Here is a 115,343-nt window from a genome sequence, read left to right as displayed (position 1 = left end):
GCCATCCCTCTTCGAGGCCCGTATGCATTGAGCCCATAACTAATCTGTTTCGTAATTGTGTGTGTTTTAATTGTAGTTGTTGTTCTAACATCTCATGCCCCATTAACTGGTCTAACCTGTGTAGATTCACTAATTCTGCTTTAATGATAACGAATAAGCAATATTTGCATGTATTTAATTAATACTTAAGACACGCTTAAAATACGTACTCATCTCAAAATTACTATTTAATACGAGAGTGTATTGCATAATAAATCCATTGTTTTCGGTAGCTTAAACGTATTTATAAACACTTCGTTACGATTTAGCAGTTAAATTTATATTTATTCTAGGATAAGATGAAACAAATGTATTAGCTGTACCAAATTAAGGAGCTATTTTGATAGCAAAAATATTCAAAGGTATTTGGGCTGGAATAAACTTTTCTCGTCGATTAATAATCAACTTTTTGTTTGTGCTACTTGTTATTGTATTTATTGCAGGTATATCAAGTGATGATGATAAAATTATTGTAGAGGAAGGCTCTGTTCTTAGGTTAAACCTAAATGGCCCATTGGTTGAAGAAAAGTTATATGTAGATCCTATTGAAGCGGCTTTAAATGACGCAACATCAGGTAACGACGAACCAAGTGAGATTTTACTCGATGATGTTGTTGAAGTCATAAACGAAGCAGCAAAAGATAGTCGTATCAGTGTACTACTACTTGATTTACAAGAAATGCCTAAAGCGCATTTAAATAAACTTAAACAAATTACCAACGCTATTGAAGGCTTCAAACAAGCTGGCAAAAAAGTAATCGCTACAGGTTACTACTACACGCAAGCGCAGTATTACATCGCTGCACATGCTGATGAAATAGCGATGCACCCGTATGGAAGCGTTGCTATTGAAGGTTACGGCATGTACCCACTGTATTTTAAAGACGCACTAGAAAAGCTAGAAGTAACACAGCATATTTTTAGAGTAGGTACATTTAAATCAGCTGTTGAACCCTTTATCCGTAACGATATGTCTGAAGCGGCTAAAGAAGCAAACCGTGTATGGTTAGGTGCACTTTGGAATGAATATAAGCAAGATGTTTCTGCTGTACGTCCATTCGATGAGTCAAACTTTGATGAAACTATGGATGTTTACCTAGAAAAAATGCAAGCTGCTAACGGTGATGCTGGTAAATATGCACTCGATAATCAATGGGTTGATTCGCTTAAAACAAGTCAGCAAATACGCCAACAATTGATAGATTTAGTGGGTGCGCAAGAAGATGGAAAAACATTTAAACACGTATCGTTTCGTCAATACCTGAGCCTGGTTAAGCCTCCTGTCGTTTTTGATAACCCAATTACTGAGAAAGTAGCGGTTGTTGTAGCGAGAGGAACAATTGTAGATGGTGAGCGCAGAGCGGGCGAAATTGGTGGTGACTCTACCGCTGCCCTTCTCCGTAAAGCAAGACTTGATGATAAAGTAAAAGCAGTGGTACTTCGTATTGATTCAGGTGGCGGTAGTATGTTCGCATCTGAAGTTATTCGCGCAGAGGTATTAGCTCTAAAAGGAGCCGGTAAACCTGTTATCGCATCAATGAGTTCTGTTGCGGCATCTGGCGGTTACTGGATTGCATCTGCTGCAAACGAAATTTGGGCTGCACCAAGTACGATTACAGGGTCGATTGGTGTATTTGGTACATTTATGACATTTGAAAATACATTATCAAAAATTGGGGTGTATTCTGATGGTGTTGCAACCACCGAAATGGCAGGTTTTTCTGTCACTCGCCCACTTAACGAAAAAATGGCTCAAGTTATTCAAATGAGTGTTGAAGAGGCTTACGGTCGATTTTTGAATGTTGTAGCTCAGGCTCGAGGCATGACGCCTGAGGAAGTTGATGCAATTGCGCAAGGTCGAGTTTGGATTGCTTCTCAAGCACTTGAACTGGGATTAATTGATAAGCTAGGTGATAAGCAAGATGCAATTGATGCTGCAGCCGCCCTTGCTAAGTTAGAAAACTACGATGTTAAAACAATCACACAAGATTTGAGCCCGCAAGAAAAAATGCTACAAGACATTTTTGGAAGTGCATCAGTGAAATCGATGTTGGGTCTTCAAACAAAAGTACCATCTGTTTTAGCAACACAAGCTAATTTAAACAGCGTCATTCAACAATTGAGTAGTGAAGTTGAAAGCCTCAAGGATTATAACGATCCACAGGGTGTGTACGCTCGTTGTTTAGAGTGTAAAGTTGCACAATAAAGATGCGTGATTCACACTCGTTGCTTTATTTACACTAGCGACAGGTTATACTAAGCCCAGTTTTTTTACTGGGCTTTTTTTATGAAACGTAAACGCATTTATATCGCTTATACCGGCGGTACCATAGGAATGAAAAAATCAAGTCGGGGTTACATTCCCGCAGAAGGTTTCTTAACCGAAACGGTTATGAACAATGCCGAATTTAATCGTGATGAAATGCCCTTATTTGATATTCACGAATACTGTCCACTTATTGATTCATCTGACATGTCCCCTGCGCACTGGCAACTTATTGCAGATGATATAAAAAGCAAATATCAGCAATACGACGGCTTTGTTGTACTGCATGGTACAGACACCATGGCCTATACTGCATCGGCACTTTCATTCATGTTTGATAATTTAACTAAACCCGTTATTGTTACCGGATCGCAAATTCCACTTTCTCAACTACGATCTGATGGACAGGTTAATTTGTTAAATGCGATGTACTTAGCTGCTAATTACCCAATTGCAGAAGTGAGTCTGTTTTTTAATAACCAGTTATTTAGAGGTAATAGAGCTACTAAAGCACATGCAGATGGTTTTGATGCCTTTGCTTCACCAAATTTAGAGCCTCTTGCATTATCAGGCATTAATATTCAACTTATTAAAGGCCAACTAAGTCCTTATGTTGAAAACGAACTTCAAGTAACCACAATAACACCACAGCCAATTGGCGTACTTTATTTATACCCAGGAATAAGTACCGAGGTGGTGAAGAGCCTTGTAAACGATAACATTAAGGCTTTAGTGTTATTAAGCTTTGGCGTTGGTAATGCACCTCAAGACGATAAGTTTTTATCTGTTTTAAGTGAAGCAAGTAATAAAGGAATGATTATTGTTAATTTAACACAATGCCTAAAAGGCCAAGTCAATATGGGCGGTTACGCAACCGGCAACGCATTATTAAATATTGGCGTTATTAGTGGGTATGATATGACTTTAGAAGCCTGCTTAACCAAACTTCATTGCCTATTCAGCCAGAATCTAGAAATCGAGACTATTCGCCACTTAATGCAAGATAATATGCGTGGTGAATTAACAAGATAAAGAGTTACACATCTGCAGAATCAAAAAAGGCACGCTTATAGCGTGCCTTTTTGTCTAATAAAGAATTAACGAACTTTAGCGTCAATCTCAACTAGGTCAGTCAAATGGCAGGTTTCACCACTATGGGTTTTAATGCCATGCTCACCAAAATAATCACGCTGGGCTTGAACTAGGTGCCCATTACTTGGTGTTGTTAACGTTGCTAAGTAAGTTTGTGTAGAGCTTAATACAGGAAACGCCAAACCAGACATAACAGCTTGTCCTGTTATCTTACGTAGTGCATTCGCCTCTTTATCGAGTGAATCTATAAATTCGACTCCTTGCGCCACGCTATCTAGGTAGTCAGCTCGAATAATACAACCTGCACGCCAAGTTTGTAATGTTTTCGACAAATCAACTTTCCACTGGTGTGTACGAGATGCGCCTTTAATTAGTGCTAAACCTTGGCGATACGCAAGTAAACTAGCAAGTGTAAATGCATCTTTAAGCTCTTCGAGATCAATATCAACGATATTGGTTGATTTTGAAGCGTACGTCATTTCTTGTGCAGCGGTTGTATCGCAGGCATTAGTTAGGTGTCTGGCTTGAACAGCAGCGACAAGTGATGGTACTGCAATTCCTAACTCTAGCGCGTTTTGTGCAGTCCACAAACCTGTACCTTTAGCACCAACTTTATTATCAATAAGGTCGACTAGTGGCTCATTTTTATCATTTTCAAGGGTTAATATGTGGCTAGAGATCGAAAGTAAGTAACTATTTAACTGCCCTTGTGACCACTCATCAAATATTGCAGCTACTTCTTTTGGAGAACGGTTAGTTCCTGAGCGTAGTAATTGATACATTTCTGCAATGAGTTGCATAAGTGCATATTCAATGCCGTTGTGAACCATTTTAACAAAGTGTCCACTTGCCGATTGGCCAACACGTGCAAAACAAGAGCTACCATTGTAACTTGCAGCTACTTTTTCAAACCATGGTTCAATACGTTCCCAGCCACCTTCTGACCCACTTGCCATCATTGCTGGGCCATGGCGGGCACCTTCTGCACCACCTGAAATACCCATGGTGGCAAACTCAAATTTATTTTGGTATTTAAGTTTACGCGTAATACCATCTTTATAATTACTGTTACCACAATCAACTATAATATCATCACACTCTACGCCTGCGTTTACCAGTTCATTACAAACGGTATCTACTAACTCACCCGCAGGAACAAGTAATAAAATAGAACGAGGTGCTTCTAAACGCCTTACCATGTCTCCTAAATCAGAAACAATGTGAAGTTTGTCAGCCATGCCTTGAGATTTAGCACAACTTATTAACTCTTCACCCGCATGTGGGTTTTTGTCATAAGCAACAAGCGTTATCCCCTTTTCTATCAAATTTAGGGCAAGATTTTTCCCCATAACGCCTAACCCGACTAATGCAACTTGCATTTAGTGTCCTCCTCGGTAACAACTATTTGGTTAGAAAATTCAATGTATTCATTCAATAATACCGCATGCTTTATACGTATACAGTAATAAAATACTAACAATGAGCCAATACAAAGTAATATTTCACTACAGGTATAAAAGCCTCGCAATTATATCAAATATCATCGAGCAAAGGGTGACTAAAAGCAAAGCAAATTAAAATTATGATCATTGACGCATTTTGACACCGGTGTCATAATGATGACACAATAGTTTTGTATAAAATAGTGGCAATTCTTTTAGCTTTGCCTACAACTAAAGATATAGCTTTATAAAGCTATATCTATCGTAAACAAAATAACCGTCAACCTGCTTTCACCAAGCACACAGGAGAAATTGATGCTAAGACGCACAAAAATAGTCGCTACCCTTGGGCCCGCTACCGATAGAGATAACAACTTAGAAAAAATTATTCGCGCAGGCGCAAACGTAGTACGTTTAAACTTCTCACACGGTGTGGCTCAAGATCATAAAGACCGTGCACAAGCAGTTCGTGATATTGCAAAACGATTGAACAAACATATTGCTATCCTTGCCGACCTTCAGGGTCCTAAAATCCGTGTATCAACGTTCAAAGAAGGCAAAGTAACCCTAGAAGTGGGTGCTAAGTTTATTCTTGATGCAAAAATGGAAAAAGGGCAAGGCGATGTAAGCGCTGTAGGTATCGATTATAAAGAGCTTCCACAAGACGTATCTCCTAACGATTTACTTCTTTTAAATGATGGTTTAATTCAACTTACAGTTGATAAGGTAGTTGATCATCTAGTTCACTGTACCGTTACAGTGGGAGGTGTTTTATCAAATAATAAAGGGATTAACCGTTTGGGCGGTGGATTAACTGCCCCTGCATTTACTGATAAAGACAAAGAAGATTTAATCACAGCAGCAGAAATCGATGTAGATTATATTGCGGTATCTTTCCCACGTAGTGGTGATGATATGCGTTACGTTCGTTCTTTAGCTGAAGCAGCTGGCTCTAAAGCGCAACTTCTTGCAAAAATTGAACGTGCTGAAGCTGTAGAAACGCAAGAAGCGATTGACGACATTGTACTTGCTTCAGATGCTGTTATGGTTGCGCGTGGTGACTTAGGTGTAGAAATTGGCGATGCTGCGTTAATGGGCAAGCAAAAGCTTATTATTCGTCGTGCTCGTTCATTGAACCGTACTGTTGTTACAGCAACACAAATGATGGAATCGATGATCGATAACCCAATGCCAACACGTGCTGAAGTAATGGATGTTGCAAACGCAGTGCTTGATGGTACCGACGCTGTAATGCTTTCTGCAGAAACCGCAGCGGGTGATTACCCTGAAGAAACAGTAGCGACTATGGCGCGAGTTTGTTTAGGTGCTGAGTCACAAAAAGAAACACACGTATCTAAGCACCGTTTAGATAGCCGTTTTTCTAATAATGCAGAATCAATTGCATTATCTGCTATGTATGCAGCAAACCATTTAGACTCTGTTAAAGCTATTGTAACGCTTACTGAATCAGGTAGCACAGCAAAACTAATGTCACGTATTAGTTCGGGTTTACCAATCTACTCACTATCTCGTCATGCTAGTACGCTTGGTCAAACCGCACTTTATCGTGGTGTTTACCCTGTGTTTTTTGATTCAACACAAACAGAAAAAGATGCAATGGTTAAAGCAGCTTTAGATACGCTTGTTGCCCAAGGATCATTAGCGTCAGGTGATACAGTGATTTTAACGCATGGTGATTCAATGGAAACGGTTGGCGCAACAAATACAATGAAAATTGTTACTGTTGAGTAATTAACGCTTTAAAAAAAATGCGAGCTTAGCTCGCATTTTTTATTTCTAACTATAATTTTAGCTCGCTAATGCTGCTTTTACTTTATCTCGGTAACTTCGGCTTACTTTTAACTCTTGTCCATTTTCTAAAACAAGTAAATACTCGCCACTAACCTGTGTTACTAATTTACTGATTTGTTTTGTATTTACAATTGCGCTGCGATGAACCCTAACAAATAAATGAGGGTCGAGCTCTTGCTCAAGTTCTTTCATTGTTTTACGTAATATATGTGTTTGTCCATCTTGGCAATGTAAACACATATAATCACCTGCTGCATCAACCCATTGAATGGTTGCTGCTGGAACACGAATAATTTCGCCCTGCTCTTTTACTGCCAACGACTCTGGGTAACGTTTATCAGCTAAAGTATCACCGGTTGCCAGCTTTTTGAGAATTTCTTCACAGTTATTTCCGGTAATGCCAGCTACAAAACTCGCGAGTTTTTTCTTATGGGCGTTGTCTTGTTGCGTTTTTAAATAGGTATGCACTTTTTCTACCGCCTGTTTTAGTCTGTTATCATCAACGGGTTTTAAAATGTAATCCAATGCATGAATTTCAAATGCTTTTACTGCAAATTGATCAAATGCGGTAACAAACACGATTGCAGGTAGTACTTTAGTGCTTTCACTTAACGCGCGAGCAACTTCAAAACCATTCATGCCTGGCATTTGAATATCTAAAAATACTAAATCTATTTTTTCGTTTTTACACGTCTGTATTGCATCTGCACCTGAACTGCATAATTTAATAACTTCAATATCATCAAATTCTGAAAGTCTTACATCTAAACCTTTGCGCGCTAATGGTTCATCATCAACAATAAGCGTTCTGATTTTCATCATTTCTTCACAGCCTTCTCAAACGGCACTCGCAGATTAACTTTTAATCCACTTGGCGTATTATGTGATAATACAAACGAATAATTATTTTCGTAGAGCGTTTTTAATCTATCTTTGGTATTTGCAATGCCAACACCTTGTGCGTTAACAAGCTTGCCATTTTCTAATTCTGTGCCAGGCCCGTTATCTCCCACTTCAAGGAGTAATTCGTTAGCAAACACTTGGGCTTTGATATCAATTACACCACCTTCAGATAAGTGGGCAATCGCATATTTAATTGCGTTCTCAATAATAGGTTGCAATATAAGACTAGGCACAAGCGCTTGTTTTGCTTGTTCACTTACGTCTATGTTTACCTTTAAACGTTCATCAAAACGTACTCTTTCAATATCAAGATATAGCTTTAACGCATGTAACTCTTGCTCAAGCGGTACTTTTTTTATGGGATCGGTATTTAATGTGTATCTTAAAAAGTCACTCAATTTAGAGACCATTAAGTTAGCATCTTTATTTTCTTTTACCAAAACTAATGTTGAAATTGCATTTAGCGTATTAAATAAAAAATGCGGATTAAGCTGATACCTAAGCATTTTTAATTGGGCTTCGTGGGCCATTGTAGTGGCTTTTAATGCTTTTTGACGTTCACTTTGCAATAGCTGATAATATTTAACGCCAAAGTACAAACCACTCCAACACAAAATAATGTAAACAGAATCCAATCCTTGTTGCAGGTAATAAAACCACTCTTCTGGCCTGTAACCATGGCGATATATTTCCCATAGATTAAATTTTTGTACAACAGCCCATAATGTACCCGTTACATAAGATGCACCAAACACCACTAACATCAGCACTATAGGTGAAGCATTCCAAACTGTACGGTAAATATAGCGAAGAGGTACTGTCATAAGACAGCCAGCATAGGCATTTAATAATATGACGAATACGTAAATATCACGCATTTCAAATACTTTAGAACCAATGTAATTGACAAGCGCATACCCTATCCAGCCCGCAATCTGCAAAAGCCAAAAAAATCGCTGACGGTTATCAATTAAAGATTGCCAATTCAAAATTTACACTGTCTCCAAAATAGTAACTACTTTAAAATCTATTCTTAGCTTGTATTTATTAATAACTAATTAATTTTATAAATAAACTAATTCATATCATCGCCTATTATATAGATTTACGAGGCTGTTTAGCACTACCGCCTATCTTAGTTTTTAATACAATCAACGCAAACTTAACTTACGCGCAATAAAAAAGCGAAAGGTGTTACCCTTTCGCTTTCGTTAATATGTTGATAGTTATTATTTAAGCAAGTTTATCTGACGCAACTTTATAAGTAGGATCTTCTATTACATTTACTTCAACTAAATCACGCGCTTTGTGCAGTAACTGAGTACAGTCTTTACTTAAATGACGCAAATGAAGCTGCTTACCCGCTTTAGTATATTTATCAGCTAATGCGTCAATAGCCTCTATTGCACTGTGATCTGATACACGGCTATGTTTAAACTCTACAATAACGTTCTCTGGGTCATTTTTAACATCAAATAATTCAGAAAAGTTTTTAACTGAACCAAAAAATAATGGCCCATGTAACTCATATACTTTTGAGCCTTCTTCATCAATGTAGTTAGTTGTGTAAATATGCTTAGCATGTTGCCATGCAAAAACAAGTGCAGACACAATTACACCTACACACACTGCAATCGCTAAATCGGTAATCACCGTTACACCTGAAACCAACACGATTACAAAGGCATCTGACAATGGAACGCGCTTCATCATTTTAAAACTTGCCCATTCAAATGTACCAAGCACAACCATAAACATAACCCCAACAAGTGCGGCAAGTGGGATCATTTCAATTAAACTTGAGGCAAAAATGATAAATGCGAGCAACATTAATGCTGCACTGATACCTGATAAACGTGAACGACCGCCAGAATTAATATTAATCATTGATTGGCCAATCATTGCACAACCACCCATTGCACCAAAAAAGCCACACGTTATATTTGCAGCGCCTTGGCCAATACACTCTTTGTTACTGTGGCCACGCGTTTCAGTAATTTCATCAATTAAGCTAAGCGTTAATAATGACTCTATCAGGCCGATAGCAGCAAGTATCAGTGCATAAGGGAAGATAATTTGGAGCGTATCTAAATTAAATGGCACCATAGGAATATGAAACTCTGGCAACCCACCTGCGATTGTTGCCGCTTCGTCACCTGTCATCCCTTTTAAAAAATCTAATACGGTATGTGCTTCAAGGTCTAAACCAATCACTAAGCCAGTCACCGTTACAATCGCAACCAAAGACGAAGGAATAGCCGTTGTTAACTTAGGAAGGAAATGAATAATTCCCATAGTTAGCGCAACCAGCCCTAGCATAATAAACAATGGTTCACCCGTCATCCATTGCTGACCGCCCATACCGTCAGGTACTTTAAACTGACCTAACTGGGCTAAAAATATAACAATAGCTAAGCCGTTTACAAACCCTAGCATTACAGGATGCGGTACCATACGAATAAACTTACCGAGCTTGAATATTCCCGCGAGTATTTGCAAAATACCCATCAACAGCACGGTTGCAAAGAGATACTCAACACCATGATCAAGTACTAAACTTACCATAACAACCGCTAATGCACCGGTAGCACCTGAAATCATACCAGGGCGGCCGCCAAATATAGCCGTAATTAAACCTACGATAAACGCGGCATATAGACCAACTAAAGGTTCTACATTTGCTACAAAGGCAAACGCAACAGCTTCTGGCACTAAGGCTAACGCCACAGTTAAACCAGATAGAATATCGTTTTTAGCAGAGCTTGGCGCCCTACTGAGTAAGTTAAACATTGAGATCCTCAGGTGTGTTTTGGGTATAAAAAAAGCGCTAAATTCTAGCAAATTAGCGCTCATTTAACAATTACATTGTCTTTTAAACTAAATAGCTCTAAAAAGTTATTCGTTTACAAAGGAAGAGAAGTGCTTCGTTTTACACATGTCATTGTTACGTTTGAATGCACTTCCTGTACATATTCTAAACTTAATAAGTTATCTCTAACAAAATGTTCGTAACCCTCTATACCTTGCGAGATTATACGTAACATAAAATCCATGGTACCAGCCATTGTATAACACTCAGTTACTTCATCATAACTCATGATTAGTTTTTCAAACTCAGCCAGATTTTTTTTTCCATGGTTAGATAAACGCACATGTGCGTATACCAGCATATCAAAGCCTAGTTTCTTTTCATCTAACAATGCCACTTTGCTTTTTATATAGCCGTCTTGCTCAAGTTTAGCAATTCGACGCCAACAAGGTGATTGAGATAAGCCGACTTTATCTGCTATTTCAGCAGTTGATAGACTTGCGTCTTGTTGCAAAAGTGCCAAAATTTGGCGATCTACGTGATTTAGAGACATTTTATTTCTTATTTATCAAATAAACTGGTTAAATTATACAACCATTTTAAAAAACAATCTGCTTATTTTTAGTTTTTCTATGTATAAATTATTCATAATTAATACATTTAATTCACTATCCGTACTGCCCACTCACAAAAGGGTTCGTTTTAATTTCATGCTCTACTGTTGTTTCACTGCCATGCCCCGACAAAATCGCAGTCTGCGCCGGCAAGGTTAATATATTAGCCTTAATAGATTCTATAAGTTGTTGACTATTGCCTTGTGGAAAGTCGGTTCGACCCACAGAGCCTTTAAATATAACGTCACCAACAATTACGCATTTATTATCTTGTTCATAAAATACAATATGTCCTGGCGTATGACCTGGGCAATGCATTACATCGAATTTTAATTTACCTAGGCTCAAAGTGTCACCATGCGATAGCCACTCATCTGGGTAAAAAGGATCAATAGGAGGAAAACCAAACATTTGAGCTTGCATTGGTAAATTATCAAACCAAAAACGTTCATCCTTGTGCGGGCCAATAATTTTAATATCAAACTGCCTACGAAGCACGTCAGCTGCACCAACATGGTCTAAGTGCCCATGGGTTAACCAAACAGCTTTTAAGGTTAAACTATTACTCGTTAAAGTAGCTATTATCTTATCGCTGTCACCACCGGGGTCAACAACGATTGCTTCTTGAGTACTTTCGCAAGCTATTATTCTGCAATTTTGTGCAAAAGGTGTCACTGGTATTGTTATAATTTTCATCGCTATATTTCTTTATCTTTTTGTTCTGGTATTGCTATTTCTTCTTCAAACGACATAAGTATTGGATACTTTAAATAAGCTTGGTCATAAAACGGGCTATGCTCATACAACCAGTTTAAGCGAGCATTAGCATCATTAGTGAATGACTTATCATTTTTTAGCTTTTTATCAAATGCTAATGCAAGTTTTGGATTATCTTTTAGCATTTGACGGGCAAACGGGATTAGTGCGTAGTTTTCCATGTATTCTGTTCGTTGAAAAACAGTATTAAACTCACCCCATGCAAAAAATGAATCCGGTGCCTCCGGGTGCAGCAAATGAACAGCTAATTCTCCTGCCTTTTGTTGAGTTGTAACTTCAAACCAACCGTCTAAATTTACATTAATAGCAGGCTTATAATCAAAATTAGCCGTTACTCTAAATCGTCCTTCAAACGGTGACTTAGCAAAAGAGTACTTATCTATTTTGGCCTGTTTTAATGGTTGTGTATTTTCACCAACTAATTTGTTCACAGACACACCATGAAGCGATAACTTCTCAATTAAATCCGTGTAAACAGGTGGTATAAAAAATGCCTTAGGCACTTCAACACGCTTTTGTACGTCTTTTTGCCAATATACAGGGAGGTTTGTATATGATTCTTTCTCGCCAATATATTGAACTTCTGTTTGACCTGATAACGTACTCATTTTTGAGGTATAACGAATACCTTTGAATTCAATTTCAACAGGGGTTTTACTATACCCTCGTTGAACAATAAGCTCTTTTGGCACAAATGCCTGTTCTTTTTTTACTGCATTAGCTAGTTCATGGCTGTGATTTGATAAGGCATCAATTGCACCATCAATAAATACATAAGTTCCTAATACACGTTGCTTATAGGGTTTCAGGGAATGGTTTTCGACTAAAATTGTAGGTAAAGACTTTAAGTCGCCCCAACCATTTGAAAACCGTGGTGTAGCAACCCAACCTGCAAGCCCTTCTTTAAAGTTTCGCTTATTCATAACAAATACAAGTGGTCCAGGTATATGGCCTTGCGATGCTAACTTTTCATCTATTACAGGTTTGAAGTATTGGTCTAGCGCAGCTGATATAGCAGGTGATTCGCTCGCAAAAACCGGGTTATACCCATAGGTGACATCGTATTGATAATCTGCACCGTCAGTAACGTGCACATCAACATACAGATTTGGGTTATAGTCATTAATAACCTTCAAAACACTTTTAACTTCGGGTGTATCAAGTTTTGTAAAGTCACGGTTTAAATTTAAATTATTTGCATTAGTTCTAAAACCCATTTTACTTGGGCCGCGTTGATTAATACGGTTGAAGTGGCCGCTTCTTTCATGTCCGTCAACGTTTAAAATTGGGATAAACAAAATATTTACTTTCTTTAAAATATCCCTGCGTTTGCCTGTCGCTATATCGCGTAACAACATAAACATGGCGTCTTTACCGTCAATCTCGCCAGCATGAATTCCCGCTTGAACAAGCACTGTAGGCTTGGTGCTATTAGCAAGCTGATCTGCATCAAAAAAACCTTGCTCACTCGCTACAACCATTTTAATAGCGCGCTTACTATTACTATAACCAATTATTTGCGATTTGAATTGAGTTGGGTTTGCAGCAACTAAACGCTCTACAAAAGCCATTGTGTTTTTGTAGTCAGGAGATATATAACCATCTGAAAGTTCAAAATCCGTTGTCAGAGGACCTGCCTGTTGTATCAGCGATAAGCTTTGTCCTTGCCAAGGTAGCAAAGGTGGTAAATGGCTGTCGTAAGTCATACTTGCAGATAAAAAGAGTAAGCTGGCTAACATATTATTCTCAAAAAAACGCTTTAATGACCAAATTATAACAACTTAACTGATCGTTACGAAAAAACTGCGGTAGTTCAACAAAAAACACAGCCTAAGGTAAGTTAATAATGGATCAAAAATGCTTTATTAGTATTTCAGCACAATTAGCATCCAATTAAATACAGCTGGGTCTTTAAATTAATAACAGCTTATCTTACTCGGGAACTTAGAGTAGCTTTTATGTGGTGGGGTTTTCAAAGCAAATTTTAGGCACAAAAAAAGGAGCCAATGGGCTCCTTTTCAGTTCTTATAAAAAAGCTTAAGCGGCTAGGCCTTCTTTAGCTTTTTCTACAAGCGCTGCGAATGCAACTTGGTCGTAAACAGCGATATCTGCAAGGATCTTACGATCGATTTCTACAGAAGTCTTTTTAAGACCATTGATAAAACGGCTGTAAGACAGACCATTTTGACGTGAAGCAGCATTGATACGTGCAATCCATAATTGACGGAAAGTACGTTTCTTCGCACGACGGTCACGGTAAGCGTATTGACCCGCTTTAGTAACAGCCTGGAAAGCTACGCGGTAAACACGTGAACGTGCTCCGTAGTAACCTTTTGCTTGTTTTAAAACTTTTTTGTGACGTGCACGTGCGACAACGCCGCGTTTAACTCTTGCCATTTCTAAAAACCCCTATTAAGCGAACGGTAACATACGTGAAACTAGACCATGGTCATTTTTATGAACCATCATCTTAGGACGTAGGTGTAACTTACGCTTAGAAGTTTTCTTAGTCAGAATATGACGAAGATGCGCTTGTTTACGCTTGAAACCGCCAGAAGCAGTCTTTTTGAAACGCTTAGCAGCGCCACTGTGACTTTTTAGCTTATAAGCCATTGCAATAACTCCAATTGTATTGCCTTTAAATTAGTAAGCAGGCGTGAGGTATATTTCTATAGCTCCACTTTTAGGCCTAACTTACTGCCATGTTCCGGTGAAAGCCCAACATAAAATGTTGCAACTTTACTTTAAAACCGGTTAACTCAGGTGAATATTTGCATATTGCTTGCAGACCTGAGCTAAATTCGGTGCGCATTATTACTTAAAAATTACTTTTTAGCAATAGGTGCCATCATCATAACCATTTGACGGCCTTCAACGCGATTTGGGAAAGACTCAACGACTGCTAAATCTTCTAAATCACCTTTAACGCGGTTTAATAGTTCGATGCCAATTTCTTGGTGAGCCATTTCACGGCCACGGAAGCGGATGGTAATTTTAGCTTTATCGCCAGCTTCTAAGAACTTACGTAAGTTGCGAAGCTTAACCTGATAATCACCTTCATCCGTACCAGGACGGAATTTGATTTCTTTAATCTGGATTTGCTTTTGCTTCTTCTTCTGCTCTTTCAGTTCTTTGCTTTTTTCAAAGATGAACTTACCGTAGTCCATAACCTTACAAACAGGCGGCTCAGCGTTTGGGCTAATCTCTACAAGATCAACACCCGCTGCATCAGCCATAGCTTGTGCGTCTTTTAATGACTGAATGCCAGCTTGTTCGCCGTCGATGTCGATTAAACGAACTTCTTGAGCTGTAATTTCTTCGTTAATACGATTTTTTTGAGCTGTTTGTTGCCCTTTCTTGCCGCCTCTAATGGTACGTTCCTCCAAGAATATCAATAATATAAGCGTGTAGATGACTTTTAGTTACAGCCCTACACGCTCGATTTTTACTGTCGATTTTTAATCTCTTCGCTTATTTTAGCTACAAAGTCATCGACATTAAATTTACCCAGGTCTTCACCTGTTCGCGTACGAACCGCTACTTCTTGTTGTTCAACTTCTTTGTCGCCAACAACCAGTAAGTAAGGTATACGCTTTAATGTATGCTCACGGATTTTAAAGCCAATCTTCTCATTTCTCAAGTCAGCAGCAGCTCTAATTCCAAGTTTATTTAATTTTTGTACAATTTCGTGCACGTAATCTGCTTGTTTATCGGTAATATTCATGATTACCACTTGCTTTGGAGCAAGCCACGTTGGGAATAAACCAGCGTATTCTTCAGTTAAAATACCGATAAAGCGCTCAATTGAGCCTAAAATAGCACGGTGTATCATAACTGGAGTGCGTCGCTCGTTGTTTTCTGCTACATAAGTAGCGCCTAAACGACCCGGAAGTGCAAAATCTAGTTGCACTGTACCACATTGCCACGCTCTGTCTAAACAATCGTACAAAGTAAATTCAATTTTAGGTCCGTAAAAGGCACCTTCACCTGGTAGGTAATCAAATTCAATGTCGTTTGCCTTAAGTGCATCAGCTAATGCAACCTCTGCTTTGTCCCAAATTTCATCGTCACCGATACGTTTTTCAGGACGCGTAGAAAGCTTAACTACAATTTTGTCAAAACCGAATGTCTCATAGGTATCATAAACCATCTTAATACACGCTGAAACTTCGTCCATTACTTGCTCTTCTGTACAGAACACGTGAGCATCATCTTGTGTAAAGCCACGTACACGCATTAAGCCGTGTAAAGCGCCTGATGGTTCGTTACGGTGACAACAACCAAACTCGGCCATACGCAGTGGTAAATCACGGTACGATTTTAAACCTTGGTTAAAAATTTGCACGTGACCCGGGCAGTTCATTGGTTTAATAGCGTATTCGCGCTTTTCAGACTCTGTGGTGAACATGGCGTCTGAGTATTTTTCCCAGTGACCAGATTTTTCCCATAGCGAGCGGTCCATCATCATTGGACCTTTAACCTCTTCGTAGCTGTACTCACGCAGTTTTTCACGGACAAATTCTTCAAGCTCGCGGTAAATGCTCCAACCATCGTTATGCCAAAATACCATACCTGGCGCTTCTTCTTGCCAGTGCCATAAGTCTAGAGCCTTACCAATACGGCGATGATCACGCTTTTCAGCCTCTTCTAAGCGTTTAAGGTACGCTTTAAGTTGCTTTTTATCACCCCACGCTGTGCCGTAAATACGCTGTAGCATTTTGTTTTCTGAATCACCACGCCAGTACGCACCTGCTACTTTCATTATTTTGAAGTTTTGGCAGAATTTCATGTTAGGTACATGAGGACCACGACACATGTCTACGTATTCTTCGTGGTGGTATAATCCTGGGCGATCATCTTTTGCAATGTTTTCGTCCAAAATTTCCATTTTGTATGTTTCTCCACGCGCTTCAAACGTATCGCGAGCTTCTTGCCAGCTTACTGTTTTTTTCACTACGTCGTAGTTTGTTTTTGCAAGTTGCAACATACGCTTTTCAATGGCATCTAAGTCATCTTGTGACAAAGAATGTTCCATATCGATATCGTAGTAAAAACCGTTATCAATAGTTGGACCAATAGCCATTTTTGCTTCAGGGAAAAGTTGCTTAACCGCATGACCTATTAAGTGAGCACACGAGTGACGAATAATCTCAAGTCCGTCTTCATCTTTTGCTGTGATGATCTCAAGGCGTGCATCATCATTAATTAGGTCACATGCATCAACACGGTCGCCATTAACACGACCAGCAATGGTTGCTTTAGCTAGGCCTGGACCAATATCGTTTGCAACATCAAGGGTACTTACAGGGTTTTCAAAACTACGCTGACTGCCGTCAGGAAGGGTAATAACTGGCATTATAAATCCTTACATACAGTGGTGACACCTACAATGTATCACGTGTACTTTAAATAAAATTAAATGAGAATGACTCGACAACACTCTTACGAATAAGCATTGACTATTTTTCGCCTAACAGGCTGATGTAGATGCTGAGTCTGCTCAACTACAAAAATATATTGTCGCGTGAGCGAGAAACAATTACAAGTTTAAAGGCGCTGTAATCAATGTTATTTTGCGTAAGTTTGTAAATATAAATAAAAACGATGACAATTTTGAGAAATGCATAGTAAGAATTCACCTTATTGCTTATTCTCGCAATTTATTCGATGTTGCGTATAATACGCAATAATTAAGTTTTATTAGAGAACAGCAATGAGAACATGTGGTGTAGAAATTACCGGTAGTGACGTACTACTTTGTATTTTAAGTAAAGATAACGACGTTTTTGATATTCGCGATGTGCGTCAAACACGTTTTACCTTAGGTAATGGTAACGACACTGAAATAATGCGCAAATTTCAATTTGATTTTGCAAAGCTAATGCAAGATTACCAAATTGACTCTGTTGCCATTCGCGAACGCCAACCAAAAGGTAAATTTGCCGGCAGTGCGAAAGGCTTTAAAATGGAAACCGCTATTCAGCTCATTGAAAACCTTGATGTTCGCGTATTCTCAACTACAGAGATTAAAGAGCAAGTTAAGCGTAACCCTATCCCAATAGCATTTGAGGAAACAGGCCTTAAAAAGTACCAAGAAAATGCATTTGTGAACGCCTACGTATACATAATGAAAAAAACGTATCGTAGTGACGAAATGTAATTTAAAACGTTTAAAGTTTTTTAAATTATGAACGCGCCAATATGGCGCGTTTTTTATTGCTACTATTTTACTGGCTATATCTTTACTTATAATACATTAGTCTAACCACCCTTCTTTTTGTCGACAATGTGTGTTTATTTAGTTCCTAGTTTATGTAATACACACACATCGACACGGAGAAACACATGCACACACAACATAAAACGGTTAAAGAAGTAGAAGTAATAAATTCATTACCGTTGCCTAAAAGCTATTTTAAAGGCTCACAAAATACAGCTTTAACCAATAAAACCATTGGTGCCTACTTCGACTTCATTGTCGACAAAAACCCTAACTCGCTTGCGGTAGTGGTCAATCATCAAAACATTCGTTTAACCTACAAAGAATTTCAAAAAGAAGTGAATCAACTCGCTATGGGGCTATTAGCCATCGGTGTTAAGCCAGGCGATCGGGTCGGAATATGGTCACCTAATAATATACAGTGGTGCTTAACTCAATTCGCTACCGCAAAGATTGGTGCCATTATGGTTTGCATTAACCCAGCCTATCGGCCAAATGAACTTCAATATGCATTAAATAGCGTTGAATGTTCAACACTCATTACCGCTTCACAATTTAAAGGCAGCAACTATATAGAAATGCTAAATAGTCTAGCGCCAGAACTTAAACATTGTGACAGTGGCAAGCTTTCAGCTAAAGCTCTACCCAATCTTAAGAATGTAATTCGTATTGGTGATAATGTAAGCGCTGGCATGTTTTCGTTTTCCGATATTATGCGTATGGCAACGCCAACTCATGAGCTTGAACTTAATGCTATTGCTGCAAATTTAAATGCCGAACAGGACATAAATATACAATTTACCTCAGGCACAACAGGTAACCCAAAAGGCGCTACACTCACCCATAAAAACATATTAAATAACGCGCTTTTTGTTAGCGACTCTATGCACTTTACTGAGCACGACAAGCTTTGTATTCCAGTTCCTTTATATCATTGCTTTGGTATGGTTTTAGGTAGTCTGTTATGCGTTACAAAAGGCGCCGCAGCCATTTATCCGAGTGATTCGTTTGACGCCAAAACAACGCTTGATGTAATTGAACAAGAAGGCTGTACAGCATTGCACGGTGTTCCCACTATGTTTATTAGTCAACTTGAGCTCAGTACCTTTAGTGAATATGACTTAAGGTCACTCAGAACTGGCGTTATGGCAGGCTCTACTTGCCCCGAACAAGTCATGCGAAAAGTTCAAACACAAATGAATATGCATCAGGTTTTAATTGCCTATGGGCAAACTGAATGCAGCCCAATCAATAATATAACCGAAACTGATTCATCAATAGAGCGCCAAGTAACAACCGTTGGCCGCGCCCTTGCACATACTGAGGTAAAAATTATTGATGAACTGGGTAACATTCAAAAAATAGGTTTACCCGGTGAAGTATGCTCCAAAGGTGTAGGAATAATGCGCTGCTATTGGAATGACGAAGAAAAAACAAAAGCCACAATAGATAGTGACGGCTGGCTTCATTCAGGCGATTTAGGTGTTATGGATAGCGAAGGGTTTGTGAGTATTGTTGGACGAATTAAAGACATGATTATCCGTGGTGGAGAAAACGTTTACCCTCGAGAAATTGAAGAGGTGCTTTATACTTATCCAGGCATACAAGACGCCGCTGTATTTGGTATCAGCGATGAAAAATACGGTGAAGAAGTGTGTGCGTGGATCCAACCAAAAGAAGATACAACACTCGATGAACAGGCAATTCGTGCATTTTTAAAAGACAAGTTAGCCTACTTTAAAATGCCTCGGTATATTCGCTTTGTAGAAAGTTACCCTATGACAGTGACAGGCAAACTACAAAAGTTCAAAATGCGAGAACAAATGCAAGAAGTATTATCAAGTAAATTATTTTCATAATATAAACTTGCCCAGCATGACACAATATATATGTTGGGCCATTTTTATATGTAATCTTTAATTACTTTATTTTTACCTGTATTTTTTGCTTTGTACATCGCTTTATCGGCTACAGATAGCAATGCTTTCATTTCTGGACAAAGGGCGGAAAAATCAGCTACGACAACGCCAGCAGAAACAGTTACACGTTTAAATGTTGAGTATTCGTGACTTATCGTATCTGTAGCAAAACGATTGGGTAAATCATCAAGCCAGTTTACATTATTTTGATCTAAAATTTTAACTAAAATGAACTCTTCGCCGCCAAATCTAACAACGATATCTGCCTGGAGTTTTTTTAATCGGCTCGCAACATCAATGAGTATGTTATCGCCATCTAAATGACCGTAATTATCGTTATATTTTTTAAAGTCATCGATATCAACCATAGCAAGCGCTAGCGACTGAGATGGCTTTATTTGACTCATTAAGCGTTTACATTCTGAGTCAAAACTGTGTCTATTATGCAACCCTGTTAGCTGATCTATATTCGCTTTTTGTGTTTCTGATAGCTCTGCTTCATATTGTTTACGTAAAAGTATATCAAGTTGATATTGAATACACGCCATCACAATTACGATACTAATGTAAAAGTAAAGACTCCATATTATTGGCGTGGATGAAAACAAATGAACACTTAAAAGGCTTAGCCCCGTAATTGTCCATAAAATAAGTTTATGGCCTAAATGAAGCATGGGTATTGCAGAAAAGGAAGCCACTACAAGCATAGGCCCTCCCTCGTTTAAATAACCATACAACCCAACAAAGGACCAAAATAAATACCCAAATAAAACACAAAATAAAATGCCATAAGCAAAGCAACGATAATGTAAGTATTTTGCCTTTAATTTATTGTTTACATAAACCAATACAAACGACAAACAAACCATCGAAAGCCTAAGAATATTAATAACAGAGGATATAGATTGTTCATCATTCAACCACGAAAGAATAACCAAAATCGTTAAAAATAAAGCAGCTAAATACAAGGCTATATTAGCAAAGTGAACGGTGCTTTTATTAAGTTGATACTGAAAATCTTTTTCTTTGTCAGGCGGAAAATAAAATGTTGCGGGTATTAATTGCATTTTAAATTCCTTTTATACTTTCGTTGGCTTGAAATAATGTGCTTAAAAGCCGCTATTTTTGTATTTATGTGATGGTTGCTTTTTAAGCCATTTAAATTGGTCTAGAAAAGTTAGCCTTTAAATATTATCGCTAAGTTAGATTAATTACAATCTTAGTAAACACTTAAAGATGACTGTCTAAAAAACGTTGGTTATTACAACGTTTTTGGACAAAATATTTATTAGTAATTACTCAGGGCGGTATTGCTGCTGAACGCCTGTTAAGAATAAACGCAGTATTTGATCGTTACACACTCGGTAATGCTTGTTGTCTACTTTACGAGAAAACGCACTTAATTCGTGTTTGCTTAAATCAAAATCAACCAATGCAAGCGTGGCTATTACATCTTCAGCCTTCATGTTTAAAGCAATGCGTAACTTCATAAAGATAATATTATTATTGAGCTTACTCTCTGGTATTGGCTGTACACCCTCGCGTTTACCTCGTTTGGTATTAATAAACCCGTTCAAAAAGGTTGCAAACTCAGTGTCTGAAATTTTAACAAACTCTTGCTCGCCCTCTTTTGCTAACCACGCAATGACTTGCTCTGTTGTTACTGTAGCCTCTGCCGCAGCAAAAATGCCAACCATGGCAGTATCTGTTAAATTAAAGGTATAGCGAAGACGGCGTAAAATATCGTTATTTGTCAAAGTGATTTCCTGAGTAAGGTTTTAAATAGATAAGCAATAGCGCCCACTATTAATTGAGCGCGTAGTTTAGCAGCTTTACAAACCCGTCCCTATTGTTTTAGTAAGGTTAATTACCCAGCACCTTTGCCGGATCGACTCGCGTAGCCTGCCATGCGGGATAAATAGTCGCAAAAATAGCAAGTACGAATGTTGCAATTACTGTAATGCCGATGTCTTCGAGCACAAGCTTACTAGGTAAAAATTCTATAAAATAAACCCCTTCAAGCGGATTAGCACCCATTAGCTGGCTCAGCCAAGCAAATAATTCACTTATGTTTAGTGCTAATACAACACCTATGAACGAGCCAAGTAAGACCCCCACAAACGCTTGCGTTAATCCCTGCATTACAAAGGTTGCTAAAATAGTGCTGTCTTTAGCGCCCATTGTTTTTAAAATTGCGATATTGCCTTCTTTTTCACGCACTTCCATGACAAGAGAAGACACAATATTAAAACTCGCAACAGCAATAATTAAAAACACAACAATATAAACAATGGTACGAACCATTTGTATATCTTGATATAAGCTACCTTGTGTTCTAAACCAACTAGAAATATAGACATAATCGCTAATGGTTTGCCCTACATTAAGCGCTATTTGATGCGCTGAAAACACATCATCAACACTTAACCTTAAACCTGTAACTTGGGTTTCGTCGTAGCCAAGTGTTTGCTGCGCTTTGCTCAAATGTATATAAGCAGCCGTACTATCAATTGGGCCGCCCATTTCAATAACACCTGCAAGGCTCAGGGTAACGCGTTTAGGTGCTAATAACTGACCACCTGCTTGCCCAACCTGAGGAATTAGCAAAGTAATAGTGTCGCCCACTTTTGCGTCAAGTTGCTTTACTATTTGTTGGCCTAAAATAACCTCTTCAGAGGATAATTGGCTCACTAATTTACCTGTTCCAAACTGGTTAACTGCAGAAACATTGCCCTCATAAGAAGGGCTAACACCGCGTATTTCGACCGCTTTTAATTGGCTTTTATACTGCGCCATACCATTAACCGCGATAAATGGGGCTGCTCCCGTTACATGCGGCTGACTTTCTATATTAGCTACTTTTAGCTGCCAATTAGCAATAGGTCTGCTTGGTGCAACATATTCAACCTGAGGTACTACGCTTAGTAAACGATGGACTAATTGTTGTTCAAAGCCATTAATTACTGAAAGGGCAACAATTAAAACAGCGACCCCCAATAAAATACCTATAGTAGACGCTTTAGCTATAAAACTAACAAACCCGTTTTTTTCGTCTTTATGACCTGAGTATGCTCTAAAACGTTTACTTAAAAATGCACTAAGCAACATATTGTGACTCTTTTACCGATAGTTTACCGTCATCTAAGTAAGCTATTTTACCTAGTTTATCAGCAAGCTCTAAATCATGAGTTACCACTACAAAGCTCGTGTTTAAACTCTGGTTTAGCTCATTTATTAAATCATAAATTTTAATCGCATTTTGCTTGTCTAAATTACCTGTTGGCTCATCAGCAAGAACCAACGCAGGTTTAGTAACCAAAGCACGGGCAATAGCAACACGTTGACGTTCTCCTCCTGAAAGTGCAGAAGGTTTATGATCACTTCGATGTGCAAGGCCCACTTTTTCAAGCATGTCGAGCGCCTGTACTTTTGCTTCTTTTGCCGTTAAGCCTTTTATTAACAAAGGCATTGCTACATTTTCTACAGCACTAAACTCCATCAATAAATGGTGAAACTGATAAATAAAACCTAAATTTTGGTTTCTAAAAGCCGCTTGTTCAGTACGAGATAACTTAGCAACTTCTTGATTTTTAATTTTAGCAATACCTGCAGTGGCAGTATCAAGCGTTCCGAGTATATGCAAAAGCGTACTTTTACCAGAACCAGAACTACCTACAATAGCGAGCATTTCACCTTGCTGTAGCGCTAAATCTACGCCTTTTAGCACTTCAACTTGGTTGTTGCCATCTTGGTATACTTTGCTTAAATTTTCACAACTAATTACTAAATTATTCATAACGCAACACCTCTGCTGGTTTTACTTTTGCGGCTTTGCGCGCAGGATATAAGGTAGCTAAAAAGCTCATAGCAATACTGGCAAACGCAATTATTACTAAACTAAGCACATCAAATTTCACAGGTAGTTCAATGCCAGCAAGTAGACTCAGGCCAACTAATTCAAGAAGCTCATTTATGTATAAACTCAGTAGCACCCCAAAAAAAGCGCCAATTAATGTTCCAATAACGCCATTGTAAAGACCTTGAACCATAAATACTTTTTGCACCTGCGATGGTGTAAGCCCAAGTGTTTGAAGTATCGCAACTTCCCCTTGTTTTTCACTCACCATCATTGTTAAGGCAGATACAATATTAAACACAGCCACCAGCACAATAAGTGCAAGTAACATGGACATGATCCGCTTTTCCATTGCTACTGCGGCAAATAACGTGCCTTGGCTGCTTCGCCAATCTGAATAGTTGTAACCTTTTAATATAAGTTGGCTTGCGTCCGTAAATTGGTCCAATTCAAAGGGTTCAAAAAGTGACACACTTAAATTTGGGGCAACATTTTTATTTAACTTTAAAACACGCTGAAGCGATGGCCCACTTGTGAAAGCGAGTGCCATGTCTATTTCAGAGCCCGTTTCGTATATTGCTGCAACTTTAAATAAACGCTGGCTAGGCACACGCCCCAAAGGAGTATAAGTAGATGCATTTGGCATGATCACACGAAGTTTATCACCTAAACTAACACCTAACTTCCGACTCAAATAGCGGCTTATAGCAATGTTATAATTACTATTAAGTACTGTTTGCCAATTGCCTTGTACTATTTTCTCAGTAACTTTGTATAACGCACCGTTATTGTCATATAAACCTTGCAGTAATACACCGTGAAGATCTTTATTGGTTTGCAAAATAGCTTCGCCTTGGCGATACAAATTAACATGTTTCACATATGAAGATTTAGTGAGATCTGCCTTTAAACTCGTTATTTGCTCTGGGGTGTGCTGATCAGATTTAACCTCAATGTGCGGAATAAGGCCAAGCATATTAGTTTTTAAGCTATGCTCAAAACCATTCATTACACTGCTTACGGTAAATAAAGCCATTAAACCGATAGCAATGCCGGCAATAGAAAAAAAAGAAATAAACGATATAAACGCATTCCCTTTTGAGGAGCGGCTGTATCTAAGTCCTATAAATAAGCTAACCGGTTGAAACATATAATTTAAAACATTTATGCTAAAAGTGTGTGGCTATAGTAGCACGAACTAAGATGAATTGAATATGACCATAAATGTAAGAAATAATTTATAAATCTGATACTTGGCTGATTTTTCAGCAATTCACTTATAGCAATTTATTCTTTAAGGCCAGCAACTAAATAGTCGAGTAATACACGTACATTGGTAGCTACAAACTGACGTGGTGGATAAACCCCCCACACACCTTCTTGCTTGGGTTGGTAAGACGTTAAAATAGGCACTAACTCACCACTATTAAGCTCATTATCTATGTAGTAATCAGGAAGTTGCACAATACCTAAGCCTTTTTTAGCGCCATCAACAAGTGCCCAACCACTGTTGCAATGTAATCTGCCAGCAATTTTAATGTGTTTTTCACGCTCATTTTCGTTTACACGCCAATAACTACTATTCCCTACTAAACACTGGTGGTTATGTAGCTCACCTAAGGTATGTGGCTCACCAAAGCGCCTTAAATAAGAAGGCGATGCACACATAATAAAGCGCCGATCACTTAACCTTCGCGCTTTTAAGCTCGAATCTTTTAAATGGCCTAACCTGATTGCTAAATCAAACCCGCCTTCAAGTAAATCTTCTTGTTCGTTACTTAGGTTTGCAATAACTTCAACATCGGGGTGATCGTGCATAAAATTGTGCACAATAGGCATAATAAAGGTTTCGCCGAACATTACCGGGGCTGTTAGTTTAATTTTTCCTTTAGGGGTTGTTTGATGTGATGCAAGGCCCTGCGTAGCATCGTCCATTGCATGTTGTAAGTGTTTTATTTGGTGTAAAAAAACCTCACCTTCTTTGGTAAGAACAACTTTTCGTGTGGTACGCGTTAAAAGCTGGGTATTTAAACGTTGCTCAAGGGCTGTTACATGACGGCTAATATGGGCAACCGAAAGGCCCAGTATCCTAGCTGCAGCAGTAAAGCTTCCTTCCTCACCGACTGCAATAAATTCGTCAATCCCATCCCAACGCGCCATTATTACCATACTGTAAAAGTGTTTTAATAAATAAGAGATTATCATTATATGAGAAACAAATACAATAGTCCTATTACCCAAACAAATTGGGTCTACAATTGATATTAAATAACACTACTAAGGATAAACACATGTCTGATTTTATTAAATCAAAAGCGGCGATTGCTTGGGGGCCTAACCAACCTTTAAGCGTTGAAGAAGTTGATGTAATGATGCCTAAAAAAGGCGAAGTAATGGTGAAAATTACTGCTACTGGTGTTTGTCATACCGATGCATTTACGTTATCAGGTGAAGATCCAGAAGGTATATTCCCAGCTATTTTAGGCCACGAAGGCGCAGGCGTTGTTTATGCCGTTGGCGAAGGTGTAACAAGTGTTGAAGTGGGGGATCATGTAATTCCACTTTATACCGCTGAATGTGGCGAATGTAAAATGTGTACATCTGGCAAAACTAACCTTTGTTCAGCCGTACGCGAAACACAAGGTAAAGGCTTAATGCCAGACGGCACAACACGCTTTTTTAAAGGCGGCAAACCAATTTACCACTACATGGGTACGTCTACATTTTCTGAGTACACAGTACTTCCAGAAATTTCACTCGCCAAAGTAAACAAAGAAGCCTCTTTAGAAGAAATTTGTTTATTAGGGTGTGGTGTTACAACCGGTATGGGTGCTGTGACTAACACTGCTAAAGTAAAAGAAGGCGATACAGTTGCGATATTCGGCCTTGGCGGCATTGGTTTATCAGCCATTATTGGTGCAAAAATGGCGGGCGCGAGTCGTATTATTGGTGTAGACATTAACACCAGTAAATTTGACCTTGCCACTAAACTTGGCGCAACCGATTTAATAAACCCTAAAGATTTCGACAAGCCAATTCAAGAAGTAATTGTTGAAATGACTGACGGCGGCGTTGATTACTCATTTGAATGTATTGGTAACGTTGATGTAATGCGCTCTGCCCTTGAATGTTGCCATAAAGGCTGGGGGGAATCGGTAATTATTGGTGTAGCCGGTGCTGGCCAAGAAATTTCAACTCGTCCTTTCCAGCTTGTTACTGGCCGTGTATGGCGTGGCAGTGCATTTGGTGGCGTTAAAGGCCGCTCGCAACTTCCTGAAATAGTTGAGCGCTATATGGCAGGCGAATTTGCCTTAAACGACTTTATTACTCATACAATGAGCCTTGAAGAAATCAACGATGCATTTGATTTAATGCACGAAGGCAAAAGTATTCGTACTGTAATTCATTACTAAAAAGCACGTAGTAAACGACTTGATAAAAAGCCGTAAAATTTGAACGTTTGCGGCTTTTAAGGATTTTTATGTTAGAGAATATCTCAAGTACAAAAGTAGCCGGTGGTTGGCATAAGCAATACACTCACGCTGCAACAAGTACCCATTGCACAATGCGTTTTGCGGTATTTTTACCACCAGGTGCAAGTGAAACAAACAAAGTCCCTGTGCTTTATTGGCTATCGGGTTTAACCTGTACCGACGAAAACTTTATGCAAAAAGCGGGCGCGTTTAAAAAAGCTGCTGAGCTGGGTATTGCAATAGTGGCACCCGATACAAGCCCGCGTGGCGATAACGTACCCAATGATGATAACTATGACTTTGCTCAAGGTGCTGGTTTTTATGTTAATGCAACCCAAGCACCCTACAATACACATTTTAATATGTACGACTATGTAGTTGATGAGCTACCAGCACTTATTGAACAGCATTTTCCGGTAACAAGTACCAAAGCTATTAGTGGTCATTCTATGGGTGGGCACGGTGCTTTGATGGTTGCTCTTAAAAACCCACAAGCCTATGTAAGTACCTCTGCGTTTAGCCCAATCGTTAACCCAATAAATTGCCCATGGGGCACAAAAGCGTTTACTGGTTATTTAGGTGACAATAAATCACTTTGGGCACAATACGATACCTGCGAGCTTATGAAACTAGCAAAGCAGGACGATTACCTACCTATGCTAGTATCGCAGGGTGATGCCGATGGCTTTTTAGAGGAGCAACTTAAACCACAAAACCTAGTGGCTATCGCTCACGATAAGAGTTACCCGTTAACGCTGGAAATGCAAGAAGGTTACGATCACAGTTATTTCTTTATAAGTAGTTTTATTGACCAACACTTATTATTTCATAGTCAGTTTTTAACTGCGTAGTCTCGTTAGTGTGTAGTTCTGGCTTATTTAGTTCTACGCACTCCTTTAAACTTTTACTCACCTTCCTACACACTTGGCGTTGTTGATCATTCTCCAAACTGACAAAGTTGATCAATGCAGAATCAATTTTTAAACCTAACTTTGTAAAAGAAAACCCTTCTCTATCTTTTGGAATGGGTTTAAATGGATCTTTGTAAGGGTCTGAACGAGCTTTGCTATTCATATTTTGATTTAATTTTTCGTTATTTTGAGCATGCCCATCTATTAAAACTCCGGCCACCGTGCAACCACTTAAGTACACACTTATTAATAGTGTTAGTAATAATTTCATAGTTTCATCCTCTAAAAGCATGGATTTATACTATACGTTTATAAAATTAAGACTGTAAAAAGTTGTAAAACCAATTTAAATACACCTGTAAATACATTAAGTAAAAGTGATAAACCAATGTGTACATTTTACTAAATATGATCTAAATCAACCTAAAATAAAAAACAATACATTGATTTTAAATGTTTTTATACTTGGCGTGGCAATTGCTTTTGTAAGTTAAGTTTTTTAATAGAGAATCGCAATGGAATTTGATTTACAGTGGAATGAAATCTTAGATAACTTAATTCATTTAGGTATTGCCTACGCCCTAGCCTTGCCAATGGCCTACGATAGAGAGCGAAGTAAAGACGGCGCTGGACTAAGAACATTTCCGTTAGTAGCAGTTGCATCGTGTGGGTATGCACTTATAGCCATGTCGGTACTAGACTCATCTGAAGCACAATCTAAAATGCTACAAGGAATAATAACCGGGATCGGATTTATAGGCGGTGGTGCAATTTTGAAAAATAATCAGTCGACATCAGGTACTGCGACAGCAGCGAGCATATGGAATATGGGATTAATTGGTATTGCTGTAGCAAATAACCGATATGAAGTAGCCATTTTGCTAGCTATTATTAACTTTATAACGCTCAGGTATGTAAAAAAATTGAAGTAATATAGCTTAAAAGTAAAAACCCCATCGTTATATATGGGGTTTTAAATAAAAATATTTTTTGGTCTTTACAAAAAAGCATTACCACTTTGTTTTAGCGTTACTGTTTGTGCTTGCGCACTTTTAATTAATAACCCGCAACGTAAATCATCTTTAGAAATGACAATTTTATCAATAGCGCTTGTGTTGTAATTTACCACTTTATTTTCACAGCGCAGTTGAACCTTGCTAAGTGGCATTGTTGACTCAAGCACAACCTCACTTTTAGACAGTAAAGGCATAACAGCTTGATCTGTCTCAATAGCTATTTGTTGGTTTATATCGCCTGAATTTTTATAAATATCATTAACTTGAGCTAGCAACTGCTGCTTGTTTTCATCTGTAAAAACAAAGGCTTTAATATTTCCTAGGGCATCAATTGCATCATAAGCGCGCACATAGTCCTGTTTAGATATAAACCATTGCAAGGCATTTTTTACCACTCGCACTTTAATCTGATCAGGTAAATTATCTCTAAATAAAAATGCATTATTAATATGCTTATCAAAGCCAGTCCAATCTTGGGTAAAGTAGCTATGCTGACTTTTTAGCCATGAAAGTAATACTATTTCAACGGTATTTTTAGCATGGTCGCGTTCTAGCTCTATTATTTTAATTTGCGCTTCGTCTAATTTTTTTTCATTAATTAGATTACTTGCCGTTTCATAATCATTAAAAAAGCCATGCGTTGCTTTGTCGTTAGTGTACCCCAAGTGCAGGTTTTGAGAAGTCACTGTAATAAGCTTTGCACTAGGCACAGCTTTACCATCGACCTGAGCACTCTTGTAATTTAGTTTTGACACATACTCAACAACTTCTCTTTTGTATTTGTCTTGCCCGATAGATGCAACAATTTCAATATCACTAACCTGACCACTTTCATTCACAACATAACTACTTAAATTTAAGCCTTCAAAGCGTGACACACGAGAAGATGTATTTGTTTGTTTATTGTAGTTGTCCTTAACAACTTCAGCTGGCACAAAATCTGCCATTACTGGCACACAAGTTAACGCAGGTAATATAGAAAGAGCTATAGAGAGTTTTTTCATTTGATTATCCATCCTAGAACGCAAAGTAGCTATTATAGAAACAAACATTATAAAAAGATGCAAGCTTATATTTATAACTAACCAAAATTTAACTATAGACTAATAAACTCATAAATATAAAAAAGGCGCTTTATTAAGCGCCTTGGGTTTCAAGTATGTGTGCTTAAAACATATCTTGATAGGAGTTGGTTGTATTAAACGAAATTGCTTTATCAAAACCGGGAAGCTCTATTCCGTCCTCGCCAATTACAATGTCGTTATCGTCAATGGCGCCATCACCAAAACGGTATACTAATTCGTACTTACCAAGGTCAGCTTGCGCTTTATAGGTATTTTGCAAAGCAACAACGGATGTGTTTTTATCAGCGTAATCACTCATCGCTTTTTCACCATGGCGCTTAGCAAGCATTTGTAGTGTTACTTTAGCGCTAAGTACTGTAGCTGTGGCGTTATTACCGCCAAAACCTTTTGAGTTTATAAAGGCGATGTCCATGTCACCACAGTCGTAATGGCTGTTACGTATATCTAAGTGATCTGCATAAACATCGTCGGCCACTTTATCTATGGTAGTAATACCCGGCATAATATTATGGCTAAATACCCCCAGCGCAATAGCAAGCTGATCGCCACTTGCGGGGGCAATTGTATGACCAACATAGGCTTTTGGCGCCGTCACTTTCCAGCTATCAATGGCAAACGTTTGTGCCACTTTATGGTAAATAAGTGACTCTGTTACTCTATTTTGCGGTGTGCTTGAACCGTGAGCTAAGATAAAGCTGCGATTTTGTAACGCCTCTTTACCTAATAAGCTTGTTGCCAATGCCGCAGATTTAGCCATTGTAATGTAGTTACCCGGACCCGGTGAGGTGATTGATTTTTTAATACCATCGGCATTTACAAATACATCCGGTACTGAGCCCATAATATCTGCACCAAGCTCTAGTGCTAATGCATCATCCATTAAAATAGTTACTTGTGCGCCTTCACCTAATGTAAAACCACAGTTTTCACCGAATGGGCGGCTGCTTTTACGATAATTAGGCTCTTGTTCACTGCTTAAATTATCTAAACGGCGCAAGCCTTCAACATTGGCAAGGGCGCTCATATTACCAAAGCCTTCTACTACTTCGGGTGTAATAGCGCACTCAACACTTGCTACCACCGCAACACGGGTGCGCCCTGCTTGAATATCGTTTACTGCAGCGCGTAAGTTATATAAAAATGTGGCACATGCACCCGAAGTAGAAAACGTAGTACCTACATTACCTGTAACGTAGGCATTTATAAAATCAGTCGACATCGTGTTTAGGCCAAGTGCTAATTGCTTTGTACTAACACGATCGCCCTGCTGACGGGCTTTAACTAAACCACCCAATCCATTATCGTCCATTTGGCCAATAACCGAGGCTGAATAAGTGCCAATTTTATCTGGTTCTACGCTATTCATTATGCGTTGCCAGTCAAGACCAGTTGATTTAATAGCATCGTTTGCAGCAAATATGGTGGCTTGCAAACCGCGTGGCTGATAACGGCTGTTATACATAATTGATGGATCAAACCCGGTAGGAAACTGCCCCGCCGATTTAATTGGGTTATCACGAGTAGAATCAAGCTTTACATCTAGCTCTGCCGCTATAGTCACTTTTACCTTTTTACCTTCAAGCTCTTGTACTTTCCAACTGGCAGGCACCGGGGTTGGTAAATCGCGTGCACGCGTTTCAAATACAATCGCGTTTTCATCAGATGTCTTTAATGTCATTTTTTGCTGCCAAGGTGTTGCATCTGCATCAAAATGTTCTTTTTCAATTTTACGAATAAGCGTCCCAGCAATAATTTGCTCACCAAAGCGTGCTTCTATGTCGCTTTGCTCAACATTATTGCCGTTTGTGTCTTGTAATTGACCATCAACAACGCATACCAAGTTCATTAATGTGGCGAGGCCTAAAAATGTTTCACTACGATCTTGTGCGTTTAATGCGTCTAACACGATACGGCGGTAACCTTGATGAAAAGAAGTACGGCCTGCGGCGTTAATACCACCCATGCCTACAATTACGGGTAATGCTGTCATAATTAACCTTTAAAACGTGTTATGGGAGAAGCCAACAGTTTAATTGGATTAACCACACCGCTTTATGCTTTAATAGCCAAATATTCAGCATTAAAGGCCAAAAAGTACTGGTCGGAGCATTCATATGCATAAAAAATCAGTAAAGCCTGCGTTAAATATTGCAATCACAGTGTATCCGCATTTACTTATTACCAGTTTAACACTGCCTATTGAAATGCTAAGAGCCGGCGAAGCCTACGCAAAAGGCCACTTAGACCAAACTGACTTTAGACCGCTTAGTATAAATTTAATTGCTAAAAGTAATGAGCCAATAAAAAACCGTACTGGCCTTGCTATAGTCCCGGATTGCACTACTGCTAACGCACCGTATAACGATTTAATTATAGTCCCCGGCATATGGCGAAATCCTCGCCCTGTAGTACGTACTAATAAAGAAGTGGTTGAATGGCTCCAAGAAAGCTTTGAAACTGGCAGCCATATAATTGGTGTAGGCACGGGTAATTGCCTAGTTGCAGAAGCGGGTTTACTTGATGGGCACCCTGCAACAACTCATTGGCATTACGCAAAACAATTTAGCCATGACTACCCGTTAGTGCGCTTAAAGCCCGACTTTTTTATAACCCAGTCTGAGCGCATGTATACGGTAGCAAGCTTAAATGCCCTTGCCGATGTGATCGTACATATTATTAGCCAATACTACGGCAAAGCCGCTGCGCAGCACGTAGAACGTAACTTTTCACACGAAGTACGTAAACCCTACGAAGATCAGCGCTACCTTGAAGGCGCGGTTGACCGCCACCCAGATGAACTCATAGCGCAAATTCAGTTTTGGCTTAAAACTAATTTAGCCAGCGAGTTAAACTTACAAGAAGTAGCCGCCCAATTTAGTTTGAGCTACCGTACATTTACACGACGCTTTAAGCTTGCAACTAATCAAAGCCCTATAGAATATTGGCAGCAATTACGGGTTGAAAGTGCTAAAGAGTTATTGGCGTCGTCTAATTTAACAATACAAGAAGTGGCACTTGAGGTTGGCTATAACGATCAAGGCCACTTAACTCGCGTGTTTAAAAAAGTGCTAAGCCAAACGCCAAGCGAGTACAGAAAAGTAGTAAGAAGAAAGCTATTTGGCTAACAAATAAGCTTTTTTAATTACCTAATATTGAATTATTTATACTACAAACAGCACAATTTCTTCCGTTATTTTTTGCTATGTATAAATAACCGTCAGCTGCTTTAAGTATTTTAGATAAATCAACAGACGAATCAGTAACCAGTTCCTCCAAACCAATACTTATTGTAATTTTTAAACAGTTTTTCTCATAAGTAAAATGATGACTTTCAACCGTTTTAATTAAACACTTTGCTAAGTCATAAGCAGCTTGCTGATCAGCATTTATAACAACAACAAATTCCTCACCGCCCATTCTAAATACATTATCTTCTTTAAATTTTTCTACAAATAACTCAGTTAGTTGCGTTAAAACAGCATCACCTGCGTCGTGCCCATATTTATCGTTCACCTTTTTAAAAAAATCAATATCAATTAGTGCTATGCATAAAGGCTCATCAATAATTGTTTGTTTACTAAAGCGGCTTTGTAATGCACGTCTATTAAACGCTTTTGTTAATGGATCTCTTAGTGCCAAATTTAAAATTGTTTCTTGGTTAGAATATCTCATCGCTTCATAAATGTGCGAAACGGTCCATATAGTCATATACGAAAGGCCTAAGTTAACAATTAAGTGCAAACTATTAGCACCACCTAAACTGAGGAAAGAATATAAAGGAATTACCGACGCTAACAGTAAGCAAAAGCTACTTATAAACCCGTGTTTTTTACCAAATAACAAATACGCCAAAATGGGAAATGTACAAATCCAATGCGTTATACCCTCATCTGTTTTTAAAATATAAACAGCTAAAAATACAACAAAGAAATAAGCATAGGCTACCGCCCATCTATGCCAAACCTTTGAGGCAGATATACACGTTTTGTAATACGTGTAAAAACAAAACACAGCGAGTAAAACTTCTATCGCTCCTAATATGTAAACCTTCGAAATAATTATATTTACATAAGCTACAACAAGCGCAACTAGCGCTATTATTAAACTCATTCCTTGAAGAACTTTTGCTCTTACCTCTTGTGTTTTATCGAATGAATGACGGTTCATAAAATCCTTTTAAATTACTAACTATTTGTTCATAAATATATTTATTAATATTAGATTAGATATATGTAAATTAACAGCACGCATATAATTAGACTTTAATCGAAAAGTTATCCGCTAAATAATAGGCCAGTTATAATTTTAAAAACACAATGTACATTTAAGTCATAATAAAACAAAACGCCACTAAATTAGTGGCGTTCTATGTCGTTAAAGTCTTTTCGGTAGTAACGTTTTTGATAATTTTTTACTTTAGTGTGTACCCCTTTGCTTAAGCTTTTAAATTTTGCCTCCAGTACATCTACACCGTATAAAATACCAACCACCAGCACTGAAAGTTTAATAGCAGCAGCTAGATTATCGGTGGCTATCATTACGCCAATTGAGGCAAGCACCCAAATGGTTGCAGCAGAGGTAACCCCTACCACGGCGCCATCTTTTGCAAGCATTACCCCAGCGCCTAAAAAGCCAATGCCTGTAATTATTTGCCCCACTACGCGAGAATGATCAATTACATCCCCTTGTAAGTTAAACGCGGTCGATAAAAACAAATACGTGCCCAGCGTAATTAAAGCTGAGGTACGAATACCCACAGGTTTACCGCGTAACTGGCGCTCTAACCCAATTATGGCACCGCAAAAAGCGGCGGTGCCAATGGCCGCCCACGAATAAGGGGCTACATCAATTAAATCTAAAAAAGTCACTCTTTACTTAAAACCTATTAATTATTAGCAATGGCCACTGCGGTTCTTAGCCGTTGGCCACCAAATGCTGACATTTTACCAAAATCACTGCGCGCTATAGGCACGTACTGGCAATCTATTGCGAGTTGTTTGTCGCTTCCTTGCTCACAAAATGGGTCGTGAACATACACGCAGTGCTCATCAAGGTGGGTAACGCAAACCCAATGAGGTGATTTTTTACCATCAAAACTGTATGTGCTAATTAATAACAGCACACTAAAGCCTTGACTTAACCACTGTTCAATATGCTCAAGCTCAACATCTTTATAGCTAAGCGGTATATTTGCCTGTGCAATACCTTCTACAAATTGTTGATGAACAGTAGCTAGTACTATTTTTTTGTTTTCATTGCGTACGCCATCTAAAAACAAAGGCTCTGTGGTATTAACCATGACCTCGCTTTTAAAACCGCGTTTATAAGCCGCCAGCGCTAAACCAAACGGATGACAACCACCATGGCCTGAGGTCATAAAAATAGTGGTACCTTCGCGCCAAAGTGCCAGCTCATGTGATTGGCTAAGCTCCGTTATTGGCTCAAGTGCCCCCATTGCCATTAGTAACGCCGCTGGCCCACAGGTAAACTCTGTTGTTTGCTGATACCACGGCGTTAAACGCGCTAATTTAAGTTCACGCGTTTGACGAATATTTTTTTGCATTCGCAGTGCATCACTGTGATCGTCATAATAATCGCTATATTGGCCAAACACTCTGTAACCCAAGCTTTTGTATAGCCCTATCGCACTTTCGTTATTTACCGCTACTTCTAATCGTAAGTAAAGTCGCCCGCGCTCACACGTTTCTTTTTCAAGGCTTGTAAGCAGTGCTTTTGCAATGCCCTTACCTTGCATTGTGGGTTTTACAGCAAGCGAATATAAACGCGCCAAACGTGTGCCTTTATGGCACCACACAAGCCCATAGCCGCATACTTGCTCGCCATTTTCTGCAATTAGTAAAATACCGTGCTTAGCACTTAACCAACGCTTTAAACTACGCGGGCTCAATTTATCGTTGTTAAAGCACGCGTTTTCAACATCAATTAGCGCGTTTAAATCACTGCTAAGTGCTTTTCGAATAACAAGGTTGCTCATGTATTAGCCACGGCCTCGCGCTTCTAGGCGTTGTTTAAATTCATCCATAATGATCATGTATAGCTCGTCGCCCAAATATCCGTCCTCTACTTTGTGATCAATACTTGGATTGTCATTTACTTCAAGCACATATGCTTTGCCTTGATGTTCTTTAACATCTACGCCATATAAGCCTTTGCCCACAGTTTTACATGCTTTTAAAGCGGCATCTAACACGGCTTTTGGTAACTCAAAGGTAGGTAGCGTTTCAAAGCCACCAGAGAAAAACCGTTTAGCATCGTGATTGTAAATTTGCCAATGGTTGCGTGCCATCAAGTAGCGACACGCATAAATAGCGCGGCCATTTAATACACCTACTCGCCAATCGTATTCTGTGTACATGTATTCTTGTGCAAGTACCAATGCGCTATATTCAAACAGCTCGGTTAGTTTAGCTTCAAGCTCACTGCGGTTTGCAACTTTAAATACCCCTTTTGAGAACGACCCTTCAGGCATTTTTAAAACAAGCGGATAGGTAAAAGCCTCTTCTAATTGCTCAAGCGTTTGCGCTGCTTGATCGGCCACTACCACCGTTTTTAAGCTCGGCACTTTTTGATAATTAAACGCATCGTGTAAATACACTTTATTACAACAACGTAAAATAGATTCAGCATCGTCAATAACCACTAAACCAAGGCTTTGCGCTTTACTAGCAAGGCGATACGTTGGATGGTCAATTGCTGTAGTTTGGCGAATAAATAACGCATCAAACTGGGCTATGTTGTCTATTTCTTCAAAGCTTAATGCTTGCGCATTAATACCATGTTTAGCCGCTGCTTTTATAAAACGGGCAATGGCGTCTTTATCGCTCGGTGGTACTTTTTCGTTATGATCAACAAGGATTGCCATATCCCATCTAAAACGGCGCTGCACAGTACCAATGCGCCATTGGGTTTGAGTAAACGTATTTAGTTTTGCTACAAAATTGCTGTATTGCTCATCGTTTAAAGTGCTAAGCGAACCTTGCTGTAACAAGCCTTGTTCATCTACATATAAAATAGGCGCTGGGTATTGCTTAAATACCGATTTAGCCGCTTTACTTTGTAATTCGCTTAAGGCATTACCAAAGTAAATTTCGCCATCAATAGAGCCAATATTTAACATAGGAGCTTGACCGCTACGAAGCGCATTTATTGTTTTAACACTGGGTAACACCTGGTGTTTACGGGCCTCAGCAAGCAATGAGCAATAGTAACCCTTACTCAAGTATTGGCTTGAGTCGCATAAATTAATAATGCGGGTTTTAGGTTCATTATGTTTTGGGTAATCACGTAAGTAACTATTAAACGTAATCACATTGTCGAACGATTGAGCAAGTGTTTGCTCGTTGTTATCAACCACTATTAAGGTTTTAAACACGACTTTTCCTAGTTAAGTCAAAAATATAAAAAACATGCCTAATAAAATACTCAGCACTATAAATAGAAACACCCATCGTACTAAGTGGGCATTGCGCGTATCACTTAATACGATGGGTGCTTTAACAAATACCTACTGTAAGTGTTAGCGCCTAAATTGCTTAGGCGACATCTGCTTTATATGCCCTTTTTAAAAACCACACAAACGAGATATTTTTAGCGTAAAGATAAAAAATATTGATTAACTATATTTTCCTATTAATGCAGATTAAAATACGCAAAATTACTATTTTATGAGCGTTATAAATGTCACACCCAGCCTGCCCACAGTGCCAATCAGAATATGTTTACGAAGACCAGCAACTGCTTATTTGCCCTGAATGCGCCTATGAATGGAACCCAAATAGTACAAGCGATGAAGACGCAATTTCAGTTAAAGATGCCAACGGCACCTTACTTACTGATGGCGATAAAGTAACCGTAGCTAAAGATTTAAAAATTAAAGGCAGCTCACAAGTCATTAAAATTGGCACCAAAGCGGTCGTAAGGCGTGTGCTTGATAAAAAAGATCACGAGCTAGATTGTAAAGTAGATGGTATTGGCGAAATGATGGTAACAGCGAAGTTTGTGAAAAAAGCTAACTCGTCGGTCGGATAAATGGCGAAGCCATGTCATCCGAAGCGTAATAAAGGCCGAAACTATTTCATTTAACCAAAACTTTTGTACAAAACTAAAGTGTATTATGCAGCTATAGCTTTGTCGGATGGCGCTTCGCTTATCCGACCTACGAAATATTTATATTTTTTATCCGCACCAATTATTTGCATAAATACCTTGTTTCACGGCTCTATGAAAACTTAAATAAGGCCAATCAGCTACTTGACTAACTAGGCCATGTTTTAACGGATTAAAATGAACATAGTTAACATGATGCCAATAATCATTATCATCCCTAATAGTATGTTCCCAAAAACGGCGCTGCCAAATTCCACGTTCATTTTTACGTTTTCGTGTTTGAGTTAAAAACTCTGTCTTTGGGAGTGATTTTGAAAATCGCTTTTTAATTTCTCGCCAGCGACTCGAATAATCAACATCATCATCTGGTAAAGTTAAAACTGCATGAAGGTGATCGGGCAGCACAACCCATGCATCTATATAAAATGGCTTTTGAGATTTAACAAAACGGATAGACTCTCTTAATAAATCGATATGCTCAACCAACAACGATTTATTCCTATCGAGCAAATTAACTGTAAAAAAGTACGTCCCACCTTTTACATAATTACGACGATATTGCATTGCATATCCATTGTATTATTTGTTACGCATTAGATAAATAAAGCGTAATTTTAGGATATTTACAACATTGACGTAGGTCGGATAAATGGCGAAGCCATGCCATCCGACAATTAATTTATAAGTATAAGCGTTTATTGTATTGATATGGGTTTTTCGGATGGCGCTTCGCTTATCCGACCTACATATAAAACTAGTGTTTTATAAAATTTCTACCACATCATATTCATGGTTTTTGCCTGCAATGGTTTGGCTTATTTCATCATCAAGTTGTTTTCCTAAAAGTTTTTTACCTAGCGGTGCTTCGGGTGTAACAACTTGAATAGTTAGCCCTTTCACTTCAACCGTTAACCCGCCTGCGGCTGGGCCTAAATAAAACCATTTTTGTAGGGCGTTTTCATCTTCTAGGCAAACGAGTGAACTTATAATCACTTTATTATGAATGGGCTCTTTAAAAATAGTTTCAAATTGTTTAATACTTTTGTAGCAATCGTTTACGCGCTCGGCTTGGCCTTGTGCTAAATAAGCGGCCTCGAGCCCTAGGGTATCGTACTGCGTTTCTGCAACGCTTTCTTCGTGAGTTGCGGCGTCGTGCGCGGCTTTTGCTGCTTGTTTTGCGCTGTTTAATTGTGCTTCAAGTGCAAATTTAAGGTGTTCTATTACGTGGGATTTATTCATGAAAGGCGCTAATAACCAATACGGTAAACTATGTGATTAATTTTACCGTTATAAGGCGCTTAAAACCATTATTTTAAGCGCCAGTGTTTTAATGCAGATTTTTAAAAGCATTTATTGCTAGGGCATATCGAGCAACGCTTGCGTTTCTGCATCTTGTTTTTCTTCGTAATTTTTAGCACTTAACCCTAAAAGCTCGGGTAACGTGGCGGCAATACAAATAGATGAGAACGTACCTACTACAATGCCGGTAAATAGCGCGATGGCAAAGCCTTGTAATGGCGCGCCCGCGAGAAGCCAAACACTTGCAACTGTAGCAAGCGTTGTGCCCGATGTAATAAGCGTACGTGTTAAGGTACTTTTTATGGCGTTGTTAATAATACTTGCCGGGCTAAGCGCATTATTAGATTTAACACGTAAAAGCTCGCGTACTCTATCGCCTACTATTATAGAGTCGTTAAGTGAATAACCTATAATGGCCAGCAAACTGGCAAGTACGGTTAAATTAAACTCAATACTTAATAGCGAAAATAGCCCCAGTACGAGTAGTAAATCATGCACTAGCGCAACCACTGAGCCTACGGCTAAACGCCATTCAAACCGCACCGCTAAATAAAGCATTACTGCAACCATAGCTGAAAATAGTGCTAAACAACCTTGTTCAAACAGTTCATCACCTACTTGTGAGCCAATATACGCTGATGATAAAACCTCAGCGTTTATATCAGCGTTTTGAGTAATGGCAGATTGCCAATCATTACTATTTGCTGTTGAATCGCTAGGCGCTTCGCGTAGTTGAAAATGGCTATTACCTTGCGCGGTTAGCTCAAACTCGCCATTGTGATTTTTAGTAATAAATGATTGAAGCTCTTTTAGCTCAACACCCTGGCTGGTGGTAAATTCCGTTAGGTAGCCACCGGTAAAGTCGAGTCCAAAATTAAGCCCTTTTTGACTAAGCGTAAACACCGACAGCAGTACAAGTATGGCGCTTAAAAGCATACCCGAAAAACGCAGACGCGTACCCGCCTCGCCCTTTAAAAAAGTGTTAAGCATGTGCATTTACTCCTGCTTTTTTAGCCAATTTTAAATATAACGTTTGGCTTAGTACTTTTGATACGTACACGCCAGTAAATACTGAAGTAATCAATCCAAGTGCCAATGTTATGGCAAAGCCTTTAACTGGGCCGTAACCTATTCCATACAATATAAGCGCGGTGATCATGGTGGTTATATTGGCATCAAATATGGTGTTAGCGGCTTGCTTGTAACCTTCTTGAATAGCTTGATAAGCAGAGCGGCCTTTTCTACGCTCTTCTTTTATTCGCTCAAATATAATAACGTTGGTATCTACCGCCATACCAATGGTGAGTACCAGACCGGCAATACCCGGAAGTGTTAATACAACCCCCGGTAATAAAGACATTAGCCCCACAAGCGACGTTAAATTTAATAACAGCGCTACGTTTGCAATAAGCCCTAAGCGGCGATACCACATTGCCATAAAGGCAAGTGTAATACCCATGCCCAGCATTAATGCAGCTAAACCATTACTAATGTTTTTGCTGCCAAGGCTTGGGCCAATTGTTTGCTCGTGCACAATAGTAACCGGTGCTGTTAGCGAGCCTGCTCGTAATAACAGGGCTAAATCGGCCGCTGCTTGTTGGCTTTTCATATTGGTAATACTAAAACGTGAACTTAAATGCTGCGCAATATTAGCCACGTTTATAACTTCACTTTTTTTAACGGTTTCACCGGTTGCGTTTTGAGAGTACTCTGAGTAAACCGTGGCCATAGGCTTACCAATATTAGCTTTTGAAAATGCCGACATGGCATCGCCGCCTTGCCCATCTAGGCTAAGTTGAACCAGTGGCTTACCCCAGTCGTCGCGGCCTATGTTTGCATTATTAATGTGATCGCCTGTAAAAATTGGCACAGGATCAAGTTTGATTGTTCCGCCCGATTGCATATTAAAAGCTTGGCCACCCACTTCTTTTAACTGATAAAACCCAAGTGATGCAGTCGCGCCTATAATGCGCTTAGCCTCGGTTGGGTCTTGCACACCTGGCAGCTCAATGCGTATACGCTGTGTGCCTTGCCGCTGTGTTACAGCCTCGGTAATACCTAATTCTTCTATGCGTGAGCGAAGTGTGGTGAGTGTTTGGCTCATTACTTCTTTATCAAAGCTGCTACGCCCTTGCTCTGAGTAGCTAAACTTGGCGTTTTTAACATTGCCGTTATTGGTTGTTGTAACCGCTAAATTAGCAAAGCGACTTTGTAGCTCATCAATCACTGGTGTAAGTTTTTGCACCGCATTAGGCAGCGCGTTAATTTCAAAGCCGTGCCCTGTTTGCAGCACTTTAAGGCCGTGCGCTTTTTGTTTAACAATAATTGATTTGGCTTGTTGATACGCACTCACTAATTGCTCATCAACGGCTTTATCTAAATCTACGTCGAGTACAAATAACACACCGCCGTTTAAATCTAGTCCCAATTTTATTGGCGATAAACCAAATTCTTGCAGCCAAATTGGGCTTGTTGCATGCTCTACAATTTTAACTTGCGTGTTTGGGTACTGCGCCTTTATGGCTGCCTGCGCTTGTGCGCTTTTAGTTGGCTCGTTTAATAAAATATTTATAGTGGATTGCTTATCAAGGCCTTGCTCGACTTTTAAGCCTTGGTTATTTAAAAAAGTAACTAAGGCTTGAGTGCTTGGCACGGCTTGGGTTTCGCTATGTGGCGCGCTATATACATGCAACCACGATTTATTAGGGTATAAGTTTGGTAATGCGCTAATGGCTAATAAAATCAGCACAATAAGCATGGCTATATAGCTTAGTTTTAATTTAGCCATAAATGGCTTGTGATCTTTTTTTACACTTAACATGTTTTTTCCTTATTACCAGAACCGGCAACGTACTTTTAAAAAGTACAATTAATCTCAAGGCTTAAACGTAAAACGTTAAAACCTAATAAAAATTAAATAAGAAAATTAAGCGTGGTAGGTACTTACGGCGGTATAAAGTAAATTAGCGTCTTTCCAGCCACTTAAACGGGACTTTTTACTACTGTGCACAAACGTATACCAAGGCTGAATAACGTTTACTGCTTGAGGGCGTAAAAATATTTGCCTAACAAGATGCTGTGCAAAAAACTCAAAAATAACATCGTATTCGGGCTCACTTTGAACTGTGTGCAAAAAAAGTGACGCATTACTTGCTGTAAGCCTTGGCTGATGTGAGTCAAAATCGGTGTGTTGTGTTTTTTTATGCGCAGGTGCGTCTGCAAACTTTTTAGTAGGCTTTGTATTAGTTATATCAATAGCATCTGTAAATAAAATGTGCGAACTGACAGCTGGATTCAAATTTTGTGATACCTGCACAGCATTGCTCTGCACACTAAACAGTGCAGCTAGTAGCAAAAAAGCAGTTATAAAAACACGAAATTTAAACATACTTAAATCAAACTAAAATAAGAGATGCCTAGTATATTAGGGCAACTATTTAAAATACAATGCTTAACAATTAAGTATTTAATCGAGAAAAATAATGCGCTCCAGACAAAACGTTGAAAAACGTGCAGACGCCATGAATTTAAAACAAAGCGTTAAAACGTTGTGGCCTTACATTACAAAGTTTAAAGGGCGCGTATTTATTGCGCTTTTAGCGCTTATTGGTGCTAAAGGCGCCACGCTTTTAATGCCTTGGGCGTTAAAAGAAATTATCGACTCGGTTGATAAATCAATAAACCCAGTGTTGGTCATTCCCGCTCTATTATTAATAATGTACGGCGGTTTGCGTTTCGCTAGTGTGTTTTTAGGTGAAGTAAGAGACGCTGTTTTTTCACGGGTAACCGAACATTCCATGCGCAATATTGGCCTAAAAGTATTTAAGCATTTACACTCGCTTGAACTTGCATTTCACTTAGACAGGCAAACTGGTGGTATAAGCCGTGACATAGAACGTGGTACCAGTGGACTCAGCTTTTTAATGCGCTTTTTAATGTTTAACATTGTGCCTACCCTTTTTGAAATTCTCACCGTTGCTATTATTTTTGGGTCGCTATTTTCTATTTGGTTTGCGTTAATTACACTTCTTGCTGTTGGTGTATATATATTTTTTACAGTCACGGTGACACAGTGGCGTAATCGTTTTATTCGTGAATCAAACGCAGCTGATAACCTCAGTAACACACGCGCAATAGACAGCTTACTTAATTATGAAACTGTCAAATATTTTAATAATGAGCAGTTTGAAGCCAAAACATATGACTCATTTTTAGCTAATTGGGAAACCGCGCGTTTAAAAAATAGGATGTCTTTGCTTGCGCTTAATTCAGGGCAAGCATTAATTATTGCTAGTGCCATCACCGCGTTAATGTGGTTAGGTTCAAGCGAGGTAGTAACAGGGTCACTAAGTATTGGTGAATTAGTAATGATAAACGCGTATATGATCCAATTATTTTTACCGCTTAACTTTTTAGGATTTGTTTACCGTGAAATCCGCCGTGCTCTTACCGATTTAGAAAACATGCTGGGCTTACTCAATAAAAAACCACAAGTCACTAATGCTCCAAATGCAAATACCCTTAATGTTAAAAATGGGGAAATTGCCTTTAATAATGTGAGTTTTAGCTACAACGCTAACCGCCCTATTCTAAATAATATTAGCTTTAAAGTGAAAGCAGGTAGCAAGGTAGCTATTGTGGGCGCAAGTGGTGCTGGCAAAAGTTCACTAGCGCGCCTGCTCTATCGTTTTTATGATGTAACATCGGGCAGCATTACTATTGATAACCAAGCTATTAACTCGGTCACGCTTGATAGCCTTCGTAAAGCTATTGCTATTGTTCCTCAAGATACCGTTTTATTTAACACAACAATTCGTGAAAACATTGCCTATGGTCGCCCTTCTGCAAGCGATAGTGATATTGATAAAGCCATTGAAATGGCGCATTTAAAAGATTTCATTACTACGTTAGCTGATGGCGATAAAACGCGAGTGGGTGAACGAGGTCTAAAAGTATCAGGCGGCGAAAAACAGCGTATTGCAATAGCACGTGCAATTTTAAAACAATCCCCAATTTTAATATTTGACGAGGCAACGTCGGCTCTCGACTCTCAGGCTGAGCAAGCAATATTAAAGGCAATGCATGAAGTAGCCAGCGAGCACACCAGTATTGTGATTGCCCATAGGTTATCAACCATTACTGATGCCCACACTATTATTGTGCTTAAGTCAGGCCAAATTGTCGAACAAGGGCAACATAACGAATTGCTGGCCTTGGGCGGTGAATATGCACATATGTGGGCATTACAACAACAAGATTAACCTGTTTATTAATTTATGTTGGGAGCTTGTTGCTTACGTTGTTTATTGGTTTTATCGGGTCAGGCTGTGATTCACCTCAAAATAATTGTGTACCTGTCTTTTATACATAACAATCAAAATGATATTTTTATAACAAAAATTAACAAATTCATTATCCAGGGGGATAAACGATGAAAAAGAGTTTAATTGCAGCGGCTTTAGCTGCCACTTTTATAACAGGCTGTTCAGAGCCACAAACTACAAGCAGTCAAGTTCAAACTGCAAGCACAGAAAATACAGTTGTTAGCAATAAAGCTGAATTAGGTAGCTTTGGTGTTGATTTATCAGCGCGTAACGAAGCCGTTAAACCTGGTGATGACTTTTTCATGTACGCCAGTGGCACGTGGTACGACAACTACAATATGCCAGCAGACAAAACGCGTTATGGTGCGTTTTCGGCTTTAGCAGAACGTAGTGAAGACCGTGTTAAAAAAATTATTGAAGACATTGCAGCACGTAAAGAACTAAACGATGAAGAGCAATTGGTTGCTGATTTTTATAATTCGTACATGGATACCGACACACTTAATGAACTTGGTGTTAAACCTATTCAACCGCTGTTAAATCAAATTAGTAATATGGAATCTACCGACGACTTAGCCTATGTATTTGGGCAATCGTGGTTATCGGGCCTTCGTACTCCTATTGGTGGTGGTATGTGGTTTAACCGTTTAGACCCAAATAAATACGAAATGTCGTTAGGCGCTGGTGGCTTAGGTTTACCAGACCGTTCTTACTATTTAGAAGATGCTGAGCGTTTTGTTAAAACCCGTGAAGCTTACGTGGCTCATATTGCCGACATGCTAAAATTTGCCAATGTTGATAACACAACAGAACGCGCAAAAGCCATACTAGAGCTTGAAACTAAAATAGCACAAGGCCATTGGCCGCGTGAAAAACGACGTAATCGCGACCTGTCGTTAAATCAAATTAAGCGTGAAGATTTAGCCTCTACATACCCTGGTTTTAACTGGGATGTATATTTTGAGCAAACGGGATACAAAGTACCTCAACTTAATGTATCTCAGCCTGAACCGGTTAAAGCCATGATTGAGCTTATCAATAATGAGGATTTAGCGGTTTGGAAAGACTACTTAACCTACCATGCAATTAGCGGTAATGCAGGTTTACTTTCTGAAGATATTTTTAATACACGTTTTGCATTTTATGGCAAAGAACTAAACGGCCAGCAAGAACCACGCCCTCGCTGGAAACGTGCAATTAACACAATGTCGGGCACAAGCTCGCTAGGCTTTGCTATTGGTAAAATTTACGTTGAGCAATACTTTCCTGAATCATCTAAACAACAAATGTCTGAACTGGTTGAAAACCTGCGTTCAGCATTAGGTGAGCGAATTGATAATCTTGATTGGATGGGCGCTGAAACTAAGGTAAACGCACGTGCGAAGTTAGCAGCATTTGTTCCAAAAATTGGTTACCCAGATGTATGGCAGTCTTACGATGGTTTAACTATTAGCCAAAACGATTTAGTAGGTAACGTTAAAAACATGCGTGAATTTTTCCGCGCTGAAAGCGTAGAAAAAGAACTACAAAAAACTGACCGTAACCGTTGGGGCATGACACCACAACGTGTAAATGCATACTACAATAGCTCGTTTAACGAAATTGTGTTTCCAGCCGCTATATTGCAACCTCCGTTTTTTGATCCAAATGCCGATCCAGCGGTTAACTACGGGGGCATTGGTGCTGTAATTGGCCACGAAATGGGCCATGGATTTGATGATCAGGGTTCAAAATCTGATGCTAACGGTATTCAACGTAACTGGTGGACAGACGAAGACCGTGCTGCATTTGATGCAAAAGCAGACCAACTTGCCGCACAGTACAGTAAATACGAACCTATTGAAGGTAACTTTGTAAATGGGCGTAATAGCCTAGGCGAAAATATTGGTGATGTGGGTGGTTTAGCCATGGCTTACCACGCGTACAAACTAAGCCTAAATGGTAAAGAAGCGCCTGTCATTGACGGTGTAACCGGCGATCAACGTTTCTTTTTAGCTTGGGCACAAGTATGGAAAGAAAAACGTACTGAGCAAAGTATGTTAAATCAACTACGCGGTGGTACGCATGCACCAGGTCGCTTTAGAGCACAAGCACCACGTAACCACGATGCTTGGTACAAAGCATTTGACGTTAAACCTGGTGATGCCTTGTATTTACCAGAAGAAGAACGCGTTCGTATTTGGTAATTATACTAATACGTATGTAAACAAATACTAAACAGCCCGCAACAGCGGGCTGTTTTATTTTATGCAAATGGCTATTTTAACTTTTTTACTATTAATGTTCCCCATTCCGTACTAGCCCTTAATGCCATTTACCTTTAGAATACGGTCTATTATTTTTCAGTTATTTATAAAATTAAGGCGAAACGCAGATGGGAAGAGCTTACCAAAACAAAAAAGATTCAATGGCTAAAACTGCGGGTGCTAAAACTAAAGTTTACTCTAAGTACGGTAAAGAAATTTATATTTGTGCTAAAAATGGCGGTGTAGATACAGATGGTAATCTATCATTACGCCGTTTAATTGAACGTGCAAAAAAAGACCAAGTACCAGCACACGTAATTGAACGCGCAATTGAAAAAGCAAAAGGCGGCGGCGGTGAAGACTACGCAGCAACACGTTACGAAGGTTACGGCCCTGGTAACTGTATGATTATTGTTGACTGTTTAACCGATAACAACAAACGTACATTTGCAGACGTACGCGTTTGTTTTACAAAAGCAAATGCTAAAATTGGCGCACAAAATTCGGTGTCACATTTATTTGATCACTTAGCTATTTTTGTTTTTGATGGCGACGATGATGAAGCTGTTCTTGAAGCGCTTATGATGGCTGACGTTGATGTAACCGATGTAGAAGTAGACAGCGGTAAAGTAACCGTATTCGCACCTCATACTGAATACAACAACACACGTACTGCATTAGAAGAAATGGGCATTTCTGAATTTGACGAAGACTTAATTGCGTTTGTACCACAAGTAGAAGCGCCAATTGAAGGTGAAGATGTTGAAGTAATGGAGCGCTTTTTAGCTATGCTAGAAGATTGTGACGACGTACAAAACGTTTACCATAACGCGCAATTCTAAACTTCATCTACATGTTAATTAAAGCCAACAGCCATGTTGGCTTTTTTATTTACAGGGCTTTATAAATTAATGAATACCCTTTCAGAGCTAAAGGCTGGTAAGTTAGCCGGTGCAAAGCACTTACAGCTGGTTGAGCAACTATCTGAGTTTCCAACAGACATTTTTAAGCTTGCCGATACACTTGAAGTACTTGATCTTTCTAATAATAATTTAAGTGATTTACCAGACGAGTTTGCTTGTTTGCATCGCCTTAAGCGTGTGTTTTTGTCGTTTAATCAATTTAAACATATACCCTCAGTATTGGCTAAATGCCCTGCTTTAATTATGGTTGCGTTTAAAGGAAACCAAATATCGGAGTTTGCACCAAACAGCCTGCCAAAAAATATTGAGTGGCTTATCCTCACCGATAACAACTTACACGAATTACCTGACGACTTTGGTAATTACACCCAGCTTAAAAAGCTTGCACTTGCGGGTAATAACCTTAAAAATTTACCGGTAAGTATGGCTAATTGCACTAGCTTAGAGCTTGTAAGGCTCTCTGCAAACAGCCTAATAAAACTCGATGATTGGCTACTAGAATTACCAAAACTTGCTTGGCTTGCTTTTGCAGGTAACGACTTTAATAAAGCGCAGTGTTTAACTAAAAGTACGTTGAAAAATACCCCACTTGAAAAATTTCAGCTTAAAAAAGTAATAGGCCAAGGCGCATCGGGTGTTATTCATCTTGCAAAAACAGAACATAATAATGTTGCAGTGAAACTTTTTAAAGGCGCGATCACCAGCGATGGTTACCCACTTGATGAGGTGAATTGCTGCCTACAAGCTGCTAATCATGCAAACTTAATAAAGGTATTAAGCTACATAGAGCAAAGTGAAAAACTTGGCTTGGTAATGGAGTTAATAGATACCAATTATACTAATTTAGGCTTACCACCAAGTTTAGAAACATGTACACGCGATACGTTTAATGACGGTTGCAACTACTCTATTGAAGCTGTTTATAAAATAGCAAAACAAATGGCAAATACGCTTACTCACCTTCATACGAATAAGGTAAGCCACGGCGATATTTACGCCCATAACACCATGATAAATGAACACAATGACGTTTTATTTGGCGATTTTGGAGCATCAACAAATTTAGCTATGCTCAGTAATTATCAACAACAGCAAATACAATTAATAGAAGTCCGCGCTTTTGGTTGTTTAATAGAGGATTTACTAAGTACTGTTAGCGCAGCAGTTAAGCAAGACGAATTGTTTGGTAAAATGTCCGATATAGCAACGCGTTCTACCAACAGCGTTATTGCATCGCGCCCTAGCTTTAAAGCATTAAGCACCTTATTAAACGAATTGGTATAAATTAAGCAAAAAAAAGCCTGCATAATGCAGGCTTGGTTGGATAAAGCTAAACTTTTACAGGGTCAATTATAAGTACTGACCTAATGCTTTAACTTGGTCTAACATGCGGTTTGAGAAACCCCACTCGTTATCGTACCAAGCCATTACTTTAACTAGTTTGCCATCAGCTTTAGTTTGCGTTGCATCAAAAATTGATGACGCAGGGTTGTGATTAAAATCAATAGAAACAAGCGGAAGCTCGTTGTACTCTAAAATTTCTTTCATTGAACCTGTTGCTGCGGCTTTCATTACTTCGTTAATTTCTTCAGCAGTTGTTTCGCGCTTAGTAATAAACGTAAAATCAACTAAAGAAACATTAATAGTAGGTACACGTACCGACATACCGTCTAATTTACCCGCAAGCTCTGGAAGTACTAAGCCAACAGCTGCAGCAGCACCTGTTTTAGTTGGGATCATAGATTGTGTTGCACTACGCGCACGGTATAGATCTGGGTGGTAAACGTCAGATAAGTTTTGATCGTTTGTGTAAGCATGAATTGTAGTCATGCTACCTTGCTCAATACCTACTGTGTCGTTAATTGCTTTTGCAATAGGTGCTAAACAGTTAGTCGTACAAGATGCGTTAGAGATAATGTTGCTATCAGCATTAATTACATCGCTGTTAACGCCGTGAACTACTGTTGCATCTAAATCTTTACCAGGAGCAGATACAATAACTTTTTTAGCGCCAGCTGTAATGTGCTTAGCCGCGTCTTCACGCTTAGTGAAAAAGCCCGTACATTCTAAAACGATATCTACGTTTAGCTCTTTCCACGGTAGGTTTGCAGGGTCACGCTCTTGAGTAAGTGTAATTACGTCATCACCAATCAGCATGGTGTTATCTGCAAGTGTTACTTTTTTAGAAAATTGACCATGAACTGAGTCAAACTGTGTTAAATGTGCATTTACATTAGCCGGTGCTAAATCGTTAATTGCTACAATTTTAATTTCACTGTTTTGTGCTGACTCATAAAGCGCACGTAATACATTGCGACCGATACGACCATAACCGTTAATTGCTACATTAATCATTTGAGACTCCTATTTAAGTTCACTTGCTTGGCGAGCAAGCGCTTCAATGGCTTGCCAGTCTTTATTTTCAATTAGTTGTTTGTCTAGCATCCATGTACCACCAACACAAATAACATTGTTAAGTGCTAAATAGTTAGGTGCAGTTGCTAGGCTAATGCCACCTGTTGGGCAAAAAGTAATATGTGGTAATGGTCCGCCTATAGACTTAAGCATTGCCGTTCCGCCTGCAGCTTCAGCAGGGAAGAATTTTAAATACTTAAAACCATGGCTTGCTAACTGCATTACTTCGCTCGCAGTTGCAGCACCAGGTAAAAATGGAATGTCTGACTCTTTTGCAAGTGCTAATAACTCAGTACTAATACCTGGGCTAACCATGAAATCTGCACCTGCAGCCACTGAGGCTTCAAAGCTTGCTTTATCAACTACAGTTCCCGTACCAACAAAAGCTTCTGGCACTTCAGCTTTCATCAACTTTACAGCTTCTGCTGCAATTGGCGTACGCAGTGTAATTTCAAGTGCTTTTAAGCCACCGTTGTATAACGCTCTAGCAAGTGGTGCAGCATCTTCTAATTTTTCGATTACAACCACTGGCACAACGGGTGCCGATGCTAAGATTTTTTCAATACTCATTACTTGTTCCTCATTACCCAGTACGGCTAATTATTATTCAAGTCCAAAAGCACTCGCGCCTAAATCGGCACTGCTTACGATATTTCTAAATCCAGTAAATAACTCACGTCCCGTACCAAATGTTAAGCTTGGCTGGCTAATTTCAAGCTCACGTTTTGCAAGCTCGTCGTCGCTAACATGTACTTTTAAAATTCCGTTAGGGGCATCTAAAGTAACTAAGTCGCCTTCTTGAATTTTTGCAATTATGCCACCTTCGACGGCTTCTGGTGCTAGGTGAATTGCAGCAGGTACTTTACCTGATGCACCCGACATACGACCGTCAGTTACAATAGCAACTTTAAAACCTTGGTCTTGAAGGGTTGCCATTACTGGCGTTAATTTATGAAGCTCTGGCATGCCTTTCGCTTTAGGGCCCTGCTCTTTAAGTACAGCTATAAAGTCTTGGTTTAACTCGCCGCGGGTATACGCGTCTTGTAATGCTCCTTGCGAGTTGAAAACTTTAGCAGGTGCAGTAACGACTTGATGCTCCTCAGCTACAGCAGACACTTTAATAACCGCTTTACCTAAATTACCAGTAAGCAGTTGCAAGCCACCCTGTTTGCTAAATGGATTACTTACAGGACGAAGCACTTCTTCATCAAGTGAATTAGCAGGGCAATCAACCCATTTCACTTTGCTTGGACCATTTGAATCGCTCATGATCAGGCTTTCGTCTTTATCTAAACGCGGCTCTGTCATGTATGGCGCAAGACCATCGCCAAGCATTGTTTTAACGTCTGTGTGTAAGTAGCCTGCGCTTGCAAGTTCGCGCATTAAGAAGCCCATGCCGCCGGCTGCTTGGAAATGATTTACATCCGCAGAGCCGTTAGGGTAAATGCGTGTAAGAAGTGGAACAACTTCTGATAAATCAGACATGTCTTTCCACGTAACTTGGATACCAGCAGCCTTAGCAATTGCAACGATATGAATGGCATGGTTAGTAGAACCACCTGTAGATAACAAGCCTACTAAACCATTAATAATGGTTTTTTCGCTAATTACCTCTGCTAAACATGGGCTTTCTTTATCATCTGTAAGCTGCTTAAGCATGGTTTCTACAGCATTACCCGTTAATCCATCACGAAGCTCTGTATACGGGTTAATAAACGAGCTACCAGGAAGGTGTAAGCCCATTATTTCCATTAACATTTGGTTAGAGTTTGCAGTACCGTAAAACGTACAAGTACCCGCGCTGTGGTAAGATGCACTTTCAGCTTCTAATAAATCTTCGCGGCTAACTAGGCCTTGTGCAAACTTTTGGCGAATACGTGCTTTTTCTTTATTTGGGATACCCGACTGCATTGGACCCGCAGGTAAAAAGAACACAGGTAAATGGCCAAATGATAATGCGCCAATTAATAAACCTGGGACAATTTTGTCACACACGCCTAAACAAAAAACGCCATCAAACACATCATGTGAAAGTGAAACAGCGGTAGACATTGCAATCACATCACGAGAAAAAAGCGATAATTCCATGCCGTCACGCCCTTGCGTAACACCATCACACATTGCAGGAACGCCACCCGCTACCTGAGCGGTTGCGTCAAACTTAGTTGCAATGCTTTTGATTACGTCTGGGTAATCTTTGTAAGGTACATGCGCAGATAGCATGTCGTTGTATGAATTGATAATAGCTAAGTTTGGCACTTCATCTGCTTTTAAGCGCGCTTTATCGTCGCTGCTACAAGCTGCCATTACGTGGGCAATGTTGCCACAACCTAATCCCGCACGAACTCTTGTTTGTTTTTTTGCATGCGAAATACGATCTAAATAATCTTGACGGGTTTGTTTACTGCGTTCAATAACGCGTTGGGTAACTTCTTGAATTCGAGGATGTAACATAATTAACTCATCTCTATTAGTTAGAGGATAAAGGCTCAGTAGCAATTACAGACTCCACGTAAATAACTGTACTGAGCATCTTTGATTGACCCGTTCAAAGGTACGATATCAGGGAGCCTCTCACAACAAACCTGACACCGGTGTCACTGTATTAACTCATAGCTATGACACCGGTGTCAACCCTGACCGCTAAAATTAATTTAACTTTTTATCATGACCAATTAATGAACACTTAAATTCTTGTGTACATACAGACTTTTATCAAGCTACGGGCAAAAAAAAGCCTGAATAAGCGTCACTCTTATTCAGGCTACTGTGAAAAAGTATTTTATTGGTTTACGCGAGCTGTTGATTCACGCGTTATTAAGCGCGATTCAAGCGTAATTTGAAAAGGCTGTTCTTGAGGCTCTGTAATATGAGTAATTAATTGAGTAACAGCAAGCTTTGTCATCTCTTCTACTGGTTGGGCTATGGTTGTTAACCCTGGCCATATGTGGCGTGCAATAGGTGCATTATCAAAACCAGCTATAGATATGTCGTCAGGTACACGCAATTGCCTTTGTGTTGCAAGTTTAAGTACTGCAGCTGCCATGTAATCGTTCGATGCAAATACAGCCGTAGGCCGTGGCGACAAGTCTAAAATACTGCGGGCGCTGTCTACACCCGAGTGGTAACTAAAGTTACCCTCTTCAACTAATCGCTCGTCAAACTCAATATTATGATCGGCTAATGCACGCCTGTAGCCTTTAAAGCGCTGCTGTGTTGCACTGTGGTCAGGGTGACCTTTAATAAATGCAATTGACTTGTGACCAAGGCTGATTAAATGTTCTGTAATTTCAAATGCGCCCTGCTCGTCGTTACTACGAACAGAAATAGACTCATCTTGTAAAATTGCGGACGCTACTCTCGCAAACGGGATTTTTTTAGCTGTTAAAAACTCAACCAGCTCAGGAAAATCACCAAAAGGTGGCGTAAGTACAATACCATCTAAACGGGATGTTTGAAGTAACTGCTCAACGTTGCTAATTAAAGCCTCACCTCTGCATTCACATGGGTGAATTAGCAAGTTGTAATTGTTTTCTTGGCAAGCGGCTAGAGCCCCTGTTTGAACACGGGTTATGTAGCTTTTACTTGGGTTGTCGTATAAACAACCAATAATAAAACTTCGATTTTGTGCTAACCCACGCGCTATAGGGTTTGGCGTGTAATCCAACTCTTTAAACACAGCGAGTACTTTTTCGCGAGTGGCTGCACTCACGTTGGGCTCGTTATTTAGAACCCGCGATACTGTCTTTTTAGATACGCCAGCATGACTTGCTACGCTGTTGATTGTTACTTTCTTCATCACTCTATTTTCCACATGCAATCAACAAAAAACTAATTGGCGTTGTGCAAACACGCCGCTGCGCCAATTAAAGGTATGTTGTCTTGTGTCACTAATGTAACAGGTATTTGCCCTGTGTATTGCGACATAATCCCTTTTTGCGAAAAGCGTTCAACAAAACGGCTTTCAAGTAATCGAGCTTGCATACGCGGTAATATTCCACCACCTATAAATAGGCCACCCAATGCGCCATAAGCTAGTGATAAATCGCCTGCTACGCTGCCAATCCAATCACAAAATTGATTCAGGGTTGCATCGCACACATCACATTCGCCACTATTTGCTAAGCTGCTAATTTGTGCAGCATCAAGATTTTTAGGCGATTGCCCTTTAACTGCAGCCATTGCTTTATATAAGTGGGTAATACCAGGGCCTGAAAAAACGGTTTCGACAGACACGTGTTGATGCTCTTTTTTTAGTTCTTGAATTAACAAGGCGTCAAGCTCTGTTACCGCTGCAAGCGATATGTGCCCACCTTCCGAACTTAAAACAGAAGTAGAGTGAGATGTTCTGACTAAACAAGCCGCCCCAAAGCCAGTTCCGGGACCCATTACACCAATATTTGCATTGTCATCAGCTTGACCTGCTTTTATAACAACATTTTGAGATGGGCTTAAGTAAGGTGCAGCGTAAGCAAAAGCAGCAAAATCATTAATAACATCAAGCTCATTTAACTCAAAATAAGCCTTAAAATCGTTAACACTAAAGTGCCATCCTAAATTTGTTAAATGCACTTGCCCTGCTTTTATAGGGCCAGCAACCGCCAAACATGCGCGTTTTGGTACAATATGTGGTACGGTTGATAAGTAATGCTCGAGTGCTTTTTCAAGTGAGCCAAAATTAGCACTAGGAAACGTATTATTATGCTCAATTGCAAATTGATTTGTTGTATCATCAAACGATGTAATTAAAGCAAAACGAGCATTAGTGCCACCAACATCGGCAACTAAAATAGGATCAAATTGGGTAGAAGAGTTTAGGCTCATGGTGTTATCTCTTTTGTTTAAGCAATCAGTGCTTTTTGTTCTACAATAGTAAACCATTGGTGTAATTGCTTTAGGCTATCACCCTAAAGCGGCTATCAGAGAAAAAATGCTGCCTGTAGCAATTACAAACAGCCAATTCGTTTTGACAACAAAATGATAAAACATAAATATTATGACACCGGTGTCACAGTCAAATCAATAAATAATTTACATTAAACACAAAAAGCTTGAAATATTTAATTAATAAACGAAAATGGCACTATTGTGTATTACATTAACTAAGTTGTGATAATGAAAGGTAAAGCTACATCATTTGATATTGCCCACTATGCAGGGGTATCTCAATCAACTGTATCTCGCGCTTTACGAAATAGCCCGCTTGTTAACGAAGAAACACGTAAACGTGTTCATGACATTGCAAAAAAACTTAATTACAAGGTCGACAAAAACGCAAGCAACTTGCGCACGCAACAAAGCAGCACACTCGCACTTTTATTATTTGAAGACCCTACCTCAGACGAATCACAAATTAACCCGTTCTTTTTATCTATGCTCGGCAGTATTACACGCGCGTGTGCAAAAGAAGGCTACGATTTATTAGTATCGTTTCAATCAGCCAGTGCAGATTGGCAAGCCGATTACGAAGATAGCCATAGAGCCGATGGCATTATTTTGCTTGGTTATGGCGATTACATTGATTTTCAGCCTAAATTTAAAACACTGCTTGAGCAAAACACTAAATTTGTATGTTGGGGGGCAACGGTAGATAACAGACCTGATTTAACCGTGTGCTGTGACAATTACGGTGGTGGTAAACAAGCTGCGGCTCATTTTATAGCTCACAACAGACAAGATTGTGCATTTATTGGCGATGCTTCTGACCACAGCCCGGAATTTTTTGCTCGTTTTCAAGGGTTTAAGGACGAGCTACAAGCTAACAACATCGCAATAAATGAACGTAAAATGGCTAACGCTATTTCAACGGAAGAATCGGGCTATCATGCAACTCGCTCGCTCATTGCCAATAATATTAAATTTAATGCCTTGTTTGCAGCAAGCGACTTAATTGCAATTGGTGCTATCAGAGCACTCAAAGAAGCAAATATTAATGTCCCTAAAGATGTCGCTGTAGTCGGGTTTGATAACATAGCTATAGCCAGTTTTGTAAACCCACCACTGACAACCATAGAGCAGAATACAACTCTTGCAGGGCAAATGCTCGTTGAAAATTTACTCAAACTAATTAGAGAAGAAGATGTGCAAAGCACTCTTTTACCCCCTGTGCTAATTGCTCGCGGATCGAGTTAAATATTAAGAAAAGTCATGAAATTTAAACAAATGTAACACCTCCCTGATTTACATTTGTTTACAAATTTCAAGCCAAATCAACACAATAATTTAACCATCAAAAACAATACCTTACATTTACCCCAGCATTTTCACGTACACCAATTATCATTCTTAATCATTATACCTGTTGAAATGCAATGTTTTTTGAATTGGACCGATTTACATAACAAGCATCATGATGTAAATTTATTGTGACTTATCTATCTTTTTATATATAAGTTGTTAAACATTATAAAAAAAATATCACAGGGATTTTAATATGTTCAAAACCAAAGCTCTATCAAATGCAGTAAGGTACTCTTTATTGTTAGGCTCTGTAGCACTTGCCCCCAATGTATTGGCGCAGGAAGAGTTAAACGCAGACGTAGAATTAGAAGAAGAAGGTCCTGAGAGAATTGTTGTTACCGGCTCTCGTATACGAAAAGCAGAATTCTCTAATGCGTCCCCAATTCAAATTATCAATGGCGATTTATCACGCGAAATGGGGTTGTTTGACGCAGGCTCTATGCTGCAATCCACAAGCCAAGCTGCAGGTACACAAATAGATAATACATTTGGTGGTTTTGTATTAGATAACGGTCCGGGCGCTGCAACAATCGGGTTTCGTGGTTTAGGTGCAGAGCGTACTCTTGTACTAATTAATGGCCGAAGAATGGCTCCTGCTGGCGTTGGTGGTGCACCAACTTCACCTGATCTTAACTTAATACCAGGTGTTATGGTTGAACGAGTTGAAAACTTGTTTGACGGTGCATCAACTGTTTATGGTTCTGATGCGGTAGCCGGTGTAGCTAACGTAATATTGAAAAAAGATGTTGAAGGATTCATTTTCGACGCATCGTACCGTCAGCCTAAAGGTGAAGGCGGAGAAGAAACTGTACTATCTGGTATGTGGGGTAAAACCATGGACAATGGTTTTATAACAGTCGGTGTTGAGTACTCTGAGCAGAAATCTCAATCTCTATCTGGTAACCCTTTTGTTAAAGGCTGTGAAGAGCGTATTTGGGAAGCAGAAGATGGAAGCATTGTTACGCGCAATAGTGGCTATGGTCCAGTTGCAAGTGGTGAAGACTCTTGTGACATATTTCCTTTAACGAATCGCATTAGTGTTCCTTCGTTTTTTGGAAGTGTTTACTACACACCTAATTTTACGAATACAGGGATACCTAATTTTAGTGAATCAACTGTTCCTGCAAGCCTTGAAGGATTTTTTCCATCTTGGGTAGCGGGTGATTTTGATGGTGATGGGATTAATGATGGTGTATTTGTTGATGGTGATGGTGATGGTTTCCGTGATGTTGACTTCCAAAACCCACTATATGCATTCCAACAATCTGATTATTACAAAAGCGGTGATTACAGAAGTAAAAATGAACGCATCTCGTTAATGCTAAACGGTGAATATAACTTTCAAGATGATAACGATACTACATTTTATTACGAAGGTTTATACGCAAGTCGTAAATCACCAATTTTTAGCCCAGGCGCACAAATTTTTGAGTATGTACCAGAAACAAACCCATACAACCCTTGTGGAACAAATGGCATTGATTGTTTTGGCGTTTTAGGTGTAGGTCCTGGAGGCCCTGAAACAGTTCGCCCTATTATAAATATTCGTGGAGATCGTGACCGTACTGATGTTGAAGTTTCTCAATATCGCTTAGTCTCAGGTGTAACGGGTAACTTAGGGATGTTTGAGAATGTCGGTTTAAACAACTGGTACTATGATGCATCCGTATCTTACAGCGCATCTAAAGGTGATGATCACCGTGTGGGTATTGATGAAGAAAGATTACTTTACTCTCTAGAAACATCTGTACTCAATGATGACGGCACTGTTACTTGTGGTACAGGTTCTGATGGCTGTGTTCCTGTAAATTTATTTGCTGATAGTATATATCAAGAAGGTGGCGGAACGCTTTCACCTGAAGAAGCGGCGTACTTGTTCATTGACCGTGATATAGAGACTAAGGTAAACCAATTCGTATTCAATGCGTTCATGGGCGGTGATTTCTTTGCATTACCATGGAACGATGAAACTGTAGCTGGTATTGTTGGTGTTGAATATCGACGTGACGAAATTGAATCAAACCCGAATGCTGCAGCAGCTCAAGGCTTGCTTTGGGGTTACTTCTCTGACCAAGGAGCAGATGGTGCACGAAATCTAAAAGAGGTATTTACTGAAGTTGAATTCCCTTTGCTTAAAGGTCTTAAAGGTGCAGAAGAATTAACGTTTACGGCCTCTGGTCGTGTTTCTGAAGAGTCTTTTTACGATGCTGAATCTACGTACAGTATCAAAACCATTTATCGACCTGTAGATTGGTTCACACTTCGTGCTACGAAAGGTACTTCATACAGAGCACCAAATTTACGTGAACGTTTCTTAAATGGTACCTCTGGTTTTAATACAGTTGCAGATCCATGTGTTGTACCTGAAGATGCACGTGATATTGATCCATTAAATCCAGGCGCTGCAGCGACATATAATGCAGCTGAAGAAACTCGTGATGCTGCGGTATTGAACGCTTGTCAAGCATCTGGGGTTGATCCTACTTCGCTTGGCTTAGGTCAAGACGGAACAACGGTTTACACTGCAGGATATAGTGCTGAAATAGAAACTGGTGGTACTACAGAGCTTCAACCTGAAACCTCTGTAGCAAAAACATACGGCTTTATCTTTGAACAACCATTCAGTGAAGCGTTTGATTTAACTCTATCATTGACGCGCTTTGATATTGAGGTTACCAACAGTATTGCAGAGCCAAGTGCAGGATACAGCATTGCACAATGTTACTCTGCAGACGGTAATGAAGCATTCTGTGACAGAATAAACCGTAATGCTAATGGTCAAATTAGCTTGGTTGATGCTAGCTTTATTAATATTGGCTTAATCTCATCTAAAGGTTTTGACTACAACGTTTATTTCGAAACTGATACTGTTATAGCCGAGCAAAATTTAGGTATTACTCTAGACCTTCAAGCAACACGTATGACTGAACAAGTATATGATGTGCTTGGTACAATTGACGATAATATGGGTGAACCAGATTCACCAGAATGGCGTGGTACAGCTCGCTTACAACTGAAATACTCTGATTTCAGATTTAACTGGGAAACTCGTTTCATCGGTAAAGGTCGTGAAGATGAAGATGATTTAGGTGAGTTTGAAGAAGGTACTGCAGGATGTCGTGGTTTAACTGACGCTAATGGTGAAGCACTTAAGTGTCGCCCTGTTGGTTTCACTGATGACTACTTTGTGCACAACGTTGGTCTTACATGGTCTAACGATGCATACAAGGTTAACTTAGGTGTCCGTAACGTATTTAATGAAGCGCCACCAAAAGTAGATCCTAGTGGGTCTTTCTCAAATACTAACATCCCACTGGGTGTTGGTTACGATACCTCTGGTCGAAGCCCTTACATCAGCTTTACAGCATCATTCTAATTTAGAATGGCTAAGTAAATTTCAATACAAATGGCCTAAAATTTTAGGCCATTTTTTTTGAAGGAATAAAAATGAAACTAAAAAAAAGAATGTTAGTAGGATTGAGCTTACTAAGCCTATCTTCTTTCGCCAATAGCGAAACTGAAGATACGACGCAAGTGAGCAGTATCGATGCTTTCTCAATGTCGGCTGCTATTCGGAGCGTTGTAGCATCACCAGATGGTAATAAGCTTGCTATTTTAAGAGCGACTACCAAAGATGGTGATTATATTATTGAGATACGAGATCCTAATAATCTAGAAGCAGAACCTGTAAGATTAGGTGCTGATAAGATGTTGATATCTTCCATCGTATGGTTAAACGATGAAAAAATTGGCGTTATGTTTAGGCAAATACTTGAAGATGGTAGTCGCAAATACTGGGTAAACAAATTTGCAATAACAGATGCAGATGGTAAAGGTGACTGGTTATTACCGTTTAAGAAAAAGCGAAATGTTCAATTTAATATAATCAATATACTTCCAGACAAAAAAGATGAAGTACTCGTAGAGGTTGATATTAATAATAACTACATTCCAGATGTAGTCCGATTTAATATTAATACTGGACGAAGTGTTACTGTAATGCGTGGTAATGAAAAAGTATCAGGCTCGTTTTTATCTGATTACGATGGTGAAATAAGAATAGCCCAAGGTTGGAATAAATCTGATAACGCAATTGATTATTATGCACGCGATAAAGGCAGTGATGACTGGAAAGTAATTAAGCAAGTTAGTCCTAAAAAGCGTGAAAGCTTTGAGATATTAGGATTTGCGAAAGGAAACCCTAACGAAGTTTATGTAAACGCTAACTTGGGCGAAAATACGACTGGTATTTATATATACAATATTAAAACAGGTCAGTACACTGACCGACAATTTGGTCTTAAATCTGTAGATACCGATGGTGTCGTACTTGATACCGACGGCACTTTACAAGGCTTTCGCTATACAACCAAGCAACCTAAGTTTTATTTCACAGATCCTAACCTTCAAGCACTTAACGAATCTGTTTCCTCCCTATTTAAGGGTAAATTTGTACAAATTGTTAGTAGCTCTGAAAACGATAACGTATTAGTGGTTAGAGTATCTGCTGACGACAATCCTGGCAGCTATTACATTGTTACTAATAAGCAAAAACTAACTAAAATTGGTGATCGACTCCCGTTTATTGATAAGAGTAAGCTAGGAACCGTTAAGTATATCTCTTATAAAGCTAGAGATGGTCGTAAAATAAAAGCCTATGTAACCATCCCGGCTACTAAAGGCCCTTACCCTGCGGTAGTGCTTCCTCATGGTGGCCCTTGGGTGCGAGATTCCATTGTGTTTGATGATTGGGCACAGCTACTTGCTTATCATGGCTATGTAGTTATTCAACCAAACTATCGTGGCTCTACTGGTTACGGTTTAGAGCATTGGATGGCTGGTGATAATAACTGGGGCTTGAAAAAACAAGATGATTTAGACGATGCTGCCCAGTACTTGATCAAAAAAGGCTTAGCGACAAAAGATAAACTTGCTTTATTTGGCTGGAGCTATGGTGGTTACGCTGCATTTGCTGCATCTATGCGTGAAAACAACATATACAAATGTGTTGTTGCCGGTGCTGGGGTAAGTGATTTAAGTCGTATAAATGCAACCCTTAACGAAAATCGCTTTTTAAGTATTTTACAACGCCCTACTATTTCAGGTGTATCCCCTGTAGAACAAGTAGAAAAGGTAAATGTTCCTATATTGGTTATACATGGTGATATAGACAGTCGTGTTCCAGTAAAACACAGTAGAGACTTCGTATCAGAGCTTGAGAAGTATAAAAAAGACTTTAAATATGTTGAGCTAGAAGATGCCGATCACTTTTCCGATACGCTTTTCTACGATCATAAAAAAGAGTTTTATACAGAGTTGTTATCATGGTTTGATAATAAATGTGGTCTCAAATAATATAAATAAAAAAGTGGGATTCATTTTATTTGAAGAGCACTTTTTGTGTATTAAGTGAGGATATAGAAAAAGGGCTTCTAAATTTATTTAGAAGCCCTTTTTCCAACTACAGTATTTTATACCGTTCCTCAATAATACTTAATCATTTTTTGGGGCTAAACTTGTCGCTAACGGCGTTAAAAATGTGTCATTTAGAACAGCTAAGTAGCTAATTTTTTAGCCAAGCTATCAACGCATTTTTCTAGCCCTCAAATAAATCACTTAATTATGCGAATTGGTATGATGTATTATTTCTTTAGCGATTCTTCAACAACTGGGTAATGATCCCATACTTGTTTATCACTTAGTGAGCGCACTAGCTTAACGTATTCAGCATGAGTCCATGCCAGTGGGGTTGCTGAATTAGTACCTTCGCCTAGTTCATAACCCGCTTTGTTGACACCTACACCATCCCATACTTGCTCAGGCAGCATCATGCCTTCATTCGCAAATTGTTCTAGACCTTTTACGTAACTATTTCTAATATAAGCCTGCTTAGCATCATTCAATGTTTTGGTAGCGTTGGCTGCCGCTATTTCGTAATGGCCGCGTTCACCGGTGAAAAATGGCCATACACGACCACGTTGCCCTGGTGTGTTTGCACCACCTTCTGCGTAATTAGTGCCTGTTACCTCATCTTCGCCGTAGCCATCATTACCATATCGACGATAACCTGCAAAGGTGCCGCTACCGTCTTCAAAACTAAAGCTATATTTTACCTGTAGATTATCTTCAAGCGTTTCATCGTCGTATTCAGGCAGTGTTTTAACAATACTTTCGTCGTTAGCACCGCGAACGCCATAGCGAACTAGCTCTAAAAAACCACCATCTAATATTTGCTTTTTATTAAACCCTTCACGGCCATTATTAGCATTAATTTTAGTGTTTGAATTAGCATCAGTGTCTTGGCCTATACGAATAAAGTATTCGCCATCGCTATTCTCGCCTTTTAAGTTACCTTCGGTAGTAAACATTTGCGATTCTATTTCGCTGTTATACTTTTTAGCTGTTTCTAAATAACGGTTAGCGTTTTTATCGTCACCGCTAAGTGTTGCTATATCGCTTGCTGTTATCAGCCCTGCAACAATTGCGGCAGTAGTAGAAGGAGAATACCCCTCTTGCTCTTCCCAGCGCTCCTGCTGTGTTGCCGGTGGAGTGATCTGCGTGTCGTTCCATAAAATTTTAGCTAGGCCACCATCAACTAAAAAATCAGCTGCGGGTTTTAACATTTTGCCATACCAAGTTTTTAGCTCTTCATCGCTAAGTACATTAGCTTGGTGAAGTTTCCAAGCAAGCATAATAGGCATGGCTGTTTGGTCAAGCTGGACACCCACCCATTCAAGTTCACCATCAACATGTGTTTTTTGTAAAAACCAGCCAGTATCACCATTGTTACCCGGTGTACTGCTGTTAACTTGTACTTTTTCAAGGTATTCGAACGCTGTTTTAGCTGTAGCGGTATCGCCGAGCGCCATAAAAGCCATAGCTACTTGATAAAAATCGCGTACCCATACCGCTTTATAACCCGTAGAGCCCTCTTTAGCAGATACGGTTTCGCCCCATGGGTTTGACAGTGACGCAATAAGCGCACCCGCGTGTGTTTTATCTTCTTGCGCTTTTAAAACCATAGCACTGGTGTATAAAAGCTTGCCGTTATCGGCAGTTTGTTCAGTCATTGTATTTAGTGGTTTAAGGCTTTGTAGATAATCTTGCCAACCTAGCGCATCGCCTTTACCGTTGTAATGATCGAGTACGGCTTGGTAGCCCTTAGCCAAACTTTGTTCGCCTTGCTGAATACTTTGCTGCTGCGTTTTGCCAAAGCTTAACGCTAAATCAAATGTGGTGTTGTTACTAATATCACCGAGTTCTGCAAGCATGTTTACATTACCTGAAACTTCACCGGTATTTGTATACTGATTATTAATTGCTTGCGTTGTTTTAAGTGCATTAATACCATCACTTTCACCTGTAAATCCTACTGTTTTAGCTTTAAAAGGTGAACTTGATTGTAATGTTAAATAGTTATCGCCTTCCCATGCGACGAGTCCTTGTTCTGTTGTTTTAGCAAAGTCACCTAACCCGTTATTGTTAATGTACGGGTTAACGTTAACGTAGGCTTTTAGACCCTCTAATTGAGTATTAAACACACTTCGTACAAATAATGTTTGTGTATCTGGATCGGTAAATATGTGCTTTTCTAAGCTAAAGCGGCCTTTCTTATCGGTACTTGTTACCTTATAAGCAAGCGAAAGCGGTCTGCCTTGCTCATCTTTGTATAAGTAATCAATGCTTACGTCTAAGTCATCCGCTTCGGTAACGGTAAAATCATTACCTGTTACTATAAATTGCATGTCTTTTATTTGCGCTTGGTGAATAAGCCCAAACATGGTTTCGGTGATCATTCCTTTAGCAATAGAAAACCATACTTTAGACACATTGCCTGTTGCGGCTGTATCGCTGTACTGGCCTTTTTTATATTCTTCAAACGATGTGCCGATACCTTTTTTGCCTGCATACGCCCAAAATGGCTCTACCCCTGGGGCGCCTGGTGCCGATGTAACTTGTGCTGAAGTACTTTCATTAGTTGTGCTTGTGTTTTGTGCGCCACAAGCTGTTAAACCTAAGGCTAAAAGTGAGGCGGTTATAAGGTTGTATTTTTTCATTGTGTGTCCTTAATTAGAATTTTTAACGCGCATTACGGCTACAGCGGCAACCACAAATGAGGCTGCACCAATTAATAAGGCGTAAATAGGCTGGTTAGAAAATACATGGCGTAAAATAAGCCCTAAAATGCTAGCGGCGAGTAACTGCGGTATTACAATAAAGAAGTTAAAAATACCCATATAAACGCCCATTTTATTACTTGGTAAGGCGTTACTTAACATGGCATAAGGCAGCGATAAAATAGACGCCCACGCAAACCCTACGCCTATCATAGGTATAAGTAACATTTTAGGGTCTTGTATAAACATAAAGCTTGCAAGGCCTAACGCGCCTAGCAATAAATTAAAACAATGTGCGCCTTTTAAACCCATTTTTTTTACTAAAAACGGAATACACATAGCTGCAATTGCGGCAAAGCCATTGTAGGCTGCAAATAAAATACCCACCCAGTCTGCACCATCGTTAAATGCTTTAGAGGTTGCATCGCTACTGCCATAGTGAAAACTTGTTACCGCGGAAGTGGTATAAATCCACATAGCAAATAAAGTAAACCAGCTAAAAAACTGTACCCATGCAAGCTGCTTCATGGCCTCTGGCATCGTAAAAACATCTTGTACTACTTGGTAAAAGCCACCTTGTGTTTTGTTGGCGCTTTTAAGCGCGGCTGCAATCCACTGCACAATACCAAATGCCAATAATCCACCGGCTAATAGGTAAAGCTCTTTTTCAAGCGATAAACCCATAACTAATGCAAGGGTTGCTAAACCTAACACCACAAAAATAATGGCACCTTTATTAAAGTTAATATCAGCAATAATTGCAGTCGTAGATTTTGCTGTTTGCTGTTCAAATTCAGCAAGTTGTTCTGGGCTATATTCCTTCGTGCGTGCCACAGTCCATAAAACAGCAACTAATAAAACTACTCCACCCCAGTAAAATGAATATTTAACCGACTCGGGAATTTGCCCAGCCGCTGCAGTATTACTGACATCAAACCAGTTGGTCATCATCCAAGGTAGCGCCGAGGCTAACACCGCACCAATACCAATAAAAAAGCTTTGTAAACCGTAACCTGTCGCGCGTTGTTTTTCTGGCAGGTTATCGCCAACAAGCGCTCTAAACGGTTCCATTGTCACGTTGATTGAGGCATCCATAATCCACAACATACCAGCAGCAATCCAAAGTGTTGGCGAGTGCGGCATAATAAACAACGAAAGTGTTGTTAACACAGCGCCCACAAAGAAAAACGGACGACGACGGCCAAAGCGCCCCCACGTTTTATCGCTCCAGTAACCTATAATAGGCTGAACAATTAAGCCTGTAAGCGGCGCTGCAACCCATAAAATAGGAATATCATCAACTTGTGCGCCTAATGTTTGAAATATTCGGCTTACATTGCCGTTTTGCAGAGCAAAACCAAACTGTATGCCTAAAAAGCCAAAGCACATGTTCCATATTTGCCAAAAACTTAAATTTGGCTTATCGGTATTATTATTTTGATTATTCATTATTAGCCTTATTTGTTAATACTGCGCTGCTAAATGCATCAAGTGTCAGGTTAAATGTGGCGCCTTGTGAGTGTTTTTTAAGTTCCACTTGGTGTTGCTCAAGTAAATCAACAATTAGTGAGCTTTCTCCCAGTTTTGTTACTTGCTCCTGAGATAAATCAACGGAGATACTCTGTGTTTGCTCACTGAAGTTACTTAGTACCAAAATTGTTTGCTGCCCTAGCGTTCGGCTAAAGCCAACAATACGATCACTACCTGTAAGGTTAAGCTTTTGCATATCGCCGCCTACAACAGCAGGTAAGCTATTTAAAGCCATAATTGCTTTATAGTACTCACGCAAAGCAGCTTGTTCGTTAGTGAGTTTTGCGCCATCAAACTTACCGTAATTCATCCATGCTTGATGAGCGGGTACGCCTATGTAATCAAAAATACTTGTGCGAGTAGGCGATCCAAAGCCGGCATTTTCAGATCCATCCTCACCAACATCTTGGCCAAAGTATATTAGGCTTGGTGCACGACTAATTAAGTTAGAAACCACCATGGCGGGTTTACCCCAAACTGCATTTCCTGCAAAGTCTGGGCTAGCGATACGTTGCTCGTCGTGATTTTCTAAAAAGTGCAACATGTGTTGCTCTATGTCTGCAACAGTTTTATGCGCATCAAAAATAGTGTTTGCTGACTGCTTGCTTTGCATAATGGCCTTTAACGTATCGTAAAAGCCCACTTTGTCGTAAAGAAAATCCATTTTTCCTTGATGAATATAGGCGCGATACATTTTTGGGTTGTAAACTTCAGCCAGTAAAAAGGCATCTGGCTTTTGCATTTTTATTGATGAATTCAAAAAACTCCAAAATTCGACAGGTACCATCTCAGCCATATCATACCTAAAGCCATCAACCCCTTTGTCGAGCCAAAACAATGCAATATCTCTAAATTTATACCAGCTATTAGGGAGTTCTTTATCCTGCCAAAACGCATAATGAACACGGTAATCTTTCGTTTCTATGCTTTTTGGTAGTGTTGGAAAGTCGTAACTGCCGTCTGGTTTAACACCGTAATTCACTTTTACGGTTTCGTACCAATCGTTTATGTCAGGTTTTGGCGCTCGTGCACCATTCCCGGTCCATTTTGCTGGGTTTTCATCAAAAAAGCCGTCCGCAAGTGGATGAGCATTGCCACCTAGGACTTGGTAATTAACATCTGTAGGTACTTGAAAAGACTTTCCTGGTACATAGTAAAAATTATTATTTTTATCGTACACTTTACTGGTGTCATCTTGCTCACCAAAGTCTTTAACACCTTTTGGCTTACCTAGCGATTCATAATTACGTGCCACATGGTTAGGCACTATATCAATAATGACTTTCATGCCATGGTTATGTGTACGTTCAATAAGCTGGGTAAATTCTCCCATGCGGTTTGTTACATTAACAGCTAAATCGGGGTTAACATCGTAGTAATCTTTAATCGCGTACGGTGAGCCTGCGCGACCTTTTACCACATCAGGGTCATCTTGTGAAATGCCGTAGTCGGTATAATCGCCCACTAACGCGTGATGTAACACACCGGTGTACCAAACGTGCGTGGTACCTAGCTCTTTAATGCCTTTTAGGGCTGCGTCGTTAAAGTCGGCAAATTTACCTACACCGTTTTGCTCTTTCGTGCCCCATGGCACATTGGCTGTCTCGGTATTACCAAATAAACGGGTAAAAACTTGATACACAACTGGCTTGGTAAGCTCATTTTGCGTATGTGCAGGTGTTTGCTGTTGTTCAGGTTTATTATTTTCTGAACACCCTGTAGCAATAAGTGCACTACACAGCACTGCGGGTATATAAACTGATTTTTTCATTGTGTGTCTTTTTTGTCAGTATTGTTATTAACTTTATACTAAAGATTACTGCAGCAACCATACAGTTGCTGCATACGTATTCAGGTCACTATTGTGGCTTATTGATAACTAATACAGTTGCGCTCATAGCTGGTAGTTCAATGGTTTTGCCAAGCTTTTGTGTTTTTTGAGTAAATAAATTAAATGCTGTTGTGCTCTTAGGCATCACCTCTTGCATATACTCAATATTTTTTTGTAGTGCCTCTGTGTTTTTATTCATAAATACCAACACTTTCTGCTCGTCGCTAATACGTGCATAACTATAAACCCCTTGTTGAGGCGTAAAGTGTACAAGTTTACCTTTATCTAGTGCTGAGCTGTTTTTTCTAAAGTTAAGCAGCGTACTGATGGTGTTATGCATCTCTTTTTGCTGTTTTGTTAAGCCCTCTTTGGTAAAGGCGTTACGTGTTTGCCCATCAAACCCTCCAGGAAAATCAATTCTAATATCGCCATGGTCTTGACTTGGGGTGTTATCTAATAGTACTTCCGTACCGTAATACATTTGCGGTATGCCACGTGTGGTTAAAAACAAGGTCATCGCCATTTTTGTTTTGGCTACATCTTGACCTAGCTCAGTGTAAACACGGCTCATATCGTGGTTATCGGCAAACACCATAATGTTATTTGTATCAGGGTATAAAAAGTCATTAGCTAACGATTCATATACTTTAACCCAACCCGTGTTCCAGCTTTCATCTTCATTTAGCGCTTGAATTACCGACTCTTGCAACGAAAAGTCCATCACGCTTGGTAAGCTTGATGTATACCCATCTTGATTATGCTTGCCACGTTGCCAGTAAGAAGCAATAGCAGGGTTAGACGTCCACTCTTCTCCAACAATATTAAAGTCTGGATACTCTTGCATTATGGCTTTTGTCCAATCACTTAAAAATGCTTTATCTGAATATGAGTAGGTATCAACGCGTATGCCGCTTAAATCGGCGTATTCTATCCACCAAATCGCATTTTGAATTAAGTATTCACTTAACAGTGGTTGGCGCTGATTTAAATCAGGCATGGTTTCTACAAACCAACCATCGTTAAACTGGCGTTTATCGTACTCACTGGCGTGTGGGTCTTGTATGGTTTGACGCGCATGGCTGGTGGCATTTTTGCCTTTATTAAACTCACCATTAAAGTTAATCCAATCTTTAGTTGGCTTATCGTTAACCCAAGTATGCTCAGAGCCAAAATGGTTAAGAACCATATCCATTACAAGGCCTATACCCTGCTCTTTTGCTTTTACAGATAACGTTTTGTATAACTGGTTTGAGCCCATTCGTGGGTCAACCTTATAAAAGTCTGTAATTGCATATCCATGATAAGAATAATTAGGCATGTTGTTTTCAAGCACAGGCGTCAGCCAAAGCTGTGTTACGCCTAAGTCGTTTAAATAGGGAAGCGCGTTTATAACGCCTTGAATATCACCACCGTGGCGCCCACCTTTTATACTCGGGCTTGCTGCTTCTAACATGCTTGGGACGGTATCGTTTTGTTTATCACCATTAGCAAATCGATCGGGGTTAATTAAATAAAGCGTATCAGCTGATGTAAACCCTTGACGCTGAGCGCTGTTTTTATCTCGTTCAAGAAGTGGGAACTCAAAGTTATTGCTTGTTTCGCTGCTATTAAACTTAAGCGTTCCGGCTTTAGCGGCGTCGGTAATGGTAATATTTAAAAATACATAATTTGGATTATCGGTACGGGTTACTTTATTTAACTTAACGCCGTTGTATTTAGCTAATTTAATGTGCTCGTTTGCAATGTTTTGCTCATGAACCATGATGGTAATCGTGTTTTTGTTCATGCCAACCCACCAATTAGCTGGCTCAACGTCAAGTGCGTAGCTAATGGTTGGTAAAGTACAGGCACTTACAAGTAAAAGCTTTTTTAAAAGTTGCATCATCAGGCCTTTTTAATTTTTGCTAAAAAATCTTTATGAGTGGGTAATTGATCTACCGTTGAGGTAATAAGCGTTTTTAGTGTTGAGAATAAATCGTTTAGTTGTTCACTACTGAGTGAGTCAACGATGTTGTTATAATCCTCGGGAATAAGACCTTGTCCAATACACACCTGCTGCCAAGCCACTTCTGCAAATAGCTCGTCGTTTTCGCGCACTACCTTTCCTGTTTGCCTAAATAAATCTATTTTATGAGCTAACGATTGAGGTATATCCATTTGCTTACATTGGCGCCAAAATGGCGAGTCTTCTCGTTCGGTTAATTTGTAATGCAAAATAATGAAGTCGCGAATATGTTCTATTTCAGTAACACTTTGCTTATTAAATTCAGTAACAAGCGCATCACTAATGCCATTATGAGGAAATAACTTAATTAAACGTATAACAGCACTTTGAATTAAATGAATACTGGTAGACTCAAGCGGCTCTAAAAACCCACTTGAAAGCCCCACTGCTACCACATTTTTATGCCATTGCTTTAAGCGTCGCCCAGTTTTAAATTTTATTAAGCGAGGCTCTGTTGTAGGTTCACCCGGTAAGTTATTAAGTAAAAGTGCAGTCGCGCCCTCGTCAGATAAATATCGACTGCAGTAAACAAGCCCGTTTCCTGTTCTATTTTGCAACGGTATTTGCCACTGCCAGCCTGCGTTATGTGCAATAGAACGCGTATAAGGCCTTAATTCGTCACTTCCTGTTGATTGCACTGCTACGGCGCTATCGCATGGTAAATAATGCGACCAATCAACAAAGCCTGTATTAAGCGTTTGCTCAATTAAAAGTGCACGTTGACCCGTACAATCTATAAATAAATCCCCCTCTATTTGGCTATTATTATCAAGCGTTAGACTGTTAATTTGGCCTGTATTTGGGCACTGAGTAACACGCTCTATTTTTGCATCGATGTGTTTTACACCGCGTGATAATGCCAGTTTTTTAAGGTACTCAGCATATAAGGTCGCATCAAAATGAAAAGCGTAACTTATCCCAGGTAGCTGTGTATTAGGAATAGCGCTTAGTGGTGCAAACTTGTGCTTTTTAGCTGCTTGGTAATTAAGTGAAAAATCCCATAAAGAATCCTCACTACCACTAATTTGCCCTTTTACCCAAAAGTTATAAAAGTCACAAAACGGAAAGTCTTTACCAAACGAGCCAAACGCATGCATGTAACTATGTGATGGTGTTTTCCAGTTTTCGAACTCAATGCCAAGTTTTATAGAGGCATTAGTAGCATTTATAAAGTCTTGTTCATTAATACCTAACGCATTGTTGAGCTGAATAATAGGCGGAATGGTCGCTTCACCAACGCCAATAGTACCAATACTGCTGGATTCTATAAGGGTAATGTTAATTACTTTACCTAACACTTTATTAAGTAGCGCTGCGGCTATCCAACCAGCGGTCCCACCGCCCGCAATAACAACGTTTTTTATTGGTTTCATAGTATTGCCCACTTGTACAAGCCAAAGCTTTGTTAAGTTTGATAAAATTTAGATAAAGTAGCTATAAAAAAGCCCTTGTAAAATAAATTACAAGGGCTCCTACACACAACGTTTATTATAGCTTGTAACTAAAGCCCAATAAGAACGTACGACCATAATCTTGGTAGTCACGTACTTGTAGCGCGTTATCGCCACTTAAAGTGGTAAACGGTTCTTCAGTAATATTTTGTACTTGGAAGGTTACATTTAAGCCATCTAAGCTATCAACACCTGCTTCGCCAAAATCAAAACCCAATTGTGCATCCCAAATTGTTTCACCTTTAATGTCAACTTGAGTTGCAGCAAGGCCTAATCCATTTACGTTACCTTTAAAGTCACTACGTTTACGCATACTTGTACGCGCTTGGAAGCCATTACGCTCGTAGTAAACAGTCAAGCTATCTATTTGGTCAGATAAGCCAACAAGTTCATATTCATTCCCATTTTGATCTTCAACGTCTTGCTCAATGCCTGTATGGCTTGCAATTAAACCAAAGCCATCAAGTGAAGAATGAAATACGTTAAACGGTAGCGCAAGAGAAAGCTCGTAACCCCATAGGTCACCGCCGCCGCCATTTACTTTACCATTACCAGTACCTGAAGAAGTTGCTGGTATTTCACCCGTTGCAGGATTAGCTACGCCAGACATATCGACTGCGTAAGTACCATCAAATATCCACTGGTTGATATCTTTATAGAAAACCGCAGCAGAGAAGTAACCTTCTGCATTAAAGTAATTTTCGTAACTGATATCAAAGCCTGTCGCTTCTTTTGGCTCTAGTTTAGGGTTACCACCTGAAATGCTCCAAAAGTTGCCATTATCATCTGGTTGTTGCCCGTATGATGCATTGATTGACGCATTCATATCGTTTAACAATGCGCGTGAAATAGTTTTAGCCGCACCAAAACGTAACGTTTGTTCTTCGTCGATTGCAAACGACAAGTTAATGCTTGGTAAAACGTGGCTATAGTCGTGACTTACGTCTGTTGGTGTAACAACTACAAGACCGTCTACTGTGTTAGCAGCTGAACCTTGTGAAGACTGTTCAGTTTTAACATAGCGAACGCCCACATTACCTGTTACCGGAATTGATCCAATTTCTGCGTTAATATCGGCTTGAACAAAGAAGGCAGTTACTTTTTCTTGGACTGTCCACGACTGTGTTTTATGTTTTTGGTCTGTAAGGCTTTCTTGAAGTAAATCATAGTAACCATCGTTTATTAGGGCACGAGTATCGTAGGCAATCATATCGCCCATACCAATGAAGTCTAAGCTAGCTGAACCTAAACGGTACTGCTCTGGAACCGAAACCATACCTGGGTTAGATAGAGAAAAATCTTTAAGTGTTAAAAAATAACCTTCAGATAACTTTGATTTTTCACGGTCACGATAAGACATACCAAATTTAACAGCATTAACGTATTCGTTGTCTAGAATTTTAGTTGCAGCAAGTTTTAACGTGGTTAGTTCATCATTCACTTCTGGCGCATTGATGAAACCATCTTGTGCTGTATTTTGAAATGGTGTGTCAGTTAAACCATATTTGTCATTAAGGGCTTTACTTCCACCCCACGATAACGGGCCACCTAATTGAATTAGGTTATAATCACTGTAATCTAGCTCATGAGAAAATTGTGCACCTGTATTACCACCATCAAGCATATAACCAATGTTGTCAGCAACACCATTAGCATCACCTCGACCTGTGCCTGAATAACTTTCAATGCTCCATAGCTGACGTTCAACCTCAGAGCGGCTAATATCAAACTCTGTGCTCCAACTGTCGTTAATATCGTATTTTGCATTAAAACCAAACTGCGTTAATTCGGCTTTTCGTTCTTGATGATCGTTACGAACAACAACACGCTGACCTTCTGTCACAGCGCTTGTGATAAATCCAGTTTCAGCATCAACTGTTGTTGAATCTGAGCTAATTGAACCTTGACCCCATGCAAATGGAATTTCGATACCGCGCAAAATTTGTTCATCTGAAAAGTCGATATAAAGCGCATCAAACGTCATATTTAATTTATCAGTCGGTGCAGCTTCTAATACAAGCATTGCTGAATCACGCTCAAGCGTTGAAGAACGTACGTATGGTTTAGCACCACCTAAAATAGAATATGATTGACCATCTTCAGTAGTAAACTCTGGGTAACCCCATGAGTTCCAACGCTTTTCTTGGTTTGGTGAACTCATTGTGTTTAGAGCAAACGCAACACCAATGGTGTCATCTGCGAATTGGTCAATGTATGAGACCGTACCGCGGTAACCTTGATCATCACCGTCTGGATTAAGCTTACCAAAACCCGTTTGCTCAAGTTGACCATTAAACATGATTACACGTTCACCTTTACTTAAAGGTTTAACGGTTTGCATGTCGATAACACCGGCGATGCCTTCAGCTTCGATACTCGCACTTGGTGTTTTATAAACGGTAACGCCGCTCATTATTTCAGATGGGTAAAGGTCGAACTCAACGCCACGGTTATCACCAATTGATACTTGCTCACGACCATTAAATGTAGTGGCACTTTCGTTTTCGCTAAAGCCACGAACACTCACTCGGCTTGCACGACCGTCTAGGCGCTGTGCTGTTAAGCCAGGTAAACGAGCGATAGACTCAGCAATCGACGAATCAGGTAACTTACCGATATCTTCTGCAGAGATAGACTCAACGACTTCTGGTGAAAAACGTTTAGTGTTGATTGATTCTACAATACTGCCACGAAAACCTTTAACTTCGATAACTTCTACGTCATCATTTTTTAATTGTTTTTCTTCCGCTGCAGTTGCTGCAAAACTAGTGATGCCAGCAGCAGCTAACGCCAGAGTTAATATACTTGGTTTGAACATAGACATGATGTTTTCCCGTTACCCATATTGTGATACCCGCTCAATTGTTTAGTGATAGTAAACCGAGGCGAGCTTATTTTGTTGTCAGGATGGATATTAACGCTTGGTTTATTTTATTAACAAGTTTATGCATACGTATTCAAGCCTTATAAAACCAACATAAATTAACATAAACTTCACACAAAACTTAGTAACACACTGTTTTAAATGATATTAATTGGTGCAACAAATTTTATCCGAATATTACAATTATGCAAAATAGCCTAATGATTTAAACCTGCTTTAACAGCTTGTAATTATTAAGAAATAAATTAGTTCTATACACCATTGGCTAAATTTAACTAATAAATATCAATGTGAAATTGGTAAGACCATTACATGCAATCACTATTATAGTGCAATCCAGCAAAAATATGCACTTGCGAGGTGCTATGCCGTGTTACTTTTTAATTACATACAATTGGTAAACAGATTCAATTTAATGACAACGCTTCCTAAAAACTAAATAGACGCTTTTTGAAGTCACTCAAACATGCTTATTTTTGTGCATACGTATGCAGTCTTTTTACAGTATCTCGGCCTTCACGTATGCTTTTTGCAAATAACGTGATTTACCATAATCACATATAAGAATTTAAAAAACTGTTTGGAATGACGGAGAAAAGCATGGCCCAAAAGCAGTGGTATAAAGGTGCGGTTATTTATCAAGTTTACCCGCGTAGCTTTCAAGATAGCAACAACGACGGTATTGGTGATTTAAGAGGAATAATTAATCGTATTGATTATATTAAGAGCTTAGGTGTTGATGCTATTTGGATTTCGCCATTTTTTAAATCTCCAATGAAAGATTTTGGTTACGATATTAGTGACTACCGTGATATTGACCCTTTATTTGGCAATTTAAACGACTTCGATGAGCTTATTGAACAAGCACACAACCGCGATATTAAAATTATTATCGACCAGGTGTTAAGCCACACGTCAGATCAACATCAATGGTTTTTAGACAGCCGTGAAAATCAAAGTAACGACAAAGCCGACTGGTATGTGTGGGCTGACTCTAAAGAAGACGGCACTGCACCAAATAACTGGTTATCAATTTTTGGCGGCGGTGCATGGCAATGGGAACCACGCAGAGGGCAATACTACCTTCATAACTTTTTAACTGAACAACCCGATTTAAATTTTCATAACCCAGATGTTAGAAAAGAAGTGCTAGATAACGTTGAGTTTTGGCTTAAAAAAGGCGTTGATGGTTTTAGACTCGATGCCATTAACTTTTGCTATCATGATGCGCAGCTTCGTGATAATCCTGCAAAACCAAAAGAAAAACGCCAAGGCCGTGGTTTCAGTGAAGACAACCCTTACGCATTTCAATACCACTATTACAATAATACCCAACCTGAAAATATTGAGTTTATGCAAGATATTCGTGCGTTACTTAATAAATACCCAGGCACTGTATCACTGGGTGAAATTTCGTCAGAGGACTCTTTAGCCACTATGGCAGAGTACACACAAGGCGGTGATAAGCTGCATATGGGTTATAGCTTTGAGCTTTTGACTAACGATTATTCAAGTGAGTATATAAGAACAACCGTGCAAACCCTTGAAAAAGGAATGACAGAAGGCTGGCCTTGTTGGGCGTTTAGCAATCACGACGTTGAACGTGTAGCAAGCCGTTGGAGTCAAAATGGCGAAGTTAATTCACAGCAATGTAAAATGCTCACCGCCCTACTCGCATCCTTGCGCGGTAGCGTATGTATGTACCAGGGTGAAGAATTAGGCCTAGGGGAAGCAAACGTAGCCTTTGAAGATTTGCAAGACCCGTATGGAATAACCTTTTGGCCAAACTTTAAAGGCCGTGATGGCTGTAGAACGCCGATGCCATGGGATAATGCCGATTTACACCATGCAGGCTTTAGTGACACTAAGCCATGGCTGCCTGTAGACGAGCAGCATAAGCAGCAATCAGTAAAACAGCAAACACATGATCATAATTCTATTTTAAATGCTTATCGTGAATTTATGGCGTGGCGAAAAACAAAAACCGTGCTACTTGAAGGCGATATTGAATTTATTAACACACATGAGCCTGTACTTGCTTTTTACAGAACATTCGAAAATGAAAAAATGTTGTGTGTTTTTAATTTAAGTGGCACTGAAGCATCGCTATCGCTGCCAACTGAAGTATTAACAGAGTTTAGTGAGCTTAGCCACCACAAAGGCCATGTAACGAACGATGAATTACTATTAGCGCCTTTTGCATGCTATTACGCAAAGTGCTAATTGATACTAACCGCTAATTAGTTACAAAAAAGCCCATGTAATAACATGGGCTTTTTTTAGGTAAGTTTAATGGTTATGGGTTTTACTATTGAGGTAATCGGTAAATGCAAACAACACTCCAGACATCACAAAGGTAACGTGGATTATTACTTTCCATAGTAGCTCGTCGTTTGAATGCGCCTCTGAATTTATAAACACTTTTAATAGTTCTACAGCCGATATTGCAACGATTGCGCTGATAAGCTTCATTTTCAGCCCTGAAAACCCCACTTTACCCATCCAAGATGGCTTATCTTCATGATTATCTATACCTAGTTTAGACACAAAGTTTTCGTATCCACTAAATATAATAATTAACAATAAGCCTGCAAGTAACGCTGTATCAACCAGCGTCAATATGCCTACTAGTAAATCTTGGCTTGATGCGGTAAAAGTAGCGATCCCCATTAAATAAAGTTGTTTAAAAAACTTTATTAATAACAAAATAACTGCAAACAAAAGGCCAACAAAAAAAGGCGCTAACAACCAACGTCCTTTAAAAATAAACGACTCCAGTGCATGCTCTATTTTATTGGTTGATTGGATGTTTTTTTTGGGTGTAACGGGAGTGTTAGGTGTCATTTATTAATCTACGAATTAAAAAAGGCGACATTAACGTATTAATTAAGGTTATACAAATAATTATAAAATACGGCTCATAAATAAACTTATCTTTACGATAAATATATTTCGTTATCTTTTATTTAAAATTCGATTAAATTCAGCATACCAACAGAAGCGTTCTGCTTGGACATGTTTGTTTAATAGCAACAATCACCGCTATAAAACCATTTTTAGGAATAAACGAATGAAAAAAGCATTACTTGCATCACTTACAGCGTCACTATTTGCAGTATATGCAACATACTCAGTAGCAGACGATACACCTGTAGCATCAGCACAAATGGTAAAAGAGTACACTGAGATGTGCGTTAACTGGGCTAAAGACGACGATGTAATGAATGAAGACCTTTACGCGTATGTTTTAAATTGCGTAAATGATGAGCTTGAATCAGAAGGCTATCAAAAAGTAACTTCTGTAAAAATCTAACCCTGACTCAAAGATATGCTTTAAGCCTGCTTTTAAGGCTAGCTATGCTTAGCTAATTGAACAGCCAAAAAGCCGTTGCGAGCACAATTACCAAGCATAAAAAAACCGGAATAGACACATGCTGTGCATTCCGGTTTTTTGTAACTATAAGGTGTTAAAAACGAGCTTTAGTTACTCTTCATCTTTTTTTGCTTTTGCTTTAGGTTTTGCTTTAGCAGGGGCTTTTTTAGCAGCTGCTTTCTTTTTAGGTGCAGCTTTTTTCTTGGCTTCTTCTACCCACTTACCTGCTTCATAATGAGCAGTCCAACCAGTTGCTTTGCCGTCTATCTCAGTCATAACATACTGCGCTTTGTTTTTACGACTGTAGCGCACAACAGCAAGATTACCATCTGGGTCTTGACCTGGTGCGTCCGCTAAATAGTAGAATTTAGGGGATATACGATCTCTAAATCGTTTTAACTCTTCAACCTTAGGTGCTCGAGTTTCACGCGATTTAGGGAATGTATTTGCAGCTAAAAATATACCTGCAGCACCATCTCGTAATACAAAATAGGCTTCTGATTTTTCACATTCTAATTCAGGAATATGAACTGGATCTTCTTTAGGCGGAGCGGCTTCACCATTTTTTAGTAACTTACGTGTATTTTTACACTCTTCGTTATTACAGCCAAAGTATTTACCAAAACGTCCAGATTTAAGTTCCATGTCTGAGCCGCATTTATCACACTCAATAATTGGACCGTCATAGCCTTTAATCTTAAACGTGCCTTGCTCAACAATATGCCCTTTACACGCTGGATTGTTACCACATACATGTAACTTGCGGGTTTCATCGATTAAATACGAATCCATCGCTGTTTCACAAACAGGACAGCGCTTCATTTGCATTAATTTTTCTGTTTCTTCGTCTTCAACATCAGCGGCAACCGCTTCATCGCCCGACACTAAATTCATAGTTGTAGTACAACGTTCTTTAGGTGGTAAGTTATAACCAGTACACCCTAAAAACACCCCGGTTGAAGCAGTTCGAATACCCATTTTACGGCTACAGGTAGGACACTCTATATCAGTTTCAACCATTTCATTAAGACGCATGCCACCTTGTTCTGGTTCGTCTTTTGCAATGGTTAATTGTGTTGAAAAATCAGCGTAAAACTTATCAAGTACTTGCGTCCATACACGCTCACCTTCTGCTATATCATCTAAACGGCCTTCCATTTTTGCTGTGAAATCAAAGTTCATTAAATCGGTAAAGTTTTCAACCAGACGATCGGTTACAATTTCACCCATTTTTTCAGCAAAGAAACGACGGTTTTCTACCCGCACATAGCCACGGTCTTGAATTGTAGAAATGATAGAAGCATAAGTAGATGGACGACCTATTCCTCGTTTTTCTAACTCTTTTACTAAACTTGCCTCACTAAAACGCGCTGGTGGCTTAGTGAAGTGCTGTTTAGGATCAAGTTCAACAAGTGTGAGTGTTTCGCCCACTGCAACAGCTGGGAGTGATTGATCTTCTTCGTTCTTCTTACGAACAGCTGGTTGCACTTTGGTCCAACCATCAAAACGAAGCACACGCCCTTTTGCCTTAAGCTGAAAATCGTTAGCCGCAACAGTTAAGGTTGTTAAATCGTACTCTGCAGGTACCATTTGGCACGCTACAAATTGACGCCATATTAATTCGTAGAGCTTTTTAGCATCGGCATCTACACCTTCAAGGTGTCCAGACAGTACAGTAACGCTAGAAGGACGAATCGCTTCGTGTGCCTCCTGTGCATTACCTTTAGAGCTGTAGTTAATTGGTTCTTTTGGCAGATATTTTGAGCCAAACTGCTCTGTAACGTATTCACGACACATCTCAACAGCATCTTTCGATAAGTTTGTTGAATCAGTACGCATATAAGTAATATAACCACCTTCGTACAATCGCTGCGCTAGCATCATGGTCTTTTTAACACCATAACCTAAACGTGTACTGGCAGCTTGCTGCATTGTTGATGTGATTAAAGGTGCACTTGGGCGACTTTTACTCGGTTTTTCTTCAACATTAACAACTTTATATTCTGCACTCTCAAGGCTTTTTACCGCCTCTTTGATCTGTGCTTCATTTACAGGTTTAAATGGCTTGTCTGCTTGTTTAGTGACTTCTAAACGTAAGTCAGACTCGCTATTTTTAACATCTGCATGAATATCCCAGAACTCTTCTGGAATAAACGCTTTTATTTCACGCTCACGCTCTACGAGTAATCGTACTGCAACTGACTGTACTCGCCCTGCAGATAAACCACGCGCTACTTTTGCCCACAGAAGCGGCGATACCATAAAGCCCACAACACGGTCTAAAAAGCGACGAGTTTGCTGAGCAAATACCATGTCTGTATTTAGCTCACCCGGTGTTTCAAACGCTTGCTGAATGGCATTTTTAGTAATTTCGTTAAAAACAACGCGTTTGTATTTTTCTGGTTCACCACCAATGATTTCTTGAAGGTGCCAAGCAATTGCTTCCCCTTCTCTATCCAAATCCGTTGCGAGGTATATTTGGTCTGCTTTTTCGGCCAGCTTTTGTAATTCTTGAACAACCTTTTCTTTACCCGGTAGGATTTCGTAATGAGGCTGCCAGCCTTTTTCAGGATCAATCCCCATACGTGCAACCAGGTTTGTGTAATCTCGTTGCTGTTTATAAGCTGCTTTCTCATCCGGTGGCATTTTACGCACTTCTGCTGGCGTTTTAGTTGCCGGCACTTTTGCTTTGCTCGAACCTGAGGTAGGTAAGTCTCGTACATGTCCAATACTGGACTTTACGATAAAGTCATTACCTAAGTATTTATTAATTGTTTTAGCCTTAGCAGGTGACTCTACAATTACTAGCGATTTGCCCATAGTTGCCTATTTCTAACCAAATATTGAAAATGTGTTTACCGCATTAGCGGTGCGAATATTTATAGGTATATCTACAAACACTAGTTGTTACAAGCTTTTAATACAAACTTTTCAGTATTTACTGAATAAACGAACAATTTTTGTTGCTAATTTAGACAAACTGGTGTTTTTAGAATAATTGCTGTGGAATATATAGAACACAAAGAAAAATGCCAACCTAAAGGTTGGCATTTTTTACGATAACTTAAACATCATCGAAAATTGTGATGCCTGTCGAGACCGTTTTACTGGCCCCTAGTTGGTTTTCAAATTCAAAAGTAATACTTAAAACCCCACTTGTTTGGTCGTTACCATCAGTCTCTCGTGAAATTAATACATCTGAGTACATCGGTTTATCTGTGTTGGTATTAGGTATTGTTTCACTGTGACTAATAATTGACAGATCGCCATTGCTCGTTGTTAAAGACACTACCGTGTTTGCAGGTAATGGATTACCAAATTCATCTGTGTAGTGAATACGAACAGCCATTGATGTTAAACCAATGTCCACGGTAAGTGTTTCAGGGTCTGTTTCGTCAGGGTCATTAGGATCGAAATCTGGGTTAGCGATTTCAACATTGTTGACAGAAAGGTCTATTGCAGCAACATCACAACGCTCAGTTACATCGGACTCTTCTAACTCTACAAAAGTTCTGTTACCAGATACTGAACTTGAACAATCCGCAGGAACAAATACTTCAAATGGTGCTGGTAATGCATCCGTTTTAACCACAGAGAAACGTACGTATGGTTCATCGCCTGACATAACTAGCTCTATGTTTTTACGAACCTCAACCAACTCACGTGAACACTCGCCTGCAGCATTTGCAGCTTCGCTACATAATAACCCATTGTATAGGCCGTCAGCGGCATCGTAGATACCGTCGTTGTCTAAGTCACGCCACGTTTCGTTATGACCACCACGTGAGTTTAACTCTGAACACGCATCTGATACAGGGTCGTAATCATCGCCGCGTGCATCACTACAATCCGCTTTATCAAAGCTGTTATTTTCGTTGTGGTCAATAAAGGCTTCAGGTAAATCGTAGCTAGCGTAGTACTCGCCAATATCAAATAAACCATTCGTACGCTTTATATCATCAGTTGATTGCTCATCAACAAAATTCTCTTGACCTTTAGTAACTGCAAGCACACTTACGCGCCCGCCCATTACTACACCATTTTCGTCATTTTTAGCGCGGGTAATACCATTAATACACGGTGCAGCTGCGCCAAAGTAAGGGTCACAGTTAATTTCGCCTGTTTTAGGATTGATACCCTCAGTTGTAGACGCATTACCGTCGATATCGCCTATTCTGTTGCCCCATTTGTAATCTTCAAATGGGCGGTCACCTTGAGAGCGCCATGTAACAACACAGGTTGCATCGGTTGTTTTGCATGTTTCTTCGTTGCTTGAAGAGCCAACCACACCGGCTTCTGAAAGCACTGTGGCTTCAACACCGTCACCGTTGTAATTATTAAACTGGTCACCAAAAAATACAGTTAAATCGGTTATAATACCGTTGTAGTAAAGCGAGTTAGTGTTAAATGTTGTTGGGCTTAAATCAAAGCTGTTTTGGTCAGTTACACCCGAGGCAAGTGTAAGCTGAGCAGAAACAGAACTAATTTGCTCAGAAAGTGGGATCAGGTTTAATGTACCCTCTGGGCAAATTTCATTGCTAGGATCAGTTTGGCACAATTGGAAGTCATCAACCCAACACGTTAAATCATCACCCTCTGGAAGTGCTTTAACATCGTCTTTAGACACATAACACGCTTTCACAACTAAAGGCCCAGGCACAATACCTGACGTTACTGTCGTTTGTACCAAACCTTCGTTATCTGTGTTGCCACTGGTAAGCGTTAAATTTGCAGCGCCTACCGAATCTGTTAGTTTAAAGTCAATTCGTTGCTGAGAAGACGCTATATTGTCAGCATCTAAAAGTTTAAAAGTAACAATTGATTGAGTTGGTAGGCCACCTTCGCCTGGTGGAAGCGCAATAAATGTTTCGCTTACATCCACAAATTGAATAGACTGTACTGCAGAACTTTCCACGGGTATAACCGTTGATTCAGTAAAGTTTTGTCCGCCTGTTTCAACAGTGATAGTTACATCATCGTCAATGTTACACCCTGTTGCTCTGTAAGTTGCTGTAGCAATACCATTTGACGATTTTACGCTGTCATCAATGACTGACTCACCAGCAATCGCACAGGTAGAGCTAAATTCAACGTCAGTAGCCGTTAAGTATAAATTACCATCTTCGTCTGTAAGCGTTACTTCAATTACCGTACTACCGCCGGCTTTAAGTGGTATTACACTACCGTCATCATTGCTGTTCAAGCCGTTATCAACGCTAAGCGTTAAATTTGCAATACCCACTGCAAAGTTTAAAGATGCACTTTCATCGAGAGCCGTTGCTGTAACGGTTCCTGCGCCACCAGTATTGCCCGGTTGCAGCTTCAATAATGCAATACCAAAGTTATCAGTTAAAGCAGTGCCCGATGAAGGTAAAATTGTACCTAAATTAGTTTCAATATTTACGAGTGCGTTTTTACTGCCTTCGCCACTTTGTTCATTAGTGACTTCTACAAATAGCTCACCCAATTCAGAAGATGAAATACTGTTGGTCACAGTACAACCAGATGCTGCAGATAAAGGGTCTAATTTAACATTGCTTCGGTTATCATCCCAATCAGCAGTACAGCCTGTTAGTAGTTTAATAGATACCGAAAATTGCGCTTCATCTTGCGCTGCACCATCACCCGATGAGTAAAAGACAGCCGTGTTGCTAACGCTCGTACCACTTGCTGGAGCGTAACTTGCTACAACTTGGCCAGCACCCGTTGCTACACCACTCCCCAATGTGACGCGAGCTTCGCCTGAATCATCAGTAATTGCCGTGCCAAGCTCTGGCGTTATAACGCCCGTAAAATTGGTATTAAAAGAAATAAGTTTATCCGCAACAGCAACACCATCTGATTTAAGTGTAGCAACAACAACACCAACGTTATCCGCAGTTACAGGGTTAGCACTGTTAAATTTATCACCATTTTGGTCAACAATTTGGACTTCTAAAGTTGTTGAGCCACTCACACCCGTGTCGTCACCTTGGCCACCTGTTGATTGAAATGCAAACGTGGCTGTATACGTTTCATCATCGCCATTGTAGGTGGCAGTAACTTCACCAGCGCCTGCCTCAGAGCCTGCACTTAACTCGATTGTTGCTATGCCATCGTTTTGTGTCAGGGCTGAATCAGGGTTTAAAACCCCTATATCGTCAGCCAACGTAAAGGTAATGCGTTTACCAGCAACAACAGCTCCATCATTGTCTTTTAGGGTTGCACGTAAATCTAATGCCGCAGTATTCGTCACGCTATTTGATTTAGTTGCGTCTGCTTGAGAGTACCCTTGTAGCGTTAACGTGTAAGTTGTTGTATCTGTGTCCGTATCAGTGTCACCAACTGTACCGCTTTTTTCAATTGATCCACCGCCACCACAGGCTGTGAGTAATAAACTGAGCAATAAAATGCCGAGTAGTCGCATTAAAGGCATGAACCTCTCCCTAGCGTTGTTATTATTAACAATATGTTGTTTACCTCATATTAACCTATAACTTAGTCTAAAATCACAGTTTTTTATTACTTTTTTGTACAAAAATATTTCGTGTAAATACTAATTTTTTCTGTAGTAAATAATTTCTTACTGGTAGTCTATGGCAAATTTATAAAAAGTAGATTCGGTGTATGTCAAAAATCGGTACGTTAAGTTTAACTACTCGCATCATGATTGGTATGGTGCTTGGTGTTACAGTTGGTTTTATATTTCAAGCAATCTTAGCTGGTCAAGACGATTATCTAATCCCTCTTGGTTTATTCTCTTTGCCAATTAAAGCCTTTTTTGTTGACGGCATTTTTCATGTGGGTGGGCAAATTTTTATTGCTAGTCTAAAAATGCTCGTTGTCCCTCTTGTTTTTGTGTCCTTGGTATGTGGTACCTGCAGCTTAAGTGACCCTAAAAAATTAGGGCGATTAGGTGGCAAATCGATTGGCTTGTATTTGATTACAACTGCAATCGCTATAACGGTGGCTATGACACTTGCCTTATTATTTAACCCAGGTGAAGGCATTGGCTTGCCATCTCAAGCAAGTTACGATGCGAAGGAAGCTCCGACCCTCGCTCGTGTTATTATTGACATGTTCCCAACCAACCCGTTTGAAGCAATGGCAAAAGGCAACATGTTACAAGTGATTGTATTTGCATTGCTGTTTGGTATTGCTATGGCTTTAAGTGGCTCAGCAGGTAAACGTGTTGCAGCCGTTTTTGAAGATTTAAACACCGTTATCTTAAAGTTAGTAACGTTACTAATGAACATTGCCCCTTACGGTGTGTTCTTTTTAATGGCCAAACTATTTACTACGATCGAACTTAATTTGATTGTAAGTTTAGCTAAATACTTTGGTGTTGTTGTATTAGCGCTATTGTTTCATGCCCTTGTAAACTACACTTTATTATTAAAGCTCTTAACCGGCTTAAACCCTGCCACTTTCTTAGCAAAAATGAAACACACGTGTTTATTTGCCTTTAGTACATCAAGCTCTAGTGCAACCATGCCAATAACACTTGAAACTGCAACTAAAAAGTTAGGTGCTAGTAATTCTGTCGCATCATTTACTATTCCGCTCGGTGCGACTATTAACATGGACGGCACTGCAATCATGCAAGGTGTTGCTACGGTATTTATTGCACAGGTTTTTGCAGTTGATTTAACGGTATCGGATTACTTAATGGTAATATTAACAGCTACGCTTGCGTCTGTAGGAACGGCGGGTGTACCAGGCGTTGGTTTAATTATGCTAGCAATGGTGCTTAACCAAGTTGGTTTACCGGTAGAAGGTATCGCCATAATTATTGGTGTAGACAGACTATTAGATATGACTCGTACTGCTGTAAATGTTACAGGCGACTGTATGGTTACTTGCGCGGTTGCTAAAAGCGAAGGTGAGTTAGATGAAGCTATATTTAACGACCCTAACGCTGCAAAAGATTTAGAGGATTACCATAAGTCGATTGACTAATGGCCATGCAGTTTTAAAGCTATAAAAAAACCCTGATAGTTATCAGGGTTTTTTATGCGTAACACTTTATGCCGTACTTAAGGATTTAGTGATTTAAACTTAGACAGCAAGTTTATGCCTATTTTATTAACGCCACTACTTAATCCAAGCGCAAATTTATCGCTTAGTCCTTTTTTTACTTTGTATTTTATTTTGTATATTTGACGTTCGCTTTGCTGTTCAAGTAATGCATCGTCGCTTGTTTTAATTACGTCAACTAATCCTTTTTCTATTGCTTGCGTTGCAAACCAATGTTCACCCGTTGCAACTTGGTCTATATTTAAACTTGGACGCTGTGAACTGACAAACGTTTTAAATAAATCATGAGTTTGTTCAATTTCATCTCTAAATTTTTCACGCGCTTTGTCTGTGTTTTCACCAAACAAGGTCAAGGTTCGTTTAAATTCTCCTGCGGTAATTTGTTCAAACTCAACATCATTCTTTTTCAAGATTTTATTAAAATTTGGAATTTGTGCTATCACACCAATTGAGCCAACTATTGCGAAAGGCGCTGCCAATATTTCATCAGCTACACAAGCCATCATGTAACCACCACTCGCTGCTACCTTATCGATTGACACACTCAGTGGTATACCTGCCGATTTAATGCGTTGCAATTGCGATGCAGCAAGCCCATAGCCATGGACGACACCACCACCACTTTCTAAGCGAATGAGGACTTTATCTTTTTTAGGGTCTGCAATTGAAATAATTGCCGTAATTTCTTCTCTTAAACTTTCAACTTCATGTGCATCCATGCTGCCAATAAAATCAACAACATAAAGGCGAGGTTTTAAGCCTTCTTTATCTGACTTTTTGTCGAGCGCTTTTCGCTCTTTATCGTGCGCTTTAAGTTCTTTTTTACTTAATGTATTTTGTAAAAAATCCTCTTTAAGCTCACTCAACTGAGCCGACACATCATCAATTTGTATTTCACCCTTTTTTGCTTTTGGCTTCACAGCAGCGCCAACAAGCATCATTAAAATAACTCCTATCGCAATAACAAAGGTAACTGTTTTGGCGAAAAACAAACCGTACTCGTATAAAAATTCCAACTGGTTTCTCCGATTTTAAATTTACGCTAATTTATCATGCTTTTAAGCAAAAAAAAGCCACTTTAAAGTGGCTTTGTACTAGATATATTTTAGAGTGTATATTTAATCAGTAACAACATCACTGTTTGTTACTAATAACATACGACCGCGCGTTGCTAAATAAACAGCAACTTGCATTTGCATTTCAGCATTTGCAGCAGCACTCCCCTCTACAGTAGAAGACTGAGCAGCATCTTGAGCAGGTGTTAAAATAGAACCATGATGACCCTTAGAAAATTTAACTAAGTAGCTAGCCGGTGCTTCTGTCATTGCTTGCGTTGTACTTACCGTTTCTAATCCCATAAAGTTAGCAAGTGGAATTGTACCAGAAATAGGATTGTTAGCTGCCATTGGTGGAATAACTTGATCTGGCTTGTTTTCACCGCCGTCGCCCACTACAACATTCGTATAAACAGGTGTACCTAACGCTTGTACCGCCGCTGCGTAATTAGTTGGATCGCCACTGTCTAATGCTGTTTGAGAAGCAAACGCAAACTGCGTAAACACGCCTTGGATATTAGTAAGCTTAGCTGTTTCGCCTGCCGTTGTTATAGAAGTAATGTACTCGTTATAACCACACGTTAAATATGCTTCCATATCTGGCAACTCAGCACCACAGTTAGAAACAGCATCACCTTGCAAGAAGGCATTAAATTCATCAGCTTCAGTCGTACCAGCTTGAGAAAGTACAGAGCCTTGAATAAACGGACCAAATGCTGCTGATTCTAATAAGAAGCTAGCTATACCACCGCCGCCACTTGCCAGAGCCACTGTATTTACATTAAATAATGGGTCAACAGTAGGCGCTAATGGATTATTAGCCTGTGCAATAAATGCAGGAGCAACAATAGAACCCAATGAATGCCCTATGTATGTTACATCTTGGCTGTTAATAGTTGCATCTTGTAAAAAGTTTAAGCCTAAACGTAAACCTAATAAATCAGCTGCTGATTGGCGTAAGCTATCACGTGCAACTAATAAAGAGCTTAAATTCATGTAGCTAAGTACTGAACCGGTCGTTGCATTAAAGTCATCGTTGCCGTCACCGTCTACATCAACACCACGTTCACCATGACGAGGGTGGTCTATTGCAACTGTTGCAAAACCTTGAATTGAAAGTTGAGCCGTTAGTGCAAGCATACTCTCTTTATTAGTTGTAATACCGTGCTGCATCATAACAACAGGCCAACCGCCTTCAGGCATCTCAATTGCTGGCAACTGTAACTGTGCACGTACACCGTTGATGATTGGTAAAATTGGTTTTGTCACCTGTACTGGTACGTTAGCCATACTTTGTACTTTAGGGATTGAGTTATATTTTGTTAAATGACGTGTGCTGTCGATACCTAGGTCACGTAACTGTCCACCACTAAGCGCTGAACATAACCCATCATTTTCACTAATAGGATCAGTTGGGAATGCATCACCTGCAACCGCTTTGTAACCTTGAAGTGCTACTGCGTTATCACACATACCTTGCCAGTATGTATCGTTTAAATCGCTAATATCTGTGCCAGTTGGCGTACCAAGATACATAGGTAACATAATGCTACCTTTTTGGTATTGAACGCCTGAAAACGCAGCAGATACTGTTACACCCTGAGATGCAAACACTTGTTGCACATTGACCATAGGTTGTTCAGGTACTTGCAATGCTGGTGTAGGCAAAGCATCGTTTTGTAAACTTGCAGCCAATAAGTTTTTAATTGTGCCAAGTACTGGACCTGCTGACTGAATCGTCATCGCGCCAGAAAAAATAATATCTTCCTTTGAAATATCACCAGAGCTCACAACTACGTTCTCGTAACTATTAACTGCACCTTGTAATGCAAGTTGTGAGTCAGTAATTAATGGCGCTTCTTGCTTAACTAAGCCATAAGTAGATGACGGCGCAATAGAACGCCCCATAGAATCTTTGAGGCCTGTGGTTAATACATTAATGTACGAACTACCTGCTTTAAAAGGCTTAAGAGGAATAATAGCGACGGCATTTCCTGAAGCTTGTGTAACAAAATCAACACCGAATGTTAATTCGCCAACTAACTTACAAGCTGCACCAGCTGGAGCAACAGAACATTCTGCATCTGTCAGACTTGCGCCCATTATCACTTCAAAAATTCTTACGCTGCCAGGTGTTCCAGCTGACGCTTCATCAAGTGAAACATTTGGTGGAAATGTCAAATCAACTTTGTAAGGAACTTGAGACGACCAGCCGTCCAGTGCGCCTAATGCTAACTGAGGATCAGCATATGCAGCACGCGGGATAGATACATTATCATCATCTAATTCACCTGGGATATTTAAAGTACCATCTTGGGTACCACTCATTAATAAATCATTGGGAACAGAAATTACACCGTTAGCCGGGTCAAAGCTAACCGTGGCCATAGGTACAACTGTAGCGGTTTCATTCTTAACATCTTCTAACGTTTCTCCGCCGCCACAACCTGCTAAAGCAGCAGTGACCGAGAGTGAAAGTAGCATTTTCTTCATATTGGTGACTCCGAACATATTTTATTTTTATAGTGTGTTTAATCAGTGTATCAAGTTAAAACAATGTAATCAGATTATTAATGAGACATTAGACCAGTTAAACTTAACGTAAAGTTTCTTTTTTCGCCACCTAATTTTTCAATAAATTCGATTACTTGTCGAATTGCTATGTTAAAATCAGAAAAAATCTATCAATTGGTACTTTTATGCACACTTATCAAGCAGCTGAAAATGCATTAAACGATAAAGTTATTTTAATCACTGGCGCAGGTGATGGTATTGGCAGGGTAGCAGCCATTACTTATGCAAAGCATGGTGCGACTGTTATTTTATTAGGTAAAACAACAAATAAACTTGAATGCGTATACGATGAAATTGTGAATGCAGGTTACCCAAAACCTGCGATTGTGCCAATGGATTTAAAAGGCGCAACAAAACAAAATTATCGTGATCTTGCTGCAACTATTGAGAATCAGTTTGGTCGTTTAGACGGACTTTTAAATAATGCTGGTATATTAGGCTCTCTAGGGCCACTAGAACATTTTTGTTCATCTACGTTTGAGAACATCATGAAGGTTAACGTGACAGCTCAAGCAATGATCACCAAAGCATTATTCCCCGTGATGCGTAAATCAGACAATGCTTCTATTGTTTTCACTTCATCTGGTGTTGGTCGTAAAGGCCGTGAGTTTTGGGGACCCTATGCCATCTCTAAGTTTGCAGTTGAAGGTATGATGCAAACGTGGGCTTGTGAAGTAGGTAAAACCAACATTCGCGTAAACTGTATTAATCCAGGTGCTACACGCACATCTATGCGCGCATCGGCATACCCTGGCGAAGATAGAGATAAGTTGGCAACACCTGAAAGCATTATGCCGACCTATTTATATTTAATGAGTGATGATTCAATTGCAGTCAATGGCGAGTCATTAGACGCACAAATAAAAAAGTAACAGCTGTTTACTTTTATTAACCTCAATAAAAAAGCCGCAAATAATGCGGCTTTTATACAAAACGTCAAAATATCACTTACGCTTAGTCGACTTAACACGTTGGTTGTGCTTTTTAACCGCTTTACGAATTTGATTAATTTTAGCGCGTTTATCTTTGCGTTTTTCAGGCATAACTGAAAGTTTAGTTTGCGTTTCACGACCTAACTTAACCGTTTTACGCAAGTAGTTAACGGTTTCTAAGTCGTATTCAACCCAACCACCTTGTGGAACACGCTTATCTAGCTCTAGCTTACCGTAACGAATACGGATAAGACGCGACACTTCAACGTCTTGAGATTGCCATAAACGACGAACTTCGCGGTTGCGCCCTTCGTTTAATGTCACATTAAACCAGCGGTTAATCCCTTCACCACCTAGCGGTTTTATATTTGTGAATTTTGCAGGACCATCTTCAAGTTCAACGCCACGCATCAGGTTTTTAAGTGTTTCGTTTGTTACTTCACCAAACACACGCGAAGAATATTCACGCTCTACTTCATAACTTGGGTGCATTAAACGATTGGCTAATTCACCATCGTTGGTAAACAACATTAAGCCTGACGTATTCACATCCAGTCGGCCTACAGCTATCCAACGATCGCCATCAATACGAGGAAGTCTGTCAAATACAGTACGACGACCTTCAGGGTCTTTACGTGTACTCAACTCTCCCTCGGGTTTGTTGTACATAATTACACGGCAAATTCTGTCAGCTTTTTCTTCAATTTTTACGGTATGACCGTCAACACGAATTAAATCGGTTTCTTCAACGCGGTCACCGAGTTTAGCTACTTTGCCATTAACACTAACACGGTTAGCGTCAATGTATTTTTCCATTTCACGACGCGAGCCTACACCAGCTCTGGCTAGGACTTTTTGTAACTTTTCACCTTGTATATTCATTCGGATGGTTCTCTCACAGAAGGATCACTTAATAACTGGTTTATTTTACTTTCTTGTTGCGCAGGTAACGCAGGTAAGTTTTCTAAACCCGTTAATGAAAAATAATCTAAAAATTGTTTAGTAGTGGCGTATAAAGCGGGCTTACCCGGTACTTCTTTGTGCCCTACCACTTTCACCCACTCTCTTTCGAGTAAGGTTTTAATTATATTCGAACCCGTTGTTACACCTCTTACTTGCTCTATTTCACCACGTGTAATGGGTTGACGATAAGCAATAAGTGATAATGTTTCCAATAAAGCACGTGAGTATTTAGGAGCTCGTTCTTGCCATAGGTTACTCAACCAAGGGCTCAAACTACTACACGCCTGAAATCGATAACCACTACCAACTTCAACAAGGCGAATACCACGGGTTTGAAAGTGTGTTTGTATTGTTTCTATAGCATCGTTTATACGTGACATAGAAATTGCAATATCCACTAAAACAGTGTCTTTAATATGGCGTTTACTTATGGGTTTGTCTGCAACAAAAATCGCAGCCTCAATGATTTCAACCAACTGCTCATCACTAATTCGCCGCCCAGCCATATACACTCTTAATAAATAAAAATACACAGCCATCTATTATGACAGAACAACCACTAACTAGGAAAATATATCTGGCAATTATCTAAAATTAGCCATAAAAAAAGCCAGTTAAATTAACTGGCTTTGATTTTTATGTTCTGAATTTTAATTAGCTGTGTTTAATTGACTCTAACGCTTCGTCTTCAGCTACAGATTTACCATATTTATTTATGTAGCCCATAAACTCATTTTTACTAATTCGCTTGTCTTCGTTTTTGTCCATATAACCAAAGTGATTTGAAATATCGTCGTCATTGCCTTCAACAACTGATATGTAACCATTACTATCGTTATCTAAACTGGCAAAACTACTTTCAATTTTGTCAAATTTTGCAATTTCAGCTTTAAAGGCTGATTCACTTACATCACTATCGGTTGCAACCTTGCCAGTGTTTAACTGCATGTAAGCATTAAATTCTTTACGACTAATTTCTTCATCCATATTGGTGTCGATATTTGAAAAGTGACCCCAAATATTATCGTCGTCAGCTTCAACTTTTGAAATAAAACCATCACTGTCGTTGTCTAGGCTTGCAAAGTCGCTGTCTATTTTATCAAGACCTTGATTAGATGCGCAGGCTGCTAAACTTAATGTTGCTAAAATAGTTGTTGCTAATGTTAACTTTTTCATAAGACGTGTCCTTCGTTGTTAATAAATGTCACAAGAACTAATACAAGTCTGATGCCAAAATAAAATAAATATAAATTTCAATACCTTATAATGCACCCGTATATTTTTCACTCTATTTTCAATACATTAGCCTTGAAACCTTTTCAACCAACCTTGTAAATTTTGCAAAAAAAAAGCCCAGCTTTAAAAGCTGGGCTCTCATTAATTTTGTTGTGCTAATTAAATTGCAGCGTTTTGATAACGCTTAACAAAGTCAGTAACTTTCTGACCGTTACATTTAAGCGAGTTTAAGTTACCGATTTTTTGGCGTACTGGCGCTAAACCTTGCTTTAATGCAGTCATACATAATTGAGTTTCTTGTTGAGCATCTTTAGCAAACACTTCTACTTTGTTTTCAGTTATGTTGTTTGTTGAATCTTTCTTTGCAATATCACGAATATCTTGGCCGTTACACATGATGCTTTGTGAGAAGCGTGATAAGTATACATTGTGCTTAGCTGCTAATTTACGTGCTGCAGAAAAACCTTCGTTTGCGCTTAATACACACAGCTTAGACTCAATAGAGCTGTCTTGGCTAAAGTAAGTGTTACTTTGAGCTGAAACAGAAGAAGATGCTAATAATGTTGCCGCTAAAAATAATTGTGCTTTCATGAGAGATCCTATGTGAACGAGTTTGCCAATGAATTTGCGCGCATTATATAGCCAATTTTAAGCAGATCAATTGAATTTTTTATTTATTTTATAAATTAATACAACATTAACAATGTTTAAACTTTCACCACCATTTGATCAACATTTGCGCAGCTATTTTGTCATTTCAGACATGTTATGTAAGCTAAATTACTGATACAATTTGCTATCAAAATGAGAACAAATTTAAAGGTAAATCGAATGAAGGTGATTTCTTTCAATATCAATGGTCTGCGTGCTCGTCTTCACCAATTACAAGCTGTTATTGATAAACATCAACCAGACGTAATTGGCTTGCAAGAGATTAAAGTTCATGATGAAGCGTTTCCATTAGACGATGTTCAAAAAATGGGGTACCACGTCTACTTTCACGGTCAAAAAGCACATTACGGCGTAGCTATGTTATGCAAAAAAGAGCCAAAATCGGTCTTAAAAGGGTTTGCTACCGACACAGAAGAGTCGCAAAAGCGCATGATCAGTGTCACTATTGAACAAGATAACGGTCGCGACATTACCGTTATGAATGGTTATTTCCCGCAAGGCGATAACATCAATCACGAAACTAAATTCCCCTATAAACGTCAATTTTATAAAGATTTGATGACACATCTAGATACAAACCTCACTCCCGATCAGGATGTAGTTGTTATGGGCGACATAAATATATCACCTACAGATTTAGACATAGGTATTGGCGAGGTCAACGCTAAACGCTGGCTAAAAACAGGTAAGTGCTCTTTCCAACCAGAGGAACGTCAATGGCTATCAACACTTTTAGATTGGGGATTTAAAGATACCTTCAGAGAGCTCTATCCTGATGTTAACGATCAATACTCATGGTTTGATTACCGCTCTAAAGGCTTTTTAGATAATCGCGGTCTGCGAATTGATGTTGTACTTGCAACTCAATCACTTGCTGAGCGTTGTATTGACTCAGGAATTGACTATGAGCTGCGTGCAATTGATAAACCATCAGATCATGCGCCAATTTGGTCAACGTTCAAGTAGCTATAATGTTAAACACTGAAATACAAGGGCTGATGTGGGTCCTTGTACTTGCTATTGCGATTTTTAGTTTCGACAAAAACACCTATAAATCGCTTTATAAAACGTCTGCTAGGCAAACAGGTGTATTAGCCTGTGCGCTTGTATTTGCACTACTGTGGCGTATTAAAGCCGGTATTTTAACTGGCCTTGACCTGCACATACTTGGTATTACTGCAGCCACCTTAATATTGGGCTGGCGGCTAGCCATTTTGAGTAGCCTACTGGCAAGTGCCTTGTTGTTTTCATTTGGGCAGGTTAGTTTTAACCTTTTACCTGTACAAATACTTATTGGCGCTTTTATTCCCATATTATTGAGTTATTTAAGTTTTGTTGTGTGCTATCACTATTTACCAAAACATTTTTTTGTTTATATATTTGTTTGTGCCTTCATAACAGCTGGGTTTATAGCGTGCATAAAGATATCTTTAGGTGCCCTCTTTTATTTCTCTTTAGGTCAGTATAATTGGCAAGAACTTGCCGACAATTACGTTTATTTAAGTGCTATAATTTGGTTTCCAGAAGCCATGTTGAACGGAATGGCCATCACCATTTTAATTACATACCGTCCCCACTGGGTTAAAACTTTTTACGACAAGGATTACCTAGACTCATGAGTCTTGAATATCAATGCCCTTTATGTAGCAAATCGCTAACAAAAACTCAAAATACACTGCGCTGTGAAAGCAACCACAGTTTTGATTTTGCCAAAGAAGGCTACGTTAACTTACTGCCTGTTCAAAACAAAAACTCTAAACAACCTGGTGACTCGCTTGAAATGGTGCAAGCAAGGCGCACATTTTTAGAGCAAGGTTTTTATGCATTCTTACAACAAGCACTTAGCGATATAACAAGTACTATAAAAGGTAATAATATTATTGATTTAGGGTGCGGTGAAGGGTTTTACACCCACGCTATTGCTAATAATACTCAAGCGCAAGTTTATGGTGTAGATATTTCAAAGTCAGCTATAAAATACGCAGCTAAACGTTACCCCAACTGCAGTTTTAGCGTTGCTTCAATCAGTCAAGCCCCTTTTAAAGAAGGGTTTGCTGATATTCTTATAAGTGTATTTGCACCTTTATTTACTAAAGAGCTTGAAAGACTCGCTAAACCTAATGCTACGCTTGTCGTGGCCAGCCCTGGGCCATGGCATTTAAAAGAGTTAAAAGCTTATATTTACCAATCAGTAAGCGAGCATACGAAAGTAGATGTGCCTGAAGGTTTTACAGAAACTCACCAAGATTTGATCACTCAACAGGTAACACTGAGTATTAACGATGTTAGAAACCTGATAATGATGACACCGTTTGCGTGGAAATTTAGACCTGAGCACTGGGAAACACTAGAAGAGAAAGGTGAACACCATGTCACCTTGTCGTTTTATATAACGCAATTTCAAAAGCGTGATTAGTAGAAGCGTTTATTAAAACTGTTCTTTAGTGAACGCTTTATCCATTTTTTCAAACATATCTTTAAGTAAAGTTGCAAGCTCCAAATACCGGGGCTTTTTTTCACTTAACTTAGCTTGATAACCATTAGCAACCATTTTTGTATGAAGCTCTTTGTACCAACTTAGCATGGCTGGGTCTAATGGGGTTTGTGCTCGTTTACCCAACCACAATAAACCTTGTAGAGGTAAAGATAAGAAAAACAATGCACTGGCAATCGCTTGTGGTAAAAAATCAGGGCCAAGGTAGTTGAGTTGAAAAAATAATGTCAACATAGCAAGAATCGGCATAACAGTAATGGCAAGTTCTGTTGCTCTAATTACCCTAAACTCACTAAACAATGGAGCTAACTCTTTTCGCATTGGCCATTGTTTTGCGTACTGTCTACCAATTTGAACTTGTGACATCACACTTTTTTGCATCATGACTCCTCACAATTACTAAATTCAATATATAAATTAGCTCGTATTTTACAAAGTGTAACACAAATACGGCGGGTTTCACTTAATCAGTAAAAGTGCTTAATTATGCTGTTAAATTGTGCAAAATACTAAACTAAATACATCAAATAGTTTAAAATATAAAACTTATTCATGGGTCTAACGACCTTGTTTATAATATCTTTAGCCTTTTAATTAAGACCTGAGTGTAACAGTAAATAATTAATGTTCACTTACTAAACTTTATTTATGGAAATTATATCTATGCCAACACCCGCTCCTAAGTCACAACATGTTTTAGTATTAAACTGTGGTAGCTCAAGTTTAAAGTTTGCCATTATTGATGCAAACACCGGCCATGAAATTATATCGGGCTTAGCAGAGCGACTAGGTGCAGCAACTCCGTCGGTAAAGTATAAATACAAAGGTGATAAAACACTTATTGATTTAGCACCAGAGCAAGCTCACGCTGAGGCAATTAATACGCTAGTAACGTTAATAAAAGATCACAAACTAGATGAACAGCTAATTGCTGTTGGTCATCGTGTTGTTCACGGTGGCGAGCACTTTACCAAATCAGTATTAATTAATGATCAAGTTATTGAAAGCATAACCCAGGCTGCAACACTTGCACCGCTTCATGGTCATGCCAACTTGCTGGGTATATCTTCAGCGCAAGACTCGTTTAAAGGCTTACCTCAAATTGCCGTATTCGATACGGCTTTTCACCAAACTATGGATAAGGTCGCATACCTTTATGCGCTACCTTACAATTTATATACCGAGTTTGGTGTTAGACGTTATGGCTTTCATGGTACGAGCCATTTTTATGTTGCCGGGCAAACAGCAAAACTACTTAACCAACCTTTTGAAAAAAGTAATTTTATTAGTGCTCATTTGGGGAATGGCTGTTCTGTATGTGCGATTAAAAATGGTGACAGTGTCGATACAAGTATGGGCCTTACGCCACTTGAAGGGTTAGTAATGGGTACTCGCAGTGGCGATATTGATCCAGGTTTATTTAACTTTTTAACAACACAACTTGATTATAGTGCGCAACAAATAGATGACTTACTCAATCAAAAAAGTGGTTTGTTAGGCATTAGTGAACTTTCTAACGATTGCCGTACCATTGAAGAAGCTGCTACAGCGGGAAATCAACAAGCAACATTAGCACTCGATATGTTTTGCTATCGTTTATCTAAGCAAATTGCGTCGTACATGGTGCCTTTACAGCGTCTTGATGCGCTTATTTTCACCGGCGGTATTGGAGAAAACTCAGATATTATTCGTAAAAAAGTGATCACTCAACTTGGATTTTTAGGTATGGAATGTGACACGCAAGCAAACCTAGATGCTCGTTTTGGTCAACAAGGTGTAATTAGCACTGAGCAATCTCGTATCAAAGCTGTCGTCATGCCAACGAATGAAGAATGGGTTATCGCCCTCGACTCTGCAAATATTGTTAAGGAGCTTTAATATGGCACACCGTATTATGTTGATACCGATTTCTACGGGAGTTGGTTTAACATCTGTTTCTGTCGGGCTTGTGCGTGCGCTTGAGCAAAAGGCGGTAAAAGTTAATTTCTTTAAACCTATTGCTCAACCGCGCTCAGGCGAAACCGGTCCAGAAAAATCGACACAAATAATAAAGCAAGGTTCCCCTATTGACCCACCAACACCGTTTGCATTGGATTACGCAGAGCAAATGATTGGTGATGCAAAGGGCGACGACTTATTAGAAGAAATTGTTGAGCGCTTTGAAAGTAAAATTAACGACGATGAAGTAGCCATTATTGAAGGCATGGTTCCTACTCGTAAACAACCTTATGCAGGGCGCGTAAACCGTGAAATAGCGCAAACACTCGGCGCAGATATTGTATTTGTATTAACGCCTGGTAACGATAATATTACCCAACTTGAAGATCGTCTTGAGATTGCTGCTGGTAATTACGGTGGTATTGACCACCCGCGTGTATTAGGCTGTATTTTTAATAAAGTAAATGCCCCTCTTGATGAAGAAGGCAGAGCACGCGCCGATTTAGTCGACTCCTACAAACCTGATGAAGTAGATAACGAACTAAACCGCTTAGCATCACTGCCAATTTTTAGAAAAAACCCATTTATGTTACTTGGTGCAATACCATGGGATTTTGATTTAGTCGCACCACGTGTGAAAGACCTAAGTGCGTATTTAAAAGCCACAATTATTAACGAAGGTGACATGCTGCATCGACGCCTGCGTCGTATCACATTTTGTGCACGTACAGTGTCTAATATTTTAAACCACTTTACACCTGGTGCATTATTAGTTACTCCTGGCGATCGTTCTGATATTTTAGTAGCTGCGTGTTTATCGGCAATGAATGGTACTAAAATTGGGGCAATATTACTCACCGGTGGTTTTATGCCAGAACAGCGTATTATGGCGCTGTGCGAGCAAGCAATGCAAACGGGACTACCAATTTTAGCAACAGAGGCCGATACATGGCGAACATCGTTGTTACTTCATAACTTTAATATGGAAGTGCCAAGCGATGATGACCAGCGTATAGAAAAAGTGAAAAGCCACAATGCTGAATATATTGACTCAGATTGGCTGAACTCACTGGCAAAAAATGTGGGGAAAACACGTAAACTCTCGCCACCAGCTTTCAGATACTTACTTACAGATAAGGCTCGTAAAGCAGGCAAAACGGTTGTTTTACCTGAAGGCAACGAACCTAGAACTATTAAAGCAGCTGCTATCTGTGGGCAACGCGGTATAGCAAAAACCATTTTATTAGGTGATCGCGAAGAAATAATGCGTATTGCTGAGCAACAAGGTATAGAGCTCAACGAAAATGTAAGTATTGTAGAACCAAGCAGCATCATTAATGATTATGTCGAGCCTATGGTCGAAATCCGAAAAAGCAAAGGTCTCACTGCTGTTGTAGCGCAAGAACAATTACTTGATAACGTAGTACTGGGTACTATGATGCTTGAACAAGGCAAAGTTGACGGACTTGTTTCAGGAGCAGTTAACACAACCGCCAATACAATTAGACCGCCATTACAACTCATCAAAACGGCCCCGGGCTCATCGCTTGTATCGTCGGTATTTTTTATGTTGCTGCCTGATCAGGTACTCGTTTACGGAGACTGTGCAATTAACCCAGATCCAAATGCTGAGCAACTTGCTGATATTGCGATTCAGTCAGCTGACTCAGCTGCAGCTTTTGGTATAGAGCCTCGTGTTGCCATGATCAGCTACAGTACAGGTACTTCTGGTACAGGAGCCGACGTTGAAAAAGTGCGAGAGGCAACCAAAATAGCTCAACAAAAACGTCCCGATTTGATTATTGATGGTCCCCTTCAGTACGATGCAGCAATTATGGAAAACGTCGCGCTTAAAAAAGCACCAAATAGCCCCGTAGCAGGTAAAGCAACGGTGTTTATTTTCCCTGATTTAAATACCGGTAATACAACCTATAAAGCCGTGCAAAGAAGCGCAGACCTCATCAGTATTGGGCCAATGCTTCAAGGTATGCGTAAACCAGTCAATGATTTAAGCCGTGGTGCATTAGTTGATGACATTGTATACACAATCGCACTTACCGCTATTCAAGCAGCGCAAGTCGAAGCACTTAATTAAAGGCTTTAATTAACATGTGCTTTTTATAGCCTAGCTAATTTCTAATTATAAATTAGTTAGTTAGGCTATTTATACCTCTCAACCCCCATAGTTATCCACAGAAATTGTGGGTAAGTATAAGTAGCTCATATTTTGCAGCTTAGTTACGGTGAGTTACCGCTTTAATTTATCTTTAATAATCTATACTATTAATAAATCGTCTTTGCTGTACCGCAGGTTTTTAATGTCAAAACAAACATTACAATTACACAGCACTATTTTGTCTATACATAGTTTAGATATTGATGCTGATATCCCTGCTGCTTTGTTAAAACTTCCGTTGTTTTTTATCTCAAAAACCCATGACGAACTATCAATTGTATGCCCCAGTAGTTTTGAATTACACAGCCTGGATACAGAATCTGATTGGCAAGCACTAGAAGTTATTGGCCCTTTAGGGTTTTCGTTAACAGGAATTATGGCTAATATTTCTGGCGTGTTAGCTAAAGCACAAATATCTATCTTTTCTATTTCAACTTACGATACTGACTACATACTTGTAAAAAAACAAACAGCGGCCCAGGCAATCACAGCACTAAAAAAAGATGGCTATAATGTGGTGACAAACTAATTTATGAAAGCACAACCAATAGAGCTTATTGCACAAAATAAAATACCTCGTGATGCTATTAATATCACCAGTCCTTTTACGGGAAAGGTAGTAGAATTAAGTAATCACCCAGAGCCTTTGTTCAGCTTTGGTACACTTGGCCCCGGTGTTATGGTGCAAGCAACCAGTCATAAAATTTTATCCCCCTTTGATGGGGTTTTACTGCAGGTCAAAAACGCAGGAACTGAATTTATTTTGCAGGCTAAAAATGGGTTAAAAATACTCATTAATTTAACCTTACCTGCCTCTGCAGCAATTACGCATACCCATATAGCCCAGTTAAATGGCAGCCAAGTACTCAAAGGCCAACGACTTGCTTATTTTGACCTCAGAGAATTAGACTCCCCCATGCTAGGAAGTTTAATATTACTTAATGGTCACAACCTGGGCACATTTCATTATTCACACCTGCATGTTAAAGCAGCTGAAGACACCTTATTAACTATTATTAAAAAGAAGTAACTTATGATCACTCTTTACGGAATTAGTAACTGCGACACAATTAAAAAAGCTAAAAAGTACCTTACAGATAATAATATTGAGTTTACCTTTCACGATTACCGCAAAGAGGGTGTTAATGAACAAATAGTCACTGAATTTGCTGATAAATTAGATTGGGAACAATTAGTCAATAAACGTGGAACTACATACAGAGCTCTAAGTGACGAGCAAAAACAAAATTTGACTAAGCAAAATGCTATTCAATTATTAGTTCAGCAGCCCGCTATGATAAAGCGACCAGTATTAGTTAACCGTACTGACTTTTATTTAGGCTTTAAGGTCGCGCAATACGATGAGATTTTTAAATAATGAATGAAGTAATTGCACTTGCACAAGCCTTGATACAGCGTGAATCTGTCACCCCAGAAGATGCCGGCTGTCAACAAATGATGAACGAACGCCTTGAAGCGATCGGCTTTAATATAGAGTCACTATTTTTTACTGATACATTAAATACTTGGGCGCGTAAAGGCGACCAGTCGCCGCATTTTTGTTTCGCAGGACACACAGATGTAGTGCCTACGGGTCCCGCAAAAAACTGGCAGCACCCACCATTTTCAGGGCTGGTAGAAAATGGTTTATTGCATGGTCGAGGAGCTGCCGATATGAAAGGCTCGCTTGCTGCCATGATTGTAGCTACTGAGCGTTTTGTAACTAAATACCCGAACCACAAAGGATCAATTTCTTTTTTAATCACTTCTGATGAAGAAGGACCATTTATAAATGGAACCACCCGAGTTATTGATACACTAGAATCTCGCGGTGAAAAAATTGATATGTGTTTGGTTGGCGAACCTTCATCTCGGGATGTCTTAGGTGATGTAGTTAAGAATGGCCGACGCGGCTCGCTTACCGGATTCTTAAAAGTTAAAGGTATTCAAGGACATGTTGCCTACCCTCACCTGGCTCAAAACCCTATTCATCTAGCCACTGAAGCATTAACAGAGCTTAGCCAAACCCAGTGGGATAAAGGGAATGATTTTTTTCCGGCAACCAGCTTTCAAATATCAAATATCAACGGCGGCACAGGTGCAGGTAATGTGATCCCTGGTGAGCTAGATGTGCAATTTAATTTTAGATTTAGCACCGAAGTCACACATCAACAATTACAACAGCGTGTAATCGACATTTTACAAAAACACAACTTAAACTACGAGTTAAACTGGATTGTTAATGGTCTCCCATTTATTACAGAACATGGTCCACTCGTTGACGCAACCGTTAATGCTATTGAGTCTGTGACAGGATTAGCAACCAATTTAGAAACCACGGGGGGAACCTCTGATGGTCGCTTCATTGCTCAAACCGGTGCTAAAGTCATTGAGCTTGGGCCTCGTAATGCCACCATTCACAAAGTGGATGAGTGCGTAAGTATAGATGACTTAATTAAACTCACCGACATTTACGAGCAAATACTTGAGCAATTGTTAACCTAATGACTGATTTACAAGTACCCACGATAGCGTGTGTCACAGGGCAAAGTGATACACATTTAACTAAAATACAAAGCCATCGTTTGCATAGCGCTATCACTGCTGATTTTTTAGCGCTACAAAATGCAGCTAAACAAGCTGGGTTTGACTTAACTATTGCATCAAGCTTTAGGGATTTTGAACGTCAGGCGCTAATTTGGAATAACAAATTTTCAGGACAAAGGCCTGTTTATAATTCACAACAAAAGGTTGTTGATTTAACGAACTTAAATGACATTGATAAGTGTATTGCAATTATGCGTTATTCAGCCTTACCTGGGGCAAGTAGGCACCATTTTGGTACCGATTTGGATGTGTACGACAAAGCCAGTGTTAGTGACGATTATCAACTGCAGTTATCTCCTCATGAATATGAGAAAAACGGTCCCTTTTCACCATTGAGTGAATGGCTCAGTATTCACCTTGAGAAATTTGGTTTTTATCGGCCTTATCGCGAAGATTTAAACGGGGTAGCTCCTGAACTTTGGCATATTAGCCACATTAAGCAATCACAATTGCTAAGTATTCAACTCACTGAAAGTGCTTTACGAAAATGCATTGAAAACAGTGAACTACTTGGTAAAAGTGCCGTATTGACGCACTTACCTTCACTTTATAAGCGCTTTGTGACCAACGTTAGTCCACCATAAAATAAGGACTACTCCTTCTTTTTATTTAAAATAAATATGAGTACCGCTGTTAATATAACTAAGCTGGCGATAACAAATTCAACCGTTAATTGTTCTTGTAAAAAAATAACGCCTGCAAACGCTGCAACTACCGGCACACACAATTGCACAACCGCAGCCTGCGTGCTTTTAAGTAATGGCATTGCAACGTACCAAATACTATAGCCAATGCCAGAGGCTAAAGCGCCAGAAGCGCTCGCGAGTAAAATGCCTTCAATGGTAAGTGCGTTAAAGTAGCTCATACTAACAAGTAATAAGATGGGGAGCGCTACTAAACTTCTAATAAAATTAAACCCTGTCGTTCTTAAAGGCGATACACATACTTTGCCACGTATACTGTAAATACCCCAAGCAACACCGCTTATGGCCATCAATCCCGCTCCTATTAGCGAGGGCACCGCCGCTGAGGGCAGCATCAAATAAGCAAACCCCGTAACAGCAATCAAGAAAGCAGCCCACTGCACGGCGCTTAATTGTTCTTTTTTATATATACCCCAACCAATCATCGTAAGTTGCACGGCTGAAAATAAAATCAGAGCGCCTGTTCCGGTATCTAACTCAACGTAGGCCACCGAAAAACTAAGTGCATAAACAAGTAAACTAATGCTACTTCGCCAACTCCCTGTATCACTTAAAATAGCATCATTAAATGACCCATTACGTTTTAGATTATAAGTATAAACGCTCATGATAATACCTAAACATGCAGCACCGCTTAATAAGCGAATGATGGTAAAGTTATAGGGATCTATATACCCCTCAGCTAATGCCATTCGGCAAAATAAAGAATTGGCGGCAAATGCTATTAAAGCAATAAATGTATATATAGCTGCTTTCAAAATAATCCTTTTCAACCTAAATCTGGTTATTAAATAATCTTTTTTTATGGGTGAGTAGTTAAATAACTTAAACTGCTATAAAAGTAAGTTATTTATACAGCATAAGGCAAAGTGTGCAAAAACTTTCAACTTAATAAGACCTTAACTTTTCGCTGTCTATTTCACACATTACTAAATTCACGCCTTATTCACATAGAACATGCATATTTACCTTAACGATGATATGGCTCTACGTTTTTTTACAATGTTTCACACTCTTGTTTAAAGTGAGTGTGTTAACCTGCTTAAGTAGATTAAAAGGAGTGCTGTGTGCGCAGAAGTATAATTTTAAGCGTTTGTTTTATTTTAAGTGGTTGTAGCTCTATAGGGTTTAACGACCTATTTAACGATTACGCCACACAAATGACGCCAGTGCGAAATGCTATTGAAAATAATAACCCACAACAAGCTAAATCGTTAATTGCAGACAATAGCACTATACACAGTAGTTACTTGCTTAACCAACTTGAGCAAGCGCGTATCAACGACCTTACTAATTCAGCTGATAACGCTCAAAGCAAATTCGAAACCGTATATGCTCAAATGCAAACTAAACGCCAAGCAGCAAAGATTCAACTAAGTGCCGGGCTTGAACAAAGTAATGCATTATTTACGAATGACTCGGCAATTACCTATGTACCGCCTGCTTACGAGATGAGCATGCTTCATAGTTATAAAGCACTTAACTATGTTTATAAAAATGATATTGAAGGCGCACTGGTCGAAATTCGCCGAGCTAATAAAGTACAAGCCGATGCGCTTAGCGAGAATGAAGCAGAAATAGATTCAGAAAAAAATGAAGCGCAGCAGCATTATCCAAGTATGAATAATGTGACAAGAGATGTTAAAAACGGCTTTCAAAACGCATACACTTTTTACTTATCGGCTTTGCTTTACCAAAGTGCAAAACAGTTTGACGACGCCTACATAGACTACAAAAAAGCGTTAGCTATTCAACCAAATAATAAATATTTACAGCAAGATGTAATTCGCCTAGCTAAAAAACAAGGGTTTCAGCAAGAATTTGACGAATACACACAACGTTTTGGCGAACTTAGCACTTTAAAGCCTAACCATGGTGAGGTAATCGTATTACTTGAGCAAGGTTTCGTGCCCAAACAAACTGAATTTAAATTAAGACTACCGATTGATACAAGTAGAGGTGATGTTCGTTTTTATAGCCTTGCTATGCCCGTATATAAAGACAGTGCTTACATTAGCCCTATACAAAATGTGAATGTTGCTGGACAAAAAGTAGCATTAGCGCCATTAGTTTATTTAGAAGCCCTAGCCGCTAAAACTCTTGAACAAGAAATACCAGGCAAAATTACACGCCAAGTATTACGGCTCATAACTAAAGAAAAAGTTCGCGCTGAGCTTGCGCGCAGCGCAGGAGATGTAGGCAACATTTTAGCCAATATATATAATTTAGCGTCAGAGCAAGCCGACACCCGAAGCTGGCTTACATTACCAAATCAAATTGCTGTAGCGCGTCAAAGTCTGCCGGCAGGTGAACATATATTAAATATAGGCAATCAACCGCCTATTAGTTTTACCGTTAGTAAGCAAGGGTTAACTTTAATTTACCTAACCTCTATTAATAACTATTTTAACTACCATGTAGTTCAACTCTAGGAGACACCATGAAATACATAGTGCCAATGTGTGCCGTTTTACTGTTAAGTGCTTGTGCAACACAGCCTGTTACATCAGGTATAGCGGTTGAACAAAATAAAGGAAATTTTAATGATCAACTTAGAGTGGATAACCCTGATTTAGGTGAAAAGCTCGCCATTACCGACGTTAAAACACGTCAAACAAACCAGTTAACTGATGTAGTGGTTACCCTATCTAGCCAATATAAAAAGTCACAATATTTACAATATCAATTTAAATGGTTTGATAAAGATGGATTTTTGATTAAAGGAAATCATTCACCGTGGCAGCCATTAACTTTATTTGGTTTTGCTAATACACAATTACCAGGTTTAGCGCCTAGCTCTGATGCTGTTACATTTTCACTAGCAGTTAGAAAAGTATCAACTGAATCTCAAGAATTTAAAGATTAAAGGAAACTATTATGAACACGACATTTAAAACAGCATCCACTTACGCATTGGTCGGGCTCAGTGCATTGATCTTAAGCGGCTGTGCTAACAAAGCCGTAGTTAGCTATGGTGACGCTCAAGCAGTTGAAACAACTGATATAAATTTTGGTTCTACCGATTTACAAAAAGTCGCGAGCCAAATGACCGATTCACTACTAAGCTCGTCAGTGGTGGGAAGCATGACTCAAAATAACCGTCCTGTTGTGTTTGTGGAACGTATTAAAAACAAAACCAGTGAGCATATTGATACAGAATCAATCACTGATTCTATCTCCACGCAAATGCTACGCAGCGGTAAGTTTCGCTTTGTAGACATGACACGTGTAGAAGCTGTTCGTGAACAGCTAACCTTTCAAAACGAAGATGCATTAGTGAACCCAGCAACTGCGGTTGCATTTGGACAACAAATTGGTGCGCAATACATGTTGTATGGCAACTTATCAAGCATTGTTAAAACAAATGCAGATAAATCAGACGTATATTATAAATTCACAATGCGTTTAATGGATATGAAAAGCGGACTTATTGAATGGGCGGACGAAACTGAAATTCGCAAAACCAAAGAAAAATCAACCTTTGGCTGGTAAGCCGATAGGAGTAAGTTATGAAAGCAATTGCTGTAATTATGTGCGCTTTACTTACATTAAGTGCACCCACTTTTGCTAAATACGAGCGCAATAAAGCCGTAGCAGTTCAAAAAGTGTTGTTTGGTGACATTAAATCAGTACGAAACATCACCGAGCAAGAACTAATACAAGACAAAAAGAACGGCTGGAAAACGTTTGGTGGCGCACTTGTTGGTGGTGTTATTGGTAATCAATTTGGTGGTGGCAGCGGTCGTGCTATAGCCACAATTTTAGGCTCAGTTATCGGTGGTAGTGTTGCTAACAATAGTCAGCAAGGTAGCTATTACAAACAAACTCAGTTAGTTGAATTACTAATTCAGGTAGAAAATGGCGACCAATTTATGGTAGTTCAAGACCTAGACCAAGGTATGCGATTTCACAAAGGCGATAATGTGAGGTTAGTTTATTTAGGCGATAACACCGTAAGAGTAGATAAAGCATATTAATAACACGCCTTTAAAAACAAAAACGAGCCAACAGGCTCGTTTTTTTATATAGTTTTATAACTGGCGATAATCTTTAAAGAAACGCTGCATTTTTTGCATGGCATCAGTTAAGTCATCCTTATTAGGTAAAAACACTAACCTAAAGTGATCAGGCTCTGGCCAATTAAACGCACGCCCATGCACTAACAATATTTTTTCGGCCTTGAGCAAATCAAACATCATTTGCTCATCGTTTTTTACATTAAAGTGTGCAGTATCAACCTTGGCAAACGCATATAAAGCGCCTTTTGGCTTTTTACAGCTAATCCCTTCAATCGCGTTTAAACCGCGCCATGCAATATCACGTTGTTCGTATAATCGCCCGCCCGGATTAATTAAGTTATCAATTGATTGCACACCACCTAATGCCTGCTGAATTGCATATTGGGCAGGTACATTAGCGCATAAACGCATTGACGAGAGTATATCTAACCCTTTACTTAAGTCGTCCATGGCTGATGTTTTACCACTTAAAACCATCCACCCCATTCTTAGCCCAGCAGCACGGTAAGTTTTAGCTAAACCATTAAAAGTAATCATTGGCACATCATCACACAATGAAGCAATTGAAGTGTGGCTAACTCCATCGTATAAAATCTTTTCGTAAATTTCGTCGCTTAACAACAGTAACTTGTGCTCTCGCGCAATATCTATTAATTGCTTAAGCAGGTCATCACTGTATACCGCACCAGTAGGATTGTTCGGATTAATTAACACCAAGGCTTTGGTTTTAGAGGTGATTTTACTTTTTATGTCATCTATATCAGGAAACCAATCTTGCTCTTCATCACATAAATAATGAACGGGATTACCGCCCGCTAACTTAACTGACGCAGTCCACAACGGATAATCTGGCGCGGGGATAAGCACTTCATCATCGTTGTTAAGCAAAGCTTGAGTGATCATTTGGATTAGTTCACTTACCCCATTACCAATATAAATGTTATCAACGTCTAAGTTGTTTAACCCACGTTGTTGATAATGCTGGTACACAGCTACTCTGGCTGAGTAAAGTCCTTTAGAGTCACAATAACCTTGGGCAGAATACAGGTTACGGATAATATCGCGATGCATATCTTCAGGCATATCAAAACCAAATGCAGCTGGATTACCGATGTTTAATTTTAAGACTTTTTGACCATCGTCTTCCATTTTTTTAGCTTGAGCTAAAACAGGCCCACGAATGTCATAACATACGCCTTCTAATTTATGACTCTTTTTTATATCTGACATTTTACCTCTACTCGCTGGCGCCTGATGACCTTTGTAATTTGAGTTTTATAAGTAAGGTCTATTTTATCTCAACAATAAAAACCCGGTTGCCTACTAGACTAACCGAGTAAATATATAACACCAGTAAATTTAACAGCTTAAAACTGAAATTAATTCACGTTAACTATTGTGCATCTAACCATTGTTTAAATTTTGTTTGAGAGCCTTCTACCTGTGGCATTAAGTTGGCACAAGCATCCATCGCTTTAGCTAAGTCATCATTAACTAAGCTTAACTCTATGGTGCGCGAAACATCAGCTAAACTAGACGCACCAAACTGCGCGGCATTTGATTTTAAACTATGAGAATGACGAATCGCTGCCTCTTTATCTTTACCAATGGTTGCCATAACTTCAGAGCCCAGACGTTCAAATTCGGCACAACAAAAATCAAGCGTATCAGCAAACTGCTCGCCCAATAAGGATTTCATATTCTCTAACGCTGATGTATCTATGGTAATGTCTGTCATTATTTAATTCCTTCAACTATCCATGTTCATTGTATTTGATATAACTACTGTATATTGATAAATGAAAAAAAACCAACTTAATTGCTTTCATAAATGTATAATTTACAAGTTAATAATAGAGAGAAAGTTTTTAAAATGGCACGCATTCTTTGTACTCATTGTAATTTTGCGCTCAATACCTGTGTATGCAGCGCTATTGAAACAATAACTAACAAAGTTAAAGTTATTATTCTACAACACCCCAGCGAAGAAAAAATAGCAAAAAACACGGCTAAATTACTCAACTTAAGTCTAACTGATTGCGAAATCATCAAAGGTGAAAACAGTGCTGACTTTAGTATGTTAAATAGTTTGCCAAAAGAATCAACAGTACTGCTTTACCCAAACGAAAATGCCACCTACCTAGATGAACCAAACTCTACAAACCATAAACACATCACTCATTTAATTGTGATCGATGGCACATGGAAAAAAGCCTATAAAATTTTACAACTCACCCCTGCACTCAATCAATTTAGAACAGTGAGTTTTAATAAACCACCTAAAAATCGTTATACAATTCGTAAAGCACCCCGTGCCGATAGCCTCTCTACACTTGAAGCCGTTGCTCATAGCTTAAGCTTAATAGAACATTTAAACCCAGAGCCTTTGTTTACTTTATTAGAAGAATTAATTAATAAACAAACCCAACATATGCCTGAGCACGTAAAAGCACGTTACTTAAATTAAATTTAGCTTTTGATAAACAGATGCGACATTACCTAAATAGATTAAAACGAGGATTTACTCGTCAAGGCCCCGACTATCGCTTTGATGACCAAGTTGATTTTAGCGATATAAGAACCACGTTTGGGTTCAGATCAATGGTCGTTGGTAAATGGGTAACCAAAGAAGAGCGCTATATTAGCGCTAATTTAATTTACGATGCGCTGGCCGACCTGGCGCAAATACTGCACTTACCACCTAAAGCAATTGGCCTGCGCGGAAAGTTAAATTTTGCATTTGGGCACGGTGGTCAAAAAGGTGTGCAAGCGCATTACAATGCAGGCAGTCAAACATTAGCACTTGCTAAAAATGCGGGCGGTGGTGCGCTCGCGCATGAGTGGTTTCATGCATTCGACCACCACATTAGTGAACATTTATTTAAAGTAAAACCACGCTATGGATTTGCTTCAAAACTTTGGCTTTCAAATACACCAAATTTAATGCACCCACTCAATGACGCACTGAACAGCTTTTTTAAAGAAGTATTTTTAGATGCAAGTGGCGAAAATGCCAATGAATTTGTGCAAGCATGTATTAAACACGACCAAGCCCATAATATGAATTATATGAGTATGCCTGAAGAAATTGCAGCTCGCTGTTTTGAAGCCTGTATATATGCACACCCAAATATAAAAAACAGTTTTTTGGTGGACGGTTTGCAATCCAGTAATTTAATATACCCACCAGCACAACATACCACCAAGGCAAATAAAGCGCTTAACCACTATTTTCAACTATTGGGTTATGCGCTTCATAATTTACCCGATAAGGTTTAGCTGTTTTCATCACTTATGCGACTTGCAACTGCGCTACTCTGGTCTTTGTATTTAGCATCTTTACGAATGTTATACGGGTTTTCACAAGGCCCTGAAAGCATTTCGAAACTCATAGCGCCAATTTTCATCATTGGGCGCAGCGCTAAGGGTAATTTTCCTGAGTTGTAAAACTCTAATACAATATTACCGCTCCAGCCGGGATCAATTCGGTGTGCTGTTACATGCACCATCAAACCCAAACGCGCAAGCGATGAACGCCCATCCAACCACCCTACAATATCGGCAGGTAGCGTTACTTTTTCATAAGTGATTGCAAGCGCGAGTTCACCTGGGTGTAAAAAAAACGCTTCACCGTCTGCAAGCTCAATTTCCTCACTCATGATTGATTCCATGGCTTTATTGAGTTGATCCTTTGGACCACTTAAATCAACGTAGGCTGCATTATGAGCATTGAACGTTCTAAATTTATTACCAAGACGTAAATCTGCTGTCACACCCGATATCATCTCACTACTCGGAGCAGGCTCTATAACTATTCGGCCATCTTTTAGGTGTTCTTTAATATGTGTGTCTGAAAGTCTCATGCTTTTAATCTTCTGTAATCACAATTTCTATGCTGTTGTGATGCTGTTGATAATATAGCGTGCTGGCTATAAGCCTAGCTGCTGCGCTGTATGTTTTGCTTATTGCCGCATCGTTATCGCTAGCAATAAGTTTTCCTTGCTCAGAGTACTCTCTAATATCAATGGCAAGGGGAATATGGCTAAGTACCGGAACGCCATGCTTGTGGGCTAGTTTTTGTGCACCCTCTTTGCCAAATACATGGTTTGCCTCACCGCAGTGGCTGCAAACGTAATGGCTCATATTTTCTATCAAACCAAGTACTGGCACATTTACTTTATTAAACATTGCAATGCCTTTTTGGGCATCAGCAAGTGCTAAATCTTGAGGCGTAGTTACAATAACAGTCCCACTGGCAGGTACTTTTTGGCTCATAGTAAGTTGTATATCACCTGTACCTGGGGGCATATCTACAATTAAATAATCGAGTTCGCCCCAATCAGTCTCGTTCAGTAATTGGCTAAGTGCACCCGATGCCATTGGGCCTCGCCATACTGTTGCGTCATCACTGGGTACTAAAAAGCCAATAGATTGGGCTTTAATGCCATTGGCATCAAACGGTAGTAATTGTTTGTTATCTTTTGTTTTTGGCTCAGCACCAACAAGGCCCAACAACATAGGTATTGAAGGACCATAAATATCAGCGTCTAAAATACCAACTTTTGCTCCCTCAGCTTTTAATGCACCCGCTAAATTAACAGCTGTAGTCGATTTACCTACCCCACCTTTACCTGAAGCAATAAGTACAATGTGTTTAATTCCTTTAAACTTTGCAGGCTCTTGAATATCAACCTTAGCCTTTATTGATATTTCAATATTTAAAACATCACGGACATGCTGCTCTACAAGGGGGATTTCTGATTGCGCAGCAAAAGGTAAAGTAAGACTAATTTGTATTGATTTATCGTCGTTTTCAGAAATTGACTCAATAAAGCTTTCGTCAATTCCTACGGCAAAGGCCGCACTACGATAAGCCGCTAAAGCAGCAATAATCGGTTGTTTTTGCACCGATTTAGAAGAGAAAAGTTTCGACAGTCCAAACATAGCAATTAAATAGCGTTTCTTTGATGAAAAGTGCCTCGGAATTATGTAACATTCAGGTCATTAACACCAGTCAATTAATAAAAATCCATAAGCAGTGTGCGCGCATAGCCACCTGTTTATAGATAAATTAATGATAACAGCCGTTTAAATAGTAAAAACGGTATTTTATCCTCAATTCGGAATGATTATGGCACAGCGAAAGATCCTGATTACCAGCGCATTACCTTATGCAAATGGCCCAACCCACTTAGGTCATTTATTGGAATATATTCAAACTGATATTTGGTCACGTTTTCAAAAACTTCAAGGCCATGAAACGTATTATGTTTGCGCAGACGATGCCCACGGCACACCAATCATGCTTAATGCACAGAAGCAAGGGATCACACCTGAAGAAATGGTAAAAAATGTGAGCATTGAACGCCAACGCGACTTTGCTGATTTCAACATTAAGTTTGATAATTACCACAGCACGCATAGCCAAGAAAACAAAGAATTTAGTGAATTAATATACAACCGTTTAAACGATGCGGGCCATATAAAAAAGCACACTATTTCGCAATTGTTTGACCCAGAAAAAGGCATATTTTTACCTGATCGCTTTGTAACCGGTACTTGCCCAACGTGTAAGTCTGAAGATCAAAATGGCGATAGCTGTGATTCGTGTGGTGCAACTTACAGCCCAACCGAATTAATAAACCCGCGCTCTGTTATGTCAGGTGCCGAGCCTATTTTAAAAGATTCTGAGCATTACTTTTTTGACCTACCAGCATTTGAAGGCATGCTTAAAGAATGGCTACACTCAGGTACTATTCAACAAGAAATGGCTAACAAGCTAGACGAATGGTTTACTGACGGCTTACAACAGTGGGATATCAGCCGTGATGCGCCTTACTTTGGTTTCGAAATTCCAAATGCCCCAGGTAAATACTTTTACGTATGGCTAGATGCGCCAATTGGTTACATGGCCAGCTTTAAAAACCTGTGTGATAAAAAAGGGATTGATTTTGACGCATTTTGGGCTGAAGGCTCAGAAGCAGAACTTTACCACTTTATTGGTAAAGACATTATTTACTTCCACAGCTTATTTTGGCCAGCCATGCTAGAAGGCGCTAAATTTAGAAAACCAACTAACGTATTTGCACACGGGTTCGTTACTGTAAATGGCGAAAAAATGTCTAAGTCAAAGGGCACGTTCATTAAAGCGCGTACCTACCTGGACAACCTAAATCCAGAATACTTACGTTACTATTACGCTGCAAAATTAAACAGCGGTATTATCGATCTTGATTTAAACCTAGAAGACTTTGCACAACGTGTTAATTCAGATCTGGTTGGTAAAGTCGTTAATATAGCGAGCCGTTGCGCAGGCTTTATTACCAAAAAGTTTGATGGCAAATTAAGCGCAACCATTATGCAACCAGAGCTCCTAGAAGAGTTCCAAGCTGCCGCGCCAAGTATTACCACCCATTTTGAGAACCGTGAATACAGTCGCGCAATTCGTGAAATTATGGCCCTTGCCGACAAAGCAAACCAATTTATTGATGGCGCAGCACCATGGGTATTAATTAAAGACGAAACTAAGCAACAAGAAGCTCACGATGTGTGTTCGCTTGGCCTTAACTTGTTCCGTGTTTTAATTACCTATTTAAAACCAGTACTACCGGCTATGGCCCAAAATGTAGAAGCGTTTTTAAACGATGATCTTGCTTGGGATGCAGTACAAACGCCACTAGTATGCCACTCAATCAATAAATTTAAACCGTTAATGCAACGCGTAGAAATGGACAAAGTAAACAAAATGGTTGAAGAATCTAAAGAAAGCCTAGAGCCTAAAGTAACAATTGACCCAAATAGCCCTCTTGCAAAAGAACCTATTAGCGAAGAAATTGAGTTTGACGATTTTGCAAAGGTAGACCTTCGTGTTGCTAAAATTGCAAAAGCAGAGCATGTAAAAGGCGCCGACAAACTACTGAAGCTAACCCTTGATTTAGGCGGCGAAACGCGTCAAGTATTCGCAGGCATTAAATCAGCATACGCTCCTGAAGACATTGAAGGTAAGCTAACAGTAATGGTTGCAAACCTTAAACCGCGTAAAATGCGTTTTGGTATGTCTGAGGGTATGGTACTTGCTGCAGGCCCTGGCGGAAAAGAAATTTATATTCTTAATCCAGACGACGGATCAGAGCCAGGAATGCGTGTAATGTAAATTTACACATATGAATAAAATAACCGCTGACTCTCAGCGGTTTTTTTATATGTTATTTTATCCTATTTGCGACTTTTATCGATTTTTTGTACCATCGACCAATAAATAATAAAAAAGTAATACAATGCCTAGCACGGTTTCTCAAGAAAAGACTGTAACTCGCAACAAAATTTTAAAGCACAAAATAGTGGCTATTATTCGATTAAATAAGCAATCAGATGTTGCACCACTTGTCGATTGCTTGGTTGAGGCTGGTATAAAAGTGCTTGAAATCACCTCTAATACACCAGGGTTTGAGCAAGAAATTAAAAGTGCACGTATTCGTCATCAACATATTTTGGTGGGTGCAGGCACCATCACAAATACTAAACTAGCTCAACGAGCCATTAATGCGGGTGCACAGTTTATAGTAACCCCTAATACTGATAAGCGTATTGTGTCAGTTGCCCATCAGCATAATTTACCTGTTTTAATGGGGGCTTTAACGCCAACAGATATCGCTAACGCGATTGAGTATAATGCGGATATTATTAAGGTATTTCCAGCAGGTAGCATGGGAATTGACTATTTTAAGGCATTAAAAGGCCCATTTGATAGCGCTAATTTAATGCCCGTTGGCGGGATAAATTTAAATAACATTACTCAGTGGTTTGACGCAGGGGCTTGCGGTGTAGCCATTAGTAGTGATTTTTCAAAAGTGATTACTAGCCACGCTGACAAGCAAGCTCTTACCCAGTTAGTTCATGACTATTTAACTGACATACCCACTGATTAAAGGTCTTTAATTTGCTGTAATCACTAGGTA

The 115,343-nt window shown here is 39.4% G+C and carries 95 protein-coding genes (1 of these 95 only partly in view); 39 read left to right on the top strand and 56 right to left on the bottom strand.

All coding sequences use genetic code 11. From position 1 onward, the window contains the following. Window positions 1-91, bottom strand: the beginning of a protein-coding gene (locus RF53_RS05815; RefSeq protein WP_039036909.1) for an oxidoreductase. It extends 1,871 nt beyond the left edge of the window; only the first 91 of its 1,962 coding nucleotides appear in the window; its start codon is at window positions 89-91; its stop codon lies off the left edge, out of view. A gap of 288 nt (window positions 92-379) precedes the next feature. Here RF53_RS05815 and sppA point away from each other — a divergent pair, with 288 nt between their 5' ends. Together sppA and ansA are read left to right on the top strand one after the other, a co-directional pair. Then, window positions 380-2,245 carry a signal peptide peptidase SppA gene (sppA, locus tag RF53_RS05810; protein WP_039036908.1) on the top strand — a complete coding sequence of 622 codons (1,866 nt, stop codon included), beginning with the start codon at window positions 380-382 and terminating at the stop codon, window positions 2,243-2,245. Window positions 2,246-2,326: 81 nt separating this feature from the next. Continuing rightward, complete coding sequence (gene ansA, locus RF53_RS05805) at window positions 2,327-3,337, top strand: asparaginase (RefSeq protein WP_006794462.1); 1,011 nt, start codon at window positions 2,327-2,329, stop codon at window positions 3,335-3,337. 65 nt (window positions 3,338-3,402) lie between these two features. On the opposite strand, the gene gndA is transcribed toward ansA, so the two are convergent. Further along, window positions 3,403-4,776, bottom strand: a complete 1,374-nt coding sequence (gene gndA, locus RF53_RS05800) for an NADP-dependent phosphogluconate dehydrogenase (protein WP_039036907.1) — start codon at window positions 4,774-4,776, stop codon at window positions 3,403-3,405. Between the two features lie 378 nt (window positions 4,777-5,154). Between gndA and pyk the strand changes: the two genes are divergently transcribed. Beyond that, the gene (gene pyk / locus RF53_RS05795) at window positions 5,155-6,591 is read left to right on the top strand and encodes a pyruvate kinase (RefSeq protein WP_039036906.1); all 1,437 of its coding nucleotides are present in this window, start codon (window positions 5,155-5,157) and stop codon (window positions 6,589-6,591) included. Between the two features lie 57 nt (window positions 6,592-6,648). Here the strand turns inward: pyk and RF53_RS05790 are convergent, their stop codons facing one another. From RF53_RS05790 to thrS, 10 genes are all read right to left on the bottom strand, one after another. Continuing rightward, window positions 6,649-7,473: a LytR/AlgR family response regulator transcription factor gene (locus tag RF53_RS05790; protein ID WP_006794465.1), complete on the bottom strand. Its 825-nt coding sequence runs from the start codon at window positions 7,471-7,473 to the stop codon at window positions 6,649-6,651. After that, complete coding sequence (locus tag RF53_RS05785; RefSeq protein ID WP_006794466.1) at window positions 7,470-8,543, bottom strand: sensor histidine kinase; 1,074 nt, start codon at window positions 8,541-8,543, stop codon at window positions 7,470-7,472. The genes RF53_RS05790 and RF53_RS05785 overlap by 4 nt, the downstream gene beginning before the upstream one ends. Before the next feature lie 244 nt (window positions 8,544-8,787). Beyond that, the gene (locus tag RF53_RS05780) at window positions 8,788-10,344 is read right to left on the bottom strand and encodes a SulP family inorganic anion transporter (protein WP_006794467.1); all 1,557 of its coding nucleotides are present in this window, start codon (window positions 10,342-10,344) and stop codon (window positions 8,788-8,790) included. 113 nt (window positions 10,345-10,457) lie between these two features. Beyond that, complete coding sequence (locus RF53_RS05775; protein WP_002960703.1) at window positions 10,458-10,916, bottom strand: Lrp/AsnC family transcriptional regulator; 459 nt, start codon at window positions 10,914-10,916, stop codon at window positions 10,458-10,460. A gap of 115 nt (window positions 10,917-11,031) precedes the next feature. Next, window positions 11,032-11,673 (bottom strand): MBL fold metallo-hydrolase, encoded by a 642-nt coding sequence (locus tag RF53_RS05770; protein WP_039036905.1) that lies wholly within the window; start codon window positions 11,671-11,673, stop codon window positions 11,032-11,034. A gap of 2 nt (window positions 11,674-11,675) precedes the next feature. After that, the gene (locus tag RF53_RS05765; protein ID WP_039036904.1) at window positions 11,676-13,493 is read right to left on the bottom strand and encodes a M14 family metallopeptidase; all 1,818 of its coding nucleotides are present in this window, start codon (window positions 13,491-13,493) and stop codon (window positions 11,676-11,678) included. Window positions 13,494-13,791: 298 nt separating this feature from the next. Continuing rightward, entirely contained in the window at window positions 13,792-14,151 is a 360-nt protein-coding gene (rplT, locus tag RF53_RS05760; protein WP_002960711.1) for a 50S ribosomal protein L20, read from the bottom strand. A 15-nt stretch (window positions 14,152-14,166) separates the two neighbouring features. Next, window positions 14,167-14,367, bottom strand: a complete 201-nt coding sequence (gene rpmI / locus RF53_RS05755) for a 50S ribosomal protein L35 (protein WP_002960713.1) — start codon at window positions 14,365-14,367, stop codon at window positions 14,167-14,169. A gap of 212 nt (window positions 14,368-14,579) precedes the next feature. Continuing rightward, window positions 14,580-15,140 carry a translation initiation factor IF-3 gene (gene infC, locus RF53_RS05750; protein WP_006794470.1) on the bottom strand — a complete coding sequence of 187 codons (561 nt, stop codon included), beginning with the start codon at window positions 15,138-15,140 and terminating at the stop codon, window positions 14,580-14,582. 59 nt (window positions 15,141-15,199) lie between these two features. Beyond that, window positions 15,200-17,110, bottom strand: a complete 1,911-nt coding sequence (thrS, locus tag RF53_RS05745) for a threonine--tRNA ligase (protein ID WP_039036903.1) — start codon at window positions 17,108-17,110, stop codon at window positions 15,200-15,202. A gap of 357 nt (window positions 17,111-17,467) precedes the next feature. Here thrS and RF53_RS05740 point away from each other — a divergent pair, with 357 nt between their 5' ends. Both RF53_RS05740 and RF53_RS05735 read left to right on the top strand, forming a co-directional pair. Then, on the top strand, window positions 17,468-17,914 hold the full coding sequence (locus RF53_RS05740) for a DUF3010 family protein (protein ID WP_006794749.1): 447 nt from the start codon (window positions 17,468-17,470) through the stop codon (window positions 17,912-17,914). Between the two features lie 185 nt (window positions 17,915-18,099). Next, on the top strand, window positions 18,100-19,833 hold the full coding sequence (locus tag RF53_RS05735) for an AMP-binding protein (protein ID WP_039036902.1): 1,734 nt from the start codon (window positions 18,100-18,102) through the stop codon (window positions 19,831-19,833). Window positions 19,834-19,877: 44 nt separating this feature from the next. Here the strand turns inward: RF53_RS05735 and RF53_RS05730 are convergent, their stop codons facing one another. The 6 genes from RF53_RS05730 to RF53_RS05705 all read right to left on the bottom strand — a co-directional run bounded on the left by RF53_RS05730 (window position 19,878) and on the right by RF53_RS05705 (window position 25,909). Further along, window positions 19,878-20,960: a GGDEF domain-containing protein gene (locus RF53_RS05730; RefSeq protein ID WP_039036901.1), complete on the bottom strand. Its 1,083-nt coding sequence runs from the start codon at window positions 20,958-20,960 to the stop codon at window positions 19,878-19,880. Between the two features lie 228 nt (window positions 20,961-21,188). Beyond that, window positions 21,189-21,650 (bottom strand): DUF1456 family protein, encoded by a 462-nt coding sequence (locus tag RF53_RS05725; protein ID WP_039036900.1) that lies wholly within the window; start codon window positions 21,648-21,650, stop codon window positions 21,189-21,191. Window positions 21,651-21,756: 106 nt separating this feature from the next. After that, a complete protein-coding gene (locus RF53_RS05720) occupies window positions 21,757-23,001 on the bottom strand; it encodes a lipoprotein-releasing ABC transporter permease subunit (protein ID WP_039036899.1) in 1,245 nt (414 codons plus the stop codon). Further along, window positions 22,991-23,689, bottom strand: coding sequence for a lipoprotein-releasing ABC transporter ATP-binding protein LolD (gene lolD, locus RF53_RS05715; protein ID WP_006794753.1), 699 nt, complete (start codon window positions 23,687-23,689; stop codon window positions 22,991-22,993). The genes RF53_RS05720 and lolD overlap by 11 nt, the downstream gene beginning before the upstream one ends. Beyond that, window positions 23,682-24,899, bottom strand: a complete 1,218-nt coding sequence (locus tag RF53_RS05710; RefSeq protein ID WP_039036898.1) for a lipoprotein-releasing ABC transporter permease subunit — start codon at window positions 24,897-24,899, stop codon at window positions 23,682-23,684. The genes lolD and RF53_RS05710 overlap by 8 nt, the downstream gene beginning before the upstream one ends. Window positions 24,900-25,036: 137 nt before the next feature. Next, window positions 25,037-25,909: a LysR family transcriptional regulator gene (locus tag RF53_RS05705; protein ID WP_200888041.1), complete on the bottom strand. Its 873-nt coding sequence runs from the start codon at window positions 25,907-25,909 to the stop codon at window positions 25,037-25,039. A 131-nt stretch (window positions 25,910-26,040) separates the two neighbouring features. Between RF53_RS05705 and RF53_RS05700 the strand changes: the two genes are divergently transcribed. Both RF53_RS05700 and fghA read left to right on the top strand, forming a co-directional pair. Next, window positions 26,041-27,162 carry an S-(hydroxymethyl)glutathione dehydrogenase/class III alcohol dehydrogenase gene (locus RF53_RS05700; protein WP_039036896.1) on the top strand — a complete coding sequence of 374 codons (1,122 nt, stop codon included), beginning with the start codon at window positions 26,041-26,043 and terminating at the stop codon, window positions 27,160-27,162. Window positions 27,163-27,230: 68 nt separating this feature from the next. Further along, on the top strand, window positions 27,231-28,073 hold the full coding sequence (gene fghA / locus RF53_RS05695) for an S-formylglutathione hydrolase (protein WP_039036895.1): 843 nt from the start codon (window positions 27,231-27,233) through the stop codon (window positions 28,071-28,073). Here the strand turns inward: fghA and RF53_RS05690 are convergent. Continuing rightward, window positions 28,027-28,404 carry a hypothetical protein gene (locus RF53_RS05690; RefSeq protein WP_039036894.1) on the bottom strand — a complete coding sequence of 126 codons (378 nt, stop codon included), beginning with the start codon at window positions 28,402-28,404 and terminating at the stop codon, window positions 28,027-28,029. The two genes, fghA and RF53_RS05690, sit on opposite strands and share 47 nt — an antisense overlap. Before the next feature lie 244 nt (window positions 28,405-28,648). Between RF53_RS05690 and RF53_RS05685 the strand changes: the two genes are divergently transcribed. Beyond that, window positions 28,649-29,065: an MgtC/SapB family protein gene (locus RF53_RS05685; protein WP_006794759.1), complete on the top strand. Its 417-nt coding sequence runs from the start codon at window positions 28,649-28,651 to the stop codon at window positions 29,063-29,065. A 65-nt stretch (window positions 29,066-29,130) separates the two neighbouring features. Here RF53_RS05685 and RF53_RS05680 read toward each other — a convergent pair whose 3' ends face one another. Both RF53_RS05680 and RF53_RS05675 read right to left on the bottom strand, forming a co-directional pair. After that, window positions 29,131-30,153: an energy transducer TonB gene (locus RF53_RS05680; RefSeq protein WP_039036893.1), complete on the bottom strand. Its 1,023-nt coding sequence runs from the start codon at window positions 30,151-30,153 to the stop codon at window positions 29,131-29,133. 163 nt (window positions 30,154-30,316) lie between these two features. Next, on the bottom strand, window positions 30,317-32,224 hold the full coding sequence (locus RF53_RS05675; RefSeq protein WP_039036892.1) for a beta-ketoacyl synthase: 1,908 nt from the start codon (window positions 32,222-32,224) through the stop codon (window positions 30,317-30,319). 124 nt (window positions 32,225-32,348) lie between these two features. Here RF53_RS05675 and RF53_RS05670 point away from each other — a divergent pair, with 124 nt between their 5' ends. Next, window positions 32,349-33,359, top strand: coding sequence for a GlxA family transcriptional regulator (locus tag RF53_RS05670; RefSeq protein ID WP_006794564.1), 1,011 nt, complete (start codon window positions 32,349-32,351; stop codon window positions 33,357-33,359). A 13-nt stretch (window positions 33,360-33,372) separates the two neighbouring features. Here the strand turns inward: RF53_RS05670 and RF53_RS05665 are convergent, their stop codons facing one another. From RF53_RS05665 to RF53_RS05650, 4 genes are all read right to left on the bottom strand, one after another. Then, the gene (locus tag RF53_RS05665; protein ID WP_039036891.1) at window positions 33,373-34,401 is read right to left on the bottom strand and encodes a GGDEF domain-containing protein; all 1,029 of its coding nucleotides are present in this window, start codon (window positions 34,399-34,401) and stop codon (window positions 33,373-33,375) included. Window positions 34,402-34,589: 188 nt separating this feature from the next. Further along, on the bottom strand, window positions 34,590-35,102 hold the full coding sequence (locus tag RF53_RS05660) for an MgtC/SapB family protein (RefSeq protein ID WP_039036890.1): 513 nt from the start codon (window positions 35,100-35,102) through the stop codon (window positions 34,590-34,592). Window positions 35,103-35,119: 17 nt separating this feature from the next. Continuing rightward, window positions 35,120-36,229 (bottom strand): GNAT family N-acetyltransferase/peptidase C39 family protein, encoded by a 1,110-nt coding sequence (locus tag RF53_RS05655; protein WP_039036889.1) that lies wholly within the window; start codon window positions 36,227-36,229, stop codon window positions 35,120-35,122. Between the two features lie 3 nt (window positions 36,230-36,232). Continuing rightward, entirely contained in the window at window positions 36,233-37,627 is a 1,395-nt protein-coding gene (locus RF53_RS05650) for a RimK family protein (RefSeq protein ID WP_039036888.1), read from the bottom strand. A 305-nt stretch (window positions 37,628-37,932) separates the two neighbouring features. On the opposite strand from RF53_RS05650, the gene RF53_RS05645 reads away from it, so the two are divergent. Then, complete coding sequence (locus tag RF53_RS05645) at window positions 37,933-38,283, top strand: zinc ribbon domain-containing protein YjdM (RefSeq protein ID WP_039036887.1); 351 nt, start codon at window positions 37,933-37,935, stop codon at window positions 38,281-38,283. Between the two features lie 147 nt (window positions 38,284-38,430). On the opposite strand, the gene RF53_RS05640 is transcribed toward RF53_RS05645, so the two are convergent. The 5 genes from RF53_RS05640 to RF53_RS05620 form a co-directional block, all read right to left on the bottom strand. After that, the gene (locus tag RF53_RS05640; RefSeq protein ID WP_039036886.1) at window positions 38,431-38,925 is read right to left on the bottom strand and encodes an REP-associated tyrosine transposase; all 495 of its coding nucleotides are present in this window, start codon (window positions 38,923-38,925) and stop codon (window positions 38,431-38,433) included. 198 nt (window positions 38,926-39,123) lie between these two features. Then, window positions 39,124-39,600: a GreA/GreB family elongation factor gene (locus RF53_RS05635; RefSeq protein WP_039036885.1), complete on the bottom strand. Its 477-nt coding sequence runs from the start codon at window positions 39,598-39,600 to the stop codon at window positions 39,124-39,126. Window positions 39,601-39,717: 117 nt separating this feature from the next. Further along, window positions 39,718-40,650, bottom strand: a complete 933-nt coding sequence (gene secF / locus RF53_RS05630; protein WP_039036884.1) for a protein translocase subunit SecF — start codon at window positions 40,648-40,650, stop codon at window positions 39,718-39,720. Beyond that, window positions 40,643-42,481, bottom strand: coding sequence for a protein translocase subunit SecD (secD, locus tag RF53_RS05625; RefSeq protein WP_039036883.1), 1,839 nt, complete (start codon window positions 42,479-42,481; stop codon window positions 40,643-40,645). The genes secF and secD overlap by 8 nt, the downstream gene beginning before the upstream one ends. Window positions 42,482-42,586: 105 nt before the next feature. Continuing rightward, the gene (locus RF53_RS05620) at window positions 42,587-43,048 is read right to left on the bottom strand and encodes a hypothetical protein (RefSeq protein ID WP_039036882.1); all 462 of its coding nucleotides are present in this window, start codon (window positions 43,046-43,048) and stop codon (window positions 42,587-42,589) included. A 94-nt stretch (window positions 43,049-43,142) separates the two neighbouring features. Between RF53_RS05620 and RF53_RS05615 the strand changes: the two genes are divergently transcribed. The 4 genes from RF53_RS05615 to RF53_RS05600 all read left to right on the top strand — a co-directional run bounded on the left by RF53_RS05615 (window position 43,143) and on the right by RF53_RS05600 (window position 49,437). Continuing rightward, the gene (locus RF53_RS05615; RefSeq protein WP_052242863.1) at window positions 43,143-44,921 is read left to right on the top strand and encodes an ABCB family ABC transporter ATP-binding protein/permease; all 1,779 of its coding nucleotides are present in this window, start codon (window positions 43,143-43,145) and stop codon (window positions 44,919-44,921) included. Window positions 44,922-45,091: 170 nt separating this feature from the next. Further along, window positions 45,092-47,170: a M13 family metallopeptidase gene (locus tag RF53_RS05610; protein WP_039036881.1), complete on the top strand. Its 2,079-nt coding sequence runs from the start codon at window positions 45,092-45,094 to the stop codon at window positions 47,168-47,170. A gap of 188 nt (window positions 47,171-47,358) precedes the next feature. Then, window positions 47,359-48,072: a YebC/PmpR family DNA-binding transcriptional regulator gene (locus RF53_RS05605; RefSeq protein WP_006794578.1), complete on the top strand. Its 714-nt coding sequence runs from the start codon at window positions 47,359-47,361 to the stop codon at window positions 48,070-48,072. 33 nt (window positions 48,073-48,105) lie between these two features. Beyond that, on the top strand, window positions 48,106-49,437 hold the full coding sequence (locus tag RF53_RS05600; protein WP_082014422.1) for a leucine-rich repeat domain-containing protein: 1,332 nt from the start codon (window positions 48,106-48,108) through the stop codon (window positions 49,435-49,437). Window positions 49,438-49,503: 66 nt separating this feature from the next. Here RF53_RS05600 and gap read toward each other — a convergent pair whose 3' ends face one another. The 5 genes from gap to glk all read right to left on the bottom strand — a co-directional run bounded on the left by gap (window position 49,504) and on the right by glk (window position 55,392). Continuing rightward, a complete protein-coding gene (gene gap, locus RF53_RS05595) occupies window positions 49,504-50,508 on the bottom strand; it encodes a type I glyceraldehyde-3-phosphate dehydrogenase (RefSeq protein WP_039036880.1) in 1,005 nt (334 codons plus the stop codon). A 9-nt stretch (window positions 50,509-50,517) separates the two neighbouring features. Beyond that, complete coding sequence (gene eda, locus RF53_RS05590) at window positions 50,518-51,138, bottom strand: bifunctional 4-hydroxy-2-oxoglutarate aldolase/2-dehydro-3-deoxy-phosphogluconate aldolase (protein ID WP_039036879.1); 621 nt, start codon at window positions 51,136-51,138, stop codon at window positions 50,518-50,520. A gap of 33 nt (window positions 51,139-51,171) precedes the next feature. Further along, window positions 51,172-53,022, bottom strand: a complete 1,851-nt coding sequence (gene edd, locus RF53_RS05585) for a phosphogluconate dehydratase (RefSeq protein ID WP_039036878.1) — start codon at window positions 53,020-53,022, stop codon at window positions 51,172-51,174. Window positions 53,023-53,350: 328 nt separating this feature from the next. Beyond that, window positions 53,351-54,367, bottom strand: a complete 1,017-nt coding sequence (locus tag RF53_RS05580) for a LacI family DNA-binding transcriptional regulator (RefSeq protein ID WP_039036877.1) — start codon at window positions 54,365-54,367, stop codon at window positions 53,351-53,353. Window positions 54,368-54,399: 32 nt separating this feature from the next. Then, window positions 54,400-55,392, bottom strand: coding sequence for a glucokinase (glk, locus tag RF53_RS05575; RefSeq protein WP_006794584.1), 993 nt, complete (start codon window positions 55,390-55,392; stop codon window positions 54,400-54,402). Window positions 55,393-55,683: 291 nt separating this feature from the next. On the opposite strand from glk, the gene RF53_RS05570 reads away from it, so the two are divergent. The 3 genes from RF53_RS05570 to RF53_RS05560 all read left to right on the top strand — a co-directional run bounded on the left by RF53_RS05570 (window position 55,684) and on the right by RF53_RS05560 (window position 62,163). Beyond that, complete coding sequence (locus tag RF53_RS05570) at window positions 55,684-56,700, top strand: LacI family DNA-binding transcriptional regulator (RefSeq protein WP_039036876.1); 1,017 nt, start codon at window positions 55,684-55,686, stop codon at window positions 56,698-56,700. 301 nt (window positions 56,701-57,001) lie between these two features. Continuing rightward, on the top strand, window positions 57,002-60,184 hold the full coding sequence (locus RF53_RS05565) for a TonB-dependent receptor (protein ID WP_006794586.1): 3,183 nt from the start codon (window positions 57,002-57,004) through the stop codon (window positions 60,182-60,184). A 71-nt stretch (window positions 60,185-60,255) separates the two neighbouring features. Beyond that, window positions 60,256-62,163: an alpha/beta hydrolase family protein gene (locus tag RF53_RS05560; RefSeq protein WP_039036875.1), complete on the top strand. Its 1,908-nt coding sequence runs from the start codon at window positions 60,256-60,258 to the stop codon at window positions 62,161-62,163. 287 nt (window positions 62,164-62,450) lie between these two features. Here RF53_RS05560 and RF53_RS05555 read toward each other — a convergent pair whose 3' ends face one another. The 6 genes from RF53_RS05555 to RF53_RS05530 form a co-directional block, all read right to left on the bottom strand. Next, window positions 62,451-64,865: a glycoside hydrolase family 15 protein gene (locus RF53_RS05555; RefSeq protein WP_039036874.1), complete on the bottom strand. Its 2,415-nt coding sequence runs from the start codon at window positions 64,863-64,865 to the stop codon at window positions 62,451-62,453. A 9-nt stretch (window positions 64,866-64,874) separates the two neighbouring features. Continuing rightward, a complete protein-coding gene (locus RF53_RS05550) occupies window positions 64,875-66,374 on the bottom strand; it encodes an MFS transporter (protein ID WP_010557467.1) in 1,500 nt (499 codons plus the stop codon). Continuing rightward, entirely contained in the window at window positions 66,367-68,226 is a 1,860-nt protein-coding gene (locus tag RF53_RS05545; protein WP_039036873.1) for an alpha-amylase family glycosyl hydrolase, read from the bottom strand. The genes RF53_RS05550 and RF53_RS05545 overlap by 8 nt, the downstream gene beginning before the upstream one ends. A gap of 88 nt (window positions 68,227-68,314) precedes the next feature. Next, window positions 68,315-70,171, bottom strand: coding sequence for a glycoside hydrolase family 13 protein (locus RF53_RS05540; RefSeq protein ID WP_039036872.1), 1,857 nt, complete (start codon window positions 70,169-70,171; stop codon window positions 68,315-68,317). Beyond that, window positions 70,171-71,664, bottom strand: a complete 1,494-nt coding sequence (locus tag RF53_RS05535; protein WP_039036871.1) for a tryptophan halogenase family protein — start codon at window positions 71,662-71,664, stop codon at window positions 70,171-70,173. Before RF53_RS05535 ends, RF53_RS05540 begins: the two co-directional genes overlap by 1 nt. A gap of 115 nt (window positions 71,665-71,779) precedes the next feature. Continuing rightward, on the bottom strand, window positions 71,780-74,566 hold the full coding sequence (locus RF53_RS05530; protein WP_006792153.1) for a TonB-dependent receptor: 2,787 nt from the start codon (window positions 74,564-74,566) through the stop codon (window positions 71,780-71,782). Window positions 74,567-75,226: 660 nt separating this feature from the next. Here RF53_RS05530 and RF53_RS05525 point away from each other — a divergent pair. After that, entirely contained in the window at window positions 75,227-76,849 is a 1,623-nt protein-coding gene (locus tag RF53_RS05525) for an alpha-glucosidase family protein (RefSeq protein WP_039036870.1), read from the top strand. Window positions 76,850-76,915: 66 nt separating this feature from the next. On the opposite strand, the gene RF53_RS05520 is transcribed toward RF53_RS05525, so the two are convergent. Next, a complete protein-coding gene (locus tag RF53_RS05520; protein WP_010557473.1) occupies window positions 76,916-77,470 on the bottom strand; it encodes a TIGR00645 family protein in 555 nt (184 codons plus the stop codon). A 226-nt stretch (window positions 77,471-77,696) separates the two neighbouring features. Here RF53_RS05520 and RF53_RS05515 point away from each other — a divergent pair, with 226 nt between their 5' ends. Further along, complete coding sequence (locus tag RF53_RS05515) at window positions 77,697-77,939, top strand: hypothetical protein (protein ID WP_006792156.1); 243 nt, start codon at window positions 77,697-77,699, stop codon at window positions 77,937-77,939. A gap of 171 nt (window positions 77,940-78,110) precedes the next feature. Here RF53_RS05515 and topA read toward each other — a convergent pair whose 3' ends face one another. Continuing rightward, window positions 78,111-80,819 (bottom strand): type I DNA topoisomerase, encoded by a 2,709-nt coding sequence (gene topA / locus RF53_RS05510; protein ID WP_039036869.1) that lies wholly within the window; start codon window positions 80,817-80,819, stop codon window positions 78,111-78,113. Between the two features lie 244 nt (window positions 80,820-81,063). Next, a complete protein-coding gene (locus tag RF53_RS05505; protein WP_039036868.1) occupies window positions 81,064-84,414 on the bottom strand; it encodes an invasin domain 3-containing protein in 3,351 nt (1,116 codons plus the stop codon). A gap of 191 nt (window positions 84,415-84,605) precedes the next feature. Between RF53_RS05505 and RF53_RS05500 the strand changes: the two genes are divergently transcribed. After that, window positions 84,606-85,937, top strand: coding sequence for a dicarboxylate/amino acid:cation symporter (locus RF53_RS05500; RefSeq protein ID WP_039036867.1), 1,332 nt, complete (start codon window positions 84,606-84,608; stop codon window positions 85,935-85,937). Between the two features lie 77 nt (window positions 85,938-86,014). On the opposite strand, the gene sohB is transcribed toward RF53_RS05500, so the two are convergent. Both sohB and RF53_RS05490 read right to left on the bottom strand, forming a co-directional pair. Beyond that, window positions 86,015-87,031: a protease SohB gene (gene sohB, locus RF53_RS05495; RefSeq protein ID WP_039036866.1), complete on the bottom strand. Its 1,017-nt coding sequence runs from the start codon at window positions 87,029-87,031 to the stop codon at window positions 86,015-86,017. A gap of 102 nt (window positions 87,032-87,133) precedes the next feature. Next, window positions 87,134-89,563, bottom strand: a complete 2,430-nt coding sequence (locus RF53_RS05490; protein WP_010557479.1) for a VolA/Pla-1 family phospholipase — start codon at window positions 89,561-89,563, stop codon at window positions 87,134-87,136. A gap of 206 nt (window positions 89,564-89,769) precedes the next feature. Between RF53_RS05490 and RF53_RS05485 the strand changes: the two genes are divergently transcribed. Beyond that, window positions 89,770-90,516: a YciK family oxidoreductase gene (locus RF53_RS05485; RefSeq protein WP_006792162.1), complete on the top strand. Its 747-nt coding sequence runs from the start codon at window positions 89,770-89,772 to the stop codon at window positions 90,514-90,516. A 72-nt stretch (window positions 90,517-90,588) separates the two neighbouring features. Here RF53_RS05485 and rluB read toward each other — a convergent pair whose 3' ends face one another. The 4 genes from rluB to RF53_RS05465 form a co-directional block, all read right to left on the bottom strand. After that, window positions 90,589-91,458, bottom strand: a complete 870-nt coding sequence (gene rluB, locus RF53_RS05480; RefSeq protein ID WP_006792163.1) for a 23S rRNA pseudouridine(2605) synthase RluB — start codon at window positions 91,456-91,458, stop codon at window positions 90,589-90,591. Beyond that, window positions 91,455-92,045 carry an SMC-Scp complex subunit ScpB gene (gene scpB, locus RF53_RS05475; RefSeq protein ID WP_006792164.1) on the bottom strand — a complete coding sequence of 197 codons (591 nt, stop codon included), beginning with the start codon at window positions 92,043-92,045 and terminating at the stop codon, window positions 91,455-91,457. Before scpB ends, rluB begins: the two co-directional genes overlap by 4 nt. A 148-nt stretch (window positions 92,046-92,193) precedes the next feature. Next, the gene (locus RF53_RS05470; protein WP_039036865.1) at window positions 92,194-92,715 is read right to left on the bottom strand and encodes an EF-hand domain-containing protein; all 522 of its coding nucleotides are present in this window, start codon (window positions 92,713-92,715) and stop codon (window positions 92,194-92,196) included. A 219-nt stretch (window positions 92,716-92,934) separates the two neighbouring features. Further along, window positions 92,935-93,366 (bottom strand): hypothetical protein, encoded by a 432-nt coding sequence (locus RF53_RS05465; RefSeq protein ID WP_008131524.1) that lies wholly within the window; start codon window positions 93,364-93,366, stop codon window positions 92,935-92,937. A gap of 240 nt (window positions 93,367-93,606) precedes the next feature. Between RF53_RS05465 and xthA the strand changes: the two genes are divergently transcribed. The 3 genes from xthA to rlmA are packed head-to-tail and all read left to right on the top strand — an operon-like array spanning window position 93,607 to window position 95,863. After that, window positions 93,607-94,413, top strand: a complete 807-nt coding sequence (gene xthA / locus RF53_RS05460) for an exodeoxyribonuclease III (protein WP_039036864.1) — start codon at window positions 93,607-93,609, stop codon at window positions 94,411-94,413. 5 nt (window positions 94,414-94,418) lie between these two features. Beyond that, window positions 94,419-95,066 carry an energy-coupling factor ABC transporter permease gene (locus tag RF53_RS05455; protein WP_039036863.1) on the top strand — a complete coding sequence of 216 codons (648 nt, stop codon included), beginning with the start codon at window positions 94,419-94,421 and terminating at the stop codon, window positions 95,064-95,066. Beyond that, on the top strand, window positions 95,063-95,863 hold the full coding sequence (gene rlmA, locus RF53_RS05450) for a 23S rRNA (guanine(745)-N(1))-methyltransferase (RefSeq protein WP_039036862.1): 801 nt from the start codon (window positions 95,063-95,065) through the stop codon (window positions 95,861-95,863). Before RF53_RS05455 ends, rlmA begins: the two co-directional genes overlap by 4 nt. Window positions 95,864-95,875: 12 nt before the next feature. Here rlmA and yfbV read toward each other — a convergent pair whose 3' ends face one another. Then, complete coding sequence (gene yfbV / locus RF53_RS05445; RefSeq protein WP_006792170.1) at window positions 95,876-96,322, bottom strand: terminus macrodomain insulation protein YfbV; 447 nt, start codon at window positions 96,320-96,322, stop codon at window positions 95,876-95,878. A 282-nt stretch (window positions 96,323-96,604) separates the two neighbouring features. Between yfbV and RF53_RS05440 the strand changes: the two genes are divergently transcribed. The 7 genes from RF53_RS05440 (at window position 96,605) to RF53_RS05410 (ending at window position 103,246) form a co-directional block, all read left to right on the top strand. Continuing rightward, window positions 96,605-97,819: an acetate kinase gene (locus RF53_RS05440; RefSeq protein WP_039036861.1), complete on the top strand. Its 1,215-nt coding sequence runs from the start codon at window positions 96,605-96,607 to the stop codon at window positions 97,817-97,819. Window position 97,820: 1 nt separating this feature from the next. Next, window positions 97,821-99,974, top strand: coding sequence for a phosphate acetyltransferase (gene pta, locus RF53_RS05435; protein ID WP_006792172.1), 2,154 nt, complete (start codon window positions 97,821-97,823; stop codon window positions 99,972-99,974). Between the two features lie 223 nt (window positions 99,975-100,197). Next, window positions 100,198-100,584 carry an ACT domain-containing protein gene (locus RF53_RS05430; protein WP_006792173.1) on the top strand — a complete coding sequence of 129 codons (387 nt, stop codon included), beginning with the start codon at window positions 100,198-100,200 and terminating at the stop codon, window positions 100,582-100,584. Between the two features lie 3 nt (window positions 100,585-100,587). Continuing rightward, window positions 100,588-101,085, top strand: coding sequence for a PTS glucose transporter subunit IIA (locus tag RF53_RS05425; RefSeq protein ID WP_039036860.1), 498 nt, complete (start codon window positions 100,588-100,590; stop codon window positions 101,083-101,085). A gap of 3 nt (window positions 101,086-101,088) precedes the next feature. After that, window positions 101,089-101,433 carry an ArsC family reductase gene (locus tag RF53_RS05420; RefSeq protein ID WP_039036859.1) on the top strand — a complete coding sequence of 115 codons (345 nt, stop codon included), beginning with the start codon at window positions 101,089-101,091 and terminating at the stop codon, window positions 101,431-101,433. Next, window positions 101,433-102,560 carry a succinyl-diaminopimelate desuccinylase gene (dapE, locus tag RF53_RS05415; RefSeq protein WP_425273079.1) on the top strand — a complete coding sequence of 376 codons (1,128 nt, stop codon included), beginning with the start codon at window positions 101,433-101,435 and terminating at the stop codon, window positions 102,558-102,560. Before RF53_RS05420 ends, dapE begins: the two co-directional genes overlap by 1 nt. Further along, on the top strand, window positions 102,560-103,246 hold the full coding sequence (locus RF53_RS05410) for a M15 family metallopeptidase (protein ID WP_039036857.1): 687 nt from the start codon (window positions 102,560-102,562) through the stop codon (window positions 103,244-103,246). Before dapE ends, RF53_RS05410 begins: the two co-directional genes overlap by 1 nt. An 8-nt stretch (window positions 103,247-103,254) precedes the next feature. Here RF53_RS05410 and RF53_RS05405 read toward each other — a convergent pair whose 3' ends face one another. Then, the gene (locus RF53_RS05405; RefSeq protein ID WP_039036856.1) at window positions 103,255-104,124 is read right to left on the bottom strand and encodes a DMT family transporter; all 870 of its coding nucleotides are present in this window, start codon (window positions 104,122-104,124) and stop codon (window positions 103,255-103,257) included. A 309-nt stretch (window positions 104,125-104,433) separates the two neighbouring features. Between RF53_RS05405 and RF53_RS05400 the strand changes: the two genes are divergently transcribed. The 4 genes from RF53_RS05400 to RF53_RS05385 are packed head-to-tail and all read left to right on the top strand — an operon-like array spanning window position 104,434 to window position 107,343. Further along, a complete protein-coding gene (locus tag RF53_RS05400; RefSeq protein ID WP_039036855.1) occupies window positions 104,434-105,798 on the top strand; it encodes a COG3014 family protein in 1,365 nt (454 codons plus the stop codon). Window positions 105,799-105,806: 8 nt separating this feature from the next. Further along, window positions 105,807-106,232 (top strand): YcfL family protein, encoded by a 426-nt coding sequence (locus tag RF53_RS05395; RefSeq protein WP_010557494.1) that lies wholly within the window; start codon window positions 105,807-105,809, stop codon window positions 106,230-106,232. Between the two features lie 11 nt (window positions 106,233-106,243). Then, window positions 106,244-106,858, top strand: coding sequence for a penicillin-binding protein activator LpoB (gene lpoB, locus RF53_RS05390; protein ID WP_039036854.1), 615 nt, complete (start codon window positions 106,244-106,246; stop codon window positions 106,856-106,858). Window positions 106,859-106,875: 17 nt separating this feature from the next. Beyond that, window positions 106,876-107,343, top strand: a complete 468-nt coding sequence (locus RF53_RS05385) for a glycine zipper 2TM domain-containing protein (RefSeq protein ID WP_006792183.1) — start codon at window positions 106,876-106,878, stop codon at window positions 107,341-107,343. Window positions 107,344-107,397: 54 nt separating this feature from the next. Here RF53_RS05385 and RF53_RS05380 read toward each other — a convergent pair whose 3' ends face one another. Together RF53_RS05380 and RF53_RS05375 are read right to left on the bottom strand one after the other, a co-directional pair. Then, window positions 107,398-108,615 carry a pyridoxal phosphate-dependent aminotransferase gene (locus RF53_RS05380; RefSeq protein ID WP_006792184.1) on the bottom strand — a complete coding sequence of 406 codons (1,218 nt, stop codon included), beginning with the start codon at window positions 108,613-108,615 and terminating at the stop codon, window positions 107,398-107,400. A gap of 163 nt (window positions 108,616-108,778) precedes the next feature. Further along, complete coding sequence (locus RF53_RS05375; RefSeq protein WP_006792185.1) at window positions 108,779-109,123, bottom strand: Hpt domain-containing protein; 345 nt, start codon at window positions 109,121-109,123, stop codon at window positions 108,779-108,781. 135 nt (window positions 109,124-109,258) lie between these two features. Between RF53_RS05375 and RF53_RS05370 the strand changes: the two genes are divergently transcribed. Together RF53_RS05370 and RF53_RS05365 are read left to right on the top strand one after the other, a co-directional pair. Continuing rightward, window positions 109,259-109,852, top strand: coding sequence for a tRNA-uridine aminocarboxypropyltransferase (locus tag RF53_RS05370; protein WP_039036853.1), 594 nt, complete (start codon window positions 109,259-109,261; stop codon window positions 109,850-109,852). Window positions 109,853-109,872: 20 nt separating this feature from the next. Beyond that, window positions 109,873-110,664: a CLCA_X family protein gene (locus tag RF53_RS05365; RefSeq protein WP_039036852.1), complete on the top strand. Its 792-nt coding sequence runs from the start codon at window positions 109,873-109,875 to the stop codon at window positions 110,662-110,664. On the opposite strand, the gene dcd is transcribed toward RF53_RS05365, so the two are convergent. Beyond that, a complete protein-coding gene (gene dcd / locus RF53_RS05360) occupies window positions 110,661-111,248 on the bottom strand; it encodes a dCTP deaminase (protein ID WP_006792188.1) in 588 nt (195 codons plus the stop codon). The genes RF53_RS05365 and dcd overlap by 4 nt on opposite strands. A gap of 4 nt (window positions 111,249-111,252) precedes the next feature. Next, a complete protein-coding gene (gene apbC, locus RF53_RS05355; protein ID WP_039036851.1) occupies window positions 111,253-112,329 on the bottom strand; it encodes an iron-sulfur cluster carrier protein ApbC in 1,077 nt (358 codons plus the stop codon). 187 nt (window positions 112,330-112,516) lie between these two features. Between apbC and metG the strand changes: the two genes are divergently transcribed. Both metG and RF53_RS05345 read left to right on the top strand, forming a co-directional pair. Then, window positions 112,517-114,538, top strand: coding sequence for a methionine--tRNA ligase (gene metG / locus RF53_RS05350; RefSeq protein ID WP_039036850.1), 2,022 nt, complete (start codon window positions 112,517-112,519; stop codon window positions 114,536-114,538). A gap of 124 nt (window positions 114,539-114,662) precedes the next feature. Continuing rightward, window positions 114,663-115,313: a bifunctional 4-hydroxy-2-oxoglutarate aldolase/2-dehydro-3-deoxy-phosphogluconate aldolase gene (locus RF53_RS05345; RefSeq protein ID WP_039036849.1), complete on the top strand. Its 651-nt coding sequence runs from the start codon at window positions 114,663-114,665 to the stop codon at window positions 115,311-115,313. Window positions 115,314-115,343 lie beyond the last annotated feature (30 nt).

The sequence above is a fragment of the Pseudoalteromonas sp. ECSMB14103 genome, from assembly GCF_000813065.1.
GTDB lineage: Bacteria > Pseudomonadota > Gammaproteobacteria > Enterobacterales > Alteromonadaceae > Pseudoalteromonas > Pseudoalteromonas marina.
This window is presented reverse-complemented; position numbering and strand designations above follow the sequence as displayed.

What these genes read in the sequence shown, in the direction of transcription:
- RF53_RS05740 (WP_006794749.1), top strand. Translation starts at nt 17,468, where the DNA reads ATGAGAACATGTGGTGTAGAAATTACCGGTAGTGACGTACTACTTTGT.
- RF53_RS05410 (WP_039036857.1), top strand. Translation starts at nt 102,560, where the DNA reads ATGACTGATTTACAAGTACCCACGATAGCGTGTGTCACAGGGCAAAGT.
- dcd (WP_006792188.1), bottom strand. Translation starts at nt 111,248, where the DNA reads ATGAGACTTTCAGACACACATATTAAAGAACACCTAAAAGATGGCCGA.
- glk (WP_006794584.1), bottom strand. Translation starts at nt 55,392, where the DNA reads ATGAGCCTAAACTCTTCTACCCAATTTGATCCTATTTTAGTTGCCGAT.
- RF53_RS05600 (WP_082014422.1), top strand. Translation starts at nt 48,106, where the DNA reads ATGTTGGCTTTTTTATTTACAGGGCTTTATAAATTAATGAATACCCTT.
- RF53_RS05720 (WP_039036899.1), bottom strand. Translation starts at nt 23,001, where the DNA reads ATGTTGCTTAGTGCATTTTTAAGTAAACGTTTTAGAGCATACTCAGGT.
- RF53_RS05735 (WP_039036902.1), top strand. Translation starts at nt 18,100, where the DNA reads ATGCACACACAACATAAAACGGTTAAAGAAGTAGAAGTAATAAATTCA.
- RF53_RS05515 (WP_006792156.1), top strand. Translation starts at nt 77,697, where the DNA reads ATGAAAAAAGCATTACTTGCATCACTTACAGCGTCACTATTTGCAGTA.
- RF53_RS05605 (WP_006794578.1), top strand. Translation starts at nt 47,359, where the DNA reads ATGGGAAGAGCTTACCAAAACAAAAAAGATTCAATGGCTAAAACTGCG.
- RF53_RS05780 (WP_006794467.1), bottom strand. Translation starts at nt 10,344, where the DNA reads ATGTTTAACTTACTCAGTAGGGCGCCAAGCTCTGCTAAAAACGATATT.
- rlmA (WP_039036862.1), top strand. Translation starts at nt 95,063, where the DNA reads ATGAGTCTTGAATATCAATGCCCTTTATGTAGCAAATCGCTAACAAAA.
- RF53_RS05690 (WP_039036894.1), bottom strand. Translation starts at nt 28,404, where the DNA reads ATGAAATTATTACTAACACTATTAATAAGTGTGTACTTAAGTGGTTGC.
- RF53_RS05520 (WP_010557473.1), bottom strand. Translation starts at nt 77,470, where the DNA reads ATGACACCTAACACTCCCGTTACACCCAAAAAAAACATCCAATCAACC.
- RF53_RS05560 (WP_039036875.1), top strand. Translation starts at nt 60,256, where the DNA reads ATGAAACTAAAAAAAAGAATGTTAGTAGGATTGAGCTTACTAAGCCTA.
- topA (WP_039036869.1), bottom strand. Translation starts at nt 80,819, where the DNA reads ATGGGCAAATCGCTAGTAATTGTAGAGTCACCTGCTAAGGCTAAAACA.
- RF53_RS05665 (WP_039036891.1), bottom strand. Translation starts at nt 34,401, where the DNA reads ATGAACCGTCATTCATTCGATAAAACACAAGAGGTAAGAGCAAAAGTT.
- RF53_RS05425 (WP_039036860.1), top strand. Translation starts at nt 100,588, where the DNA reads ATGAAAGCACAACCAATAGAGCTTATTGCACAAAATAAAATACCTCGT.
- RF53_RS05645 (WP_039036887.1), top strand. Translation starts at nt 37,933, where the DNA reads ATGTCACACCCAGCCTGCCCACAGTGCCAATCAGAATATGTTTACGAA.
- rluB (WP_006792163.1), bottom strand. Translation starts at nt 91,458, where the DNA reads ATGAATATACAAGGTGAAAAGTTACAAAAAGTCCTAGCCAGAGCTGGT.
- RF53_RS05555 (WP_039036874.1), bottom strand. Translation starts at nt 64,865, where the DNA reads ATGAAAAAATACAACCTTATAACCGCCTCACTTTTAGCCTTAGGTTTA.
- dapE (WP_425273079.1), top strand. Translation starts at nt 101,433, where the DNA reads ATGAATGAAGTAATTGCACTTGCACAAGCCTTGATACAGCGTGAATCT.
- RF53_RS05610 (WP_039036881.1), top strand. Translation starts at nt 45,092, where the DNA reads ATGAAAAAGAGTTTAATTGCAGCGGCTTTAGCTGCCACTTTTATAACA.
- RF53_RS05485 (WP_006792162.1), top strand. Translation starts at nt 89,770, where the DNA reads ATGCACACTTATCAAGCAGCTGAAAATGCATTAAACGATAAAGTTATT.
- RF53_RS05680 (WP_039036893.1), bottom strand. Translation starts at nt 30,153, where the DNA reads ATGAAAAAACTCTCTATAGCTCTTTCTATATTACCTGCGTTAACTTGT.
- RF53_RS05790 (WP_006794465.1), bottom strand. Translation starts at nt 7,473, where the DNA reads ATGATGAAAATCAGAACGCTTATTGTTGATGATGAACCATTAGCGCGC.
- rplT (WP_002960711.1), bottom strand. Translation starts at nt 14,151, where the DNA reads ATGGCAAGAGTTAAACGCGGCGTTGTCGCACGTGCACGTCACAAAAAA.
- RF53_RS05365 (WP_039036852.1), top strand. Translation starts at nt 109,873, where the DNA reads ATGCGACATTACCTAAATAGATTAAAACGAGGATTTACTCGTCAAGGC.
- RF53_RS05770 (WP_039036905.1), bottom strand. Translation starts at nt 11,673, where the DNA reads ATGAAAATTATAACAATACCAGTGACACCTTTTGCACAAAATTGCAGA.
- RF53_RS05545 (WP_039036873.1), bottom strand. Translation starts at nt 68,226, where the DNA reads ATGAAAAAATCAGTTTATATACCCGCAGTGCTGTGTAGTGCACTTATT.
- RF53_RS05455 (WP_039036863.1), top strand. Translation starts at nt 94,419, where the DNA reads ATGTTAAACACTGAAATACAAGGGCTGATGTGGGTCCTTGTACTTGCT.
- gap (WP_039036880.1), bottom strand. Translation starts at nt 50,508, where the DNA reads ATGATTAATGTAGCAATTAACGGTTATGGTCGTATCGGTCGCAATGTA.
- RF53_RS05370 (WP_039036853.1), top strand. Translation starts at nt 109,259, where the DNA reads ATGGCACGCATTCTTTGTACTCATTGTAATTTTGCGCTCAATACCTGT.
- RF53_RS05730 (WP_039036901.1), bottom strand. Translation starts at nt 20,960, where the DNA reads ATGCAATTAATACCCGCAACATTTTATTTTCCGCCTGACAAAGAAAAA.
- RF53_RS05700 (WP_039036896.1), top strand. Translation starts at nt 26,041, where the DNA reads ATGTCTGATTTTATTAAATCAAAAGCGGCGATTGCTTGGGGGCCTAAC.
- RF53_RS05505 (WP_039036868.1), bottom strand. Translation starts at nt 84,414, where the DNA reads ATGCCTTTAATGCGACTACTCGGCATTTTATTGCTCAGTTTATTACTC.
- RF53_RS05615 (WP_052242863.1), top strand. Translation starts at nt 43,143, where the DNA reads ATGCGCTCCAGACAAAACGTTGAAAAACGTGCAGACGCCATGAATTTA.
- secF (WP_039036884.1), bottom strand. Translation starts at nt 40,650, where the DNA reads ATGCTTAACACTTTTTTAAAGGGCGAGGCGGGTACGCGTCTGCGTTTT.
- scpB (WP_006792164.1), bottom strand. Translation starts at nt 92,045, where the DNA reads ATGGCTGGGCGGCGAATTAGTGATGAGCAGTTGGTTGAAATCATTGAG.
- pyk (WP_039036906.1), top strand. Translation starts at nt 5,155, where the DNA reads ATGCTAAGACGCACAAAAATAGTCGCTACCCTTGGGCCCGCTACCGAT.
- ansA (WP_006794462.1), top strand. Translation starts at nt 2,327, where the DNA reads ATGAAACGTAAACGCATTTATATCGCTTATACCGGCGGTACCATAGGA.
- edd (WP_039036878.1), bottom strand. Translation starts at nt 53,022, where the DNA reads ATGTTACATCCTCGAATTCAAGAAGTTACCCAACGCGTTATTGAACGC.
- RF53_RS05500 (WP_039036867.1), top strand. Translation starts at nt 84,606, where the DNA reads ATGTCAAAAATCGGTACGTTAAGTTTAACTACTCGCATCATGATTGGT.
- RF53_RS05470 (WP_039036865.1), bottom strand. Translation starts at nt 92,715, where the DNA reads ATGAAAAAGTTAACATTAGCAACAACTATTTTAGCAACATTAAGTTTA.
- RF53_RS05670 (WP_006794564.1), top strand. Translation starts at nt 32,349, where the DNA reads ATGCATAAAAAATCAGTAAAGCCTGCGTTAAATATTGCAATCACAGTG.
- RF53_RS05675 (WP_039036892.1), bottom strand. Translation starts at nt 32,224, where the DNA reads ATGACAGCATTACCCGTAATTGTAGGCATGGGTGGTATTAACGCCGCA.
- fghA (WP_039036895.1), top strand. Translation starts at nt 27,231, where the DNA reads ATGTTAGAGAATATCTCAAGTACAAAAGTAGCCGGTGGTTGGCATAAG.
- RF53_RS05765 (WP_039036904.1), bottom strand. Translation starts at nt 13,493, where the DNA reads ATGTTAGCCAGCTTACTCTTTTTATCTGCAAGTATGACTTACGACAGC.
- RF53_RS05430 (WP_006792173.1), top strand. Translation starts at nt 100,198, where the DNA reads ATGTCAAAACAAACATTACAATTACACAGCACTATTTTGTCTATACAT.
- RF53_RS05395 (WP_010557494.1), top strand. Translation starts at nt 105,807, where the DNA reads ATGAAATACATAGTGCCAATGTGTGCCGTTTTACTGTTAAGTGCTTGT.
- RF53_RS05380 (WP_006792184.1), bottom strand. Translation starts at nt 108,615, where the DNA reads ATGTCAGATATAAAAAAGAGTCATAAATTAGAAGGCGTATGTTATGAC.
- RF53_RS05465 (WP_008131524.1), bottom strand. Translation starts at nt 93,366, where the DNA reads ATGAAAGCACAATTATTTTTAGCGGCAACATTATTAGCATCTTCTTCT.
- RF53_RS05640 (WP_039036886.1), bottom strand. Translation starts at nt 38,925, where the DNA reads ATGCAATATCGTCGTAATTATGTAAAAGGTGGGACGTACTTTTTTACA.
- RF53_RS05345 (WP_039036849.1), top strand. Translation starts at nt 114,663, where the DNA reads ATGCCTAGCACGGTTTCTCAAGAAAAGACTGTAACTCGCAACAAAATT.
- gndA (WP_039036907.1), bottom strand. Translation starts at nt 4,776, where the DNA reads ATGCAAGTTGCATTAGTCGGGTTAGGCGTTATGGGGAAAAATCTTGCC.
- RF53_RS05375 (WP_006792185.1), bottom strand. Translation starts at nt 109,123, where the DNA reads ATGACAGACATTACCATAGATACATCAGCGTTAGAGAATATGAAATCC.
- RF53_RS05440 (WP_039036861.1), top strand. Translation starts at nt 96,605, where the DNA reads ATGCCAACACCCGCTCCTAAGTCACAACATGTTTTAGTATTAAACTGT.
- metG (WP_039036850.1), top strand. Translation starts at nt 112,517, where the DNA reads ATGGCACAGCGAAAGATCCTGATTACCAGCGCATTACCTTATGCAAAT.
- RF53_RS05530 (WP_006792153.1), bottom strand. Translation starts at nt 74,566, where the DNA reads ATGTCTATGTTCAAACCAAGTATATTAACTCTGGCGTTAGCTGCTGCT.
- lolD (WP_006794753.1), bottom strand. Translation starts at nt 23,689, where the DNA reads ATGAATAATTTAGTAATTAGTTGTGAAAATTTAAGCAAAGTATACCAA.
- RF53_RS05635 (WP_039036885.1), bottom strand. Translation starts at nt 39,600, where the DNA reads ATGAATAAATCCCACGTAATAGAACACCTTAAATTTGCACTTGAAGCA.
- RF53_RS05565 (WP_006794586.1), top strand. Translation starts at nt 57,002, where the DNA reads ATGTTCAAAACCAAAGCTCTATCAAATGCAGTAAGGTACTCTTTATTG.
- thrS (WP_039036903.1), bottom strand. Translation starts at nt 17,110, where the DNA reads ATGCCAGTTATTACCCTTCCTGACGGCAGTCAGCGTAGTTTTGAAAAC.
- RF53_RS05540 (WP_039036872.1), bottom strand. Translation starts at nt 70,171, where the DNA reads ATGATGCAACTTTTAAAAAAGCTTTTACTTGTAAGTGCCTGTACTTTA.
- RF53_RS05620 (WP_039036882.1), bottom strand. Translation starts at nt 43,048, where the DNA reads ATGTTTAAATTTCGTGTTTTTATAACTGCTTTTTTGCTACTAGCTGCA.
- RF53_RS05570 (WP_039036876.1), top strand. Translation starts at nt 55,684, where the DNA reads ATGAAAGGTAAAGCTACATCATTTGATATTGCCCACTATGCAGGGGTA.
- RF53_RS05420 (WP_039036859.1), top strand. Translation starts at nt 101,089, where the DNA reads ATGATCACTCTTTACGGAATTAGTAACTGCGACACAATTAAAAAAGCT.
- RF53_RS05685 (WP_006794759.1), top strand. Translation starts at nt 28,649, where the DNA reads ATGGAATTTGATTTACAGTGGAATGAAATCTTAGATAACTTAATTCAT.
- RF53_RS05710 (WP_039036898.1), bottom strand. Translation starts at nt 24,899, where the DNA reads ATGTTTCAACCGGTTAGCTTATTTATAGGACTTAGATACAGCCGCTCC.
- pta (WP_006792172.1), top strand. Translation starts at nt 97,821, where the DNA reads ATGGCACACCGTATTATGTTGATACCGATTTCTACGGGAGTTGGTTTA.
- lpoB (WP_039036854.1), top strand. Translation starts at nt 106,244, where the DNA reads ATGAACACGACATTTAAAACAGCATCCACTTACGCATTGGTCGGGCTC.
- apbC (WP_039036851.1), bottom strand. Translation starts at nt 112,329, where the DNA reads ATGTTTGGACTGTCGAAACTTTTCTCTTCTAAATCGGTGCAAAAACAA.
- secD (WP_039036883.1), bottom strand. Translation starts at nt 42,481, where the DNA reads ATGTTAAGTGTAAAAAAAGATCACAAGCCATTTATGGCTAAATTAAAA.
- eda (WP_039036879.1), bottom strand. Translation starts at nt 51,138, where the DNA reads ATGAGTATTGAAAAAATCTTAGCATCGGCACCCGTTGTGCCAGTGGTT.
- RF53_RS05705 (WP_200888041.1), bottom strand. Translation starts at nt 25,909, where the DNA reads ATGGCGCGTTGGGATGGGATTGACGAATTTATTGCAGTCGGTGAGGAA.
- RF53_RS05385 (WP_006792183.1), top strand. Translation starts at nt 106,876, where the DNA reads ATGAAAGCAATTGCTGTAATTATGTGCGCTTTACTTACATTAAGTGCA.
- yfbV (WP_006792170.1), bottom strand. Translation starts at nt 96,322, where the DNA reads ATGCAAAAAAGTGTGATGTCACAAGTTCAAATTGGTAGACAGTACGCA.
- RF53_RS05490 (WP_010557479.1), bottom strand. Translation starts at nt 89,563, where the DNA reads ATGAAGAAAATGCTACTTTCACTCTCGGTCACTGCTGCTTTAGCAGGT.
- rpmI (WP_002960713.1), bottom strand. Translation starts at nt 14,367, where the DNA reads ATGGCTTATAAGCTAAAAAGTCACAGTGGCGCTGCTAAGCGTTTCAAA.
- RF53_RS05535 (WP_039036871.1), bottom strand. Translation starts at nt 71,664, where the DNA reads ATGAAACCAATAAAAAACGTTGTTATTGCGGGCGGTGGGACCGCTGGT.
- RF53_RS05775 (WP_002960703.1), bottom strand. Translation starts at nt 10,916, where the DNA reads ATGTCTCTAAATCACGTAGATCGCCAAATTTTGGCACTTTTGCAACAA.
- RF53_RS05550 (WP_010557467.1), bottom strand. Translation starts at nt 66,374, where the DNA reads ATGAATAATCAAAATAATAATACCGATAAGCCAAATTTAAGTTTTTGG.
- xthA (WP_039036864.1), top strand. Translation starts at nt 93,607, where the DNA reads ATGAAGGTGATTTCTTTCAATATCAATGGTCTGCGTGCTCGTCTTCAC.
- RF53_RS05580 (WP_039036877.1), bottom strand. Translation starts at nt 54,367, where the DNA reads ATGAAGAAAGTAACAATCAACAGCGTAGCAAGTCATGCTGGCGTATCT.
- RF53_RS05525 (WP_039036870.1), top strand. Translation starts at nt 75,227, where the DNA reads ATGGCCCAAAAGCAGTGGTATAAAGGTGCGGTTATTTATCAAGTTTAC.
- RF53_RS05655 (WP_039036889.1), bottom strand. Translation starts at nt 36,229, where the DNA reads ATGAGCAACCTTGTTATTCGAAAAGCACTTAGCAGTGATTTAAACGCG.